We start from the raw sequence: 93,277 nt of genomic DNA on the forward strand, positions 1-93,277 counted from the left end.
CCGGCAGGACAGAGGGGGGTGTGACGGATCGCAACCTTGGCAATTACCCGACAAACCCCACGCGCTTGTGGCTGCCATCGCAGAACGGCTTGTTGGCGGAGTGGCCGCAGCGGCAGAGGAAGGTGCGTTGCGTGCGGTCGACCGTGTGGCCGGTGCCGGTGACGATTTCGAGATTGCCTTCGAGCTTGAGCGGGCCGTTGGTGGTCGGCGTGACGGTGAGCGGGCCATCGCGCGCTTCCAATGCCGGCGTGTCTTTCAGCGCCGGCTCGCCGGTGGCGGTGAAGCCCGCCTTGGCGTGGCTGCCATCGCAGAACGGCTTGTTTTCCGAGGCGCCGCAGCGGCAGAGCGTGGCGCGGTAAAATGTTTCGCCGCCCAGCACGATCTCGGCATGCACGGCCAGCGGGCCGTTTTCCCTTATGCGCACAATGTTGAGCACCGGCGGCTGTTCCTGCGGCCCGCCATCCTTGCGGACATAGGTGATGGCGCCGGACGGGCAGCCTTCGGCGAGCGCCACGATCTTCTCGACGCTGGCCGCCTCGGGGTGGATCCACTGGTCGGGCGCATTGGGCACGAAGACACGCGGATCGCCAAGCACGCAGTTGCGCGAATGGATGCAACGTTTTCCCGAAAAGCCGATCTCTATGTTTTCGCCTTCGACCACTGCCATGGGTGGGATCTCCTCTCGGACTACGCTATGGCGACGGCCAGGACGACGTCAAGGCAGCATTCTCCACCTCGTGAGGGCCGACCTCGGGCGCGGCGGGAAGGGAATTCGCATTTTTTGCTCGCAGCACTACATTTTGTTCTTGCTTTGTGCCGGCAGCTATGCTACTAATTTGACTATGGTGCCAATTGGCTCCAACGACCCGCCCCACCGAGGCGGGTTTTTTGTTTCAGCTTTGAATTCCGGCGTTGCCGGCCGACGCTGGCGGGACAGCGCTCCGCTGCTATGGCCTCTGTACGACCACCTGGCCCACAAGGGTGAGGCAATCGCATACAGGAGTCCCCCTCATCCGGCCGCTTCGCGGCCACCTTCTCCCCGAGGGGAGAAGAGGCTGGCGCCAGTGCAGGCGACTCCTCTCCCCTCGGGGAGAGGTCGGATTGCCCCGAATTCCCCTTCGCAATTCGGTTGGCAATCCGGGTGAGGGGGCGCTTGCCGGTGTGCAATAGCCCTCGAACAAAAGGGAGACAGTTCACGGAACCAGATCGATTTCCTCGGTCTCGCCGCCACTGCAGGTGTAGCAGCAATCGTCGCATTTTTCCGCGTTGGCGGGGCCGACACCCCAATAGGTATTCTCGTCACCATCGACCCAGGCGCCGTAGCAGATCGATTCGCCGTCATTGCAGGACAGCGGGATCGACTTGGTCTCGCCGTCGTTGAGATAATAATCCTGATTGTTGCCCGGCCAGACGTGGTCGCGGTCCTGGCTGTACAGTTCGACGCGCATGGCGTTGGGATGGCTGTTCTTGATCTCGAACGTGACATCGCCGGCATGCGCGACGGGCGCAAACAATCCGACGATGAACAGCGCAGCGGCAACGCGGCGCGCGAAAGCGTAAGACAACATGATGAATTCCCCCCGGAATGAAACGGCCTGCTCGGCCGCGCGGGGGAACATGGCATGGCGGGTTGAAGGGTGGAAGAGGTGATTGCGGCATTTGCGTCGCAAGACGCGCGAGGCTGCCAAGGAAGACCCCTCTCCGGTTTGCTTCGCAAACCACCTCTCCCCACTTCGTGGGGCGAGGAAACCGCCAATCGCCGAAGCCTCACAAGACCTGGGTTCCTCGCCCCCACATGGTGGGGGAGAGGTGGCCGCGAAGCTGCCGGAGAGGGGCGGTCCGACGGGCTCAACGATCGGGCTTCAGCAGGGTCCATATCCAGCCGATGAATGTGAGCACCAGGAAGGGATATCCGGCAGCGGGCAGCGGCGCCGAGGTCGGCAGCAAAGGGGTGCCCCAGAGGATCAGGCCCACTGAGACGACGAACAGCACAGCCGCCACGACAGCGGTGAGCCGCATCCACAGGGCGAAGGTTTTCGGCGCGCTGACCATGACCAGCGCCGCCGCCCAGAGCGAGATACCGCCGACATAGGAGGGCACGCTGGCCTCAAGCCCCGCCGCATTGCCGGCGAGCAGCAGGCTCTCGCCGGCGAGAAAGGTCAGAAATCCGGCCGCCACGCAGTCATTGCCCAGCCGCTGATATTTCATCGTCAGCAGCGCGGTTGCTACCACCAGTGCGACGCCGTCGATCGTCCAGAGTGTTTCGCGAAGGGACGCGCTCTCGACGAAGGTGCCGACGAGGCCCATCGCGCCGCCGATGGCAAGGCCGATCGCGGCGATCGTGTCGGAGATAGCAGGGCTGGCGGGACGCATCGGGACCTCCCTTCCAAGCTCAAGGATACTTCAAGACGGGACCTTCTCCAATGGCGGCCCGCTGCCTAAAGCGAAGGGCATTGGCCGGCGCATATTTAATCGTATCGGGAGGCGGTTCGGTCAGCTCGAAATTGGGAACAGCCCGGCCACGGGGGAAATGGGCGTAACCCCGTTCAATCCCCCATCTTCAGCGCCTGGATAAACGCCTCTTGCGGGATATCCACTTTCCCGAACTGGCGCATCCGCTTCTTGCCCTCTTTCTGCTTGTCGAGCAGCTTGCGTTTGCGTGAGACGTCGCCGCCGTAGCATTTGGCCGTGACGTCCTTGCGCAGCGCCGAGATGGTCTCGCGGGCGATGACCTTGCCGCCGATCGCCGCCTGGATCGGGATCTTGAACAGATGGTTCGGGATCAGCTCCTTCAGCTTCTCGCACATCAGCCGGCCGCGCTTTTCCGCGGCCGTGCGGTGGACCAGCATCGACAGCGCGTCGACCGGCTCCTCATTGACCAGGATCGACATTTTGACCAGGTCGCCTTCCTTGTAGTCGGTGAGGTGATAATCGAAGGAGGCGTAGCCCTTTGAGATCGACTTCAGCCGGTCGTAGAAGTCGAACACGACCTCGTTGAGCGGCAGGTCGTAGATCAGCATGGCACGCTTGCCGACATAGGACAGATCGAACTGGATGCCGCGCCTGTCCTGGCAGAGTTTCAGGATACCGCCGAGATAGTCGTCGGGGGTGAGGATGGTGGCGCGGATCCACGGCTCCTCGATGGCCGCAATCTTGACCACGTCGGGCATGTCCGCCGGGTTGTGCAATTCCTTCACCGTGCCGTCGGTCAACGCCAGGCGGTAGACGACGCTGGGCGCGGTGGCGATGAGGTCGAGATTGAACTCGCGCTCCAGCCGCTCCTGGATGATCTCCAGATGCAGCAAGCCAAGGAAGCCGCAGCGATAGCCGAAGCCAAGTGCCGCACTGGTTTCCATTTCATAGGAGAAGGACGCGTCGTTGAGGCGCAGCTTGCCGACCGCGGCGCGCAGATCCTCGAAATCGGCGGCGTCGACCGGGAACAGGCCGCAGAACACCACCGGCTGCGCCGGCTTGAAGCCGGGCAGGGCCTGCGCCGTCGGGCGCTTGTCCTCGGTGATGGTGTCGCCGACGCGGGTGTCGGCGACTTCCTTGATCGAGCCGGTGAAGAAGCCGAACTCGCCGGGGCCGAGCTCGTCGACATTGACGCGGGCGGGCGTGAAGACGCCGGTGCGCTCGACCAGATATCGGGCGCCGGTGCCCATCATGCGGATGGTCTGGCCCTTCTTCAGCACGCCGTCGATGATGCGGACCAGCACGATGACGCCGAGATAGGCGTCGTACCAGGAGTCGACCAGCATCGCCTTCAATGGAGCCGTGATGTCGCCCTCGCGCGGCGGCGGCAGATCGTTGACGATGGCCTCGAGCACGTCCGGAATGCCAAGCCCGGTCTTGGCCGAGATCAACACGGCGTTGGAGGCGTCGATGCCGATCACCTCCTCGACCTGCTCGCGGATGCGCTCGGGCTCGGCCGCCGGCAGGTCGACCTTGTTCAGCACCACGACGATCTCGTGGTTGTTGTCGATGGCCTGGTAGACATTGGCCAGCGTCTGCGCCTCGACCCCTTGCGAGGCATCGACGACCAGCAGCGAGCCCTCGCAGGCGGCCAGCGAACGCGACACCTCATAGGCGAAGTCGACATGGCCGGGCGTGTCGATCAGGTTGAGGATGTAATCCTCGCCACTATTGGCGCGGTACTTCAGCCGCACCGTCTGCGCCTTGATGGTGATGCCGCGCTCGCGCTCGATGTCCATCGAGTCCAGCACCTGCTCCTTCATGTCGCGCAGCTCCAGCCCGCCGGTCGACTGGATCAGCCGGTCGGCAAGCGTGGATTTGCCGTGGTCGATATGGGCAACGATGGAGAAATTGCGGATGTTTTTGATCGGCGTGGTCATGCGGCGCGCTTTAGCAGGGGCACGCTGCATGGGCAAGCGGCGGGGCGCGGGAGCGGCGGCGGGGGCCAAAGTCGTTAAACTTTGATCCATGAGATTAGAGCATAGTTTGCGCCCGGCGTGATAGCCCACCGGTCTATCGCCGTTTCGGGGGATCGGAATGCCGCTGTCCGCACGCAAATTTCTCAACTCGGTGAGCGGCTCGTTCGCGCCAATGCTCGCCATCTTGCTTATGCCGATGGTTGCCGCATTGGGTTTTTCCATCGACTATACCTCGGCGGTTTCAACCAGGGCCTCGATGCAGAACGCGCTCGATGCCGCGTCGCTGTCGATCACGACGCTGGAGACGACCACGACGTTGGCGGACCGCCAGGTGAAGCTGCAGGAGGCATACCTGGCCAATGGCGGGCAAGGCACGGCCAAGCTCGACAGCTTCGTCGTCGCTACCGACGGCGCTGCCAGCATCAAGGCTTCGGCTGGCTTCGCCATGCCGACGAGTTTCATGCAGATCGTCAAGATCAACACGGTGCAGGTCGGCGTCGCGTCGGCGGTGACAAAGCGGCCGGCATTGGTGGAGGCCACGTTCAAAGTCGATAAGATCTCGGGCTATTGGAACAAAACGATGACGCTCTATGGCACCAAGTTTGGTGACACGCTGGCTAACAAGCTGATGAAGCTCGACTACACATACAACGGTTATGGCGACCCTAAGGGCTACGGCACAGCCAGCGTGTATACGATCAACGGAACGACGACCACGCTGGTCCAGCAGCAAGTATGCACGACCGCCACGGTGCTCAGCTTCTACGGCTTGCCCAGCACCACGATCACCCAGACCGACTCATACGGCAGGAAATACGCAACCACCTGCGTCAGCACGATGTATCCCGCGACGAGTGCTGGTGCGGTGATCGACGTCAGCCAGATGGACCAGCTGTACCTGCGGATGGATGTGCCGTCCGGCAATCCATCCGTGCTCAAATCGAACGATCCGGCGACATCGAACCGGCTTTACGCCGACGGCGTCGAAATTGCGAACGGAGAAACCGTCGATATCTTCACCCTCGTGCCATGCGGCCAGAGCAGCAAACAGGCTTGGGAAGATGGCGGCAATCCCGTACCGGCAGCCATTTCGAATGCCGACTTCTTCTACACGGTGACCGGCAAGTGCGCCTTCAACAAGCGGCCTTCGGAGACCGTGCTTACACAATAGCCGGGCCAAGTGCCGATCTCCCCCCGTGTGGGGGAGATGGCCGGCAGGCCAGAGGGGGCGCTGTCCCGCGGCTCTCGTAATTTGCAAATCTGGCAACCTCCAATCCGCTTGGCCCATCCTAGCATCGAGTTGGCGTTACTCGGCGTCCACGTAGGATGACGCTCGGTGGCGCCCCCCTCTGTCCTGCCGGACATCTCCCCCACAAGGGGGGAGATCGGATGTCGCCTCGGCTCTCGCCAATCCCTAAGACGAAAAAACTTGGACTTCTCCTCAATCACGAAGCGGTGATGCTGTAACGAACCGTGCGTCGGCGGCGAAGTTTGGACATGGAACCGCACATGAGGACAGCGATGACCGGATCGAAACGCAGCACGGCCCTTGTCGGGCTTTCCCTGGCACTGTTTTCGGCAATCGGGTTTTCGGCAACCAGCGCGGCTGCCGGCCAGACGCTGACCGTCGTCGAGTTGTTCACCAGCCAGGGCTGTTCGTCCTGCCCGCCGGCCAATGCCAATCTGATCAAGGTCAAGGACCGGCCTGGTGTGCTGGCGCTGTCCTTCAACGTCACCTACTGGGACTATCTCGGCTGGAAGGATACATTCGGCAAAGACGAATTCACGCAGCGTCAGGTCAGTTACGAGCCGTCGCTCGGCCGTTCCGGCCCGTTCACGCCGCAAGTGGTGGTCAACGGCAAGGCCGATGCCGTCGGCGCCAGGCCGGGCGAGATCGAGCAGCTGATTTCGAGCGGCGGCCACGCCGACGGACCTTCGCTGTCGCTCGCCGGTGGAAAGGTCAGCATCGGCGCCGGTCCGGTGCCGGGCGGCAGGGCCGATGTCTGGCTGGTTCACTACCGGCAAGGCGTCGTCGAGGTGCCGGTGGCGCGCGGCGAAAACACCGGGCGCACGCTGCCGCACGCCAATGTCGTGCATTCGCTGACCAGGCTGGGCAGTTGGACCGGCGACGCCACCGCGCTGCCGTTGCCGGCCGCTGCACGCGGCCTCAGCACCGCGGTGCTGGTCCAGGTGCCGGGCGGCGGGCCGATCCTCGGTGCCGCTGCGAATTAGAACCCGTTCCGAATTTGCGCAACGCCGCAGCGGCACCGCCGCATGCGATCAACCCTGCCATAACCCAAGGAGACCACCATGACCAATCACCTGACCCTGGCGGCACTCGCCCTCGCACTTTGCTCGACGGCGCTGTTCACCGGAGGCGCGGCGCGGGCCGAAGATGCGATGAAGCCGGCGATGGCGATAAACGCCATGAAGCCGGCAACCGATGCCATGAAGCCGGCCGGCGCCATGGCGCCTGATGCAATGGCCACAACTGCGATGAAGGCGGGCGATCCGATGAAGGCCGACTGCATGGACAAGGCCGCCGCCGAGACGGACGCCATGAAGAAGGCAGAGGCGACCAAGGCCTGCGATGCCATGGCTCCGGCCAAATAGGCGATGCGCACAGCAATGTGAGAGCCCGGCGGACCTATCCGTCGTATAATCCACACCAGCATCATGGGAGATCAGACATGACCGGAGCCCTGAAACGATCGTCGATTTTCGCAAAAACAGCACTTGCCGCGCTCATTCTCACGGCCGCCGCTGCCGTGTTCTGGCAGACGCCGGCAGTCTCGGCCGAAGACGCGGTGGTGATCCCGCCGCCGGCAATGGACGAGAAGGCCACCGCCGGGACCGAAAAGGCGGTCTTCGCCGGCGGCTGCTTCTGGGGCGTCCAAGGCGTGTTCCAGCACGTCAACGGCGTAACCAGCGCGGTCTCCGGCTATGCCGGCGGCGACAAGGACACGGCCGTCTATGAAATGGTCGGTACCAGCCGGACGGGCCACGCCGAATCCGTCGAGATCACCTATCAGCCGTCCAAAGTCACCTATGGCCAGCTGCTGCAAGTGTATTTCTCGGTCGCGCACAATCCGACGCAACTGAACTACCAGGGGCCGGACAGCGGCACCCAGTACCGCTCGACGATTTTTGCCGAAAACGACACGCAGAAAAAGATCGCCGAAAGCTACATCGCCCAGCTCGACAGGGCCAAGGTGTTTGCAAAGCCGATCGTGACGACGCTGGAGACCGGCAAGACCTTCTATCCGGCCGAGGACTATCACCAGGACTTCCTGACGCTCAACCCGACCTATCCCTATATCGTCTACAATGATCTGCCCAAGGTCGAGAATCTGAAGCGGCTGTTCCCCAATCTCTACAGCGAAAAGCCGGTGCTGGTGCTGGCCGCCAACAAGAGCTGATTTTTTGCGCCGGCGGGCGCGACGGAGAATAAGCGTCGGCGATCCTTCGCACCCCCCTCTGTCCTGCCGGACATCTCCCCCGCAAGGGGGGAGATCGGCTATCACCTCGACCTTCGCCAAATCTCCAACGTTCAGGACGAGCGGAGCGCTGAAACTGCTAATCTCCCCCCTTGCGGGGGAGATGGCCGGCAGGCCAGAGGGGGGTGCTGTCCCGCCAACGTCTCGAAACTACCTCCCCTTTTTCCAGGGCAGGCTCCAACGCACTTTCTCCAGTGTCGCCTTTGCCTCGGCCGAGTCCGGGTCGGGCTCTGTCTCACGATAATGCGCCGAGCCCCGAGGCGGGTAGGCAAGCGTGTTGTTGAGGGCAAATTTGTCGATCTGGCTGAACTCGGGGAAAGGCAGGTTTTCCGCCTCGCGCCAATCGCTGACCCTTTTCTCCGCGGCGATGCGTTTTTCGTGGTCGACCGCAAGATCGGTGGCTCTGTATTCCAGTGACGAAGGGAAGGCGAACTGCGCGCCGGCATCATCCATGATGTTGATCATGGACAACAGGATGTCCTCGCGGATGGCTTGGAATTCGGCCACGTCGGCGGTTTTGACGTAGGTGAACACGTCGATGTCGAGCGAATAGGCGCCGAAGCCGGCAAAGCGCACGCGGCATGGCTCGTCGATGACGCGCGGATGGGCGATCAGCAGCTTGCGCAGCTCGGCCAGGACGTAACGCAGCTGATCGGGCGTCGTCTCGTAGCGCAGCTGCAGCGTCGTCGCGAACCGGGTGCGGTCGCGATGCGCGTAGTTCTCGATCTGCATGCCGGCGAAATCCGAATTCGGCACCGAGATGATCGTGCGGTCGAGCGACCGGATGCGTGTCGAGCGCATGCCGATATGCTCGATCGTGCCGGACTGGTCGCCGAACTTGCAGAAGTCGCCGACGCTGACCGGCCGATCGGCATAGAGCGTCAGGCCGGAGAGGAAGTTCTGCAGCGTCGGCTGCGCCGCCAGCGCCACCGCCAGACCGCCGATGCCGAGACCAGCAATGACGCCTTCGTAGGGAATGGCGAGCACTTCGGCCAACAGCAGGAAGGCGACGACCAGCACGGCGACGCGCGCGACGCCGGTGGACAGCGAAATCAGCGTGTCGTGGTAGCCGGGCACTTGCCACAGTCCACGATAGTGTTCGGCGACCTTGCCGATCAGGTGCCAGACCACCGGCACGGCACCGATCACGATCAGGCTCCAGGCGATTGCCTTGACCGGGGCGGCGACCACTTGCGGCAGACCGAGCGGGCGCAGCGTCAACAGCAGGAAGAACCCAAGCACGATCGAACGCACCGCCCATTCGACGATGCGGAAGAAGGCCGAGCTGTCCGTCCTTCGCACAATCAAGGAAATCAGCGCATTGGCGATGAAGCCGAAAACGATGCCGGCCACTGCGGCAAGGCCGAGCATCCACCACTGCCAGTGCTCCATCGGTCCGGCGCGGGTGAGCAGGCCGGGGCTGATCTCGCGGGCGAGGCCACGGGCGATGAAGAACGGGTCGGTGCTGGCGAAGGCAGCGAACTCCGGCGCCACCGGCACGTCTTCCACGTCGGCGTAGAGCGCGCGGATGTGGGCGAGCGTCTCGGGCGTGAACTGCCAGATCTTGCCCTTCTCGGTCTCGACCGGGCCGATGACGATGTTGCCGGCGGGATGCTCGAAATAGATGAAGGGGGTGTTGCTCTTCGGGTCGTCGGGGATCTCCTGCCAGTAGACATAGCCGATGCGGTCGATGACCTTTTTGAGATAGCGCTCGAGCAGGAACGCCTCGTCGCCGCGCACCGCCTGACTGTAGTTGCGCAGGTCGAGCGCCGCCTGTGCCGGATCGCCGGCCTCGGTGAGGCCGCTCAACAGTACCTTGAACGTATCGCGTGGCGAGGCGAGCCTGCTCGGATCGTCGACCATGTCGACGGCTTCGCCACGCGCTTCCTGGAATTCGGCGAGCTTGGCCTGAAGCTGGCCAAGTGGCGGCCCGACGATAGACCACTCGCCATTCTTGCGGCGAAAGGTGAGATCGAAGGAAACCCTGGTGCCATATTGCGGGAGCGTCGCCGTCACCTCGTCGCCGGCAATCGTATCATGCGGCAAGCTCCACAGGCGGAACGTCGCGTTGTCGATGACGGTGAACAGGAGCTTGGTGTAATCGGGCATGTTGAGGCCGCCGCGGTCGGCCTCGGTGACGTCGACGAGGCCCGCTGCCAGACCGGCAAGACCCATGCCGCCGCCGGTCGCGCGCGGCACGTTGTCGGCGCCGCTCTCGTTCATCGTCTGCAGGAACGAGCGCATGGTGCTCATCGGGCTCGACTGGTCGACACGGACGTCCTCGACGGCGCTGACGCGCACGCCTGTCCACCATTCGGCGGTGGCGACATCGAAACGGCCCATGAAGCTTTCGCCGTCAGGCGACTGGACGAAGGTGAAGGCGCCCTGGCGGTCGCCTTCGAACCAGTGGCCGACAAGCTTGTCGCCTTCGGCCTTCGCCTCGATACGGCCGCTGTAAAGCGGGTAGACGCCCTTTACGTCGGCGCCGGTCTGCTCGAACTTGATCTGGGCGCCGCCGCCGCGCCATTTCGTGTCCCACACGCCGGTCCAGCTGGCCGCGTCCTGCGCATGCGCCTGCGGCATGGCCGGCAGCAGGCCTGCAAGCGCGAGTGCGCCGACCAGCGCGACCGTCCGGATCAGCATCAGCAACAGCCGATCCTGTCTCGCCGCAAAAAAGGGGGTCATTCTGTTGCCCTTCTTCTGCCGGCGATTCTGCTGGGCCGGCCAGAGAAGGTTATTCCGCTTGAAGATGAATATTCTGTTTCGGCCGGCGCCGGCGAAGCCGGTCAGTCATAGGTCAGATCCGTCGCCTTGCCGCCGAACACGCGGTAGGCAAAGAACGAATAGAAGATGATGATCGGCAGCACGACGACTGTCCCGACCAGGATGACGGCCAGGCTTTCGGGTGCCGAAGCAGCCTGCCAGATGGTCAGCCGGTCGGGCACGACGAAGGGGTAGAACGACCAGGCGAGCCCGGCAAAGCCAAGCGTGAAGATCGCGGCCAATGTCAGGAACGGGAGCAGCGCGTGGCGATCGTCGGGCTTCGGCAGATGAAAGGTCTGGCGCCACAGCCACAGGAACAGCACTGCCGACAGGATCGGCAACGGCGACAAATAGAGCATGGCCGGCCAGACGAACCATTTGTCGAAGATGCGCGCGCTGGCAAAGGGCGTGGCCAGTGATACTGCAACCATGCCGAGCGCGGTCAGCACCAGTGCCGTGCGCAGCCACAGCACCGCTTTCTTCTGCAAGTCGCCTTCCGTCTTGTAGATGACCCAGGCCGCGCCCATCGCCGCGTAGGCGGCGGCAAGGCAGAGCGCCACGAGCGCCCCGAAAGCCATGCCGCCAGGGCCGACGTCGAGGCCGAGCACATAGACGCCGAGCATATAGCCCTGCGCCAGCGACGCGATGACCGAACCGAGGAAGAAGATGCGGTTCCAGCGGTGCTTCCTGCCGGCCGGCACTTTGGCGCGGAAATCGAAGGCGACGCCGCGCAGGATCAAGCCGACCAGCAGCACGAAAACCGGAATGTAGAGCGCGGTCAGGATGGTGCCGTGCGCCAATGGGAAGGCGACCAGCAGCAGGCCGACCGCCAGCACCAGCCAGGTCTCGTTGGCGTCCCAGAACGGGCCGATGGCGGCGATCATCGTATCCTGTTCGGTGTCTTCGGCTGCGGCGAACAGGATGCCGATGCCGAGATCGAAGCCGTCGAGGATGACGTAGATCAGGATGGCTAGGCCCATCAGGCCGGCGAAGATCAGAGGCAACAGGGTCGGCCAGTCGAAGCTCATGATGTTTCTCCCGGTTGCGCAACCGGCTGCGACAGCGGCCTGTTCATGACGCCCGGCAGCGGCGAGGTGTCACCATCCTTCGCCGCCTTCAATGCCAGATGCACCAACACGCCGAGATAGGCGATCAGCAGCAGCACGTAGAGGATGAGATAGACCGCGAGCGACAGCGCGACATGGCTGCCGGCGACCGGGCCGACAGCATCGGCGGTACGCAGCACGCCGGTGACCAGCCAGGGCTGGCGGCCGATCTCGGTGGTGTACCAGCCGGCCAGCGTCGCCAGCCAGCCGGACAGTGCCATCGGCACCATGACCAGCGCCAGCGGCTTAGGCAGGCTGTGGCGACGCTTGAGGAAGAAGGCCGCCGACCAGGAGACGACGAGCATCAACAGGCCGGTGCCGACCATGATGCGAAAGCCCCAGAACACCGGAAACACCGGAGGATGGTTGCCGGCATAATCGTTCAGCCCCGGTACGATGCCGCCGGCGCTGTGCCTGAGGATGAGGCTGGCGCCGTCGGGAATGGTGAGCTCGAACCTGTTCTCCTTGGCCGCTTCGTCGGGAAGCGCAAACAGCACCAGCGGCACGTTGGGACCGGTGTTCCAGTTGGCCTCCATGGCGGCGATCTTCTGCGGCTGATGTTCAAGCGTGTTGAGGCCGTGCTGGTCGCCGGCAAAGATCTGGATCGGGATCAGGATCGCGGCGGCGAAGACACCGGTGCGCAGCGCCTTCCACATCGATTCCGAGCGATCGCCGTAGAGATAGCGCAGCGCCGACAGGCCAGCGATCAGGAACGAGACGGTCAGCCCCGAAGCAAGCAGCATATGAACGAGCCGGTAGGGCATGGACGGATTGAAGACAACGGCCCACCAGTCGGTGGCGTGCGCAACACCATCGCGAATTTCGAAGCCGGCCGGCGTCTGCATCCACGAATTGAGGGCGATGATCCAGAAGGCGGACAGAGTGGTGCCGCCGGCTACCAGCACCGTCGCCAGCGTGTGGACGCGGTTTGAGACGCGGCGGAAGCCGAACAGCATGATGCCGAGGAACGCCGCCTCGAGGAAAAAGGCCGTCAGGATCTCGTAAGCCAGCAGCGGGCCGGCGATGTTGCCGACCGTCTCCATATAGCCCGGCCAGTTGGTGCCGAACTGAAAACTCATGGTGACGCCGGAAACCACGCCCATGGCGAAGGACAGCGCGAATACCTTAACCCAGGTGAAATAAGCGCGCATCCAGGCGGAGTCGCCTGTCGCGTTGTAGCGGAGCTTGAAGAACAGCAGCACCCAGCCGAGCGCGATGGTGATCGCCGGGAACAGGATGTGGAACGAGATGTTCGCGCCGAACTGTATGCGCGACAGGATGAGCGGGTCCATGGCGGCTCCAGCTGCTGCTTGTTTGTACAAGGATAGGCTTCATGCGCCGGGCGGTCAAAGCGGCGTCCCGCCGCGAGGCGGAACGCCGCAGTGCCGGTTAATCTGCTTTTGCGTGGAATTTTGCTGGACGACCAGGCGGGTGTTGCCTATTCCGGCGAACCTCGATGTCCAGAACTGTCAGGAGCGCCATTGACATCCGGATTTGCGCACCGACATTCAGCGGATTAAATCAACAACTCTGTTTCAAGCAGCCGTTTTCAGCCATGCAGCCGATCATCTCGATTTCCGGGGTCACGAAGACCTACGCCACCGGCTTCAAGGCGTTGAAGGAGATCAATCTCGATATCGTGCGCGGCGAGATATTTGCGCTGCTGGGGCCGAACGGCGCCGGCAAGACGACGCTGATCTCGATCGTCTGCGGCATCGTCAACCGCTCGTCGGGCACCGTCACGGTCGACGGCCATGACATCAACCGCGACTACCGCGCTGCGCGCGGCCTGATCGGGCTGGTGCCGCAGGAACTGACCATCGATGCCTTCGAGAGCGTGTGGGCGACGGTCAATTACAGCCGCGGCCTGTTCGGCAAGCCGGCGGACAAGGCGTTCGTCGAAAAAGTGCTGCGCGACCTGTCGCTCTGGGACAAGAAGGACGCCAAGGCGATCACGCTGTCCGGCGGCATGAAACGCCGGCTGATGATCGCCAAGGCGTTGTCGCACGAGCCGCGAATCCTGTTCCTCGACGAACCGACCGCCGGCGTCGATGTCGAGCTGCGCCAGGACATGTGGGCGATGGTGCGCCGGCTGCGCGAAGACGGCGTCACCATCATCCTGACCACGCACTACATCGAAGAAGCCGAGGCGATGGCCGATCGCGTCGGCGTCATCAACCGCGGCGAGATCGTGCTGGTCGAGGACAAGGCCGAGCTGATGCGAAAGCTTGGCCGCAAACGGCTTGTGCTGGAACTGCGCAGCCCGTTGGCCACCGTTCCCGATGCTTTTTCGCACTACGCGCTGGAGCTTTCGCCCGATGGCGGGCAGCTGACCTATACCTATGACAACCAGAGCGAACGGCCGGGCGTCGCCTCGCTGATCCGCGAGCTCGAGGCGGCCGGCATCCAGTTCCGCGACATCGATACGGAAAACAGCTCGCTCGAGGAGATCTTCGTCAATCTGGTGAGGAAACAGGCATGAACCCGCGCGCGGCCATGAACCTTCATGCGGTATGGGCGATTTATCGGGTGGAGATGGCGCGCGCCCTTCGCACTGTGCTGCAGAGCATCGTTTCGCCGGTCATTTCGACGTCGCTCTATTTCGTCGTCTTCGGCTCGGCCATCGGCTCGCGCATCACCGAGATCGACGGCATCAGCTACGGCGCCTTCATCGTGCCGGGGCTGATTATGCTGTCGCTGCTGACGCAGTCGATCTCCAACGCCTCCTTCGCCATCTACTTTCCGAAATTCGTCGGCTCGATCTACGAATTGCTGTCGGCGCCGGTGTCCTATCTGGAGATCGTCATCGCCTATGTCGGAGGTGCGGCGACAAAGTCGATCGTGCTTGGCCTGATCATTTTGGCGACGGCCTCGCTGTTCGTGCCGCTGACGATCGAGCATCCGTTCTGGATGCTCGCTTTCCTGGTGCTGACGGCCGTGACCTTCAGCCTGTTCGGCTTCATCATCGGCATCTGGGCAAGAAGCTTCGAGCAACTGCAGCTGGTGCCGCTGCTGATCATCACACCGCTGACCTTCCTCGGCGGCAGCTTCTATTCGATCAACATGCTGCCCGGCATCTGGCGCACGGTGACGCTGTTCAACCCGGTGGTCTACCTGGTTAGCGGCTTCCGCTGGAGCTTCTACGGCAAATCCGACGTTTCGGTCGGCGTCAGCCTCGGCATGACGGTGGTCTTCCTGCTTGTCTGCATAGCGATCGTCGCCTGGATCTTCAGAACCGGCTACCGGCTGCGCAACTGATCGATTGGCCTTGCCAAGCAAAGCAGCCTTATCGATCAACGGAAACAGCACTGAGTGCAGCCCCTGCAACGATAGCCCCTTGACCTTCATGTTTTGTTATATATCATGTTATGATTTATCGCGAGGCGGATTGGCCTATGGAAGACGTCATACGATCGCTTGGCTTCCTGTGCCTGGGCAGCAGGATGAAGCGTATAGGCGAGCAACTGCAAGCGGAGGCGCAGCGCCTTCTCGACCGGCTGGATGTTCCGGTTCAGGCGAGCCAGTACCCACTGCTGGCCGCGCTCGACAGGCTAGGCCCCCTGCCTGTCGGGGAACTGGCGCAATCCCTTGGCATCGCGCAGCCAGGCGTAACGCGAAGCGTCTCGCTTCTCGCCGAGTTGGGATTGCTCGAGGTCAGTCCGTCGATCGATGACCAGCGGCGCAGGATCGTCTCCCTCACCAGGGACGGCCGGCGGCTGGTCGATGTCGCAAAGCGCGAGGTCTGGCCGCGCATCGAGAACGCCGTCGCGGATCTGTGCGCGGATCTTTCGGGGCCGCTTCTCGATCAGTTGGCCGCCATCGAGGACGGCCTCGCCGCGGCTCCTCTCGACCGTCGTGCACCAAAACCGAGAGATGCCGTGCAATGAAACACCTGCTTGACCGCCCGATCTGGAGCGCGCTTCAGACGCGACATCAGGCCTTCGCGCAAGGTGGCAACCTCGCCAGGCGATATCGGCCGTCGATTGTTCCTTTCGCCGCCACTGGCGCGGACGACGCGGAAAGCCTGCGGGCGCTCGAAAAGCTTGTCTCCCCGGGCGAGAGTGTGATCCTGCTTCAAGCGGAAGCCATTGCTCTGCCCACGGGGCTTTCCGCGACTTCGACCGCGGCCGGGGTTCAGATGATTGCCGAGCAGCCATTGCAGATCGTGTCCGACGGGCGCGTGCAACGTCTGACGCGAGACGACGCCGCTGAGATGCTGGCTCTGGCGTTGGTCACCAAGCCTGGCCCATTCACGCTCGAAGCCTTGAGCCTGGGCGATTTTTGGGGTGTGAAAATCGAGGGCAGACTTGCAGCAATGGCCGGCGAGCGCATGAAGCAACCTGGCTATACCGAACTCAGCGGAGTGTGCTCACATCCGAAATTTCGCGGCGGTGGCCTGGGCAAGCTGTTGTCCATATTCGTGGCAAACCGGATAGTGGCGCGCGACGAAATTCCCTATCTCCACGCTTATGCCAGCAACGCCACGGCCATTAGACTTTACGAGTCCATTGGCTTCAGGTTGCGAAGCACAATGAATGTGGCCGTGGTTCAGCGCACCGAATGATTCGTCGGCGCATAATGCGTAGCATGGATGCATCCCGCATCGGGAAAGGAAGGATTTCGTATCGCCGAAATCCTTCCTTGAGACTGCAAGACCTTGCTGCGTGTCAGACCGCGATCTTGCCACCACCTTGCCTGGTGATGGCAACGACCGCCGGCCGCACCGGCATGTCCGGCTTGAAGTCGGGCCAGCGGGTCGACAAATCCTCATAGTAGGACGGACGGCCGAAAGCCTCCCAGTCCTCGCCACCGTCGCCTGGATGCTGGACGGCAACGAAAGCGGTCTGGTCGTCCGGCGCAAACAGGGGACCACACATTTCGGCGCCGATCGGCACGCGGAAGAACAGTTTTGAGGTCGCCCGCGCCGGCCCTTCCGTATCGACCGCCCACAGACCGTCGGTGCGGCCAGTGGCCTTCGGACCCTGACCGTCGGTGGCGACCCAGAGGCGGCCGGTCGAATCAACCGCGCAATTGTCCGGCATGCCGAACCAGCCATTGGCCGTGGTTGCGGTCGAGAAGGTGGCGCCGACTGCCGCAACCGAGGGCTCACCGCATTTCAAGAGCACCTCCCACTTGCCCTTGGTGGCGGCAAAATCGCCACCGTCCTCGACGATCTCGATGATGTGGCCAAAGGCATTTTCGGCACGCGGGTTGGCGGCGTCGACCTGATCGGCCTTGCGCTTCGAATTGTTGGTCAGCATGACATAGACCTTGCCGTTGGCGGCATTGGGCTGGATGTCTTCAGGGCGGTCCATCTTGGTGGCGCCGAGCAGGTCGGCGGCGCGGCGCGTCTCGATCAGCACGTCGGCCTGGCTGGCAAAGCCGTTCTCCGCCGTCAGCGGCCCTTGGCCGAAGACGATCGGCAGCCATTCGACCGAACCGTCGTCGGCAAACTTGGCGACATGCAAGGTGCCGTCGTCGAGCAAATCCATATTGGCGGCGCGGTCGTCCGGATTGAACTTGCCTGTGGTGACGAACTTATAGACATAGTCGAAGCGCTCGTCGTCGCCGAGGTAGAAGACGACACGGCCATCCTTGGCGACGATCGATTCGGCGCCCTCATGCTTGAAGCGGCCCATTGCGGTGCGCTTCTTCGGCACCGAAGTCGGATCCTGGACGTCGACCTCGACGATCCAGCCAAAGCGGTTCGGCTCGTTCGGCTCTTTGCCGATGTCGAAACGGTCGTAATGCGCTGCCCATTCATAAGCACCTTCGGGAATGCCGAGCCGCTTGTAATTGGCCGCTTCCTTGTGGCCTTGCGGCAGCTCGCCCGAGAAATAGCCGTGGATGTTCTCCTCGGCCATGACATAGGTGCCCCACGGCGTGACGCCGCCGGCACAATTGTTGACGGTGCCGACGACTTTCGTGCCGGTCGGGTCGGCGCTGGTCTTGACGCGGTCGTGGCCGGCGACGGGGCCGGACAGCGCGATCTCGGTGTTGGAGGTGATGCGGCGGTTGAGCTTGCCGTCGCGAACGACCTGCCATTTGCCGGCTTCCTTGCGGATCTCGACAATGGTGCCGCCATGCGCGGCCATCTCGACGTCGACTTGTTCCTTGCTGAGAGGCGCCTGCTTGGCTTTGCCATCGACGATGGTGACGAGGCCCGGAAACATCAGGTGCGGATTGGTGTATTCGTGGTTGACCACCAGCAGGCCGTGCTCGGCCGAGCCGTCGATCGGGATATAACCGACATAGTCATTGTTGTAGCCGAATTGTCTGGCCTGGGCTTCCGCCGACTGTTTTGTCGGATCGAATTCCGGCGAATCGGCGAACAGCGGATCGCCCCAGCGCAGCAGCACGTCGGCGTCATAACCGGGTGCAACGTGATGCTTGTCGTCGATGCCGGCCTCGAGCTCGTCGAAAGCGAAGGCGGAGCCTTCGGCGGCGCGGGCGTTGTCGGCGGTGATCAGCGCCAGCGGGCTGACGGTAGCGGCTATGGCCGAGACGGCAAGCGAGCCGTTGAGGAAGCCGCGGCGCGAGAACCGCGCGGCGATGATCTCACCCATGGTGCGGTTGTCGCTGGGATTGGCTCCTGGCCCATCGTTTTCCTCGAGCAGGCTGGTGCGGAAATGGGCGTCAGGGGTGCGATGTTCGGTCATAGGGGCCTGCCTCTGGCTGGATGGATTGCTGGAGCGTGTTGCCTGGCCAATCCGGTATCGCCGGCAGGTCACAGTTTGATGACATGCCGGCTAATTGCCATCTGCGATTTCGTGCCCAACATCAGCCCCGCTTGACCGCGACCGGCGCTTCGGAAACAAGAGCTGCGGCAGGCGCGCAAGGACCGCATCGGGAGGAGCAAAAAGTGAGTTTCTGGGGACTTGGGCAGCTCTGCATTTCGACAGTGATCTTCCTGCTTGCGGCGACGGCGGCGAAGCAATGGGGACTGGCGCCGAGCTTTGGCAAGATCGTGCTGACGTTGGCGCTCTATTCGCTCGGCAATCTGATCATGCTGAGGCTGATCCGTGAATTCGGCATGTCGGTGTCGTTCAGCCTGTCAGCGGTGATCCAGCTGGTGTCGGTGAATGTGGTGGCGCTGGTCTTCTTCGGCGAGCGCGTCAATGCCTTGCAGGCGACCGGCATCATGCTTGCCATCGCAGCTGTGGCGCTGATCACGCTCGGACCCTATCTGCAAAGGCTGTAACTGCGATCGGGCCGATGAAGAAGACCGCAAGCAGACTGCGCAACTGGCTGGAGTTCCCGGTTCTGCTGGCCGGGCTGATCATTGCCGGCGGGCTGTGGGGGTTCGAGGAGCTAATGGAGATGGCGCGGGCCACTACGCCGCATGCCTTCGATACCGAAATCCTGCTTGCCTTCCGCAAGGCCGGCCAACCCGACAATCCGATCGGACCGGCGTGGCTGGAAGGAGCGATGCGCGACATCACCAGCCTCGGCAGCGCCAGCGTGTTGGTGCTGATCACGGCAGCAATGATCGTCTATCTGCTCCTCATCCGCAGGCCAGGCGCGGCGCTTCTCATGTTCATCGCGGTAGCGGGCGGCCAGGTCCTGTCAAGCGTGCTCAAGTTCGATATAGATCGGCCGCGCCCCGATCTGGTCTCGCATCTCGCCGACGTGGCATCACTTTCGTTTCCGAGCGGCCACGCCATGCTGTCGGCGGTGACATATTTGACGCTGGGCAGCATGGCGGCGCGGTTTTTGCCCGGGCGGACAACGAAGATCTATGTGCTCGGTCTGGCGGTGCTGACGACGGTGGTGGTCGGCATCAGCCGCATCTATCTCGGCGTCCACTGGCCCTCCGACGTATTGGCCGGCTGGTGCGCCGGCTTTGCCTGGGCGATGCTGTGCTGGCTTGCGGCCCGGTTCCTGCAGCGATGGCTCGGGCGGGCCGGCGGCACCTGACTCATGTCAGTCGATTTGCGGTCAAATCAGCCTGTTGATCAGGCCATGACCGCAGCCTGCCAGCAGGAAAACCATCGACAGCAAGGCTGTCGAGGTCGCCAACGCATTGAATATCTTCACCTGCTCATCCTTTTTGAGTCGTTGCCTGTGAAATCGGGATCGCAATGGATGTCCCGCCAAACGATGCCGAAATTGTAGCATGCTAGCGCATCGGCTGGCAAAGAGTGCTGCATGTTTCACATATGCAAGATGATGCTTGAACCATCATAATGAAGGTATTACACGTGATATCGCAGACTCAGACGGGGGTTATGGCCGATGATCACTGCCGCGCAGATGCGTGCCGCGAGGGCGCTGGCCGGCATCGATCAGAAGACGCTCGCCGAGCGCGCCGGGGTTTCGCTTCCAACCATTCAGCGCATGGAAGCGAGCGACGGCGTGGTCCGGGGCGTGGTCGATACGCTGATGAAGGTCATCCAGGCCCTTGAAGAGGCCGGGGTCGAGCTGATCGGCGACAACCAGGCGAGCGAGCGTGGCGGCAGGGGCGTTCGCCTCAAGCCTGTCACGCCGCAGAACCCGCAAGGCTGACGGTACTGCCGCATCGCCGAAAATCGAAATCGATTTTCGGATAGTCCAATGCGCGGTTCAAAAGTGTTGGAGCGTACCTGTGCGTCGATTTGGACGCACGCCGCTCCAAGTCGCGACGGCGACCGCCGACAGTCCTGCCGACGATCCCGCCGCCTCCTTGGTTTCATGGGGAAGGCACTCGATGGATCAGACCCGGCGGGCAGTGCATCAACCGGCACGGCCGACATTTTCCGAACTGTTCACGCCGAAGCTGGTGACGGTGCTGCGCGAGGGCTATACGCTCGCGCACTTCAAGGCGGATGCCATCGCCGGGCTGACTGTCGCCATCGTGGCGCTGCCGCTGTCGATGGCAATTGCCATTGCTTCAGGCGTGACGCCGGAGCGCGGGCTCTACACCTCGATCATTGGCGGCTTCCTGGTCTCGGCGCTTGGCGGCAGCCGTTTCCAGATCGGCGGCCCGGCCGGCGCCTTCATTGTGCTGGTGGCTGCGACGGTGGCGCGAGTTGGCGTCGACGGCTTGCTGCTGGCGACGATGATGGCCGGCCTGTTCCTGCTTGCCATCGGCTATCTCGGGCTTGGCACCTACATCAAGTTCATCCCGTATCCGGTGACCGTCGGCTTCACCGCCGGCATCGCCGTCATCATCTTCTCCGGCCAGATCGTCGAACTCTTCGGGCTGAAGCTCGCCGGCAAGGAACCGGGGCCGCTGGTGCCCAAGCTGATGGCCATCGGCGAGGCGGCCGGAACGATCAACCTCGCCGCAACCGCGGTGGCGGCACTGACCATCATCACCATTGCGCTGTTGAAGCGGTTTCGGCCGAAGTGGCCGGCCATGCTGATTGCCATCGGGCTGGCATCACTCGTCGTGGCATTGCTCGCCATGCCGGCCGAAACGATCGGCACGCGCTTCGGCGGCATCCCGCGCAGCCTGCAATGGCCGGCCTTCCCGCCGCTCAGCCTCGACAGGATAATCGACGTGCTGCCGGACGCCATCGCCTTTGCGCTGCTCGGGGCGATCGAATCGCTGCTGTCGGCCGTCGTCGCTGACGGCATGACCGGAAGGCGGCATCGCTCCAATTGCGAGTTGGTGGCGCAGGGCTTCGCCAATATCGCCTCCGCCTTGTTCGGCGGTATCTGCACCACCGGCACCATTGCCCGCACCGCGACCAATGTACGGGCCGGCGCGCATGGACCGGTCTCAGGCATGATGCACTCGGCCATCCTGCTTGCCCTGATGCTGGTGGCGGCACCGCTGGCCAGCTATATCCCGCTTGCAGCACTTGCCGGCGTGCTGGCGGTGGTGTGCTGGAACATGTTCGAGAAACAGGCCTTCGCCACCTTGCTGCGCGCCTCGCGCGGCGATGCGCTGGTACTGATGGCGACGTTCCTGATCGTCATCTTCCGCGACCTGACTGAAGGCATCGTCGTCGGTTTTGCGCTGGGCTCAATCCTGTTCATCGACCGCATGGCCAAGAGCATCGCGGTGGAGGCGGACCATCAATCCTTGGTGCAGGAAGACGTCGCCGACCGCGCCAGCGCTTATGATTCCAGCGAGGCGAGCGATGCCGATACTGTCGTCTACCGGATATCGGGCGCCTTCTTCTTCGGCGCCGCCTCGACCGTCGGCACGGTGCTGGACCGCATCGCCGACCAGCGCAGGAACTTCATCCTCGATTGTTCGGCGGTGCCGTTCTTCGATTCGACGGCGGCCAATGTCATCGAGGGCGCGGCCCACAAGGCCAGCCGCGCCGGCGTTCGCTTCATTATATTAGGCGCTTCACCGCAGATACGCCGCATGCTGATCAACCACGGCGTCAAGCGGCCGCTGGTGACTTATGCCGCCTCGATCACGGATGCGCGGGCGCAGCTGAAGAAAGCCGCGCCCGCCGCCTGAGCCGATGGCTGGCTTAGTCGAGGCCTAATGCCGCGATCTCGCCGTCGTTCATCAGCGGCACGAAGATTGTCGACTTGCCGTCGGTGCCGATGTCGGCGCTGCCCGGCTTGAACGTCGCAACCGCTTGCGGCGTGCCGCCGGCTTTGTAGCTGTAGAGCGTGCCGGTCATATACGCGGTGGCGTAAACGCTGCCGCCGATGGCGACGACGCCATCGAGGTTAGCGAACTTTTCTGCGCCGGGCAGTGACGCAATTGCCTTGGTGGCGAGATCGACCGAGAGCAGGCCGCCCGGCTCCGCGGTGCTGAAATCGGGCTTGATGCCCTTGCCCCAGGAAGCGACGATCAGCCGGCCGCCATCGGCGAAGATGCCATTCGGCGAAGCAAGCGCCGCATCCCTGACGAACAGTTCGGGCCGGTCGCCGTCGATGCGATAGATCGTATCGGCAAGCATATCTGTGACGTAGACCTTGCCGGACGCGTCGGCGGTCACGTCGTTGAGGAAGACCGCGTTCGGCAAGTCGATCGTCGATGTTAGCTTGCCGCTTGCGAGATCGACGACGCGCACATGGGTGAGGTCGGCGACGTAGAGTTTGCCGTCGGCAATCGCCATGCCCTTGGGCGCGTCCATGCCGTCGGTCCAATGTTGCGTAACCATCTTGCCGTCCACAGACAGGACCGACAGGTATCCATTGCCGTCGGCGTCGCCGGGATTGCCAACGATATTGGAGATGATGATGCGTTTGCCGGCGGCATCGAACAGCGCCGATTCCGGTTGCTCAAGCCCGGTAGCGCGCCAGAGTTCGGCCGCCTGAACTGCCGGCGCGGCGGCGATGCCGACCAGAGCGAGAAGTATCGAGGTGAAGAGGCTCTTCATGGCTAGTCTCCTGTAATGGAATGGGGGAGAGCTAGGCTTTTCGATACTTTTCGGGAAGATGTATCGGGACTAGTACCGAAGGCTGATACCAAATCGCGTAAAAGAGGTGCATCCCATGAACGGCCCGATCTTCGAAGCGCTGAAGCGGACGCTTAAGGCCAAGGGCGTGACCTACCGTGTCCTTGCCGAGCGGATGGGCGTTTCCGAGCCGACGGTGAAGCGCATCTTCCATGAGCGCAACTGCAAGCTCGACCGGCTGATCGAGATCTGCGATGCCGCCGGCGTGGAGTTGGAGAACGTGCTCGGCTCGATGAACAGGGGACCGGGACCTGCCAACCGGATCGCGCCGGAGATCGAGCGCAGGCTCGCCGGGCGGCCGGCACTGCTGTTCGTATTCGTCATGCTTTCCGAGAAATTCACGCCAGAAGGCATCATGCGCTCACAAGGGTTGAGCGAGGCTTCGATGTTCCTCTATCTGCGCGACCTCGAGGAACTCGGCCTAGTCGCGCTTGGTGGCGGCCTGTCGGCAAGGCTGCTGGTCGAGGCGCCGATCCAGTGGAATTTCGACGGGCCATTGCGGCCGCTGTTCGAGATGACCAACAAGAATTTCATCGGCTGGGCCATCACCCATCTTGAGCGCGAGGCGACATTCGTCAGCTTCTCCAGGCGGATGCGGCCGGAAACGGCGGAAATGGTCAGGCGCGAGGCGGAGGAATTGGCGGAGCGCGCCAAATTGCTTGCTCATCACGACCAGCACACGACGCCCGAAGACGGGCTGGTCGGCTACAAATGGACGTTTGCGTTCGGCGCAACGCCGTTCCCGGTGATCATGCCGATCGGGCCACATCCGCGCGACGCAGGCGCGCGGACGGACAATCGAGTTGCGGCCGCCGCAAACGGACGACGTCTGCCGGCCTAGGTCAAATCACGGAACGACTGAGGTCGGATTCTTGGGTTTAGGCTGCTGTCCTCCACAGACGCCTTGTAAGCCGCGAACACTAGGCAAGCGGCGCCTATAAATTGGGTGACCGTGCCGATGTGCATGGACATCGGCTTGCGTAGGGTGAGCCTGTGATTATCCAGGCTGCTTTGCAGTCCGGGGCCGGCGTCAGGAGGTGCGCACGGGACACCGGCCAGTAATTTATGCATCGCTTCGCAGGTTACGGGAGCACGTCGCGAAGCCGTCGCATTCGTTGACCGCAATGCAAACCTGAACGCTCTTTCGTGGCGTTGTTTCTTCATCACGGCGGTGTCTCCCAAATTGATGGCGCTGCCGATCAAGGAGGTCGTGACCATGAGCGCGCTCTTAAGGGCATGCTTGCCTTGCGTCCTAAGCGTGATCCTGGCGGCGACACTTGCCGCGTCCGCGGACGAGCCGGAGCTTAGAGGACCCAATGCCGATCCAGGCTCAGGATTGCCGCCGTTGGTCCTGCCTTATATCGAATTGCTCAGCGCACCCGGTGTAGTAGCATCAGCGACGCTTGCCGCGCCCGCGGGCGACTCGGAGCTTATGGGACCCGATCCCGCCCGGCCCGGCATCCAATTGCCCGGCGCACCTGGTGCTCTTGCTCCCATGAAGATGTCTGACCGCTCGCAGCCGGCCGCGCTAATGGCAATAGCGGTATGGCTTTCGTCTGAACTCGGCCTTCCGTCGATCGAAGAGCCCCCGGCGGTAAGCTTCGTACCTGCGCGCAGGATGGCAGGTTTGCGGTTTCGCGACGTGGCGGCGGATCGCTGGAACAGCAGCCCCAATTTTGCCAGTCCGGACAATGTTGGCAAGCAGCCCACTGTTATTGCTATCTACGATGACGAAGCACGGACTATCTTCTTGCCGGAGGGCTGGACAGGCGGCACCCCGGCGGAGCTGTCGGTACTTGTGCATGAGTTGGTCCATCACGTCCAAACCGTGGCCGGGCTGAAGTTTGCATGCGCGGAAGAACGCGAGAAGGCGGCCTTTGAGGCGCAAGAGCGGTGGCTTGCCTTGTTCGGCAGCGACCTTCTGAAGGAATTTGAGCTCGATCCTTTCACGCTGTTGGTTCGCACGAACTGCCTGTATTGATGCTGAAGCCGCTTCGGGGGCAGCCAGTCTGACTGAGCTTCTTACCCCAGAGTATCGGCCGCAAAACCGGTTCTCGGAGGCCCCATGCTCAAACCACAAGATCGAGCGGCTATCCGGCGGTCTTCGTCTCCGGAGCGGCCGCGACCGCCTTGTCATCCCAGACCATCTGCCGGTAGTCGAAGCCGTATTCCAGCGTCGGCTTGACGATGCGGAAATAGGGCGACAGGTCGAAGTCGCGCGGCGTGTAGAGCGAATGATGGCGGATGTGCAGGATTTCCTTGCGCGAATAGCTCGACTGGGCCGAGGCACGGCCGGGCGCGGGTAATCTCGGGTAGGATCGGGTAGCGGATCTGGCCGTAAGCCTCGGCGATCAGCGACGAGCAGATGGCGCGCGTCGGGTCGCCGGAACCGAAAGCCAGCATGCGGCGGCGCCAGCGCACCGGCACCGGCGGCGTCGGCAAGAAGTAGCGCAGCATGTCGAATATGTTCTTGAGATCGTATCTGAGACCCAGCCTGCCGATCATGAAGGCGACGACCGCTTCGCGATCGTCGGGAGCCAGGCCGCTCGCCCGGCAGATGCGGGTGTTGTAGCTGCGGTAGCGCGACAGCGGCACGGCGATGCAGCCATCGCCGAGCGTGACCTCGATCAGGCGCCGCCGTTCCGACCCGTCCTCGGGCTCCGGCAATGCATCGCCGACATAAAAGGCGGCATGCGACCAGGTCGACTGGGTGAGGTATTTGATCGCCGCCGAGATCTTCTGGTTGCCTTCGATGAGCAGGATGTCGCCGGGCTCGAGCGTGCGGCGTAGCGTTTCGGCGTCCGACGGCGTGTAAGGCTCGTAGCCGGACGATTCCTCCTGCAGCCGGCCGGCAAGCCAGCGGCCAAGTCGGTCCAGAAGCGTGTCGCCGGGCTCGGTCATGCCAGACGGCGATTACCACAGGGCGACAAATTAGACCATGATCAGCCCACGCCAGGCGCGCCGGCGTCTTCGTGCGGTACCGCTATGAGATCCTCGCGCACCTTACGGGCGAGCTTCCTCGTCGAGCGCTTCGGACTGTCGCCGAAAAGCTCGGCCGCCTCGGCGAGGCAGGTTTTTTTCAGGCCCTTTTCCGAGCGCTTCAGCAGCTTGCCAAGCAACCGCGTCTCCTCAGCGGGGCCAAGCGGCTGGTCCTCGGCATCGAGAAGCGCGCGCATGACGAGCACATCGTGCAGTTCGCCGAGCCGCTCGCCCAGTTCGTCGACGGCCTTGCGCCGCGTCTTGATCGGCGTCGGCCACAGCCTGCCGAGCAGCGACAGATGCATGCCATGCCTCTTGGCCGCCTTGCGCAGATCGTGAAAATCATCGGCCGCGCCGCGCGAAGCGGCCTTGTCCAGCGCTTTCCTGGCGCGGCGCAAAGTGATGCGCGCGCCTTCGGCGAGCACGTCGGCAGCCTGCTCCGGCTGGTCGGGCAAAGCGAGCTTGTCGATGCGGACGACACCTTCCTCGCAAGCGGCAACCGCCGCGCCTATCGCAGCGTCGAGGCCCGCTCCGACATGCAGCTCATGCTGGCGCGCGACGAGCCTGTCGCGGACGGCACCGAGACCGCCGCCGGCACTTTGCTCGGGAAAGCTTGCCGCCAGCCGGTCGATTGTTTCGACCAGCGCAGTCGCCTCACGCGGACCGGCAAGCAGGGCCGCCACCTGGCGGTAGCACTGATTCTCGGTCACGCAGAATGTTTCGTCCCCGGAACGAACTAGGCGCAGTAAAGCGCGGACGTTTTTCAACCGCTTGCGGCACTTGTGCAGCGCCTGTTCGGGCCTGTCATGCGCCGCGTCCAGATGAACGAGCGCCCTGCCGATCTCCTCGGCGAGGATGCGCCTGACCTCGCCGGTCAGCGACATGCGCGGATCGATACGAAAGCTCATGCGACGATCTCCGGAATCCCCCCAAGGGCGAGCGACGCGTTGTAAAATCTCGGCTCGCCGGTGACTTCGCGGCCGAGCCAATCTGGCAGCATTTCGTCCGGTACATCCTCCTGCGTCTCGAGCTCGGCGATCACCAACCCCGCAAGCGTCCCGCCGAAGACATCGACTTCGTAGAGATAGCCGCGGTGTCTAACATGGTGGCGTGTCTTCTCGATGACACGTCCGATGGCAAAGGCCTGCATCTCTTGCGCCTCCGCCAAAGGCACCGGATATTCGAATTCATCGCGCTCGCGGGCCTGGCTGCCGAACTTGAGCGTCAGCTTGGCAGCGGCATCATTGCTGATGCGCACACGCACCGTGCGGGTAGGCTCGGCGACAAGATAGAATTGACGGATATGAATGTCCGCCTTGACCATTCCCCGCCATTCCTCACCTGAGACCAGGAATTTACGCTCGATTTCCTTGCCCATGGCGAGGCACTAAAGCGCGCACGGCCAGAGTTGGCAAGCCGCTTGACCGCAGTTGACTTTAATCATTCGATTGATTAAAGTATAGACCATGATCAAATCGCCCAGTGCCAGCGGCCTTCCTCATGAAGCGCCCAAGACTGCCGCGGATATGACGCGGACGGCCCTCGTGCGCGCGGCGCTGAAGCTGTTCGGACGCCAGGGTTTCGACGGCACGTCGACGCGCCAGATCGCGGCTGAGGCCAAGGCCAATATCGGCTCGATCGCCTATCATTTCGGCGGCAAGGAAGGGCTCCGCAACGCGGCGGCCGACTACATCGTAGACACCATCCAGACCATTGCGGGCCAGGCGATCGGCAATCTGCAAGCGCCGCCCGCGGCATTGGCGGACACCGAGGCCGCGCGGGCACATTTAGCCGTCGCACTGGAGCGGATGGTCGCCTTCATCGCGGCAAGGCCGGAAGCCGGCGAGATTGTACAGTTCGTCCTGCGTGAGCTGTCGCATCCAACCGCCGCGCTCGACCGTATCTATGACGGCGTGTTCGAACCGGCGCATCACCGGCTCTGCCTGATCTGGGAACAGTCGACGGGCGAGCCGGCCGAGAGCGAGCGCACTAAACTCACCGTATTCACGCTGATTGGCCAGGTCGTCTATTTCCGCATCGGCCGCGAGGCGGTTATGCGCCGGATGGGCTGGCGCGAGATCGGCGATGACGAGGCCGGCAAGATCGCGGCAACAGTAACCGACAATCTCAGCGCGATTTTAGCTCGGCGCGATTTGGCTGTCCGGAAGGATCGTGGATCATGAGCCTGCTCTGTTCTTTGCCGCTTGCCGCCCAGCTTTTCAGCGCCTGCGCGCCGGCAGCACCGCTCGCCGTCGGCTACGTCGAGGGCGATTATGTGCTGCTGGCGCCGATCGAGGTGGCCCAGGTCGAGACGATTGCGGTCAAGCGCGGCGACCGCGTAGCGCCCGGCACGCCGGTGGTGACGCTGGAAAACGCCGACGCCAAGATCGCCATCGCGCAGGCCGAGGCGGCCCTCGCGCAGGCCCAGGCGCAACTTGCCGACCTGCAGGTCGGCAAGCGGCCGGAAGAGATTGCAGTGCTCAGGGCGCAGGTCGACATGGCCAAAGCGCAGGCCGCCGACGCCAAACGCAGATACAGCCGCGCCAGCGATCTGTTCAAACGCGGCACCGGCACGCAGGCCGATTATGATACGGCTTCCGCGGCGCTGGAGACGGCCAACGCGCAGGTCGGCCAGGCGGAAGCCAATCTCGCTGTCGGCGGCCTGCCGGCACGGCCGGAGACGATCAAGGCCGCCGACAATCAGGTCAGGCAGGCGCAATCGGCGCTGGAGCAAGCGCAATGGCGACTGTCGAAGCGTGTGCTCACGGCGCCCTCGCCCGGCAGGGTCAACGATGTCATCCGCTATCCCGGCGATACAGCCGGGCCGACCGCGCCGGTCATCTCCATACTGCCGGACGGCGCAGTGAAGCTCAGCGTCTATGTGCCGGAAAGCGCGTTCTCCTCGGTCGAGGTCGGCACGCTGCTCAACGTCCATTGCGATGGTTGCGGATCGGGCGTGAAGGCACGCGTCAGCTATGTGTCGCCGGATCCGGAATTCACGCCGCCGGTGATCTACTCGCTCGAGACCCGGCAAAAGCTGGTCTATCTGGTCGAAGCGCGGCCGGAAGGCGACGCCAGCGCATTGCAGCCCGGGCAGATCGTCGACGTCGATCTGGCGGACATCGGAAAATGAACGTCATCGACGTGCACGGCCTGGTCAAACGCTTCGGCGACAAGACTGTCGTCGACCATGTGACGATGACCGTGGCCGAGGGCGAGATCGTCGGCTTCCTCGGGCCGAACGGCTCGGGCAAAACGACGACCATCCGCATCATGTGCGGCTTGCTGACGCCCGATGAGGGTGAAGGCACGGTTCTGGGCTTCAACATCCGCACCGACAGCCTGCGGATCAAGCGCGAAGTCGGCTACATGACGCAGAGATTCTCGTTCTACGAAGACCTCACCATCGGCGAGAATCTCGAATTCGTGGCACGGCTCTACCGGCTGAAGCCGCTCGACGAACATGTGGCCAAGACGCTTGAGGAGCTCGGCCTGACATCACGCAGAAACCAACTGGCCGGCACCTTGTCCGGCGGCTGGAAGCAGCGGCTGGCGCTGGCCGCCTGCATCATGCACAAGCCGAAACTGCTGCTGCTCGACGAACCGACGGCTGGCGTCGACCCGAAGGCGCGGCGCGAATTCTGGGACGAGATCCACCGGCTGGCGAGCGGCGGGCTGACCGTGCTGGTCTCCACCCATTACATGGACGAGGCCGAGCGCTGCCACCGCATCAGCTACATCTCCTATGGCAAGATGCTGGCCACCGGCACGGTTGAGGACGTGGTGAGGAATGCCGGGCTGACCACCTTCGTCCTGCAAGGGCCGCGGCTCGATCAGGTCGCTGCCGCACTTCATGGCCGCCCAGGCGTCGACCAGGTGGCGCCGTTCGGCGCGGCGCTGCATGTAGTCGGCTCCGACAGGACGGCGCTTCAGGCAGCGCTCGCCGACGTCGAGAAAGACCACAAGGGCGTCAGGGTCTCGCCCGGCGAGACCAGCCTGGAGGATGTGTTCATCCAGTTCATGTCCGGTTCGAAGGACAATATGGGATGAAGAACGGGATAAACAGCGTCTTTTCCTTCGCCAGGCTCGGTGCGCTGCTGATCAAGGAGTTCATCCAGATGCGGCGCGACCGCATCACCTTCGCCATGATGCTGGGCGTGCCGCTGATGCAGCTGGTGCTGTTCGGCTATGCCATCAACAACGATCCGAAGAGCCTGCCGGCAGCGCTGGTGGCGATGAGCAGCGATCCTTACACGCGAGCCATGGTTTCGGCGCTGCAGACCACCGGCTATTACCGCTTCGACCATGTCGCGCAAAGTGCCGCCGAAGCCGAATTCCTGATGGCGCGCGGCGACGTTGCCTTCGTCGTCACCATTCCCGCCGATTTCGCCCGACGGGTCGAGCGTGGCGACAGCCCGCAGATCCTGATCGAGGCGGATGCGACCGACCCGGCCGTCGCCAGCGGCGCCATCTCGACGCTCGGCACCGTTGCCAACCAGGCGCTGCTCAGGGCGCGCGGCATGCAGGAGACAGCGGCCGAAGCTGCCCGGGGCCAGCTCCAGGTCGTAGTGCACCGGCGCTACAATCCGGAAGCCGTATCGCAATACAACATCGTGCCCGGCCTGCTCGGCGTCATCCTGCAGATGACGATGGTAATGATGACCTCGATCGCGCTGACGCGTGAGACCGAGCGCGGCACGATGGAGAACCTTCTGGCGATGCCGTCCAGCCCGCTCGAGATCATGCTGGGTAAGGTGCTGCCGTATCTGGCGGTCGGCGCCGTGCAGGTGCTGGTGGTGCTGGCGGCATCGAAGCTTCTGTTCGCCATCCCCTTCACCGGATCGATGTCGCTGCTGTTGACGGCCGTCCTGATCTTCGTGCTGGCGCTGGTGCTGCTCGGCTATACGATCTCGACGATTGCCCGCACGCAGATGCAGGCACTGCAGCTCACCTTCTTCTTCTTCCTGCCGTCGATCATGCTGTCCGGTTTCATGTTCCCCTATCGCGGCATGCCGGACTGGGCGCAGATTTTCGGCGAGGTGCTGCCGCTGACGCATTTCCTGCGCATCATCCGCGCGGTGATGCTGAAGGGCGCCGAGCTGCCGGCGGTGGCAACGGAGATCGGCTGGCTGGTGGTGTTCGTGGCGCTGTTCGCCGGCGTGGCGCTGGTGCGGTTCCGCCGGACGTTGGATTAGGGTCGAACTCGATCCGCTTGTGCAAATGACCGAGATTCACACCGGCTTGGCCTGACCCGGGACCGGCGCCAATTCAGGCGCATTGAGCCCTTCGAAGGGATCGCGCCAGGCGTCGATTTCTTCAAGCTGCCGATACCAGCGACCGACAGAAGGATAATCATCGAGCGGCAATCGGGCGACGTCGTTGAAGGGCAGAAACGTCGCCATTCGAAAGTCGGCATAGGAAACCGAACTTCCGACCAGCCAATCTCGCTCGGAAAGCTCGGCATCAAGTATTGCGGCGGCGGTGCTGAAGTCGCTCAGGCCCTCCTCAACCCGCGCCTGATCGATCGGGCCGAGCCCATAGCGCTGTTTGGTCCCGCGTTCGAAATGCACGACGTCGCAGGCTCTTGCGAAGTTCTCTTTGCCCCAACTCAGCCATCGGATCATCTCGGGCTCGTCGTCGCCGGTGCGCCAGAAATGCGAATGCGTGTCGCGTGAAAACCGGCAGGCTATGGCGTCGGCCTCCCAGAGGCTTTTTCCCAAGCCCACAAGGATAGGCAATGAAAGATTTGGATTGAGCGGCCGAAAGCGCTCGGCCTGCCCCGGAGCGAAGGGAGAGGCGAATTCGAACTCGACCTTGGCTTTGAGATACCGTGCCACCGCGACCGCGAGGCGAGGATTGGGATTGCGGCTGAAGAACAGTTTCATTGATCTCAGTCTTTGAAGGGTACCGGTTCGACCGGGCGCAACGGACGCTCAAGCACCTCGAATCGGCACATGACCTGGAACTGGTTGCTATCCTAGCCGGCAGCAATGATCTCGGCATAGGTGCTGAGATCGACATTGCCACCGGAGAGCACCACGGCAATGCATTTCCCGGCAAGGTCGATCTCGCCTGACGACAGCGCGGCCAAGCCGACGCAACCGCCAGGTTCGACGACCAGCTTCAGGCAAGCCATGGCATCGCGCATCGCCTGTGCCACCGCCTTGTCGGAAACGGTGATGGCGCCGGCGAGATTCTTGCGGTTGATCTCGAAAGTGATCGCGCCCGGCTCGGCGACGAGAAGGGCATCGCAGATCGAGGTGTGGCCGGGCGCGTTCGACACCCTGGCGCCTTTGATCAGCGAGCGGCGTGTGTCATCGAAATGCTCGGGTTCCACGGCCCAGACGGCGGTGCCCGGTGAGGCGTCCTTGACCGCGATCGAAATGCCGCTGCTCAAGCCGCCACCGCCGCAGGGAACGACTACCGCATCCAGGCTGACGCCAAGCGCGCTTGCTTGGCGCATCAATTCGAGGCCGATCGTGCCCTGGCCGGCGATGATGGCCGGATCGTCGTAGGGCGGCACCAGGACCATGCCCCTTTCCACGTAAGAACGGACGACGGCAGTGCGATCGTCGCGGACCCGGTCGAAGGTGATCACTTCCGCGCCCATCTTCCTGACATTGCCGACTTTCATCGCCGGCGCATCGGTGGGCATGGCGATGACGGCCTTGACGCCGAACATCGCCGCTGCGGCGGCAACGCCTTGCGCGTGATTACCCGACGAGAAGGCGACGACGCCGCCAGCGCGTTCTTCCGCCGAGAGCGAGGAGAGCTTGTTGTATGCACCGCGGAACTTGAAGGAGCCGGTGCGCTGCAACGTCTCGGGCTTGAACAGGATCCTGGCGCCGAAGCGCTTGTTCAGCTCCGGCGATTCGATCAGCGGCGTTTCGACGATCAGGCCGGACAATCGCGCTGCTGCGCTGCGGATATCGGCGATGCCGGGAGGGGTGGTCATGGCGAGGTCCTGCAAGAAATGAGACCGCCTATGGTGCACGGAAAGGGAGGCCGCGCACCAATGAAAAAATGTGACGGTTACAATTCGTCTTGCAGGCAGGAGAGGAGCGTGCCTGCCACCTGCCGCCTCCTCGTCTCTCCGCCATGCGGTCGTCGCTTCAATCGACAAATCGTTGCCGATTGACCGGCTTGGCCGCCGCTCCTCACCCCAACAGCGTCTTTTGCCGTTTGGGACCGCCCATCTTACGCCAGGTGTTGAAGCGGTGGGTGGCGGCGGCGAAGGAGATCTTCATCTGCTGGGCGACCGAATAGCGCGACTTGCCCTCGTCGAACAGGCGATAGCAGCACTCGACACCCTCCTCAGTCAACTTGCCATCGGGGGCCTTGTTGTGCGGATTGGCGGGATCGAATTTTTCGACCTGCTGCTCGACCAGGCCTTTCAGGCGCTGCAGATCCGCCTCGATGTTGGCGATCAGGTCGAGGACTGGTTTGGGATCAAACGGCTGCTGTTTTTCCGGCATCTGCGGGTTCCTTTCTCTTGGTTCAGATTCGGTTATATAAGTGAACGTTCACCGATAGCAAACGACGACCTGCTCGAGGTTTCGAAATCTGTAGCTTTTGAGCATGAGTGGAGCACGCACGATTGACCGGCGACGTGCAAGGTCATAGTTTAGAACTATTCTAAACTAGGGTGAATTTCTCATGCTTTCCCGCGTTTTCGGCCTCGGCCGCCGTTCCTTTGAATCGCTCTCGGAGCAGGAGATCCTGGCGCTCGCCATCTCCTCCGAGGAGGATGACGGGCGCATCTATCGCGCCTATGCCGACGGGCTGGCGGAAAGCTTTCCGCAATCGGCCAAAGTGTTCGAAGAGATGGCGGAGGAAGAGGACGGCCATCGCGATTCACTGATCGAGCTTTACCGCAAGCGTTTCGGCGAGCGGATACCGCTGATCCGGCGCGAACATGTGAAGGGTTATTACGAGCGCAAACCGGACTGGCTGGTGAGGCCGCTCGGCGTCGATCATGTGCGCAGCCAAGCCGAGGCCATGGAGCGGCAGGCCTACCTGTTCTATGTCGAGGCGGCCAAGCGCACAGGCGATGCGTCGACGCGAAAGCTGCTCGACGATCTGGCGATCGCAGAACAGGGCCACGAGACACTAGCGCAGCGGCTCGAACAAAAGCATGTGCCGGGCGCGGTCAAGGACGAAGAGGCGGCGGCCGAGCAGCGCCAGTTCATCCTGACCTACGTACAACCGGGGCTGGCGGGGCTGATGGATGGGTCGGTGTCAACACTGGCGCCGATCTTTGCCGCCGCCTTTGCCACGCACGACACGTTCCAGACCTTTCTGGTCGGGCTTGCTGCCTCGATCGGCGCCGGCATCTCGATGGGTTTCACCGAAGTGGCCTCCGACGACGGTAAGTTGTCGGGCCGCGGCTCGCCGGCAAAACGCGGTCTGACCGTCGGCGTCATGACAACGCTGGGCGGGCTCGGCCATGCGCTGCCCTATCTCATCCCGCTTTTCTGGACGGCGACCATTGTCGCCGCCGTGGTGGTTTTCTTCGAGCTGTGGGCGATCGCCTTCGTGCAGAACCGCTATATGCAGACGCCATTCTGGCGCGCCGCCTTCCAGGTGGTGCTGGGTGGCGCGCTGGTGTTTGCGGCAGGGGTGCTGATCGGGAATGCATAGCAGCCCCTATCCGTTCACCACCCGGCTGTCTGCTGGCGCCTCGGCGCGTTCGGTCAGGCCGTAGTCGCGCACGACGTGGGCGATGCGCAAACAATAGTCGGCAAAGATACCGCCGCGCCCGGCTTTCTGGGCCTGCCGATGTTCCTGCGTGTTGCGCCAGGCCTTCACCGCTTCCTCGTCGCGCCAGAAGGACAGCGACAGGATGCGGTTCGGATCGGCAAGGCTCTGGAAGCGCTCGATCGACAGGAAACCGTCGATGCCGTCGAGCAGCGGCCGCAGGTCGGCGGCGATGCCGAGGTAGGCTTCGCGCTTGCCCGCCGCCGGCTCGACCTCGAAGATGACGGCGATCATGGCTTCACCAAAGGACCATGCGGCGCGGAGGCCAGCTTGAGGAAGATGCGATCCTCCTTCAGGATGAATTTTTCCCGCCGGGCGAACTCGTAATTCGCCTTGCCGGCGGGATCGGCGGCGAGCCGGGCGCGGTAGACTTCGTAGGCCGCAAGACTGTCGATGTTCTAGGCGGCATAAGCCGTGGTGGCCGAGCCTTCGTGCGGCGCGAAATAGCCGATCAGATCGGCGCCGCAGCGCGGGATCGCCTGCCCCCAATTGCGGGCATATTCCTCGAACGCCGCCTTGCCGAACGGATCGATCTCGTAGCGGATGAAGCAGGTAATGGTCATTTTCGCCTCCTTGGCGGGTGGATGTTTCTTGCGACCACAGTTCGAGCCGGGTCGAAACGTTCCGAAGATCGATATGCTAGGCAATCCCTCGCTGATCATGCCTGCCAGAAGGATTTCGCGTATTCGCGACGGACGTCTTCGGGTGTCAGGCCAAGGTCACGCAGCAGATGATCGTCGATTTCGGCGAGATCGAGGCGCTGCGAATGACGGTCGTACCACCGCTTCAGGAGCCACAGCCGCAAGCGGCGCAAGACAATTAACGGGAACGGCCGGCGAGCAGGCGCGGCGCTGAGAATGGTCCTTGCAGGCATCGTCGTCTCCTTGATTTGCATCGAGATTAATGCTTGTCTGACGAGGATGCTTCGATGAGGAACGAACTATGCGCGAAGGCCCTGACATAGCCCGCATTGCCAGCCTGGTCGGCGATCCGGCGCGGGCAAACATGCTGTCCGCACTGATGGGCGGCACAGCACTGACGGCGAGCGAACTGGCACTCGAAGCCGGCGTGTCGCTTCCGACAGCGAGCTCCCATCTATCGAAGCTGATGGAAGGCGGGCTGCTGACGCTGGCGAGCCAGGGACGGCACCGCTATTACGGCCTCGCCGGCCCGCAGGTGGCAGGAATGATCGAAGCCATCACCGGCGTCGCTGCTGCTGTCGGGCCGCAGAGGGTGCGACCCGGCCCTCGCGACGCGGCCATGCGCGTGGCGCGGGTCTGCTACGACCACCTCGCCGGCGAGCAGGCGGTGGCGATGCTGGACCGTCTTGTCGCTCGACAAGTGCTCCTGCGCGACGACAAGGAGATCCAGCTTGGGCCGTCGGCCGCCTCGCATTTCGCCGCGATCGGCATCGACATCCATACCAAAGCGCGGCGACCGGTGTGCCGGGCGTGCCTCGACTGGAGCGTGCGGCGTTCGCACCTTGCCGGCACGCTGGGCGCCGCCATTCTCGACAAGATCCTCGCCGAGAAATGGGCGCGGCGCGAGAAGGACAGCCGTGCCGTGATCTTTTCACCGGCAGGCAAGCAGGCCTTCGAGAACACGTTTCTCGCCTGACAGATCGCTTCGACGCGCTAGTACGCATTCGTCGTTTCACGGAAACGCCGAACCGCTCTGTCTTTTTGTTTTGACGCAATTCCGGGCGGAAAACCTTTTCATACTTTTCCTGGAATTGCTTTAAAGCGCGTCGCGTTCGACCGGCCTCATGCGATGCGCTTTAGGTCCTTGTTTTGATGCATGTCGTTATCGCAAAACCGCTGCACACTTTTGCGCGACATGCACTAGTCGCGCTTGAGCAGCTTGGCCTGCTTGAAAAAATCCGCCCAGGGGTCGGCTTGCCCGAGCCGCTTCAGCGTCGTCTTGTCGCCGATCGGAAAGGCGTTGGGCGGCAATCCGGCCTCGATCTCCGCCCAGGTCACCGGCATCGATACCGTGGCGCCCTTTTTGGCGCGCGACGAATAGGGGGCGACGGTGGTGGCGCCGCGGCCGTTGCGCAGATAATCGACGAAAATCCTGCCCGTGCGTGCCTTCTTCGACAGCGTCGCCGTGTAGCGGTCGGGTGCGGCCTGTTCGAGCGCTCGGGCGAACTCATGGGCGAAGCCCTTGACCTCGTCCCAATCCGCCGACGGCTTCAGCGGCACGACGACGTGGTAGCCCTTGCCGCCCGAGGTCTTGACGAAATTCGGCAGGGACAGTTCGTCGAGCCGGCCGCGGATGTCGAGTGCCGCCGCGCGCACCGCCTTCACGTCGACGCCCTCGTCGGGATCGAGATCGAAGATGATCTGGTCGGGCTTTTCCAGCTCGTCGGTGGTCGAGCCCCAAATATGGATCTCGACGACGCCCAGTTGCACCAGTGCCACGAGACCGTCGAAATCGCGGATGAACAATATCTCCTCGCCGTCGGTCGGATCCTTCATCACGGCGATCTTGTCGTGCATGCCGGCCGAGGCATGCTTCTGGAAGAAGCGTTGGCCGCCGACGCCGTCCGGCGCCCGCACGAGGCTGAGCGGCCGATTGATGACGAACTGCTTCATGCGCGGCCAGACCAGCGCGTAGTGATCGACCAGATCCTGCTTCGATACGTTCTCCTCGGGCCACAGAAGCTTGTCAGGGCGGGACAGCGTAACCGAGGTTTTCGCCGCGCCTGCGGTTTTGGTGGGCTTTGGCTTCGGCTCTGCCGTGGCTGAGCGTGCTTTCGGTTTCTCCTGCACGACTTCCTCCGCCGGCTTGTCCTCGCGCAATCCCTGGAAGGACGCGTGGCGTATTATACGGTCCGACGTCCAACTGCGAAACTCCACTTCGCCGACAAGTTCGGGCTTGACCCAGACCAGCCCCTTGCCCCTTGGCACCGCGCTGTCGAAGGGCGAGGTTGTCGTCTTCAGCGCATCAAGCCTTTTCTTCAACTCGTTGGTGCTTTTGGCCGTGAAGCCGGTGCCGACGCGGCCGGCATAGCGCAGCTTGCCGCCCTCGTGATAGCCGACCAGCAGCGAGCGCAGGCCACGCCCGGTCTTGTCCGACGGCATGTAGCCGCCGATGACGAATTCCTGGCGCGCCGTGCATTTCGACTTCACCCACGAGGGAACACGCCCGCTGCGATAGGGCGCATCGGCACGCTTGGAGACGACGCCTTCGAGGCCCAGGCGGCAAGCATGCTCCAGCATGATCTTGCCGGGCTCGGCAAAGTGGTCGCTGAAGCGCACGGCCTGCTCTTCGGTCTGTCCGGCGAGCAGGCTGCGCAGCCTTTCCTTGCGCTCGACCAGCGGCTCGGAACGGATGTCTTGACCATTGAGCTGCAACAGGTCGAAGACATAGTAGATGAAACGGTCCGTACGGCCCGCCGACAGATCTTGCTGAAGCAGCGAAAAGGACGACACGCCATTATCCGCCAGCACGACGATTTCGCCGTCGATGACGGCATCGGTACATTTCAGGCCGCCAAGTGCCGCGATAATTGAGCCACCAAATTTGTGGGTCCAGTCGAGGCCGGTGCGTGTCAAAAGCCGCACCTCGGTACCGGCAAGCTGCGCCTGCATGCGATAGCCGTCGAACTTCACCTCATGCAGCCAGTCCTTACCGGGCGGGGCGTCCCGCTCCAGCGTGGCGAGCGCCGGCTCGACGAATTCGAGCCGCCTTGCCGCGACAGCCTTCGCTTTGCCGGCGGCCGGCCTGTCGGACTGCCAGACGCTTGGCTTCTTGCCGTCGGCGGTCTTGCCTTCGCCGACCTCCTCGATGGTCAGGCCGGATTTCACCGATTGCGGCGCCTCCTGCAAAATGTCCTCACCGGGACGCGCGGCGGCATCGTCGGACTTGATCAGCAGCCAGTTGTCGCGTTTTTCGCCGGGCCGCGGCTTCAGCCGCACCAGATGCCAGGCGCCATGCAATTTGTGGCCATGCAGTTCGAAATTGATATGGCCTTTCTTCATCCCTTTGGCAGGGTCGCCTTCGGGGACCCACGTGCCTTCGTCCCAGACAATGACCGAGCCGCCGCCATATTGGCCCTTGGGGATGGTGCCTTCGAACGGCGCATAGTCGATCGGGTGGTCCTCGACATGCACGGCGAGCCGCTTCTCATGCGGGTCGAGGCTCGGGCCTCGCGTCACCGCCCAGCTCCACAGCACGCCGCCATGCTCAAGGCGAAGGTCGTAGTGAAGCCTGGTGGCGGCATGCTTGTGGATGACGAAAATGCCACCCGGCACGGCTTTCTTGCCGCGCGCGAGCTTACCGGCCGGTTCGGCGGTCTTCTTGAAATCGCGCTTGGCGTGATATTGCTCGAGGCCGGCCATGGTCTGATCCTAAGCCGATTTGCGCCGGGCGGCTTTGGACTTGGCGCCTTTTGCCGGGCGTCTGGCCTTTGCCGGCGGGCTGGCCTCCGACGAAAGGCTCTTCTTCAGTGCATCGAAGAGATTGACGACGTTGGAGGGTCGCGGTTCTGCCTTGGTCTTCGGTGCCTTCTTGCCGGCCTTCTTGGCGCGGACCAACTCGATCAGCGCGTTTTCGTATTTGTCCTCGAATTCGGAAGGATCGAACTTCGCCTGTTTCTCATCGACAATGTGTTCGGCCAGCCTGATCATCTCGGCGTCGGTCTTCACCGGCTTGATGTCGCCGAACACCATCTCGGGCCTGCGCACCGTATCGCCATAGCGCAGCGTCGTCAGCAGCAGGCCCTTGCCCAGCGGCTCGATGACCACCGGACGCTCGCGGCGGTAGAGCACGATGCGGGCAAGGCCCGCCGTCTTCTTGGCGGCCATGGCGTCGCGGATGACGGCAAAAGCCTCTTCCGAGACATCGTCCGCAGGCGTCACATAATAGGGCGTGTCGAGATAGATCTGCTGGATCGAAGATTTTTCGATGAACCCGTCGAGGCTCATCGTATGCGAGGATTCGATCTGGACGGCTTCGATCTCCTCCTCCTCGATTTGGACGAAGTCGCCGTCGCCGATCTCGTAGCCCTTGATCTCGTCGCCTTCATCGAGCGGCTTGCCGCTTGCCGAATCGACATAGACGCGCCTGACAGTGTTGCCAGTCTTGCGGTTGAGCACGCGGAACGAAACTTTTTCGGCCTGGGTGACGACATTGGTCACTTCGACCGCGCAGGTGACCAGCGAAAGCTTGAGATACCCTCTCCAGGCGGGGCGCGGCGCCATGACAAACTCCCTGCGCGACAACGTTCAACCGAGAACGGGCAAAGTCCGTTCCGGTTCCGGCGGCGCAAAAGGCAAGTCCGGGCTTTCGGCCCAGCCTTGCATGAACTCCATTCTCGATCGCGGCCCTACTCGGCGGCTTGCAGGTTGATCTTGCTTTCCGCCATCTCGGTAAGCTTGCGGTCGGTTGCCTGTTCCTCCTTGAGGTTGTTGGCCAACACATTGGCGCAGTCGCTGCGGCCCAGTTGCTTGGCCCAGGCAATCAAGGTGCCGTAACGGGTCATCTCATAATGCTCGACCGCCTGGGCGGACGCGATCAGTGCAGCGTCGAGGACCTCCTTGTCGGCGATGTCGCCGCTGACCTCATCGGCCTCTTCGAGAATGCCATCGATGGCCGGGCAGTCGACCTCCTTGGCCTTCACGCCGTGCAGCTCGAACACCTGCTCGACACGCTGAATATGACCCTTGGTCTGGGCGAGATGCTTCTCAAAGCCGGCTTTCAACTGCGGATCACTCGCCTTGTCGATCATCTTCGGCAGCGATTTCTCGATCTGTTTCTCAGCGTAATAAATGTCGCGCAGCGTGTGCACGAAGAGATCGTCGAGTGTTTTGATATCCTTCGAAAAGAAGCCCATGGCCTTTGCCTTTCCATTGCTCTTGCTGTTTCGGATTTTCGGCCGCGGCTCAACCCGAGCACGGCGGCCTGCGGAACCGGTTCGTCCCGGCACTGGGAAATCAACGTGCGGCTGACGGGCCGGTTCCTGGTTTTTCAACCACGTGCACGGAAATTTCGCGGTGGCAGCAAAAGTGAAACAAACGCGCGCCTCGGCGACATTCAGGCGAAACATCTGTGATGCAAAAGTCACACTGGGCGAAATGCCGACGGACAGCACGGAAACACCGCGAATCAGCCGCATTGCAGCCATGAACAAAGGCATTTTCGACCAGAGATTAACATCGCGTTCACCGACTATTCACGCCTGGACGCTATGATCCCCGCAATTCGGAAGGGACATCCGAAACGGGACAGGGACCGAGTAAAATGAGCTTCTGGAATCAAATCGCCGGCTATGCCGCCGCCATTCGCGAATTCGTCGCGCCGACCTATCGGCCCGAGCGCTATTACATGCGCGGCCCAGGCCCCGCCTGCGCGCGCCGTGGCAACACGCTTGGGATCAGCGTGCACTGATGATGACCAGGGAAAGCCGTCACGACAGCCGTATCTGCCGGCCTGACGCCGACAACCGGTCAACGACCTATCGCGCCGAGCGCCCTGCGCTGACCGACAGACGGCGGGCGACAACGCCAAGCCTCTAACATTCCGGGCTTTGATCCAGCCGCCGGCAGGCTTAGTGTCGCCTGACACCAGCTGCCGGGCGCCACGTGATCGTCAAGCCGAACCATTCTCCTGAGCCGCCAGAATTCGAATCAAGTCGCCCGTTGATCGTATTCGACGGCGTCTGCGTGTTGTGCTCGGGTTTTGTGCGGACGGTGGTAAAGCTCGACCGCAAGGGCCACTTCCATTTCGTAACGGCGCAATCGCCGCTCGGCGAGATGCTGTTCAAGAAATACGGGCTGCAGACGGATCGCTACGAGACCAATCTCGTCATCGTCGATGGCGCGGCTTTCACACGCCTGGACAGTTTCGTTGCCGTCATGGCCGAACTCGGCTGGCCATGGCGAGCGGCGCGGATCCTGCTGTTGTTGCCGCGCCCGCTTCGCGACTGGCTCTACGATCGCATCGCAAAGAACCGCTACGCCCTGTTCGGCAAGAAGGACAATTGTGAAATCCCTTCCGCCGAGGTGAGGGCAAGATTGATCGGCTAGGCTCATCGCCGTGGCCGGGAGCGGCGCGGGGCATTTTGGGGGAACTGCGGATGAAGGTTCTTGTCGTCGGCGGTTATGGCACCTTTGGCGGTCGCACCGTAGCTTTTGGAGGGCGAGCCCCATCTGATCCTGTTCGTCGCCGGGCGCTCGCTCGCCAAGGCTGACGCGTATTGCAAGAAGCGCGCCCCGACGGCAGCGCAACTAGTGCCGGCACTGTTCGACCGTGACGGCGATCTCGCCGTGCAACTCGCTGCATTTGAGCCTGATATTGTGGTCAACGCGAGCGGTCCGTTCCAGGCCTATGGCGAGGGATGCTATGGCCTGATCGAGGCATGCATCGCCCGGCGCGTCAACTATCTCGATCTTGCCGACGGCTCGGATTTCGTCGCCGGTGTCTCTGCGTTCGACGAGGCGGCGCGAAACGCCGGCGTCTTCGTGCTATCCGGAGTCTCGAGCTTTCCGGTGCTGACGGCGGCGGTTGTGCGCCGCCTGTCTTCGGACCTGACGCGGGTCGACGGAATTCGCGGCGGCATCGCGCCGTCGCCCTTCGCCGGTGTCGGCGGAAACGTCATTCGCGCTATCGCCGGTTACACCGGTCAGCCGGTGCGCCTTGTTCGTAATGGCCGTCCCGAACAAGGCTGTCCGTTTACCGAGCAGCTGCGCTATACTATCGCGCCGCCGGGCCAGCTGCCGCTTCGAAACACGCTGTTCTCGCTGGTCGACGTTCCGGACCTGCGTGCTCTGGCCGAGCTTTGGCCGGAGGCGAGGACCATCTGGATGGGAGCCGGGCCGGTACCCGAGGTGCTGCACCGCGCCCTGATCGGCCTCGCCTGGCTGGTGCGCGCCGGGTTGATCGGTTCGCTTTCGCCGCTGGCGCCGCTGATGCATCAGGCGACGAACCGGCTGCGCTGGGGCGAGCATCGCGGCGGCATGTTCGTCGAGGTGGAGGGATCGGACCGCGCGGGCGCCACCGGCAAGCGCTCGTGGCATCTCTTGGCCGAGGGCAACGATGGGCCGCTGATCCCGTCGATGGCGGTTGAAGCGCTGGTCCGCAAAGTGCTGGCCGGACATCAGCCCGCGCCGGGCGCACGGGCGGCGGTGCGCGATTTAGAGCTCCGGGACTATGAGGCCCTGTTCGCCGGGCGGACGATCTACACCGGCTTCAGGAACGGGGCCGCGGACGAGGACAAGCCGCTCTATACCGAGCTGCTCGGTGCCGCCTGGCAAGGCCTTCCCGAGGCAATTCGGTCAATGCATGACCGTACGATCACGGCCGCAGGCCGCGCTAGCGTAGAACGCGGGCACAATGTTCTTGGCCGGCTAATGGCCTGGATGGTCGGCTTCCCCGGAGCAAGCGAGGACATCCCGGTTCATGTCCGCTTCGACACCGACAAGGGCGGCGAGACCTGGACGCGGACATTCGGCAAGCACAGTTTTTCGAGCCTACAGTTCGCAGGCCGGGGTCGATCGCAGCGCCTGCTGTGCGAACGCTTCGGCCCGCTGACCTTCGCGATGGCACTGGTTGCCGAGGACGGCCGGCTGGCACTGGTCTTGCGCCGCTGGAGCTTTTTTGGCTTGCCGCTGCCGATCTGGCTCGGTCCACGCTCGACTTCCTACGAAACGGTGGAGGATGGCCGCTTCCGCTTCCATGTCGATATCTCGCATCCGCTTGCCGGCATGATCGCCCGCTACCGTGGCTGGCTAGAGCCTTCCGACCCGCACGGCTCCAGCGAGATCGTGTCGCCTGCCACCTTGCCAAATTCGCGGCAGTCCTGAGCCGTGCACAGCGTCCAGCCTTGACCCGTGGCGCCCGAGGCGGCGAGCACCAGGCGCCGCTGTGGCCCGACCCGGAGCGCATAGACCCACCAGCCGTCGCGCAGCGCCGAGCCTTGCGGCGGCTCCATGCCGGCGCCCGAGCCCTTGATTCGTGCCTCGACGAGTTGCAGGCCGGACGGCAGCACCTTCCAGTCTTCCTGCCACTGGGTCTTCTCCACAGAATGCGTCCAGGAGAGCGTGAAGGCGGCGACCGCGAGCGTCATCGTCTTGCCGGCCGCGACGATGCAGAGGCTCATGCCGAATTGGCCAGTGACGCCTGCCGCGCGCGCCAGCAGTGCCACCCGATCCAGGCAAGAGACAGCGCCCAGCCCGCCTCGTCGGTGAGCGGCAGCGCCGCAACCAGCAGCACGCCAGCGGCGAAGGCGACGAGGCGTTCCCACCAGGCCATGCGCCGGGCGAGAAAGCCGACGGCGGCGGCGCCCCACAGGACGATGCCCATGCAGGCTTTGATGACGATGTAGGCGACCTCGACGGGATAGCCGAACTGGGCGGCGATCGGGCCGGGGTCCTGCAGCATCAGCGCCGGGGTATAGACCGCCATGAACGGCACCACGAAGCCAGCAATGGCAAGCTTGGTGGCCTGGATGCCGATCTTGAGGCCGCTTTCCTTGGCCATGGGTGCGGCGGCGAAGGCGGCCAGCGCCACGGGCGGGGTGAGATCAGCCATGATGCCGAAATAGAAGACGAACATATGGCTGACCACCAGCGGCACGCCGAGCGACAGAAGCGCCGGCCCGGCTAGCGACGAGGTGATGATGTAATTGGGAATGGTCGGGATGCCCATGCCGAGCACCAGGCAGGTGAGCATGGTCAAAAGCAGCGACAGGAACAGATTGTTCTCGCCGATCGAGATGATCCAGCCGATGAAGGTCGAGGCGATGCCGGTGAGCGTCAGCGTGCCGATGACGATGCCGACGATGGCGCAGGCAATGCCGACCGGCAGCGCGTTCTTTGCTCCCTCGGCAAGGGAATCGACGCATATGCGCAGTGTCTCGCGCCCGCCCTTGAAGGTGAGGCAGGCGACGACCAGCACGGCGATGACCAGGCTGAGGATGTTGACGCCGAACTTCATGAAGGAAGCGGCGGCAAGCCCGAGCGCCAGCCAGAAGACGACGCGGAAGGCGAGCGGCCCGATCGATGCCGCCAGCGGCGTGCCGAGGATAAGCACAATGGTCAACGCCAGGCCCATGGTGCCGGCGAAGACCGGTGTGTAGCCGGCAAACAGCAGATAGATCAGTGCTGCGAGCGGCAGTACCAGCGGCCAGTGTTGTCTCACCGCATCCCACGGATTGGGCAGGTCGGCCTTGGCCATGCCGTGCAGGCCGGCCTTGCCGGCCTCCAAATGCACCTGCCAGAAACAGGCGCCAAAATAGAGCAGCGCCGGAATGATCGCCGCCTTGACCACCGCGGCATAGGGAATGTTCAGCGTCTCGGCCATGATGAAGGCAACCGCACCCATCACCGGAGGCATGATCTGGCCGCCCATCGACGAGGTCGCCTCGACGGCTCCGGCGAAGGCCGAGCGGAAGCCGAAGCGCTTCATCAGCGGGATGGTGAACTGGCCGCTGGCCACCACGTTGGCGACGCCGGAGCCGGAAATGGTGCCCATCAGCGCCGAGGACAGCACGCAGACCTGCGCCGGGCCGCCGCGCCATGAGCCGACCAGGCCAAGTGCAAAATCGTTGAACAGCGCGATCATGCCGGCGCGTTCGAGAAAGGCGGCGAAGACGACGAAGATGAAGATGTAGGCGGCCGAGACATAGATCGGCGTGCCGTAGATGCCTTCGGTGCCATAGGCGAAGGTGTCGACGAGCTGGGCGAAATCATAGCCGCGATGGATGAAAGGCGGTGGCAGATGATTGCCGGCAAATGCGTAGGCGAGAAAGATGAACGCAATAACGGCAAGCGGCAGTCCCATCAACCGCCGCGCCGCCTCGAAGACCAGCACGACCAGCACCGCGCCGACGATCAGGTCAGGCGTGGTGAGGAAGCCAGAGCGGCGGATGAGGTCGGCATAGAATACCCAGTTGTACAGACCGGTGGCGAAGCCGAGCACGCCGAGAGTCCAGAAGACTGCTTTCGCCGGGACGCTTTTGGCACGCAGATTGGCGATCAGGGCAAAGCCGAGCAGCAGCAGGAAGCCGACATGCATGGCGCGCACGACCTGGCTCGGCAGGCTGCCGTAGGCGGCGATGTAGATCTGGAAGATGGAGAAGGCGACGGCGATAAAAAAAGCCGCCTTGCCGGCGATGCCTTCGCCGAAGCCCGGTGGCAGGCCTTCGACAGCGATTTCGGCTGTGGTGGAAAGAACGGTCGGGGTTTCGGTCATTGGCGGGGTTCCTGGGGGGCGTCCCTCTCCCTTGAGGGGAGGGTGGACAGCCGCCGAAGGCGGATGGACGGGTGGGGTAACCTCAACTGCCTCGACCTTTGCCTGAACGATGGAGCGCGTCGCCGAGGACCCCTCCCGGCCCTGCGGGCCACCCTCCCCTCAAGGGGGAGGGATGGCGCCTTACTTCACCAATCCCTTTTCCTTGTAATACCTCTCGGCGCCTGGATGCAGCGGCACCGGCATGCCGTCGAGCGCCTTGGCCGGGTCGATCGCCTTGGCGGCGGCATGGGCAGCGGTGAGCTGGTCGAGATGCTCGAACAGCAGCTTGGTCATCTGGTAGGCGGTCTCGTCGGAGACATCGGCGCTGGTGATCAGGAAATTACCGACGGCGGCGGTCGCGACATCATCGGTCTGGCCCTCATAGGTGCCTTTCGGGATGACCACGGAAAGATAGGGCGAGCCGATCTTGGCGACGTCCTCCGCCGGCACGGCAACGATGTTGACCGGGACCGAGGTGGCGAGGTCGCGGATCGAGGCAACGCCCAGGCCAGCCGATTGCAGCGTAGCGTCGAGCTGGCGGTTCTTGATCAGCTCCACCGATTCGGCGAAGGGCAGATATTCGATCCGCCCGAGGTCTTCGTATTTCAGCCCGGCAGCGGCGAAGATCGTGCGGGCGTTGAGCTCGGTGCCCGAGGCCGGCGCGCCGACCGACAGGCTCTTGCCCTTGAGGTCGGCGAGCGTCTTGATGCCGGACTCCTTGCTGGCGACGATCTGGATGTAGTTGGGATAGATGGCGGCAATGCCGCGCAGCTTGTCGAGCTTGCCTGGGAAGCCGGCTTCGGTATTGCCCTCGGCGGCCAGCTTGACGGAATCGCCGAGCGCAAAGGCGATCTCGCCCTTGCCCTGTTGCAGCAGGTTGAGGTTTTCGACCGACGCTTTCGTCGCCTGCACCTGGGTACGCGCGCCTTCGATGCCCTTGCCATAGATCTCCGACAGCGCTACGCCGAGCGGATAGTAGACGCCCGACGTGCCGCCGGTCAGCACGTTGATGAATTCCTGTGCCTTGACCGATACCGCGCCAAGGCCAAGCGACAGCGCCAGCGCGCCGGCTGCAACAAATTTCGTCCTGAAATTGAGCATGCGATTTCCTCCCTGAAAATGCGCCGCCGTGCCCTCCTCTGCGGCACGAAGCGAAGCGAGTTTAGACAGCGGGCGGGAAATGCCAACCCGCAATAGCAGCGATTAGACGAACGGCTAGGCGATGCCGTAACACATCGGCGCTTGCGCGAGATCGCATCGCGGCCGAAAGATTTTTCCAGCGCCTGTCGAAATCGGGCAGGGCCGCGCGACATACGTCCGGCTCGCAACGATGCGGCCTTCGAGAAACGGGAGAAGACCATGCGATATATGCTTTTGATCTACGGAAACGAAGCGGGGATGGCGGCCGCGCCGGCAGATGCGGTGACACAGATGTCGAGCGCCTATGTCGCCTACACCGAAGCGCTGAAGAAATCGGGCGCCTGGCTCGCCGGCGACCGGCTGAAGCCGACGCAATCCGCTACCTCGGTGCGGATGGCCAATGGCAAGACCAACGTGCTCGACGGCCCCTATGCCGACACCAAGGAGCAGCTTGCCGGTTTCTATATGATCGAAGCGGAGGACGTCGACGCGGCTATTGCCTGGGCGGCGCGCTGCCCGGGCGCCAGCACCGGCACGGTAGAGGTGCGGCCGATCTGGGAACTCACCATGTGATGCCTGAACTGCCCGACACCGCACGGGCGGCGGCGGAAGCGGCCGCCCGGCAAAGCTACGGCAAGCTGGTCGCCTATCTCGCCGCACGCACGCGCGACGTGGCCGCTGCCGAGGACGCCTTGGCCGATGCCTTTGCAGCGGCGCTCGAGCGTTGGCCACAGGCGGGCGTGCCCAACAAGCCGGAAGCCTGGCTGCTGGCGGTGGCGCGCCGGCGCCGCGTCGACGCGCTCAGACGGCGGCTGACAAGCGAGGCGGGCCGCGACCACCTCAGGCTGATCGCGGAGGAGATGGAGGCACGCATGGCCGACGAAGACCTGCCGGACGAGCGGCTCAGGCTGATGTTTGCTTGCGCTCATCCGGCGATCGAGGCCGGTATCCGCGCGCCGATGATCCTGCAGACGGTTCTGGGCTTCGACGCAGCGACCATCGCCTCGGCCTTTCTTGTCTCGCCGGCCACGATGAGCCAGCGCCTGGTGCGCGCCAAGGCCCGCATCCGCGAGACCGGCATTCCGTTCCGCGTGCCGGAGCGGGCCGAACTCGGCGAGCGGCTGGGCACCGTTCTGGAAGCGATCTACGCGGCGTTTGCCGAAGGCTGGTCCGACCCCGCCGGCACCGAAGCGCAGCGGCGCAATCTCGCGACCGAAGGCATCTGGCTCGGCCGGCTGGTCGCCTCGCTGATGCCGGATGAGCCGGAAGCACTCGGCCTGCTGGCGCTGATGCTGTTCGCCGAAGCGCGGCGCGCAGCGCGGCGCAATGCGGCAGGCGACTATGTGCCGCTAGCGGAGCAGGATCTTGCACTGTGGGACGATACAATGATCGACGAAGCGGAGATGCTGCTCGGGCGCGCCGCTGCCAAGGGCGTGGTCGGCCGCTACCAGCTCGAGGCCGCCGTGCAGTCAGCCCATGCGACAAGGCGGCTGACCGGCGGCACCGACTGGGTCGCGATCAAGGAGCTCTACGACGCGCTGTCGGTGATTGCCGGCTCGCCGGTGGTGTCGATCAACCGTGCGGTGGCGATTGCCGAGGCCGAAGGTGCTTCGGCAGGATTGGGCGCCCTTGATCAACTCAGCGGCGACAAGCGGCTGTATGACTATCAACCTTACTGGGCCGCCCGAGCGGGCCTGCTGGCAAGACTCGGCAGAGTTCCGCAAGCGAGCGAGGCCTATGACCGGGCTATCGGCCTCGAACGCGATCCGGCCGTGCGCCGGTTCCTGCAGGAACGACGGGCAGGTCTCGACCGCGCGGAAAGACACTGAGACAAGGCGGAGTGCTTAGGCCGGCCACATGTCGTGGGAAGCATTCAGCCTCTTTATCACCCGATGTTCCCGCAAATTGGCCCACAGGCGTTCGATGTTCGGCCAAGCGGTTGGAATCTTCGCGACCTCGGGATGCCAAGCCACCAACATGACGAGATAGATGTCGGCCAGCGAGAGCCGGTCGCCGACCAGCCAGTCGCGGCCTTCGAGGGCGGCATCGAGAATGGCGAAGCCGCGATCCATTTCCGAGACCGCCGCCTGTTTGACGGCTTCCACGCCGCCGGGATCTGTCGTGTAGCGATGAGCGTAGAAGAACCGCAGGTCAGCCGAATAGATGACGGAGGACATGAAAAACATCCAGCGCAGGAAGTCGGCACGGTCAGGTGTGTTCGCTGCCGGCGCTAGAGCTGCTTCCGGATAGCGTTCGGCGAGCAGGATGCAGATTGCCGCCGACTCGGTCATCGAATGCCCGTCCGGCAAGACCAGGACCGGGACCTGGTTCAAGGGATTGATGTCGAGGAAGGCTTGGTTGGGTCGGCCTTTTGGAACATCGATCTGGTCGAAAGGCACTCCCGCTAAAGCAAGCGCCGCCTCGACGACAAAGCCGCCGGTATTGGCACGCGTATAGAGCTTGTACATGAAGTCCTCCACCTGCCGGTGCAGCGACGATTTGATATGGAAGTGACTCGCCGCTCAAGCGAACGACGCCCGCCACAGGTGGTTTTTCAGCAGTCCACGCCGAAGCGTCGAAACAGAACTTTTTATGCCGGAGGGGCAGCGCGAAGGATCGCTACGAACCGGCCAAAACTCCTGTCCAGACTCTAAGCACCCAATCCCTCGAATAGGATCGTGGAGAGATAGCGCTCGGCGAAGGAGGGGATGACGACGACGAGGTTCTTGCCCTTGTTCTCCGGCCGCGAGCCGACGACGATCGCCGCCTGCAGGGCGGCACCCGACGAGATGCCGACCGGTACACCTTCGAGACGGGCGACGAGCCGTGCATTGGCGACCGAATCCTCGTTCGAGACCTTGACGATCTCGTCGTAGATCGTCGTGTCGAGGATTTTTGGTGCGAAGCCGGCGCCAATGCCCTGGATCTTGTGCGGGCCGGGTTGGCCGCCGGACAGTACCGGCGAGGCCTCCGGCTCGACGGCGACGACATGCACCGAGGGCTTGCGCTTCTTCAGCACCTGGCCGACGCCGGTGATGGTGCCGCCGGTTCCAATGCCGGCAACGAAGATATCGACTTCGCCATGGGTGTCGTTCCAGATTTCCTCGGCTGTGGTGCGGCGATGGATTTCCGGATTGGCCGGGTTCTCGAATTGTTGCGGAATGACGGCATCGGGCAGCGTCGCGGCCAGCTCGTCGGCCTTGGCGATGGCGCCCTTCATGCCTTTCGGCCCTTCGGTCAGCACCAGCTCGGCGCCGAGCAGCGCCAGCATTTTGCGGCGCTCGACCGACATGGTTTCCGGCATCGTCAGGATCAGCTTGTAGCCTTTGGCGGCGGCGGCAAAGGCGAGCGCGATGCCGGTATTGCCCGAGGTCGGCTCGATAAGCGTGGTCTTGCCGGGCGTAATCCTCCCAGAAGCCTCCAGTGCCTCGATCATCGACACGCCGATGCGGTCCTTGACCGAGGCGATCGGGTTGAAGAATTCGAGCTTGGCCAGCAGATTGGCGACGACACCCTTCTCCCTGGCGAATTTGTCGAGCCGCACCAACGGCGTGTCGCCGATCGTCTCGGTGATCGAATTGTAGATGCGGCCGCGGCCGGGCACGTGTGTGGGGGTGGCGGGCTTGTTCATTGATTTTCCTCCCAGAGGTCAAGCGGCAAGAGTCGGGCGGGCATAAGATAGAGCCATCCGCCGCGCAAGATAGGCTGTCGATCGAAAATATCCGAGTGAAGTTCGTGCCGAATGCCCTCGCCTTGGAAAGGCGTGACAATTCCTGGCCGGCTTGGCGAAAGAGGTCTATTGGCGGGCGGCGATAGCTGCCGCCGCCCCGATCATGAAACCGGCGGCGGTGCGGTTGAGTGCCCTCAGCGCCCGCGGCGACTTCAGGAACCAGCGCGCTTTGGCCGCGAGCGCCAGATAAGGCACCAGCACCACAAGCAGGACGACGATCGTGAGCGCAACTAGGATGCCGTAATCGGCCAGCGTGATCGTCTTCAGATCGACGATGGTCGGGGTGATGGCTAGATAGAAGATCATCGTCTTCGGATTGCCGAGCGTGACGGCGAGACCGGCTACAAAGCTGGATGCCAAGCCGCCCTTGCCTTTCTTCGCCTCCACCGTCTCGGGCGTGATGCCGTTCGTCCAGAAACGCCAGCCAAGAAAAGCGAGGTAGGCGACGCCCAGCCATTTGATGATCAGAAAGATCATGCCAAAGGTCTGTGCGACGAAAGCGAGGCCGAGCACCACGGCCGTGAGATACGTCAGGTCGCCGAGCATCAGCCCGAAGGACATGGCCAGCGACGAGCGGAAGCCGGAACCCAGCGCACGCGCAACGAGTGCGGTGACGCCGGGGCCGGGGATGGCTGCGGCGATGCCGAGGGCAGCACTATAGGCGAGGAACCCGGTGAGCGTCATGATTCGCTCTTGTCGCACAATGTGGAAGTTGGGTGAATTCCCTCGGCCCGGATTCGATTGCGCCAGCGCAGCAGGCGACACCGCCGTTCAAGAGCGGCCGTCTTCGTGGGTAACGCGCCAGATGGTGCCGTTGCCGTCCTCGGTGACGATCAGCGAGCCGTCCTTGGCGATGGCGATACCGACCGGGCGGCCCCAGACGGCGTCGTTCGAGATAACGAGGCCGGTCATGAAGTCCTCATATTCGCCGGTCGGCTTGCCATCCCTGAATTTGAGCCTCACCACCTTGTAGCCGGTCCTGGCGCCACGGTTCCACGAACCATGCATGGTGACGAAGGCGTCACCCTGATAATCCGCCGGAAAGTTGTTGCCGTCGTAGAAGGCTATGTTCATCGGCGCCGAATGCGCCTGCATCAGCACGTCGGGGACAGTGGCCTTGCCGGCGAGGTCGGGCCGCTCGCCCTGATGGCGCGGATCCTCGTGATTGCCGATGTAGTACCAAGGCCAACCATAGAATCCGCCGTCCTTGACTGCAGTTGCAAATTCGAACGGCACATTGTCGCCGAGTTCGTCGCGCTCATTGACGACGCACCACAATGCGCCGGTGGCGGGCTGCACGGTCATGCCCGTACAGTTGCGCAGGCCGGTGGCGACAGTTCGGGGATTTTTCCCATCCGGGTCGAAGGCGAGCACATCGGCACGGCCGTCCTCGGAGCCCCAGGCCGCACCGAGCGGCTTTGAGTTCACCCAGGCGTCCAAGCCATCATCCGGCTCCTCCATGTCCTCGCCGACGTTCGACGCGGAGCCAACCGACAGATAAAGCGTCTTGCCGTCCGGCGAGAAGGCGATGTCGCGGGTCGTGTGACCACCCGACGGGATTTCCGCGACAATGGTTTCTGGTTTGCCGGATGCCTTCAGGTCGCCGTCGCGATAAGGAAAGCGGACGATGCTGTCGCTGTTTGCGACATAGACCCATTGCGGCTTGTCTCCTGGCGGATAGAAGGCGATGCCGTAGGGATAACTGAGCCCCTTGGCGAAGATCGCTTTCTCGATGGGCTTGGCGCTGTCCTCGGCGAGACGGTAGACACGTATCTGGTCGGCATGGCTGTTGGCAACGAACAGGTCGCCATTCGGAGCGACGCGCACGACGCGCGGATTGACGATGCCGGATGCGATCAGTTCGGCCGAAAAGCCCGGCGGCAAATCTGGCTTGGCGCTTTCGGGCCGTTCCGCCACGCCGGCGCCGTTCGAAGCGGATTGGGCGGGATCGGCTGGCGGCATGTCTTGCGCCCCGATCAGGCGGCGGGTGCCAGGCCTGTCGGCGTGCCAATCGCCAAAAGCGGCTTCGCCTTTGAGCACCTTCTGATCCGCCTGCTGGGCGGCTGCCGGTGTCGCAACAAGGAGAGCAGCGGCAATGGCCGCAAAGCCGCCAGATCGGATCATCAACGTCCTCCGGGATTCGCCTCGAAAAGGGCAAACGGGATGAGGCATTGGTCGTTCCAAGCGGCCGTCCAGCACACGAGGATTTGAAGCCGAACCCCGATTCACTTGCCGGCGGCGTAGAAATCGTCGTCGAGGCGCTTTTCCAGCGCGACCAGATCGGCCGGCAGCGGCAAGCCCATGGCCCGCATCTCTTGCAGCTTCTCGCGCAACTGCTCTTGCACCTCGTGCTGATCCTCTGGCTGGTTGATCATTTCTTCGAGCAGCAGGCTGATCTGGGCCTTGAACGATTCCAGCGCCATTCTTTTTCTCCTTGCGGCAGGCCGCGGCGGCTCCTAGCGCAGCATGCGCGAAATCAGCTGCGCGGTATAGTCGACCATCGGTACTATGCGCGCATAATTCAGCCGCGTCGGCCCGATGACGCCGAGCGCACCGACGACGCGGGCGTCCTTGTCGCGATAGGGTGCCACCACCAGTGATGAGCCCGACAGAGAAAACAGCTTGTTTTCCGAACCGATGAAGATGCGCACGCCCGGGCCCTCCTCGGCGAGGTCGAGGAGCTGGATCAGTCCGTCCTGGGTTTCGAGATCCTCGAAGAGATGCCGCAGCAATTCGATGTCGGCCTGGGCAGTGACGTTTTCCAGGAGATTGGCGCGGCCGCGCACGATAAGCCGCCCAGGCACCCCGCTTTCGGCGCCTGCCCAGACCGCCAGGCCCTTCTCGACCAGATCCTGTGAAAGCGTATCGAGGGCTGCCCTGGTCTCTTCCTTGATGCGGGCGATCTCGACCCGCGCTTCGGCCAGGGTGCGGCCGCGAATATGGGCGTTGAGGAAATTGGAGGCTTCGTGCAATTGCGAGACGGTGATGCCGGCGGGCAGATCGACGACGCGATTTTCGACGTCGCCGTTCTGCGAGACCAGCACGGCCAACGCCTTGGTCGGCTCGAGCTGGATGAATTCGATGTGCTTCAGCGCCACCTCGTTCTTGGCGGCGAGCACAAGGCCGGCGCCGCGCGACATGCCGGACAGCATCTGGCTGGCCTCGGTCAGCATATGCTCCAGCGTCGCGCCCGAGCCGGAGGCGCGCACCTGCGCCTCGATGGTGCGGCGCTCCTCGTCGGAGAGGTCACCGAGTTCCATGAACGCATCGACGAAGAAGCGCAGGCCAGCCTGGGTCGGCAGACGGCCGGCCGAAATATGCGGCGCATAGATCAGGCCGAGATGCTCGAGGTCGCTCATCACGTTGCGGATGGTGGCCGGCGATAGCGACGACGGCAGGATGCGCGACAGGCTGCGCGAGCCGACCGGCTCGCCATCCCTCAGATAAGAATCGACGATGCGCCGGAAGATGTCGCGCGAACGCATGTCGAGCGATTGAAGCGCGGGCGATTGCAGCGCGTGCGACGGGAGCACGTGCGATTGCGAACCGGGATCGACTGCCTTGGTCATTTCGAGCCAAAAACCTCCGGCCCGAAGATATAGACTTCCGCGGCGTCGGCGCAACCGGTCCATTTTCCTTTGCGCCTCACGCCCCGTGCGGCTACAAGCCGGCCAAGATCCCGAAGAAAGAAAGAAGCCTGAATGCGCCCTTCCAAACGCCAGTTCGACGAAATGCGCCCCATCTCCTTCGAGCGCGGCGTCTCCAAGCATGCGGAAGGCTCGTGCCTGGTGAAGTTCGGCGACACGCATGTGCTGTGCACGGCCAGCCTGGAGGAAAAGGTGCCGGGTTGGATGCGCAACTCCGGTAAGGGCTGGGTGACGGCGGAATACGGCATGCTGCCGCGTTCGACCGGCGAGCGCATGCGCCGCGAGGCTTCGGCCGGCAAACAAGGCGGCCGCACGCTGGAGATCCAGCGGCTGATCGGCCGCTCCCTGCGCGCCGTGGTCGATCTGCAGGCGCTCGGCGAGCAGCAGATCACCGTCGACTGTGATGTGATCCAGGCCGATGGCGGCACGCGCACCGCTTCGATCACCGGCGGCTGGGTGGCGCTTTACGATTGCCTGCGCTGGATGGAAGCCCGCCAAATGGCGAGCCTGGGCAAGGTGCTGAAGGATCACGTTGCGGCGATCTCCTGCGGCATCCATGATGGTCAGCCGGTCATCGACCTTGACTATATCGAGGATTCCTCGGCCGGAACCGACGCCAATTTCGTCATGACCGGCAAGGGCGGCATCGTCGAGATCCAGGGCACGGCCGAGGGCGAACCGTTCTCGGAAGAGCAGTTCGCGGCCTTGATGGGGCTGGCCAAGAAAGGCATTCAGCGCCTGGTCAGCCTGCAGCAGATGGCGGTGGACTGATCTTCAGGTTATGACGATGAGGGTGACGATCCTGTGACTCCTTCCGCAATCCTGGAATCAGCACTCTACGTGACGGATCTCGCTGCCGCGGAACGGTTCTATTCGGGCGTCCTCGGGCTCGATCCGCTCGGCAAGGTCGAGGGCAGGCATCTCTTCTTCCGCTGCGGCGACGGCGTGCTGCTTATCTTCAATGCCGAGGCGACGAAAGTGCCGCCGCCGGCCGACGCCAGGCTGCCAGTGCCGCCGCATGGCGCCGTCGGCGAGGGCCATCTCTGTTTCGCCGCAAGCGCCGACGAGATCGTGCGCTGGAAAGCGCACCTGGAAGCAAAGAGCATCGCCATCGAAAGCGAGTTCGAGTGGCCGCAAGGCGGCCGCTCGATCTATATTCGCGACCCCTCGGGCAATTCGATCGAATTCGCCGAGCCAAGAATCTGGGGCATCTGATGCATTCGCAGACTGTTCATTCGCCAATTGTTCATTCGCTTGATGGGCATAAGATCGTCGTCGCAAGCCACAATGCCGGCAAATTGCGCGAATTCGCCGATCTGATGGCGCCGTTCGGCATAGAAGCGAGGTCCGCCAAGGAATACGGCTTGCCGGAACCGGACGAGACCGGCACCACTTTCGAGGAGAACGCGCTCATAAAAGCCTTGGCCGCTGCCAAGGCCACTGGATTGCCGGCGCTGTCGGACGATTCCGGCCTATGTGTCGATGCGCTCGACGGCGCACCCGGCGTCTACACTGCCAACTGGGCCGAGACGCCGGACGGCCCCCGCGACTTCGGCATGGCCATGCAGCGCACGGAAGTGGCCTTGCAGGAAGTTGGCGCGATCGCGCCTGCCCAGCGCAAGGGCCGCTTTGTCGCGGTCATCTGCCTAGCCTTTCCCGACGGCCAGGCTGAATATTTTCGCGGCGAGGTCGAAGGTACGCTGGTATGGCCGCCGCGCGGCGAACTCGGCTTCGGCTACGACCCGGTGTTCTTGCCCAACGGGTTCGAAAAAACCTTCGGCGAGATGACCGCTGAGGAAAAACATGGCTGGAAGCCGGGCCAGCCGACAGCATTGTCGCACCGCGCCCGCGCCTTCCAGAAATTCGCGCAAGCCCGATTGGCCGCGGCATGACCATGCTGCTCGACCGCAGCCCGGGTTTTGGCGTCTACATCCACTGGCCGTTCTGCGCGGCCAAGTGCCCCTATTGCGACTTCAACAGCCATGTCCGCCACCAGCCGGTCGACCAGGAGCGTTTTGCGCGCGCCTTCGAGGCCGAGTTGGCGACCATGCGCGGCCGCACCGGGCCGCGCGAGGTGACAAGCATCTTTCTCGGTGGCGGTACGCCGTCGCTGATGAAGCCGCAGACCGTGGCGGCGGTGCTGGATGCCGTGGCGAAGAACTGGACGGTACCAGATGGCATCGAGGTGACGCTGGAGGCCAATCCTTCCTCGGTCGAGGCCGAGCGCTTTCGCGGCTATCGCGCGGCGGGCGTCAACCGGGTGTCGCTTGGCGTGCAGGCGCTGAACGACAAGGATCTGCGCTTTCTCGGCCGTTTGCACAATGTCGATGAGGCCCTGCATGCGATCGGCCTGGCGCGCGAGATTTTCCCACGGTTGTCCTTCGACCTGATCTACGCGCGGCCGGACCAGACGCCTGAAGCGTGGCAGACGGAACTCGAGCAGGCGATCGGCCACGCCGCCGACCATCTGTCGCTGTACCAGCTGACCATCGAGGAAGGCACGCCGTTCCATGCACTGCATGCAGCAAGGAAATTCATCATTCCAGACAACGATGTTGCCGCCGATCTCTATGCGTTGACGCAGGAGATCACCGCCGCGCACGGACTGCCGGCCTACGAGATTTCCAACCACGCCAGGCCCGGCGCCGAAAGCCGGCACAATCTCACCTACTGGCGCTATGGCGAATATGTCGGCGTCGGTCCCGGCGCGCATGGCCGTTTCGTCGAGAGCGGGCGGCGCGTGGTGACAATCGCCGAGAAAATGCCGGAGACCTGGGCCAATCTGGTCGAGGCCAAGGGCCATGGCGTCACCGGCGGCGAGATCCTAACGCGATCGGAAGAAGCCGACGAGTTCCTGCTGATGGGGCTGAGGCTGGCGGAAGGCATCGACCTTTCCCGCTACGAGGCGTTTTCCGGGCGCGGCCTGTCGACGGCACGGCTGTCGGTGCTGCAGGACGAAGGCCTGGTGGCGCCGATCGGCAATGCCCGCCTGCGCGCCACGCCGGCCGGCATGATCGTGCTCGATGCCGTCGTGGCGGATCTGGCCAGATAGTACCGGTGAAGAACGTTCTCTTCGTCTGCAGCCAGAATCGCTTGCGCAGCCCGACGGCGGAGCAGGTGTTTTCCGGTCGCAGGGACATCGAGGTCGCTTCGGCCGGCACCAATCACGATGCCGACACTCCGTTGACGCACGAACTTGTCGCCTGGGCCGATATCATCTTCGTGATGGAAAAGGCGCACCGCGGCAAACTGCAGCAGAAATTCAGGGCCAGTCTAAGGAAGGCTCGGGTGATCTGCCTCGATATTCCCGACGACTATGAATTCATGGACCCGGAACTGGTCCGGTTGCTGGCGGTGAAGGTATCGCGATATCTCTGAAGGCTGTCGCGCTACTGCGCCTTCGTCATCCTCGGGCTTGACCCGAGGATCCATGCCGCTACCCTTGTCGAAGAATGCTGCGGTAGAATAATTCTGAACTGTCGAAACGCTTGAATATTACGGCATGGATCCGGGTGTCTGCGCCGCGTCGCTGCGCTCCTTGCTCCGTCCCAGGATGACGAAAAGAGGATCAAGCGTCGTGCTTGAAACGACGCTTGCCGCGGTCCTTCTCGGCATGCGCTTCTCCGGAGCGGGTCTGCTTGATCTCGCTCTTGTCGCGCGGGGCAGAATGCTGGTCGCCTGTGGGATGTGATGCTGCGCCATCGCGGGCGCTTTTTGTTTCGAGACGGATGATGAAAATATCGAAGCGATTGGGCATCGTCCGGTCAGTGCTCCGTCGTGCTGTCGGTTTCGGTTACGGGCTTGCTCTCTGCCAATGGCTGGCGTGCGAGCGGTTTCCTGGCCTCGCCATCCGCGTTGCCACGCAGGCTCTTGTCGCCTGGCGCGGCGAAGCGCTTGCGGCCGGCATAATAGGGTTCGAAAACGTCCTGTATCGTCAGGCTGTCCATCCTGCTCCTCCCGAGATCAGGGTTAAAATTCGCCGGCAACGGTTTCGTTCCCTACTATGGCAAAGGCATGGCGGCCGGTTCACGTCGGGACCCCGTTTGGAACCGGGCGTTTGCAACCCAGGCTTTTGCAACCAGGCGTGAGCCGTGCCAAACAGGGTCGAACGGAGTTGTGCAGGTGACCGGCGAATTGGCCAAACGCAGTTATGTGGTCGGGCAGACCGAGATCGCCGCCCGGCCGCTCGAGCCGGCGCTCTATCTGGTGGCTACGCCGATCGGCAATCTCGCCGACATCACGCTGCGCGCGCTGGAAACGCTCGCCGCCGCAGATATCGTCGCCTGCGAGGACACGCGTGTTTCGCGCGTCCTGCTCGACCGCTACGGCATCCGCCGCCGCACCACCGCCTATCACGAGCACAATGCCGCCGAGGCCGGGCCGAAGCTGATCGCGGCACTGCTGGCCGGGCAGAGCGTAGCGCTGATCTCTGATGCCGGCACACCGCTCATCTCCGATCCCGGCTACCGGCTGGTTGGCGAGGCGCTGGAACGCGGCATTCGTGTCGTGCCGATCCCCGGACCGTCGGCGCCACTTGCCGCTCTGACGGCATCCGGCCTGCCTTCGGACGCCTTTCTGTTTGCCGGCTTCCTGCCGGTGAAGACCGGCCAGCGGCTGACGCGGCTGGAAGCGCTGAAGGCGGTGCCGGCAACGTTGATCTTCTTCGAATCGCCGCGCCGGCTGGCCGAGACGCTCAGTGCCATGGTCGAGGTGCTGGGCGGCGCCCGCAAGGCGGCGATCGGCCGCGAGTTGACCAAGACTTTCGAGGAGATGCGGACCGGCACCCTGCAGTCACTCGCCGGCCATTACGCGGCAGCCGATACGCCTAAGGGCGAAATCGTCATCTGCGTCGGCCCGGCCGATGCGGTCGCTGATGAGCCTGAAGACATCGACCGGCTGCTGCTTTCGCTGGCGGCCGAGATGCCGGCCTCCAAGGCGGCGGCGGAAGCCGCCAAGATGACGGGTGGCCAAAAACAGACGCTCTACCGACGGCTGCTCGACCTCAGGAATGCCGGAAGAGACGGGGCCGGCGGAGACCGCGATGGCTGAACGGCGGAGCGCCAGCCGGCAAAAGGCCTACCGGCGCGGCCATCACGGTGAATGGCTGGCGGCGGCGGCGCTGATGCTGAAGGGCTACCGGATTCTTGCCCGCCGCCACCGTACCAGGTTTGGCGAGATCGACCTGATCGCGCGGCGTGGCGATTTGGTGCTGATCGTCGAGGTCAAGGCACGCCGTACGCTGATCGAGGCGATGGAGGCCGTCGGCCGCGAATCGGAGCGCCGCATCGAAGGCGCGGCCGATTTCTGGCTGTCGCGCCAATCCGACTACGGAAAATTATCGGTGCGCTTCGACATGGTGGCGGTATTGCCGTGGCGCTGGCCGGTGCATGTCGAGAACGTTTTTTACGGGGGGAACTAGGTCATTCCCGAAGTGGGGTCGGTTTTGCCGCGATCTCCGGTTCAGATTCGATTGCCTGTCGTCTCGTCGATGGGAACAAGCAAGTAGCGCCATTTGCCGCCTGGATCATGTGCCGACGCTCACCTGGATTCGCTCAATCGATCGGTTTGTCGACCTGGTCTCCGCCCAGCACTGACTGGAACAAAAGCGTTCCTGCGTTGTTCTCCAACCGTCCTGATGTTCGACGGGCTGGTTCAAATGCCGATCAGGGCAGTCCTCGTGGCAGGCGTGCGAGGACAAGGGATGGCGAGGCAAATGGATCCTGACGATCTCAACCAGGAACGGATCGTCACCGTGTTCGGCGGAACTGGCTTTCTCGGGCGCAGGATCGTGACGCGGCTCCTGGAAAGGGGTTTCACGGTGCGCGCCGCATCTCGCCATCCGGCTCGCGTGGCCCTGGTCTTTTCCTCGATTACAAGGATGCCCGAAGCAGTCGAGGCGGATATATTGGATGCGTCCTCGATTGGGTCGGCCATTACCGGATCACAGGCGGTCGTGAATGCTATCAGTCTTTACGTCGAGCAGGGCGTCCAGACCTTTGAACGCGTCCATGTGAAAGCCGCGGCCGATCTCGCTGCCGTGTCGCGCAAGGTCGAGATCGATCAGTTCGTCCAGATTTCAGGGATCGGCTCCGATCCTCAATCGGATTCGAATTATATAAGGGCACGTGGGCGCGGAGAAGTTGCCGTGGGAAACGCATTTCCCGGCGCTTTCATTGTGCGTCCCGCCGTCATGACAGGACCTGACGACGCTTTCCTCACGACCATTGTGAGGCTGATACGCCTCCTGCCGGTCTATCCGCTGTTCGGCGATGGTGGCACACGGCTTCAGCCGGTCTATGTGGCCGACGTCGCGGAAGCAGTGAGCCGGCTGATCGACGGGCGAAGCCACAAGGGTTCATCCATATTCGAATTCGGGGGCCCGCGTATCTATACCTATAAGGAATTGCTTCGGGAGATCGCCCGACAGCTCGATACGCACGTAAAGCTGATGCCGGTGCCGTTTGCTGTATGGAACGCCTTGGCTGGCGTCGCGGAACTCCTCCCGGCTGCCCCCATAACGCGCAACCAGATCGATCTTATGCGTCAGGATAATGTGGCAGCAATCAACGCGCCGGGCCTGAAGGAACTCGACATCGAGCCGCGGGATATCGACGAGGTGATCCGCGTGATCGAACAGCGCCGTGGCGTAGGCTCGCGCTCGTCTCCGCCTTAGGACGGCCCTCTGATCCTGGCGGGAACCTATCGCCGCGCGACAGGTTGGTCGAGCTTGAAGCCAATGAAAGAAGGAAAAGAACCATGGCCAGATGCGATCAATGCGGGAATGACTACGACAAGGCTTTCAAAGTGACGATGGCCGAGGAGACCTACACATTCGACAGCTTCGAATGCGCGGTCGAGAAACTTGCTCCGACGTGTCCGCATTGCGGATGCCGGATCATCGGACATGGCGTCGAACAGGATGACATCATCTACTGCTGCGCACATTGCGCCGCTGAGGAAGGTGCGAGCGCGCTGACCGATCGCGCGCCTTGATGCACCTCCTTTGGCGTCTCCAGGGCGACCATTCCGAATGACTGCGCCGGCTCATCCCCATATGGCCAGTGCTGTCAGCCCGACGACGACCAGCCGAGGTCCAGACGCGCCGAGGTCAAGGCCGCCGCACCTGGACAAGTCGCTCCACAATGCCAGCCACCTCCTCTGGAATGGCCGGTATGGTGCCCGATTTCCGTGTCGACCCGAAATCGAGGCCGGCGAAAAAGAGACCTGGAACAGCGCCGACGCCATCCTCGTGGACGGGCTGGCCGGCCGCATCGAGCGCGCCAGGAAGCCGGACCCATGAGAAATCGCCGGTGAAACCCGTGCACCAGATCACTGATCTGATGCCGCTCGCCGTCCAGTCGAGGGAGCGGATCGGAGGATCGGGCAAGCGCGGGGCAACCGTCTCGGCTGGATCATCCTCGGCCAGGGGCGCATCGAGGCCGGCGCGCTCAATGTACTCGTCGACCAGGCGCTTGGCATTCGCCGAAACCTCGTCGGCAAATCGCATATGGTCGTCGAGTTCGTCGCCGAAGACGAGGCTGCCATTCTCCACGCCCCTGAAGCGGCCGAGCAGCACCACGCCCTGTGCACCCAGCGATTGCAGGCTGATTGTATGGGTCGCGCCGACCAGCGCGCGGGCCTGCAGCTTGCCGGAGGGGAGGACGAGTTCCTTGCGCGGAACGTCGAGAAAACCGGACAGCGTCAGCCATTTAAGTATGTTGCCCCCGCGGTAGCGCCGCACCCAACGGCCGTTGCGGCTGGTCGCCAAAAAGACCGCACGTCCGGCCACCGCCAGATCCTCGGCGATCTGGCCGCCCGACTGGCCGCTGCCGACCACCAGCACCGCGCCATTCTCGAACTCGGCCGGGTTGCGATAAGCCGAAGAATCGACTTGGCGAACTGCCGCCGGCAATTCCGCCGACCCTGGTGGCCGGACCTGTCGGTTCTGGCCGCCGGTGGCGATCACCACATTGCGCGCCAGAAGCACGCCACGAGCCGCCGTAGTGACGCGAAAGATCCCATCGTCTCTCGTCAGCTCTTGAACCGGAGTTTGGGTGCTTACCGGCAGGCGGTGCCGCTCGGCATAGCCTTCGAGATACGCGACAAATTCATGGTGGGTTATCGCGCCCCAGGGCTCCGGCCCCTCGTAGGAATCACCGGGTAAGATGGAGCGAATGGTCGGCGAATTCAGTCGAAACGAATTCCATCGCTGCGTTCGCCACGTTTCGCCGATCCGGCCTCGATCGAGCACACGGTGGTCGCGGCCCTGCCGTTTCAAGAAGTAGCTGACGCCGAGCCCCGCCGGACCGGCGCCAATAACGAGGGCGTCAAGAACTTCGCTCATGCATTCCCCCTGCCAACCATACGTCCACAAGATCGTATGGCTCGGCTTCGGGCAAGAACAGAGTTCCGGCTGGGATTGCGCTATCCGCGCCGGCTCACCCCCAGATTGCCAGCCCCGCCAGGCCGACGATGCCCACGACCAGCCGCCACCAGCCGAACAGCGCATAGCCATGGCGCGAGACATAGTCGAGCAGGAAGCGCACGACGATTAGCGCGGTGACGAAGGCGGCGACGAAGCCGACGGCGATGATAGGCAGGTCGGCACTGCTCAGCACATTGCGGTTCTTGAACAGGTCGAAGGCGAAGGCGCCGACCATGGTCGGGATGGCAAGGAAGAAGGAGAATTCCGCCGCCGCCCGTTTGTCGACCCCGAGCAGCAGCGCGCCGACGATGGTCGAACCCGAGCGCGATGTGCCGGGGATCAGCGACAAGCACTGGAACAGCCCGATCTGCAGATAGAGCCTGGTCGGGAACCGCTCGACATCGTGGTAATATGGCTTCGGCTTCATGCGATCGACCAGCAGCAGGATGACGCCGCCGATGATCAGCATGATGCAGATCAGCCGCGGCGATTCGAACAGCACCGTCTTGATGAAATCATGCGCCAGCGCGCCGACTACGGCCGCCGGCAGGAACGCGATGAGAATGCCAAGGACGAAATGCCGCGTCAGCCGATCGTATGGCAGTTCGAGCAGCATCTTCCAGAGCCGGTGGAAATAGACGCTGAGGATCGCCAATATGGCGCCGAGCTGGATCAGGATCTCGAAGGCCTTGCCGGTCGAATGAAAGCCGAGGAAATGGCCGGCGAGCAGGATATGACCGGTCGAAGACACCGGAATAAACTCGGTCAGGCCCTCGAGCATGCCGAGCAGCAGTGCTTCGACGACGGTCTGGCTTTCCATGGCAACCTCGGCGTTGGAGGGAGGGCTTGAGAAAACGGCTTGCTTGTCACGGCGCGGAACTCCCCCTATAGGTCGCAGCACCCTGACAGCCCCTGAATCGGGCGGCCAAGACTTACCGGCGCAGCCGGCGATTTGCCAGTGCGCTCTATTATCGCGGGACCATGCTAACGCTTTTCCACCATCCGATGTTCGCCAGCTGCCGCTTCGTCCGCCTCGCCTTTGGCGAGTATGGCGAGGAACTGGCACTGATCGAAGAGAAGCCGTGGACGCGGCGCAAGGAGTTCCTGGCGCTGAACCCGGCCGGCACGCTGCCGATCCTGCTTGCCGAGGGCGACGTGCCGATTGTTGGCGCAGTGGTCATTGCCGAATATCTCGACGAGACGCGCGGCGTACTCAAGCGCGACAAGCGGCTATTCGCCGAAGACCCGATGGAACGCGCCGAAATCCGCCGGCTGACCGACTGGTACCTCAACAAGGCGGAAAGCGAGGTTACCCGGCATCTGGTGCGCGAGCGCGTTCTGAAGCCGGTCATGCCGGAAACAGCGGGCGGCGGCTCGCCCGATTCGGCGGCGATCCGCGCCGCCCGCGCCAATATCCGCCAGCACATGAAATACACCAACTGGCTGGCCGGCACCCGTCATTGGCTGGCCGGCAACAAGGTCACCTATGCCGATCTCGCGGCGGCGGCGGCACTGTCGGTGCTCGACTATCTCGGCGAGATCGACTGGCGCGAACACAGCGCCGCGCGCGAATGGTATACAAGGGTGAAATCACGGCCTTCGTTCCGGCCGCTTCTGTCCGACCGGGTGCGTGGCCTGTCGCCGGTGTCACATTATGCGGACCTCGATTTCTGATACGGCAAAGCTGCGCGCGCTGATCGACCGCGAGGCGCGGAACGCCGGCTTTGACGCCGTCGCCGTCACAACGCCCGATGCGATTCCGCGGGCGCCGGAACGGCTGGCCGAATTCGTTGCCGACGGCTTTCACGGCTCGATGGGCTGGATTGCCGAAACGCTCGAGCGGCGAGGCAAACCAGCGGCGCTCTGGCCAGAGGTCCGCTCGATCATCGTGCTGGCGATGAATTACGGCCCCGACCGCGACCCGCGCGACATCCTGGCAAAACGCGATCGCGGCGCGATCTCCGCCTATGCGCAGAACCGCGATTATCATGACGTCATGAAAGGCCGGCTGAAGGCGATCGCCGGCAAGCTTGTTGCGCGCGCCGGCGGCGACGTCAAAGTGTTTGTCGACACCGCGCCGGTGATGGAAAAGCCGCTGGCCGAGGCGGCCGGCCTCGGTTGGCAAGGCAAGCACACCAACCTGGTCAGCCGCGCCCATGGTTCCTGGCTGTTCCTCGGCACCATCTTCACGACGGCCGAGCTGGTGCCGGGCGCGCCTGAGGACGATCATTGCGGCTCCTGCCGCGCCTGTCTCGACGCCTGCCCGACGGACGCCTTTCCGGCGCCTTACCGGCTCGATGCGCGGCGCTGCATTTCATACCTCACCATCGAGAACAAAGGACCGATCCCACATGAGTTCCGGGAAAAGATCGGCAATCGCATCTATGGCTGCGACGACTGCCTGGCCGCCTGTCCGTGGAACAAGTTCGCCCAAGCTGCCTCCGAGGCTAAGCTTGCCGCCCGCGCGGACTTGCGCGAACCGCCGCTCGCCGAGCTGCTTTGCCTGAACGACGCTGCCTTCCGCGCGCTTTTTTCGGGCTCGCCGGTCAAGCGCATCGGCCGCGACCGTTTTATCCGCAACGTGCTGATCGCGGCCGGCAATTCCCAGGACTTGTCGCTGGCCGGCGCCGTCCGCGCGCTGCTCGACGATGCCTCGCCGCTGGTTCGCGGCGCCGCGGTATGGGCGCTGTCGCGGCTAGTGCCGGGTCAGGAATTTGCCGAACGTGCCGCAGCCGCTTTGCAAGTAGAAGGTGACGAGGCGGTAAGAGGCGAATGGCTTCTGGCCCTGCCAAAGCCGATCGAGGCCCATACATGACAAAAAAGCAGATTTTCATCTTCGGCGCCGGTTATTCGGGCAGGGCCTTCGCCGGCGCCAACAGGGATGCCGACACAACGATCTTCGGTACAACACGGTCGCTGGAAAAATTCGCGGCGCTGCGGCAAGCCGGTATCGTGCCGCTGCGTTTCGATGGCACGCCGACTTCCGAAATCGGCGATGCGCTTGGGAAGACAACCCATCTCGTCGTCTCGGTCGCGCCGGACGAGGCCGGCGACCCGGTGCTGGGCGCGGCACGCGAGGTGATCGTGGCCAACATGCCGGAGCTCGAATGGATCGCCTATCTCTCCACCGTCGGCGTCTATGGCGACCATGGCGGCAACTGGGTGGACGAGGCCGCCGAATGCCGGCCGTTGTCGAAGCGGTCGGTGATGCGTGTCGCAGCCGAGCAGGATTGGCTGCAACTGGGCCACGACATCCACCGGCCGGTGGCGATCCTGCGGCTTTCCGGCATTTATGGGCCGGGCCGCAACGCCCTGGTCAATCTCGAAAACGGCACCGCCCGGCGACTGGTCAAGCCGGGCCAGGTGTTCAACCGCATCCATTGCGACGATATTGCCGGCGCTCTCTGGCATCTAGCCGAAGGCGATCGCGGCGGCATCTTCAACGTCACCGACGACCTGCCGGCGCCGCCGCAGGACGTCGTCGCCTATGCCGCCAGGTTGATGGGCATCGAGCCGCCGCCCGAAATTCCGTTCGAGACCGCCCAACTTTCGCCCATGGCGCGGTCCTTCTATGGCGAGAACAAGCGTGTCGCCAACGCGGCGATCAAGGCGGCCGGCTATGGCTTTCGCTTCCCCGACTACCGCTCGGCTCTCGACGCCATGTGGGCGAGCGGCGACTGGCGCGACGGCGAGGCGCGCAGTCCGATGAAACGGTCGTGATCGATACGTTGCGCGGGGCGTGGTATGATGCGGTTCAAATCGCGGAGGGGTCCAGCTTGGGGAAGACGTTAAAGCGAGCCTTGCCGGGAAAAACACTGCTGCTGACGGCAGCACTGGCCGTCGCCGGCCTAACGCTTGCCGCGCAAACGGCGAGCGCCGAGCAACGGGCAAAAGAGCTGTTCGGCGCCAAAAAGCTGCCGGCACTCGCAGCAGCGCAATCGATCGGCTTTTATTCCAAAGGCTGTTTTTCCGGCGGCGTCGCGCTGCCCATGGACGGCCGGCACTGGGAGGTGATGCGACCGTCGCGCAACCGCCGTTGGGGCCATCCGGCGATGATCGCGATGATCGAGAAACTATCGCGCGATGCCGCGGCCGACGGCTGGCCGGGCCTGTTGATCGGCGACATCTCGCAACCGCGCGGCGGGCCGATGCTGAGCGGCCATGCCTCGCACCAGATCGGCCTCGACGCCGACATCTGGCTAACGCCGATGCCCGACCGCAAGCTTTCGACCGAAGAGCGCGAAAACATCAGCGCTACCTTGATGGTCGATGAAAAGACCCATCTGGTAAAGGATGGCCTGTGGACGCCGATGCACACGCGGCTGTTGAGGCGCGCCGCGAGCTATCCCGAAGTCGAGCGCATCCTGGTCAATCCAGGGATCAAGAAGAAGCTCTGCGACACGGTCAAAGGCGACCGCAGCTGGTTGCGCAAGGTCAGGCCGTTCTGGGGCCACGATTACCACTTCCACATTCGTATCGGCTGCCAGCCTGGGTCACCCGACTGCAAGGCGCAGGAAGCGACGGCGCCAGGCGATGGCTGCGACCAGGCGCTGGCCTGGTGGTTCACCGAGGAGCCGTGGCGCCCCAACAAGAATCCGGACAAGCCGAAGGCACGCGACGTGATGACGATGGCGAACCTGCCCAGGCAATGCCAGTTCGTGCTCGACGCGCCGGCTCCGGCCTCGGCGGAAGCAGTCACCTATTATGGCGACGGCGTGCCGATCGCGGCCGTACCCGCTCCCGCGGCAGAGCCTTCGCCGCCGCCGACGGTCGCAGCCGGCGCGGCAGCGCTTCCGGCCTCGGCGAACGCCTTTGTGGCGACCCCCGAGATCCGCATTCCGCTGCCGCGGCCACGACCGGGGCACTGATGCGGGCAGCGTGTTCGCTGTCTGCATCCGTGCATCTCCACTTCGAAAACCGATTTCCCTTTTTGCGGTCATGCGCTAGTCAACGAGAGAACGGCGATACGCGTCGGGAACGGACGAGAGCATGCCAGGCGTAAGCGACGACGACACTCTGTTGCGGTTTCCGATTCTGATCGGCGACATAGGCGGCACCAATGCGCGCTTCTCGATCGTGCTTGACGCGAATTCCGAAGCCGGCGAGCCGACGATCGTCCAGACCGCCAACTTCAATACGATCGACGAGGCGATCCAGTCGGCCGTGCTCGACCGCTCGTCGGTCCGGCCGAATTCAGCTGTGCTGGCGGTAGCCGGTCCTGTCGAAAGCGACGAGATCCCGCTTACCAATTGCCCATGGATCGTCAAGCCGAGACAGATGTTCGCCAGTCTCGGTCTCAGCGACGTCGTGGTGCTCAACGACTTCGAGGCGCAGGCGCTGGCCGTCGTCGCGCTCGGCGAAGAGCATATGGAAAAGATCGGCGGTGACGCGCCGGAACCGAATTCCGGGCGGGTGGTGCTCGGCCCGGGAACCGGGCTCGGCGTCGCCGGGCTGGTCTATGCGCTGCATCACTGGATACCGGTGCCCGGCGAGGGCGGCCATATGGATATCGGCCCGCGCTCGCCGCGCGATTTCCAGGTGTTTCCGCATATCGAGAAGCTCGAGGGCCGCATCTCCGGCGAACAGATCCTGTCCGGGCGCGGCCTAGTCAATGCCTACCGGGCGGTGGCCAAGGCGGACGGCAAGCCGTCGCCCTTTACCACGCCCGCCGAGATCACCGCCGCGGCGCTGGCAAAGAACGATCCGGTAGCCGAAGAGGCGCTGTCGATCTTCGTCACCTGCCTGGGGCGCACCGCCGGCGATCTCGCTCTGGTGTTCATGAGCCGCGGCGGCGTGTTTCTCACCGGCGGCATCGCGCAAAAAATCCTGCCGGCACTGCGCACCGGCAATTTCCGCGCCGCCTTCGAGGACAAGGCGCCGCATAGCGCCCTGATGCGCAGCATGCCGGTCTATGTCATCACCCATCCGCTAGCGGCGCTTTTAGGGCTGGCCGCCTATGCCAGAAATCCGTCGCTGTTCGGCGTGCAGACGGCGGGGCGGCGCTGGCGGGTCTAGGACACACGCTGCGCCGCGACGAAGTTTCGCCGTCCCCGGCCATAGGCAAGCCGCCATTGGGGCGTTAAGAGGTTGCCGAATTGCAGCCCGGCCGAACCGAAACCACAAAGCGCTCCAACTTGACACTTCCAGCACCAACCAAAGGGAAAGTCCGTCCCAGCGAGATCGTGGCGGTGATCCGCCGCATCATCGCCGAGAACAGCCGCGACTATCGCTGGTACTATGCTCTTGCCGTGCTGTGCCTGGTGACGATCGCGGCGACGACCGCCTTCACAGCCTGGATCATGAAGGATGTCATCGATCAGATCTTCTACCAACAGCGCGGCGATCTTATCGCGCTGATCAGCGTGTCGATCCTGGCCGCCTTCATGCTGCGCGGGCTGGCCAGCTACGGCCAGGCAGTGACGCTGGCCAAAATCGGCAACAATCTGGTGGCGCGTTATCAGCGCCGCATCTTCGACCATCTGATGAAGCTCGGCGTCAGCTTCTTCAACGACACCCGCTCGGGCCGGCTCGCCGCGCAGATCAACGAGAACGTCAACGGCATCCGCGATCTCCTGTCGATGACGCTGACATCGCTGGCGCGCGATGCCGTGTCGCTTGTCGCGCTGGTCGGCGTCATGATCTGGCAGGACCCGATGCTCTCGGCGATGTCGCTGCTGATCGGCCCGCCTTTGATCTACAGTGTCACCTATCTGATGCGCCGGGTGCGTCGCATCACCCGTGAATCGGTGCAGATCAACTCGCGGCTGATCGGCGCGATGCAGGAAGCGACGCAAGGCATCGCTATCGTCAAGGCCTTCACTCTGGAAGACGAGCTGTCGCGCCGCATCGGCGGCCTCGTCGCGGGCGCCGAGCAGCGGGCAAACAAGATCGCCCGCGTCTCGGAACGGCTGACGCCGATCTCCGAAATGCTGGCCGGCTTCGCCGTCGCCGGCGTCATCGCCTATTCCGGCTACCGGGCGACTATCGGCGGCCAACCGCCGGGCGCGGTGTTTGCCTTCATCACCGCCCTGCTGCTTGCCTATGACCCCGCCAGGCGGCTGGCGCGTATGCAGGTCGGCATGGAAAAGTCGCTGGTCAATGCGCGCATGATCTACGAGCTTCTCGACCTCGAGCCGCAGCAGGGTGACGTGCCGGGAGCCGCCGAGGCGAAATTCACCTCTGGCGAAGTGCGCTTCAACAATGTGTCCTTCCGCTATGTCGAAGAGGCGCCGGTCCTGCAGGATCTGAGCTTTGTCGCCGCTGCCGGCAAGGTGACTGCCATCGTCGGAGCTTCGGGCGCCGGCAAGACGACGCTGGTTGCGCTGCTGCAGCGCTTCTACGACGTCGAGTCGGGCAGCATCGATATCGATGGCCAGGACATTTCAAAGGTCACCAAGCATTCGCTGCGCGGCTCGATCGCCTATGTTTCGCAGCAGCCTTATCTGTTCGAAGGCACCATCCGCGACAACATCCGCTACGGCAGGCTGAGCGCCACCGCCGCCGAGATTGAACGCGCCGCCCAACAGGCCGCGGCCGACGATTTCATTCGCCAGCAGCCGCAAGGCTACGACACGCCCGTCGGCGAGAACGGCGTGACGCTGTCGGGCGGCCAGCGCCAGCGCGTATCGATTGCCCGCGCCATCGTTCGGCAGGCGCCGATCCTGCTGCTCGACGAAGCCACCTCGGCGCTCGACAACGAGGCCGAGGCCCGCGTCCAGGAAGCGCTGACCCATGTCATGGAAGGGCGCACCACCATTGTCATCGCGCACCGGCTGTCGACGGTGGTCAATGCCGACCATATCATCGTGCTGGAGCAGGGCCGGCTGGTCGAACAGGGCACGCACGCCTCGCTGATGGCCGACCCGCACAGCGTCTATGCGCGGTTTCACCGGGTGCAAGGCAGGAAAGGGCTGGGGCTTGTCGATGACGGCAAGCCAATCCAGAGTGCGGCGCAAAATGCCCGCGCGAAAAAGGTGGTCGGGAGACATTCATGAGTGACATGCCGACCGCGAGTGAAATGGGCCTGGTGGTGGTCGGCGCTGCCGGCCGCATGGGCCAGGCGCTGATCCGCGCCATCCACACCATACCGGGCGCGCGTGTCGCCGGCGCCATCGCGCCGGCCGGATCGCCCCATATCGGCAAGGATGCCGGCGAGCTGGCCGGCGTCGGCCGGCTCGGCGTGGCGATCGGGGACGATCCGCTGCCGGTCTTCGCCAAGGCCGACGGCGTACTCGATTTCACCACCCCGGAAGCGACCGTCGAATTCGCCGGCTACGCGGCGCAGGCGCGCATCGCCCACATCATCGGCACCACCGGCTGTTCGGCCGAAGACAACGCCAGGATCGCGGCCGCCGCGCGGCACGCGACGATCGTCAAGTCAGGCAATATGAGCCTCGGCGTCAATCTGCTGGCGGTGCTGGTGGAGCAGGCGGCGCGCGCGCTCGATGCCGACGATTTCGACATCGAGATCCTGGAAATGCATCACCGGCACAAGGTCGACGCGCCGTCGGGAACGGCGCTGCTGCTCGGCGAAGCCGCCGCTAATGGGCGCGGCATCGACCTTGACGGGAACAGCGTGCGGTCGCGCGACGGTCATACCGGCGTGCGCAAGGCAGGCTCGATCGGTTTCGCCAGCTTGCGCGGCGGCTCGGTCGTCGGCGACCACAGTGTGGTGCTGGCCGGTACCGGCGAGCGCATCACGCTCGCCCACCATGCCGAGGACCGGGCGATCTTTGCCCGCGGCGCAGTCAAGGCAGCCCTGTGGGCGCGCGGCCGCAAGCCGGGCCTCTATTCGATGCGGGACGTGCTCGGCCTGACCAGTTGATCCATAAAAATTTGAAGGAGCAAATATGTCGAGAACTCTCGTGCTCGTGCGCCACGGCCAGAGCGAGTGGAACCTGAAGAACCTTTTTACCGGCTGGCGCGACGTCGACCTGACCGAACTAGGCCATACCGAAGCCAAGGCGGCCGGCGCCAAGCTCAGGGCGCGCGGCATGAAATTCGACATCGCCTTCACGTCGTCGCTGATCCGGGCGCAGAAGACCTGTCAGCACATTCTAGACGCTGTCGGCCAGAGCGGGCTCGAGACCATCCGCGACCAGGCGCTGAACGAGCGCGACTATGGCGATCTCTCCGGCCTCAACAAGGATGATGCGCGCAAGAAATGGGGCGAGGAGCAGGTGCATGTCTGGCGCCGCTCCTATGACGTGCCGCCGCCCGGCGGGGAAAGCCTGAAGGATACCGGCGCGCGCGTCTGGCCCTATTACCTGCACGATCTGCAGCCGCATGTGCTGCGCGGCGGCACCGTGCTGGTGGCGGCGCACGGCAATTCGCTGCGCGCGCTGATCATGGCGCTGGACGGCAAGTCGGGCGAGGAGATCGTCAAGCTCGAGCTCGGCACCGGTGTGCCGATCATCTATACGCTCAACGCCGATTCCACGGTAGCGTCGAAGGAAGTGCTGGAGCATTGAGCCGGAGAAGGAACGCGGCTTTCAAAAAAGCGCGTTGACACTCATCCTTTGCCCGCTTAATGAGCGCGCACCAGCCCAGATGGCGGAATTGGTAGACGCGCACGGTTCAGGTCCGTGTTCCGCAAGGAGTGGAGGTTCGAGTCCTCTTCTGGGCACCAAATTCCCGTTTCGAACTTTTGATAAGGTTCAGGAACCCCAAGAAAAAGCCCCGGTTTTGCCGGGCCTTTTTCTTGGCCGGATGTCCTCTGTCGCCCATGGTACCCCATAAGTATCCAATAATTATCCGTCCGGGTTAGGCAGCGATCTGTCGTTGCGGCAGCGCACCAGCGGAAGGATTTCGCCGGAGATCACTCTGGTGATCTTTTGCTGCTTGGCGTTGGTTACGACGGTCATGCACGCGCATCCGTAGCCGTGGCCGGAACCAGGCACATTGGTCTCGACGAATTGCCGCTCGTCAAAGGCCGGCACATTGTCGATGCCTTTGGGATCCGGTCGCCCCTGCATCTGCATCCACCAATCCCCGTCACTGTCGGTCAGGACGAGGTTGCCGGGTGTCGGGCTGGAGTACCAGCCACAACGGCGCTCGGCGTAGGCGGCGGCAGGCAAGGACATGATGGCTAGGCAGAAACAGGTAGCGAATAATGGGCGCATGAGAACCTTTACCTCCTTAAGTAAAGCAGGTCATGCCGCCGATAATCTGCGTTGACGCAGGTAACGAGGCGGCATGATTTTGTAGGCCTTATGGCCTCAACTTCGTGTCCACATTTTCTTCGATCAATCCGCAATGAAGCGTCACAGGCTTCCTTTGGACATCGCTTAGTGGACCGTCGATGAAATCGCAGCTGAGCAGATTGTCCGGACTGCTCTTGCGTGCGGATGCAACGTTGACGTTGACCTCGGGAGGGCCGGCAAGCCAGTCGAGACGCTTCGTGTCGACCTTTGTGCCGCCGATGTGGGCGTGGCCCGCTGTGCCCGCTATCTCGACCTCTTCGTCCTGCGGCGTGAGATCGATCTGGCCGACTTCGTTGGCGTGCTTCTCGGCACTCCGCTTCGGGTCACCGTAATAGGAGGCGAGGACAACGATCCCTTCCTTTTCAGTCGCGAGCTTGGCGGCTGCTTTTTTGGACAGCGTGACGTTGACGTCGAAGCCGAGGTCGCCCTGGGCTGTCGCCGGCACAGCACATGCTAACAGCGCAGATGCTGCAATCGTTACTGCGGGCAGTGATCTATAGCGTTTCACAATCCACCTCCTTTAGCCCCTCACGCAATGCCGATACCCCCGCATCCTTTCGTGTCTGGCTCCCGCATCACGCTCGCCGCCGGCTTCACCGTGAAACAACATTCAGACCAACGCGCGACAGTTGAGGATCTGCTGGAGGCAGATTCAAACGCTTCAATCTGTCGGCGGTTTCCTGCTCTATGTGCAGCCCCCAATCGGAAAAGAACCGGGTCAGGTCCTGATTTGCGACCGTACTGGCACGCAGGATGAAGGTTTGTACCTTGACCGCATCCTGCTTATTGGCATCGTCCAGTGGATGCTCGCGGTAATATCGGTGAAGCTTCGGATAGAAGTCCTCGCCGAGACCCCGGCGCAATTGATCGAACATGACCAGCCGCACCCAAAGCTCATCGTCGTCATCCGCGCTGGCACGCATTTGTTTTTCATTGTCGAAATCGCGCGTCTTCCGCGCCAGATATCGCGCCGCCAGATCCAGCGGCGTCTTGCCGGTAGAGTCATCGCGCTCTTTCAAGCGGGACGGATGGCCAAAATGTGCCTGGGCATTGAGGGAATAGATATTGACCGTAGTTTCTACGATCTCGCCCCAGGTCCAATCCTCCTGCTGGTACATATGGCCGGTTTCATGCCAGATCGACCACGCTTGCCGCAGCTTATTCACGTCCAGCAAATCACCCATGTTGCTGCCGGGGACACCCATAAAATAGTTGCGTCGTCGAAGACCTTCGCCGGTGTCACCGTGTCCTGCTGATAGTGCATGCGCAAACGGGATGCCCGATGAAGTTTGGAGGAACCGTCGAGACCGGATAGTGCATCGTACCAGCCTAGAATTTGCTCGAGGGCGTCGAGAATTTCCGCAGGGTCGTCCTGAGGCGCCCTCATATAGACTTTGCGGGTCGCGGTAATGGCAACACGCTCGCTTATCATCTCGACGAATGGCGCACCGGGCATGTCGGTGAGCATTTTACGCCAGTCTTCGAAGCTTGTTTTTCCCTTGACGTAGAGGGGGATCGAACTGCCGCCGCGCACGATTGCCACGTCGATCGGAGGCAGAGCCGCACTGAAGCCGCTGTAGGCGTAGCGGAAATGGATCAGCCCGTCGCGCTTCGCCGTGAAGTCGGTGCGCCCTTCCTTGGCAATGACCAATTGCGGGTCATCCTGGGGTCTTTCGTCATAGAAGCTGTTCATCGGGCCGATCATGATCATCAAGCCGTCGGGGGAAGGCGGCAGGCCTTCGGCCGTAACCGATACTGCCTCTCCCTTTCTCACGAACACACCGCTTGGCTGATCGTCCATCAGCTTCGTGCGTCTCAGCCTATTGGCCTCGGGTGTGGCTGCAGGCATCGGAGCGAGGCGATAGCGCTTGTTCAGATTGTCGAATTCCGACACCGCTGCCGACGCCGCTGCCGGTCGGTCGCCATTGCCGGCCGGATAAAGCAACCACTGGGCGTTATCGTCCAAGCTGGCGTCATAGACGATGATCTGAGCGTCGTCCGCACGTTCATTGGCCCTGACGTTGAGCGTCGTGCCGCTGTCATCCAGCTCGATGCCATAGCTGTTCAGATGCGGCTTGAAGCGCCATGCCTGCCCCTCAGCGGACTGCTCGTCCTTGAGGACGACACTCGTATTCCCGTTTTCGTCTTCGTCGCCCCCAGCAAGATACGTTCCGTATCGTCGAGACCGGATCTGCAGGGTTGCGCCGTTCGTTTCCCCGGTCGCCCTGGTGATGGTCCATAGCTGCGCGGGACCATCCTTGGGTTTGCGAGCGGACTGACCAAGCACGATCTCGCCATGCCTGTCTTCAAAGACGGTGAGCGCTTTGTAGGAATGCTTCGCGACGATGTAATAATCCCCTTCGGGGATCTCAGCGGCACTTGCGACCGGAACAATTGCCGCCAGCAACAGCCCAGCTATCAAGTGCACTGCAGATACGATGAAGGTCTTCATCCCGGCACCGACGTGTCAATTCGCGGCCGGAACGGGACAACTCATCGGATCGCCCTGCTTGCCGCATTTCAGGTAACCCTCGAAGGCTTTGACACGGGATTGCGCCAGGCTATCCATGCACTGCGCGGCGAGCATTGGCATTGCGCTTCCTCCGGCCGCTCCCGCGGTCTGGAAACGGCACTCCGCGTCGCGAAATTTGTCCCAATCCCGCTGCGCCTGAACGAGAAGCTTCTTGGTATCCGCGTCGCCCTTCAGGCGGGCTTCGATCTGTTGGTAAAGCTCGTTGAGCTTCTTGTCGGATTTCTTGAACGCCGCATCGGCGCACGCATTCAGCGAGGCCTGATCCTTGGCGGCATCGTAGCACTTGTCCTGGGCGAGTACGAAATTCGGCACGGCCAGAACCACGGCGGCAGTCAGTATTGCGGTTTTCATCGATTGTCCTTTCCTATTATCTGGTTTTCATTGGATCGGCTTTGCCACCATCGGCGAGCGTGACGCTGCCGAGCTTTCCTAAGCCGGTCAGCCTGCCGCCTTCCTTGACCGTGACTTTGCCGGAGACCTCCCCGTCAACGACAAGCAATCCCGAGACTGAAATGTCACCGGCCAAAGAGCCGGTCACGCGCAACTGCGCCCCTGACGCGACTTCCGTCACGCCGGAATAGTTGTTCTTGCCGCTCAGCGTCAGCTTGCCGCCGGCGACAACGAGGCCGCCGCTCATGCCGGCGTCATCAAAGTCCGCTATGGTTCCATCAAATTGCCCGTTGGCTTCTGTCAGGATCAGTCTGCCCGCACCCAGATAGACCTCGCCTTTGCCGTTCAGGTTGCGAATGGCCGTATCGTTGAGGGAGTGCGCCACTCCCCAGGACTTCAGGTGGTTTCCTTTTTGATTGAGGTTGAGCACACCGTCGACCGTGACGCGCGAGGAATGCTCGATGCTGCCCGGCCCGGCCAGGGTAAGATACCCATCGGCCGCGATATGGGTTGTGCCGGTGTAGGTATTGCCCCCGGTCATGCGCACGTCCGCGTCCTTCTCGATCGTGAAGTCGCCGGCGCCGGAGACGATGCCGGCCAGTCCGAGCCATCCCTTGCTTCCAGCATCGCTGGTCGCGCGATTCAGCTGAACCTTGATCCTTGGCACCCGCGTCTGTCGTAAAGTTGCCAGCGCTGACAAAATAGGGTGAATATGCGGTCGTCTTGTTTTCCAGATCATACATTACGGAATTGGACTGAAAGAAGGGTAAGCCGATAGTAATTCCATTGCCGTTAACCTCATCACTTTGGCGATCGATAACGACATCGCTGTATTCCTTGTTGTTAAAGCTATCGTCAAATCCAAAGAACTTTAAGTCCATTATATCAGAACTATATTCCTTGATTTGAAATCCTCTCGATCGAAGCTTATTTAAAACACCCTCTGAGGTTATGGAGACAAAAGTCGCCGTTCCTGTATCCAACAACACGGGCCCATTGAAATCAACCGAACGTTTCTTTTCCATATAGTCAAAAGAAATTGTATAACGGTAAGAGCCTTCGTTCACATTGGATGCGTTCGCGCCTGTTTGCGGGAATCTCTTCTGGTAATGTTCGTAAAGCTGAGAACCCAGTTCGCCCCAAGGCATCAGGGCCGTAAACTGGGATCTCAAACTGGGGGACAAATTCAGCGCCAGGCAGGGAACGCAACCCGGTGTGGTCTTCTTTTTTCCAAGATTTGCATTGGCAGAGACCACATAGCCGCTTTGGGTTTGACTGCCGGGGGCAGTGGTCTGATCTCCCGCAAAGATAAAATCGGCGGCTCCAAAGACGCCGTAAAACGTCGTCGAATCACCGGGTTCGCCGTTCTGCATGCTCTTGCGCGCATTAAGATCCGCATAGACCGGCGTATCGCCGTGGTGGCCCACGGGCTTTTGCGTCAATTTCACATCCTCGAGGTCGCCGAAACCCTTTGTGTAGACGTAATCCACCACCCGACCAGCGGCGAAGTCGCCATCGAGGGTTACGACAGGCTTTGAGCGATCATCCGGATCGTAATAGGACAGGCTGTCGAAACGGACCTGTTGTACCCAATCTCCATAGGTGCCGTCTCCATACGGGTACATTTCAGGCTTGCTGCCGGGCACCGGCTGTATGCCGGGGACACTCGAATCGATCTCCGCGTTGAACTCATCCGACCCGGTGTCGAATTCGTACAAACGAGGCGTGGCACCATTGATGCCCACCACGATCCCGAGTTTGTGATAGATGACTTCATCACTGTCGAGTCCGTATTCCCTGACATGTTGCAATGGAATGGATATCGGGCCGGTAGCCTGGGCAAGGCCGGTCCGGCCGTTCTCATCGGCCACAGGGGATACGGCAGGTGATGTGTTCGCTGCCGGAACGCGGCAGCTCGGATCGCCTTCCTGGCACTTCAGGTAACCCTCGAAGTCCTTGACCCGGGATTGCGTCAGGCTGTCCATGCACTGCGCGATGAGCATTGGCGTCATGCTTCCTTCGACCGATCCTGCGGTCTGGAAACTGCACTCCGCGTCGCGAAATTTGACCCAACCCCGCTGTGCTTGAACAAGAAGCGTCTTGGTATCCGCATCGTCGTTCAGGCGGGCTTCGATCTGCTTGTAAAGCTCGTTGAGCTTCTTGTCGGATTGCTTGAACGCGGCATCGGCGCACTCGTTCGGGGCGGCCAGATCCTCGGCATCGGCGCACTTGTTCATGTCCTGAGTAAAGGCGAAAGCTGGCATGGCCAGAACCACGGCAACTGTCAGTATCGCGGTTTTCATCGATTGCCCTCTGTTTAGAACAGCCGGCACGGTCGGCTGCTAGTTGGCATCGTCATCGTCCGATCCGTCAGCGTCGCCGGTACTGTCATCCGACGCATCGTCATTCGTGCTATCGTCGTCGGTGTCGGTGCTGTCCTGGTCATCATCACCGGCCGTTGAGTCTTCATCTTCGTTCTGATCGGTCGAATCGTCCTGATCACCGGAATTATTGTCGTCGGTATTGTCATCCGAGCTATCGTTGTCGGTGTTGTTGTCGTCATCACCATCATCGTCATTCTGATCGCTCGAATCGTCCTGATCATTGGAACTGTCGCCGTCGGTGCTGTCGTCCGAGCTATCGCCATCGGTGTCCGCGTTGTTATCGTCGGAATCGTCATCAGCATCGGGAGGAGTTACGTCTGGACTGGTGTCGCCGGGCAGCGAGTCGTCTTCGCGATAGCTTGTGTCTTCGAGGCTTGTCTCCATCTCGTCGTCGTACTGATCGACGATCTGCGTCCACTCCTCATGGTTATCGACGCTCGTCCATTGCGAGATATTGTTGACCGAGATGTTGGTATTGAAGTTGTTGACGGTGATGTTGGTATTGACCTCGACGACATCTGCGACTTCTGTTCCGCGGTTCACGCCAAACAGAAAACTGGTAGCGCTCACGGCAAGAGCGGCCCATACGAGTCGGTCGACATCGGTCGGCGTCGAAATCGGTTGATGCCGCACTGTGGCAAGCACGTCACCCGGCCGGATGCCTTGCCGCGCGGCAACGCCATGGGGTGCAACGGCCAAGACATACACCCCGCGAAGCTTGGGCGGGATCTGGTAGCGGTGCCGAGAGGCGTGGTTGATGGGTATCAAAACCGCGTTAAGAGCCCGGGAAACATAGGGTTTCGGCAGATCATATTTGCTGGCATGCGCAACATTGATCGTGTGCGGGACGGCTACACTCACAACAGCCGTCATTTTCACTGAAGTTGCCAATGCACGGGCGAACTGCATTATCAGTCTGGACTTTCGAACAGTTTGCATTTTGCACATCCTGCAGCTGATGATTGGAATCGACCTCAGAGGCCCGGCGCCCCGGAGCGCTCACCAATCATTCTCCCCCTGCACCACGGTCAGCGGCAATTCCAGCGATCATCACCGTCATTCCGTAACTTCCTCGGCAAAACACCTTGCCAGATCTTGCGGCGCTCCGAGCTTCTTCGCCCAGGATACCAGTTCAGGTTTTTCCGACGGGTCGGCATAGCCGCCCCACACGTCGCGAAATTGCTTTTTTCCGTCGACCGTCTGGAAGAACATCACGCCGTCGTCGCTCACCGGCGTGGAGACGTAGGCGGCGCTCCAGTTGCCGTTCTCCATGATCGTGATGAACTTCACCCGAGCTGGCTTGACCTTGTTGTCCAACGCCGAGGCAACGAGGGGGGCATATTCCTGCTTGCGCGCCTTCGTCACATCGACCTTTACGCCGTCGCAGGCACCATTCGCGGCGAAAGCGAAGGTCAGCGTCATTCCCAACCCCATGAGGCCGATCATCACGATTTTGGCACATCGCGGGATAAGAACGTTGGATTCAAACATGAGGGCATCCTCTTCGTTCGTATTGGAGGGTCCACTAATCGGAATCGTCCTCGTCCGATGAGTTGTCATCGTCCGGTGTATCGACCTCGCAGCCGATGCCGCGGCAGCCTTGGTAGTTGCCTTGCGTATCGAAGTTCGGATTGCCTTCCTTGTCGTACTGCGGCCTGTCGTCGATGCTTTGATCCCCGTCATCAGGATCGTCGACTTTACATCCGAGCCCATTGCAGCCGATGTAACGGCCCCTGGTATCGAAGTTGGGATTGCCGTTCCTGTCGAACTGCGGCCGGTCGTCTATCTTCCGGCTCCCTTTATGGGACCGATCAACCAGGCAGCCCTTTCCGCGACAACCATCGTAGTCGTCGGTGGTACAACCGAAGATTGCCATCAAAGCAGTGGCCAAGGCCGCACAGATTACGAGTTTCATGATTCATTCCTCCGACTGGCTGGCGGCGGACATCGTCCATATCGGAAGGCCATTGCAGGCGGCGATCGCCGCTTTTGCCGCGAAGGCTGGCGCCAATCGGAGGAGGGCAAAGCTTCGCCAGCCATCGAACGAGAGCCAGGCTGTGGGCGATGCATTCGACGACTTAGTCGACGGTTGCCGTAATCTCTTACGTGGGAGGGAACGCTCCCAGCGGGGGCCGCCGCATTAGCGAATGTCAATATTCCTCTCCATGCTTAGTGCCCCGTCCGCCCAAGCATGCTTCAACAATCCGCTGACGCGGCTGTGCTTCTAAAAAGTTGCATCCGATTCGGCCTGCGGCAAGGAAAAACCCAATATTGCGGGGATGAATTTTGTAAATGCTTAATAATTCGGAACCAGCGCCGGCTATCTTAGCAGATTCTGAAATATGATCGGAAGCAAGTGTGCGGAATACGCTCTTAGCTTCATTCCTCTTTATCTCGTGTTATTGCAAGTAGTTTCATATGTTATTGCGAATTTTCGCACAGCCTTGTAAAATATCGCGACGGCATCGCTTCTTATATGATCGCTATAATCCGAATCTATTGTGGTATTTTTTTCGAATCCAGCCAAGCCGTTGCGCAGGCCGAAAGAAACGCCGCTCAATCATTCGACTTTTTCAACGCTGCGGCGTGCCGCATAGAGGCGCAGTGGGGGCGCCGCGGCCGCGTTGTGAGCATCTTCCCAGTCGGATTGTCATCGGGTAGCGTGCAGGGGAGGCACGTGAAGGCGCTCTCTTTGGCTAACGCACTGCCACACCTTCAGCAGTTGCCCGTCGGAAGATGGGGCTGGTGTCACAACCCGGTGCTTGCCGCGACAGTTTGTTCCCGTCCCGGTTCATTTCAGCACCGAAGCGAGGGGGGAAGAGATGCACAACCGATTTCGGCAGTGCCTGCGGCAAATGTCGCTGGCAGCGTTGACGATGCTGGCGCTAAACATCCCGGTCCACGCGGCTGATCTCGTCATTGCGATGCCGAACTGGCCGTCGGGCCAGGCCACGGCAAACATCCTCAAGGTCAGCCTGAAGGAAAATTTCGGGCTTGATGCCGACGTGCGCGAGATGGGGACGCTTATCGCCTTTGCCGGCCTCAATTCGGGTGAGGTGGATATTCATCCCGAAATCTGGCTGCCCAACCTCGACAATCTGGTGAAGAAGTATGTGGACGGTGCCGGCACGGTGGCCATCAGCCCCATTGGCGTGCCGGCCTGGCAAGGCATATGCGCGACGCGTGAAGCAGCCGACAAATTTGGAATTCACGACGTTTCGGATCTCAGCGACCCGAAGAAAACCGCCGCGCTGGATACCGACGGTGACGGGCGTGGCGAACTCTGGATAGGCGCTGAGGGTTGGTCCTCAACCGCTATCGAGCGCGTCCGCGCCAACAGCTATGGTTATGCCAAGACAATGACCTTGCTGGAGACGCCCGAGGATGCCGGAATGGCGGCTGTCGATGCCGCGGTCGCCACGGATCATCCAATGGTGTTTGCCTGCTACGCGCCGCACTACGTCTTTGAGCTGCACGACATTGTCCGGCTTACCGAGCCGCCCTTCGATCCGGCAAGGTGGAAGATCGTACTGCCGTCAGAGGACCCGCTCTGGGTCTCGAAGTCCAGTGCGCCGGTGTCATGGGATACCGCCCATTTCCATATCGCCTACGCCACCTCGCTGCGCACAAAATATCCGAAGGTGGTGGCGTTCCTGGAACGGGTCGAGCTGAAGCCCGAGGAAATCACCAAGATGAGTTATGCGCTCCAGGTGGAGCGTCAGGATCCTTACGAATACGCCAAACAATGGGTTGCCGCACAAGGCGCCCGGGTGCAGGGGTGGGCAAATCCATGACCCGAAATCTGATGACCGTGGGGCGCGCCACTCTCCAGCGGAGCTCCCTTGCAACAATTGTCGCGGTAGCGTTCGGTCTTGTCGCGGTGGCGGCGGTGGCTGCGGGAACACAGGTTTTTGACCCGAAAACCCACAAATGGGTGGACTACGATCGCACCAAGGCGCGCAAATACTATGCCGCGCATAATGAAGTGCCCGAGGCATTTCGTCCGCAGATGGTCAAGTTCCGCACCGCGGAAGTGCCGGGCACGATCATCATCGATGGCAACCAGCACTTTCTCTACCTTGTGCAGCCGGGTCAGCAGGCCATGCGCTATGGTATCGGCGTGGGCCGGGAGGGGTTTGGCTGGGCCGGCATCGTGCGCGTCGGCCGTATGGCGGAGTGGCCGACCTGGACACCTCCGGCCGAAATGGTCGCTCGCGATCCAAAGGCGGTGAAATATGCCGGAGGCATGAAGGGGGGGCCGGACAACCCGCTCGGCGCAAGGGCGCTCTACCTCTATGAGCGCGACCAGGACACGATCTACCGGATACACGGCACCCCGGAGCCCTGGACGATCGGGCTCGACGTGTCGTCGGGATGTATCCGGATGAGGAACGACGACATCGTCGATCTCGCATCCCGCGTCAAGGTCGGGGCCAAGGTCATCGTCCTCATGCAGGGGGCGGCACTTTACAAAGGCGTGTGAGGGCATTCGGAGAGGGACAAGCAATGTCGGCAAAAAATGCAGTGAGAACTTCGATTCGGGCGACAGCAATTGGATTCCTGGCTGGAGCCCTTGGCGCTTGCGTCAGCGCGCCATCGCCGCCGCCGCAGGACCAGATGTCCAGGACCAAGGTCGAAACGGCGCCGGCGGACCTTCAGCTGCTTTGCGCCAATGCGGTCGCCAAGGCCAGCGGCGTCGACAGCACCAAGATACTTCCGGTTTCATCAAGCAAGCTCGATTCCAAGACCTACCAGGTCGAACTCGATGCCAGCGGCAAGAAGACAAGCTGCCTCGTGGATACCGACGGCAATGTCAAATCCGTTGAGCCCGTCTGACCCGCTCCGGTCGACGAATTTTGCGACCGATCTGACCATTGGCGCCTTGGGCTGCGGACATGACGATGTTTGGGGGCGGCCAGCCGCGATCAGCGGTTTAGAGAACCCGGGCTAACCGCGCCTGCTTCACCTCAGCCCGATCCGCTTGGCGCCTTGCCGGAACAGCGCCTCGGCGTCCGGCTCGAAGCGGAAGGTGCCGATGAAATCATCGGCGCAGTAGTTCGGCAGCGTCTTGCGCAACGCGGCGGCGAAACCTTGACCCTCGTCCAGCCGTCCCGCCAGCGCAAGGCAATGCGCGGCGATTGCCAGGATGATGGCATGGGCGTTGGGACGCGCGGCTGCTTTCAGCGCCCATTCGGCGGCTTCGTCAAACTGGCCGAGCCGGACATGCGACATCGCCCTGGCGCCCAGCATGCCGAACAGCAGCGGATCGAAGGGGCTCAGATGCCTGGAATGGTCGGATGAGCCGATCGCGGCCTTCGGGTCGCCGGACTGCGAGTGGACGAAAGACAGGGCATAGTGGCCAAGCGCGAAATTAGGGCTGAGGTCGACGGCGCGTTCCAGCTCGATGAGGGAGCCGTCCTGCTCGCCGCGCAGCCACAGCGCCCGCCCCATGGCCCAATGCGCGGCCGGATTGTGATCGTCGACGAGAAGGCTCTGGCCGGCTGCCTCGAAGGCCATGGCGCTCTCCTGATCGCGGTCGCCCCAGCGCTGGAAGGCATTTTGCCAATGAGTGAAGGAGAGCCCGGCATAAGCGCGGGCGAAGGTAGGATCGAGCTTCAAGGCCAGGTCGAAGAAATGCCGGGCCTGCTCGTTTTCCGCGCGGGTGAAGCGGTACATGTGCCACAGGCCGCGGTGATAGGCCTCCCAGGCGTTCAGCGAATTGGGCGCCTTCAGCATGGCGCGGTTGCGCTCGACCGTCTCGATCTCGGCCGAGATCGACGAGACGATGCTGTTGCCGATATCATCGAGCACGGCAAAGATGTCGTCCGGCTTGCGCTCGAACGTCTCGGCCCAGACTATCCTGGCCGTGCGCACTTCGACCAGCTCGACAGCAACGGTGACGCGGCCCGCCTGGCAGCGCACCATGCCGGTGGCGACATAGTCGACGTTGAGCCGCCGCCCGGCATCTTCGGGCGCGATGTTTTTCTCCGCCAAGGCAAACACCGAGCCGCGCGCGATGACGAAGAAATCCCTGAGCTTGGCCAGGCGGGTGATGATGTCGTGGGTCAGGCCGTCGGCAATCCCTCCGCGAGGGCCACCAGGAACGCCGCCGATGCCGGCCTGTTCAATAAACGGCATCACCGCAAGCGAAGCCTTGCGCGACGTTGCGGCGTTGGGATCGGCAAGCATGATAGGAGGTACCGAGAGCGGAACGGCCGGCTGCACCCATGATGACGCGCCGTGCTGACAGCGGATTGCCCGCCATGCGTCGCGAACGGGTCCGAAATCCAGATCTTCGGACTGGAAGTGCCGTGCGGCGGCCGCAATATGCTCCTCGGCCGCGCCGAACTGGCCGCGCTGGGCGAGCCTCGTCAGCAAGGCCAGATGCACACGGCCGTCGAACGGAGCGAGCTCCAGCCATTTTTCGAGGTGCGCGGACACGTCATCGGAATCGCTGGGGAGACGCTCGACAAGCTGTTGCAGCACCGCCGCGTGGCATGAGCTGAAGCGGCGGCGCTGAGCGGTCAACCAGCTGTTGAAATGCGGGCTGCGGTCGATCTCCAGCCCGTCGAGGAAATCGCCGGGGAACAGCCGGGAAAGCGCCAGCAGGCGTTCGAGCTCGAGCGTCTCTATTCCCTTCGTCGCGGCGGAGGCAATCTCCACGGCATCCACGGATACACCGTTCAGGTCGAGCGCGACCGTGTCGCCCTGTGCCTCGATCCTGCTCCGATCGGATTCGTCGAGAACGCCTCGAAGCTTGCTGAGGCACCAGCGGAGTTCGCCGCGCGGGTCGTTCGGCACGTCCCACAAAAGCTCGCAGAGCCGGCTGCGGCCGACCGGATGCGGCGCCAGCGCCAGATAGGCGAGCAGCGCACGCAGCTTGCGCGATTTTGGGAGCTGGATGATGATGCCGTTGCGTGCGATCGTCAGCGGGCCGAGCAGGCGCACGGAAAGGCCGGTCACCTCGCCGTCGAGGCTCGATCGGGTGGATTCCACGTGCGTTTCCACGCCTGCTCCCACGCTGGCCAGTCGGCCTTTGTTTTATCACCAAACGCGACACGGTGCATCCGGCGGCGAATTTCCGCGCCGGATGCCGCCATGGCCACATTGCCGGGAGGCAAATGTAGTGCGGCAAGGTCTCGAAACCTCGCCGCCCAAGCCACCGGTCTGTAACCGGCCCGTGACGACAAGAGACAACGACGAAGCGAGGAGATCGACATGTTGCATCAACAGAAAATCAGAACCACCGCCGGGCGCGGCCGCCTGTTCGACAGCATTCTCGACACGGTCGGCGATACGCCGGTGATCCGCATCAACAATCTCGGACCGGATCATGCGACGATCTATGTGAAGGCCGAGTTCTTCAATCCCGCCGCCTCGGTGAAGGACCGGCTGGCGCTCAACATCATCGAGGAAGGCGAGCGCAGCGGCGCCTTGACGCCGGGCCAGACCGTGGTCGAGGCGACCAGCGGCAACACCGGAATCGGCCTTGCCATGGTCTGCGCCCAAAAGGGCTATCCGCTGGTGGTGACGATGGCCGACAGTTTTTCCATCGAACGCCGCAAGCTGATGCGCATGCTGGGCGCCAAGGTGGTGCTGACGCCACGCGCCCAGAAGGGTTTTGGCATGTACAAGAAGGCGGTGGAGCTGGCCGAAGCCAATGGCTGGTTTTTGGCCCGCCAGTTCGAAACCAAGGCCAACGCCGCCATTCACGAGGCGACGACGGCGCGCGAGATCATCAACGATTTCGCCGGCTCGCGGCTCGACTGCTTCGTCACCGGCTATGGCACGGGCGGCACCGTCGTCGGCGTCGGGCGCGTGCTGCGGCAGGAGCGTCCGGAGACCCGGATCGTGCTCGCCGAACCGGCCAACGCGCAGCTGATCGGCAGCGGCAAGCCGCAGCAGCGCGGCGCCGGTGGCGCGCCTGCCGCCAGCCATCCGGCCTTCGAGCCGCATCCGATCCAGGGCTGGACGCCCGACTTCATTCCGGACGTGCTGCAAGAGGCGATCGACGCCAGCCTCTATGACGAGGTGGTGCCGATTGCCGGGCCCGAGGGCATGAAATGGGCCAAGGCGCTGGCGCAGAAGGAAGGGATTTTCACCGGCATCTCCGGCGGAGCGACCTTCGCTGTGGCGCGGCAGATCGCGGAAAAGGCGGCGCCCGGCTCGGTGATCCTGTGCATGCTGCCCGATACTGGCGAACGCTACATGACGACACCGCTGTTCGACGGCATCGAAGCCGAGATGGACGCCGAGGAGACTGCGCTTTCGCAGTCGACGCCCGGCTGCCAGTTTCCGGCGTGACGGCGGCACATCGGGAGCGGCCTGTATGGACACGAGGCCTGGATTGGCCATCACGGCCACCGAGGAAACGCTTGACCCCTCGAACTGGGCCGACGTGCAGGTCCTGTCGCATCGGATCGTCGACGATGCCGTCGCTTACCTGCGCGATGTCAGAGAGCGTCCGGTGTGGCAGGAGATGCCGGTTGATGTGAGGACTTTCTTCACGGCGCCGCTGCCGCGTTCGCCGGCTCCGCTGGCCGAAATCTACGGCGACGTCACAGGGAAGCTGATGCCCTATCCGATGGGCAACATCCATCCGCGCTTCTGGTCCTGGTATATGGGCTCTAGCAATTTCACCGGCGCGCTCGGCGATTTCCTGGCGGCGATCCAGGGCTCCAATCTCGGCGGCGGCAACCATGCCGCCGCGTTGATGGACAACCAGGTCGTCGACTGGTGCAAGGAAATGATGGGCTTTCCGCAATCGGCCAGCGGCACACTGGTCAGCGGCGGCTCGATGGCCAACATCATCGGGCTGACCGTGGCGCGCAACGCCAAGGCGGGCATCGACATACGCGAGCACGGGGTTGCCGGCATCGACAAGCCACTGCGTTTCTATGGCTCCGACCAGCTTCACTCCTGCCATCGCAAGGCGATGGAGGCGCTCGGCCTCGGCAACCGGGCACTGCGTCGCATCCCGAGCGATGCGGGGCTGCGCATCGACATCGCTGCGTTGCGGGCGGCGATTGTCGAGGACCGTAACGCGGGCTTCAAGCCGGCCTGCGTGATCGGCACGGCCGGCACGGTGAACACCGGCGCGATCGACGATCTGCAAGCGCTGGCAGACCTGGCGTCACAAGAGGATCTGTGGTTCCATGTCGACGGGTGCATCGGCGCCCTGCTTGCGATTGCGCCGGACAATTCGCATCGCGTTGCCGGCATTGAACGCGCCCACTCAATCGCGCTCGATCCGCACAAATGGCTGCACGCGCCATTCGAGGTCGGCTGCGCGCTGATCAGGGATGCCTCCGCGCATCGCGGCACGTTCGCGGTGACGCCGGAATATCTGGAATCGACCCCGCGCGGACTCGCCTCCGGCCACTGGCTGCACGATTTCGGCTTGCAGACGTCACGCGGTTTCCGCGCGCTGAAGGTGTGGATGGCGCTGAGAGAGCACGGCATCGAAAAGTTCGGCCGGCTGATCGATCAGAACATTGCGCAGGGACATCATCTCAGCGCGCTGATCGAGGCGGAACCGGCTCTCGAACTGGTGGCACCGGTGAACATTAACATCGTTTGTTTTCGCCACCGCGGCGACGGGCAGACGGGAGAGAGGCAGAAGGCGCTCAACACCGAGATCATGCTGAGGCTGCAGGAAGAAGGCATCGCCGCCATTTCCGACACGACAGTGCATGGCCAGCATTGCCTCAGGGTGGCGATCAACAACCACCGCACCCGTCGCGACGATCTTGACCTGCTGATCCGGGAAACGGTGCGGCTCGGGCAGGAGATTTCAGCGACGGGCGCGACGGGCTAACGCCGGCCTTTCTTTCGAGCGGCGAGACTAGGCATCGAGCCAGACCTTCTCGAAATGCTGCTCGAGCGACTGGTGCTGCTCGCAGCCATGGACGCCCTTGCGGTAGGTGCGTAAACCGAGCGCCAGTAGGGCTGGATGATAACGCCGGAATCGCGCAGATTCTGTTCGATCTTGGCCATGAGCTCCTTGCGGGCGCCGGGATCAGGCATCGCCAGCGCCTTGTCGAGTAGACTGTCGAATTCCGGATTGGCATAGGCGCTCTCGTTCCACGCGGCGCCAGACTTATAAGCGAGCGCCAGCACCTGGACGCCGAGCGGCCGGCCGAGCCATTCCGTGCAGGAGAAGGGATATTTGCTCCAATCGTTCCAGAACGTCGCGGCCGGCAGCACAGTGCGCTTGATCTTCAGCCCGGCCTCGCGCATCTGCGCGGCGATGGCGTCGCCGGTGCTCTTCTGCCAGTCGACGTCGACCGAGATGAGTTCGTATTCGTGGTCGGCCTTGCCGGCCTCGGCGAGCAGGGCCTTGGCTTGATCGGTGTTGCGGACGGCCGGGCCGATATCGGCATATTCGGGATGCATCGGCCCGACGTGATGGTTCTCGGCAGGCTTGCCGCGATTGTCCATGCCGATCTTCAGCACGGCGGCGTTGTCGACCGCGAGCTGGGCGGCGCGGCGCACCTTGATGTCGTCATAGGGCGGATTGCCGATGTTGAAACGCGCGACGATGGTCGAGCCGGTGGCGATTTCCGAATTGCTCAGGCCCATGGAGTCGGTCTGCGCAACCGTGTCGGAGGCGGTTTCATGGTCGGTGTCGATCTCGCCCGATTCGAAGGCCGACAGCATGGCGTTGGGATCGGAGCCGTAGTCGACCCATTTGATGCCGTCGAGGTAGAAGTCGCCCTTCCACCATGGCTTGTCCTTACGGCGGACTTCGGCGCCGACCTCGGCGTCCCATGCGACGAGTTCGCAAGGCCCGGTAGTGATCGCCAATGCCTTCAGCGGATCGCCGTCGCCTTCATAGCTGCGGTGCATGATCAGCGCCGGATAGTCGGCCATGCCGGCGATCAGCGAAATGTCGGGCTTGGGCAGATTGAGCCGGACGATGAAATCGTCGACGCGCTCGATGCCGCCGTCGACGGCCTTCTTGGTATCGGCGTTGACCAGTGCGCCCATGCGCGCGGCGACCGAATTGCCGGCGACGGACGCATCGCACCAGCGCGTCAGATTGTGGATCACGTCGTCGGCGTTGAAGGTGTCGCCGTTCGACCAGGTGATGCCCTTGCGGACATGCAGCGTCAGCACGCGGGCGTCGTCGCTGGTCTCCCAGCTCTCGAGCAGCCATGGCTCGAAGGTGAAGTCGCGGTTCCAGCGCACCAGATATTCGTTGCACTGACGGGCGACGTTGGACATCTCGACGCCGTCGAAAGTGCGCGGATCCTTCCAGCCCTTGACGTTCATGGCGACACGCAAGATGCCGCCGCGCTTCGGTTCCTCGGCCCTGGCCGGTGACGGCGCAAGCCCGCCCAGCGCCAGCGCGCCGGCAGCGCTGACGCCGAGCGCAGCCATGGTGGCGAGATATTCGCGCCGGTTCATCTGGCCTTTCTTGAAGCCATCGGCGACGGGCTCCGCCTGCGGATGCAATTTCCGGTCGGTCAGCATGAACTTCATCGTAAATCCTCCCTGTCGGGCCGGCGCATCGCGGATGCGGGCTCCTTACGTGGCGTGATGATAGGGCTGGCCTGACCGAAGCAGTGTTCGGGTTTCCGCAGTTGTTGTGCGCTGTTCCGCGACAGTGGAGATTGGAGGACGGTCCGCGTCACTCAGGCCAATCACCTCCGCCCAGCGCGGCTATTGCCGCGATTATGCGCTCAAACGCCTGGCCGGCGCGCGGTACGGTTTTGCGGGCGCGCAGGAAGCTGTGCACCAGCCGCGGCTCTTCGCGCCACCATGCCTTGCCGCCGGCGGCAAGGATGCGATCGCGATAGGCCTTGCCGTCAGCCGACAGCGGGTCGCATTCGGCAGTGATGACGACGGTCGGCGGCAGGCCAGAGAAGTCCGTATCGCCGAGCGGCGAAAATGTTGGGTCGTCCGGCGACTGCCCCTTCCCTGCCCGGATATGCCGATAGAATTCGACGTCGCGCAATGTCAGCAGTGGCGCCTCTGCGTGCTCGACATAGGAGCCGGCGCGCGCTTTGCCGTCCAGCTCGGGGCCGTCTAGCTCGTCACCGCCGAGCTCGGGATAAATCAGCACCTGGCCGATCGCATGGCGAGGATGGCGGCGCGTCGCATGCGCGACGGCGGCGGCAAGATTGCCGCCGGCACTCTCACCGCAGAGTACGAGCGGCAGGCCGGTCGTCGCCGCAGCCCATTCGAATACGGCCAGCGCATCCTCGAAGGCCGCCGGATGCAGATGCTCGGGCGCCAGCCGGTAGTCTGCGGACAGAACGGGAAAGCCAGTGCCGGCGCAAATCTCGGCGCAGATGTCATCATGGCTGTCGAGCCCGCCAAGGACGAAGCCGCCGCCGTGATAATAGACGACTATCGCTTGTGGCGCCGTGCCCGCCATCTGGTAACGCCGGACCGGGATCGCATGGTCGGCTGCTGCGACGGTTTTGTCGTCCGCTTTGACGCCGGCCGGATAGGGCTCGCGGAACGCCCGGCACATGGCGTCATAGACCGCCCGCTGCCTTTCGATCGGCGTGTAGACGATCTCGGGCGGATACGACTCGTTGACCCGGTCGATATAGGCCCACAGCTCCGGATCGAGCAGCGTTTGGTATTTTCCGCGCCCTGCCGTTTCTGGTCGATCGGCCTCGGTGATCATCGCGGCGCGGTCCCGCTCAGAGCTCGGCGTAGAGGCGGGCGGCGTTTTCGTAGCTGAAGCGCAATGGCACCGAGCCCTCGACCTGCCAGGCTTCGACCGTCTCGCCGGCCAGCAGCCGACAGGCGCCGTCGGTGGTGGTGACGGCGCCGCCATAGAGCCGGTTGGCGAGATTGAGAATGGCCGTCTGATGCATCGCCGCGCTGCCGCTGCCGCAGGCATCCTTGACCAGCAGCACGCGAAACCCGAGCGCCACCGCGTCCTTTACGGTGGCATCGATGCAGGCCTCGGTCCAGACGCCGGCAACGACCAGCCACTCGACGCCATCGGCCTTCAGCCGCTCGGCGGCAGGCCCCGCGCGGAAGGCGCTGGCATCGGTCTTGACCAGCATCGTCTCGCCTGTCGCCGGGCCCACTTCCGGACAGATCGCCGTCAGTGGATCGTCCTTGTCGGAAAACGCCGACTTGCCGTTGGCCTCGACCGGGTGGAACGGCCGTGCCGTGGCGAGATCGACGATATAGGCCCAGTGGTACAGGGGCACATTGTTGGCCCGAGCCGCCTGCTGCAGCCGCTGGACGTTGGCGAGAATGTCGCCATAGCCTTCGACCAGATAGCGCTTGTCCCGCCGATGCTCCTCCTGGAGATCGATGAACACCGCCGCCGCCTTGCCGCGCTTGATCGAGATCGGGCTTTTCATGCAAAACTGCCTGTCAGCACTCAAACGTGCCTGTCAAGGAAATCGTCCTCATAGGGAAAGCGCGACAGGAGTTCGGTGCCGGTCTCGGTGATCAGGATCTCGTCCTCCAGCTTGACGCCCTCGCGGCCGCCCTTTTCGCCGATATAGCTTTCGACGCTGACCACCATGCCGGGCACGATGACACCGTCGCGGCCATAGGTCTCGTAATCCATGGCATGCGCGATGAACGGCGTCTCGCCATGCATGCCGACGCCGTGCATGACCGAGGTGTAGCGCTGGTCGACGAAGCGGTCCGGGATCTTCCAGGCCTTTTCGGCAATCTCGCGAAACGCCATGCCCGGCTTGACGACCCCGATGTTGTGCTGAACCTGATCGTGCGCCATGCGGTAGAGCGATCTCTGATAATCGGTCGGCTTGCCCGGGCCGCAGCGGAAGGTGCGCGAAAAGTCCGAATAATAGCCGTAGCAGCCGATCGTGTCGGTATCGAGCGCCAGAAGTTCGCCCGGCCTGATCTTGCGGCCGCTCGCCTCATTGAACCATGGGTTGGTGCGCTGGCCCGAGGTCAGCAAACGGGTTTCGATGAATTCGCCGCCCTGGCGGATCACCTCGCCATACATGATGGCGAACAACTCGTTTTCGGATACGCCGGGCTTGATCGCCTCGCGCACCGCATAGACCGCAGCCTCGGCGCCAGCCATCGACACCTGCAGGCATTTTACTTCCTCTGGCGTCTTGACCGCGCGCACCGCCAAAATCTCGCCCTGGCAATCCCGGACGTCGCAGCCGCGCTTTTCCAACGCCAGTGCCTGCAGATGGCTGCAGCGGTCGAGCCCGAGCTTCATCGAGCCGCCGCCATGCGCCTTGAGCAATTCGGCGATCTCATCGGCGAACGGGCCGGCTGTTTCGTCGTCACGGCCCGACACCGAAGACCAGACCAGCTTCGACGGCCGCGCCTCGTCGATCGTGTCGAGCACCATCGAGACATGGTAGCTCTGCGGATATTCGAACAACACGATCGGCCCTTCGGTCGGGATGAAGAAGTAGCGCGTCGAGTTGCGCAGGAAATAGCCGAACATGTTGCGCGAGCCGGTGGCGTAGCGCTGGTTGTAGGGGTCGAACAGCACGACGCCGCCATAGCCGGCCTCGCGCATCCACGCGCGCAGCTTGACCAGTCGCCCCTTGCGCAGCGCGTCGGCATTGATGAAGGACGGCTCGGTATCCGACAACCACATGCCGCCGGCCGGATCGGCCGCAGCCGGATGCCGCATGCGGTCCTTGAAGTCAACGTCCTCGGTGCTGTCGGGGTCGAAAACGACGATGCTCATGGGTGCCTCCTGGAAGCGAGACCATGGAGCAAAGGACGTGCGGGCGTTGTGCGGAAAACCGCAAATGTTGTGCTGGATGCCGTAGACAGGC

Annotated in this window: 93 protein-coding genes, 1 tRNA gene and 3 pseudogenes; 48 read left to right on the forward strand and 49 right to left on the reverse strand. The window is 62.9% G+C overall.

Annotation, left to right across the window (positions count from 1 at the left end; translation table 11 throughout):
- Nucleotides 1–43: 43 nt before the first annotated feature.
- The 4 genes from NKH89_RS30180 to lepA all read right to left on the reverse strand — a co-directional run bounded on the left by NKH89_RS30180 (nucleotide 44) and on the right by lepA (nucleotide 4,352).
- Entirely contained in the window at nucleotides 44–667 is a 624-nt protein-coding gene (locus tag NKH89_RS30180; RefSeq protein WP_352910931.1) for a CDGSH iron-sulfur domain-containing protein, read from the reverse strand.
- 526 nt (nucleotides 668–1,193) lie between these two features.
- Nucleotides 1,194–1,568: a hypothetical protein gene (locus NKH89_RS30185; RefSeq protein ID WP_502896353.1), complete on the reverse strand. Its 375-nt coding sequence runs from the start codon at nucleotides 1,566–1,568 to the stop codon at nucleotides 1,194–1,196.
- Between the two features lie 280 nt (nucleotides 1,569–1,848).
- Complete coding sequence (locus NKH89_RS30190; RefSeq protein ID WP_352481393.1) at nucleotides 1,849–2,373, reverse strand: hypothetical protein; 525 nt, start codon at nucleotides 2,371–2,373, stop codon at nucleotides 1,849–1,851.
- Nucleotides 2,374–2,546: 173 nt separating this feature from the next.
- Nucleotides 2,547–4,352 carry a translation elongation factor 4 gene (lepA, locus tag NKH89_RS30195; RefSeq protein WP_352910934.1) on the reverse strand — a complete coding sequence of 602 codons (1,806 nt, stop codon included), beginning with the start codon at nucleotides 4,350–4,352 and terminating at the stop codon, nucleotides 2,547–2,549.
- 157 nt (nucleotides 4,353–4,509) lie between these two features.
- Between lepA and NKH89_RS30200 the strand changes: the two genes are divergently transcribed.
- From NKH89_RS30200 to msrA, 4 genes are all read left to right on the forward strand, one after another.
- Complete coding sequence (locus NKH89_RS30200; RefSeq protein ID WP_352910936.1) at nucleotides 4,510–5,562, forward strand: TadE/TadG family type IV pilus assembly protein; 1,053 nt, start codon at nucleotides 4,510–4,512, stop codon at nucleotides 5,560–5,562.
- Between the two features lie 350 nt (nucleotides 5,563–5,912).
- Nucleotides 5,913–6,623 carry a DUF1223 domain-containing protein gene (locus tag NKH89_RS30205; RefSeq protein ID WP_352481390.1) on the forward strand — a complete coding sequence of 237 codons (711 nt, stop codon included), beginning with the start codon at nucleotides 5,913–5,915 and terminating at the stop codon, nucleotides 6,621–6,623.
- Between the two features lie 78 nt (nucleotides 6,624–6,701).
- Complete coding sequence (locus NKH89_RS30210; RefSeq protein ID WP_352481389.1) at nucleotides 6,702–7,004, forward strand: hypothetical protein; 303 nt, start codon at nucleotides 6,702–6,704, stop codon at nucleotides 7,002–7,004.
- A 77-nt stretch (nucleotides 7,005–7,081) separates the two neighbouring features.
- Nucleotides 7,082–7,810, forward strand: coding sequence for a peptide-methionine (S)-S-oxide reductase MsrA (msrA, locus tag NKH89_RS30215; protein ID WP_352481388.1), 729 nt, complete (start codon nucleotides 7,082–7,084; stop codon nucleotides 7,808–7,810).
- A 228-nt stretch (nucleotides 7,811–8,038) separates the two neighbouring features.
- Here the strand turns inward: msrA and NKH89_RS30220 are convergent, their stop codons facing one another.
- The 3 genes from NKH89_RS30220 to NKH89_RS30230 form a co-directional block, all read right to left on the reverse strand.
- Nucleotides 8,039–10,573, reverse strand: coding sequence for a mechanosensitive ion channel family protein (locus NKH89_RS30220; protein ID WP_352856655.1), 2,535 nt, complete (start codon nucleotides 10,571–10,573; stop codon nucleotides 8,039–8,041).
- Nucleotides 10,574–10,674: 101 nt separating this feature from the next.
- On the reverse strand, nucleotides 10,675–11,679 hold the full coding sequence (locus tag NKH89_RS30225; RefSeq protein ID WP_352481386.1) for a cytochrome d ubiquinol oxidase subunit II: 1,005 nt from the start codon (nucleotides 11,677–11,679) through the stop codon (nucleotides 10,675–10,677).
- The gene (locus NKH89_RS30230) at nucleotides 11,676–13,049 is read right to left on the reverse strand and encodes a cytochrome ubiquinol oxidase subunit I (protein ID WP_023718884.1); all 1,374 of its coding nucleotides are present in this window, start codon (nucleotides 13,047–13,049) and stop codon (nucleotides 11,676–11,678) included. The genes NKH89_RS30225 and NKH89_RS30230 overlap by 4 nt, the downstream gene beginning before the upstream one ends.
- Nucleotides 13,050–13,312: 263 nt before the next feature.
- Between NKH89_RS30230 and NKH89_RS30235 the strand changes: the two genes are divergently transcribed.
- The 4 genes from NKH89_RS30235 (at nucleotide 13,313) to NKH89_RS30250 (ending at nucleotide 16,321) form a co-directional block, all read left to right on the forward strand.
- Complete coding sequence (locus NKH89_RS30235) at nucleotides 13,313–14,239, forward strand: ABC transporter ATP-binding protein (RefSeq protein WP_023718883.1); 927 nt, start codon at nucleotides 13,313–13,315, stop codon at nucleotides 14,237–14,239.
- 14 nt (nucleotides 14,240–14,253) lie between these two features.
- Complete coding sequence (locus NKH89_RS30240; protein ID WP_023718882.1) at nucleotides 14,254–15,015, forward strand: ABC transporter permease; 762 nt, start codon at nucleotides 14,254–14,256, stop codon at nucleotides 15,013–15,015.
- 137 nt (nucleotides 15,016–15,152) lie between these two features.
- Nucleotides 15,153–15,644, forward strand: a complete 492-nt coding sequence (locus NKH89_RS30245) for a MarR family winged helix-turn-helix transcriptional regulator (RefSeq protein ID WP_023718881.1) — start codon at nucleotides 15,153–15,155, stop codon at nucleotides 15,642–15,644.
- A complete protein-coding gene (locus tag NKH89_RS30250; RefSeq protein ID WP_352910942.1) occupies nucleotides 15,641–16,321 on the forward strand; it encodes a GNAT family N-acetyltransferase in 681 nt (226 codons plus the stop codon). The genes NKH89_RS30245 and NKH89_RS30250 overlap by 4 nt, the downstream gene beginning before the upstream one ends.
- 103 nt (nucleotides 16,322–16,424) lie before the next feature.
- On the opposite strand, the gene NKH89_RS30255 is transcribed toward NKH89_RS30250, so the two are convergent.
- Complete coding sequence (locus tag NKH89_RS30255) at nucleotides 16,425–18,416, reverse strand: PhoX family protein (RefSeq protein WP_352495451.1); 1,992 nt, start codon at nucleotides 18,414–18,416, stop codon at nucleotides 16,425–16,427.
- 203 nt (nucleotides 18,417–18,619) lie between these two features.
- On the opposite strand from NKH89_RS30255, the gene NKH89_RS30260 reads away from it, so the two are divergent.
- The 4 genes from NKH89_RS30260 to NKH89_RS30275 all read left to right on the forward strand — a co-directional run bounded on the left by NKH89_RS30260 (nucleotide 18,620) and on the right by NKH89_RS30275 (nucleotide 22,156).
- Nucleotides 18,620–18,958: a hypothetical protein gene (locus tag NKH89_RS30260; protein WP_352495450.1), complete on the forward strand. Its 339-nt coding sequence runs from the start codon at nucleotides 18,620–18,622 to the stop codon at nucleotides 18,956–18,958.
- A gap of 14 nt (nucleotides 18,959–18,972) precedes the next feature.
- Nucleotides 18,973–19,674, forward strand: coding sequence for a phosphatase PAP2 family protein (locus tag NKH89_RS30265; RefSeq protein ID WP_023718877.1), 702 nt, complete (start codon nucleotides 18,973–18,975; stop codon nucleotides 19,672–19,674).
- 318 nt (nucleotides 19,675–19,992) lie between these two features.
- Nucleotides 19,993–20,262 carry a helix-turn-helix domain-containing protein gene (locus tag NKH89_RS30270; RefSeq protein ID WP_023718875.1) on the forward strand — a complete coding sequence of 90 codons (270 nt, stop codon included), beginning with the start codon at nucleotides 19,993–19,995 and terminating at the stop codon, nucleotides 20,260–20,262.
- Nucleotides 20,263–20,443: 181 nt separating this feature from the next.
- Nucleotides 20,444–22,156: a SulP family inorganic anion transporter gene (locus tag NKH89_RS30275; protein ID WP_352495449.1), complete on the forward strand. Its 1,713-nt coding sequence runs from the start codon at nucleotides 20,444–20,446 to the stop codon at nucleotides 22,154–22,156.
- 13 nt (nucleotides 22,157–22,169) lie between these two features.
- On the opposite strand, the gene NKH89_RS30280 is transcribed toward NKH89_RS30275, so the two are convergent.
- The gene (locus NKH89_RS30280; protein ID WP_023718873.1) at nucleotides 22,170–23,030 is read right to left on the reverse strand and encodes an SMP-30/gluconolactonase/LRE family protein; all 861 of its coding nucleotides are present in this window, start codon (nucleotides 23,028–23,030) and stop codon (nucleotides 22,170–22,172) included.
- Nucleotides 23,031–23,145: 115 nt separating this feature from the next.
- On the opposite strand from NKH89_RS30280, the gene NKH89_RS30285 reads away from it, so the two are divergent.
- Both NKH89_RS30285 and NKH89_RS30290 read left to right on the forward strand, forming a co-directional pair.
- Entirely contained in the window at nucleotides 23,146–23,949 is an 804-nt protein-coding gene (locus NKH89_RS30285; protein WP_023718872.1) for a helix-turn-helix domain-containing protein, read from the forward strand.
- 345 nt (nucleotides 23,950–24,294) lie between these two features.
- Nucleotides 24,295–25,089, forward strand: a complete 795-nt coding sequence (locus NKH89_RS30290) for a DUF6647 family protein (protein WP_156948065.1) — start codon at nucleotides 24,295–24,297, stop codon at nucleotides 25,087–25,089.
- A gap of 109 nt (nucleotides 25,090–25,198) precedes the next feature.
- Here NKH89_RS30290 and NKH89_RS30295 read toward each other — a convergent pair.
- The 3 genes and pseudogenes from NKH89_RS30295 to NKH89_RS30305 all read right to left on the reverse strand — a co-directional run bounded on the left by NKH89_RS30295 (nucleotide 25,199) and on the right by NKH89_RS30305 (nucleotide 27,465).
- Nucleotides 25,199–26,009, reverse strand: a pseudogene (locus NKH89_RS30295) (C40 family peptidase).
- 41 nt (nucleotides 26,010–26,050) lie between these two features.
- A complete protein-coding gene (locus tag NKH89_RS30300; protein ID WP_352910947.1) occupies nucleotides 26,051–26,995 on the reverse strand; it encodes a CHAD domain-containing protein in 945 nt (314 codons plus the stop codon).
- Nucleotides 26,992–27,465, reverse strand: coding sequence for a CYTH domain-containing protein (locus tag NKH89_RS30305; RefSeq protein WP_023718867.1), 474 nt, complete (start codon nucleotides 27,463–27,465; stop codon nucleotides 26,992–26,994). The genes NKH89_RS30300 and NKH89_RS30305 overlap by 4 nt, the downstream gene beginning before the upstream one ends.
- Nucleotides 27,466–27,553: 88 nt before the next feature.
- On the opposite strand from NKH89_RS30305, the gene NKH89_RS30310 reads away from it, so the two are divergent.
- Genes NKH89_RS30310 through NKH89_RS30325 form a run of 4 tightly spaced genes read left to right on the forward strand, consistent with a single transcriptional unit; the run spans nucleotide 27,554 to nucleotide 31,282 of the window.
- Nucleotides 27,554–28,270, forward strand: coding sequence for a CerR family C-terminal domain-containing protein (locus NKH89_RS30310; protein WP_023718866.1), 717 nt, complete (start codon nucleotides 27,554–27,556; stop codon nucleotides 28,268–28,270).
- Complete coding sequence (locus NKH89_RS30315) at nucleotides 28,267–29,220, forward strand: HlyD family secretion protein (RefSeq protein WP_023718865.1); 954 nt, start codon at nucleotides 28,267–28,269, stop codon at nucleotides 29,218–29,220. The genes NKH89_RS30310 and NKH89_RS30315 overlap by 4 nt, the downstream gene beginning before the upstream one ends.
- Nucleotides 29,217–30,137 (forward strand): ABC transporter ATP-binding protein, encoded by a 921-nt coding sequence (locus tag NKH89_RS30320; protein ID WP_352592329.1) that lies wholly within the window; start codon nucleotides 29,217–29,219, stop codon nucleotides 30,135–30,137. The genes NKH89_RS30315 and NKH89_RS30320 overlap by 4 nt, the downstream gene beginning before the upstream one ends.
- A gap of 8 nt (nucleotides 30,138–30,145) precedes the next feature.
- A complete protein-coding gene (locus tag NKH89_RS30325) occupies nucleotides 30,146–31,282 on the forward strand; it encodes an ABC transporter permease (RefSeq protein ID WP_023718863.1) in 1,137 nt (378 codons plus the stop codon).
- A 36-nt stretch (nucleotides 31,283–31,318) separates the two neighbouring features.
- Here the strand turns inward: NKH89_RS30325 and NKH89_RS30330 are convergent, their stop codons facing one another.
- From NKH89_RS30330 to NKH89_RS30340, 3 genes are all read right to left on the reverse strand, one after another.
- Nucleotides 31,319–31,972, reverse strand: coding sequence for a glutathione S-transferase family protein (locus NKH89_RS30330; protein ID WP_352495448.1), 654 nt, complete (start codon nucleotides 31,970–31,972; stop codon nucleotides 31,319–31,321).
- A 92-nt stretch (nucleotides 31,973–32,064) separates the two neighbouring features.
- Nucleotides 32,065–33,042: a threonine/serine dehydratase family protein gene (locus NKH89_RS30335; RefSeq protein WP_352495447.1), complete on the reverse strand. Its 978-nt coding sequence runs from the start codon at nucleotides 33,040–33,042 to the stop codon at nucleotides 32,065–32,067.
- A gap of 202 nt (nucleotides 33,043–33,244) precedes the next feature.
- The gene (locus tag NKH89_RS30340) at nucleotides 33,245–33,562 is read right to left on the reverse strand and encodes a hypothetical protein (protein WP_023718860.1); all 318 of its coding nucleotides are present in this window, start codon (nucleotides 33,560–33,562) and stop codon (nucleotides 33,245–33,247) included.
- Between the two features lie 181 nt (nucleotides 33,563–33,743).
- Here NKH89_RS30340 and mbfA point away from each other — a divergent pair, with 181 nt between their 5' ends.
- Nucleotides 33,744–34,727 carry an iron exporter MbfA gene (gene mbfA / locus NKH89_RS30345; protein WP_023718859.1) on the forward strand — a complete coding sequence of 328 codons (984 nt, stop codon included), beginning with the start codon at nucleotides 33,744–33,746 and terminating at the stop codon, nucleotides 34,725–34,727.
- 6 nt (nucleotides 34,728–34,733) lie between these two features.
- Here mbfA and NKH89_RS30350 read toward each other — a convergent pair whose 3' ends face one another.
- The 3 genes and pseudogenes from NKH89_RS30350 to NKH89_RS30360 all read right to left on the reverse strand — a co-directional run bounded on the left by NKH89_RS30350 (nucleotide 34,734) and on the right by NKH89_RS30360 (nucleotide 35,718).
- The gene (locus NKH89_RS30350; protein ID WP_352592326.1) at nucleotides 34,734–35,078 is read right to left on the reverse strand and encodes an antibiotic biosynthesis monooxygenase family protein; all 345 of its coding nucleotides are present in this window, start codon (nucleotides 35,076–35,078) and stop codon (nucleotides 34,734–34,736) included.
- A pseudogene (locus NKH89_RS30355) lies at nucleotides 35,075–35,407 on the reverse strand (NIPSNAP family protein). Before NKH89_RS30355 ends, NKH89_RS30350 begins: the two are co-directional and overlap by 4 nt.
- Nucleotides 35,408–35,502: 95 nt before the next feature.
- Nucleotides 35,503–35,718: a DUF1127 domain-containing protein gene (locus NKH89_RS30360; RefSeq protein ID WP_352481378.1), complete on the reverse strand. Its 216-nt coding sequence runs from the start codon at nucleotides 35,716–35,718 to the stop codon at nucleotides 35,503–35,505.
- 68 nt (nucleotides 35,719–35,786) lie between these two features.
- On the opposite strand from NKH89_RS30360, the gene NKH89_RS30365 reads away from it, so the two are divergent.
- Nucleotides 35,787–36,461, forward strand: coding sequence for an ArsR/SmtB family transcription factor (locus NKH89_RS30365; protein WP_352481377.1), 675 nt, complete (start codon nucleotides 35,787–35,789; stop codon nucleotides 36,459–36,461).
- Nucleotides 36,462–36,685: 224 nt separating this feature from the next.
- Here the strand turns inward: NKH89_RS30365 and ligD are convergent, their stop codons facing one another.
- The 3 genes from ligD to NKH89_RS30380 all read right to left on the reverse strand — a co-directional run bounded on the left by ligD (nucleotide 36,686) and on the right by NKH89_RS30380 (nucleotide 40,680).
- Nucleotides 36,686–39,187 carry a DNA ligase D gene (gene ligD, locus NKH89_RS30370; RefSeq protein ID WP_352592324.1) on the reverse strand — a complete coding sequence of 834 codons (2,502 nt, stop codon included), beginning with the start codon at nucleotides 39,185–39,187 and terminating at the stop codon, nucleotides 36,686–36,688.
- Between the two features lie 9 nt (nucleotides 39,188–39,196).
- Nucleotides 39,197–40,048: a non-homologous end joining protein Ku gene (gene ku / locus NKH89_RS30375; RefSeq protein ID WP_352910951.1), complete on the reverse strand. Its 852-nt coding sequence runs from the start codon at nucleotides 40,046–40,048 to the stop codon at nucleotides 39,197–39,199.
- 125 nt (nucleotides 40,049–40,173) lie between these two features.
- Nucleotides 40,174–40,680 carry a YciE/YciF ferroxidase family protein gene (locus NKH89_RS30380; RefSeq protein ID WP_023718852.1) on the reverse strand — a complete coding sequence of 169 codons (507 nt, stop codon included), beginning with the start codon at nucleotides 40,678–40,680 and terminating at the stop codon, nucleotides 40,174–40,176.
- A 407-nt stretch (nucleotides 40,681–41,087) separates the two neighbouring features.
- Between NKH89_RS30380 and NKH89_RS30385 the strand changes: the two genes are divergently transcribed.
- From NKH89_RS30385 to NKH89_RS30395, 3 genes are all read left to right on the forward strand, one after another.
- Nucleotides 41,088–41,234: a hypothetical protein gene (locus NKH89_RS30385; RefSeq protein WP_023718851.1), complete on the forward strand. Its 147-nt coding sequence runs from the start codon at nucleotides 41,088–41,090 to the stop codon at nucleotides 41,232–41,234.
- A gap of 251 nt (nucleotides 41,235–41,485) precedes the next feature.
- Complete coding sequence (locus NKH89_RS30390) at nucleotides 41,486–41,872, forward strand: thiol-disulfide oxidoreductase DCC family protein (protein ID WP_352481375.1); 387 nt, start codon at nucleotides 41,486–41,488, stop codon at nucleotides 41,870–41,872.
- Between the two features lie 105 nt (nucleotides 41,873–41,977).
- Complete coding sequence (locus NKH89_RS30395) at nucleotides 41,978–43,648, forward strand: saccharopine dehydrogenase family protein (protein ID WP_352910954.1); 1,671 nt, start codon at nucleotides 41,978–41,980, stop codon at nucleotides 43,646–43,648.
- Here NKH89_RS30395 and NKH89_RS30400 read toward each other — a convergent pair.
- From NKH89_RS30400 to NKH89_RS30410, 3 genes are all read right to left on the reverse strand, one after another.
- Nucleotides 43,561–43,944 (reverse strand): DUF1850 domain-containing protein, encoded by a 384-nt coding sequence (locus tag NKH89_RS30400; RefSeq protein WP_023718849.1) that lies wholly within the window; start codon nucleotides 43,942–43,944, stop codon nucleotides 43,561–43,563. The genes NKH89_RS30395 and NKH89_RS30400 overlap by 88 nt on opposite strands.
- Nucleotides 43,941–46,037, reverse strand: a complete 2,097-nt coding sequence (locus tag NKH89_RS30405) for a TRAP transporter permease (protein ID WP_352495444.1) — start codon at nucleotides 46,035–46,037, stop codon at nucleotides 43,941–43,943. The genes NKH89_RS30400 and NKH89_RS30405 overlap by 4 nt, the downstream gene beginning before the upstream one ends.
- 180 nt (nucleotides 46,038–46,217) lie before the next feature.
- Nucleotides 46,218–47,177 carry a TAXI family TRAP transporter solute-binding subunit gene (locus NKH89_RS30410; protein ID WP_352481372.1) on the reverse strand — a complete coding sequence of 320 codons (960 nt, stop codon included), beginning with the start codon at nucleotides 47,175–47,177 and terminating at the stop codon, nucleotides 46,218–46,220.
- A 258-nt stretch (nucleotides 47,178–47,435) separates the two neighbouring features.
- Between NKH89_RS30410 and NKH89_RS30415 the strand changes: the two genes are divergently transcribed.
- Both NKH89_RS30415 and NKH89_RS30420 read left to right on the forward strand, forming a co-directional pair.
- Nucleotides 47,436–47,789, forward strand: a complete 354-nt coding sequence (locus NKH89_RS30415; protein WP_023718846.1) for a YciI family protein — start codon at nucleotides 47,436–47,438, stop codon at nucleotides 47,787–47,789.
- Entirely contained in the window at nucleotides 47,789–49,045 is a 1,257-nt protein-coding gene (locus NKH89_RS30420; protein ID WP_352495443.1) for an RNA polymerase sigma factor, read from the forward strand. Before NKH89_RS30415 ends, NKH89_RS30420 begins: the two co-directional genes overlap by 1 nt.
- Nucleotides 49,046–49,060: 15 nt before the next feature.
- Here NKH89_RS30420 and NKH89_RS30425 read toward each other — a convergent pair whose 3' ends face one another.
- The 6 genes from NKH89_RS30425 to hrcA form a co-directional block, all read right to left on the reverse strand.
- The gene (locus NKH89_RS30425) at nucleotides 49,061–49,684 is read right to left on the reverse strand and encodes a glutathione S-transferase family protein (protein ID WP_023718845.1); all 624 of its coding nucleotides are present in this window, start codon (nucleotides 49,682–49,684) and stop codon (nucleotides 49,061–49,063) included.
- A gap of 182 nt (nucleotides 49,685–49,866) precedes the next feature.
- On the reverse strand, nucleotides 49,867–50,847 hold the full coding sequence (gene cysK, locus NKH89_RS30430) for a cysteine synthase A (RefSeq protein ID WP_023718844.1): 981 nt from the start codon (nucleotides 50,845–50,847) through the stop codon (nucleotides 49,867–49,869).
- Nucleotides 50,848–51,012: 165 nt separating this feature from the next.
- Nucleotides 51,013–51,630, reverse strand: a complete 618-nt coding sequence (locus NKH89_RS30435; RefSeq protein WP_023718843.1) for a LysE family translocator — start codon at nucleotides 51,628–51,630, stop codon at nucleotides 51,013–51,015.
- Nucleotides 51,631–51,717: 87 nt separating this feature from the next.
- Nucleotides 51,718–53,070 (reverse strand): PQQ-dependent sugar dehydrogenase, encoded by a 1,353-nt coding sequence (locus tag NKH89_RS30440; RefSeq protein ID WP_352910957.1) that lies wholly within the window; start codon nucleotides 53,068–53,070, stop codon nucleotides 51,718–51,720.
- 101 nt (nucleotides 53,071–53,171) lie between these two features.
- Nucleotides 53,172–53,369, reverse strand: coding sequence for a hypothetical protein (locus tag NKH89_RS30445; RefSeq protein ID WP_023718841.1), 198 nt, complete (start codon nucleotides 53,367–53,369; stop codon nucleotides 53,172–53,174).
- Between the two features lie 33 nt (nucleotides 53,370–53,402).
- Complete coding sequence (gene hrcA, locus NKH89_RS30450) at nucleotides 53,403–54,515, reverse strand: heat-inducible transcriptional repressor HrcA (protein ID WP_352481369.1); 1,113 nt, start codon at nucleotides 54,513–54,515, stop codon at nucleotides 53,403–53,405.
- A gap of 132 nt (nucleotides 54,516–54,647) precedes the next feature.
- Here hrcA and rph point away from each other — a divergent pair, with 132 nt between their 5' ends.
- The 5 genes from rph to NKH89_RS30475 are packed head-to-tail and all read left to right on the forward strand — an operon-like array spanning nucleotide 54,648 to nucleotide 57,971.
- A complete protein-coding gene (gene rph / locus NKH89_RS30455; RefSeq protein ID WP_023718839.1) occupies nucleotides 54,648–55,364 on the forward strand; it encodes a ribonuclease PH in 717 nt (238 codons plus the stop codon).
- 33 nt (nucleotides 55,365–55,397) lie between these two features.
- Nucleotides 55,398–55,808 (forward strand): VOC family protein, encoded by a 411-nt coding sequence (locus NKH89_RS30460; RefSeq protein WP_023718838.1) that lies wholly within the window; start codon nucleotides 55,398–55,400, stop codon nucleotides 55,806–55,808.
- Nucleotides 55,808–56,485: an RdgB/HAM1 family non-canonical purine NTP pyrophosphatase gene (gene rdgB / locus NKH89_RS30465; protein WP_023718837.1), complete on the forward strand. Its 678-nt coding sequence runs from the start codon at nucleotides 55,808–55,810 to the stop codon at nucleotides 56,483–56,485. The genes NKH89_RS30460 and rdgB overlap by 1 nt, the downstream gene beginning before the upstream one ends.
- Nucleotides 56,482–57,645 carry a radical SAM family heme chaperone HemW gene (gene hemW / locus NKH89_RS30470; RefSeq protein ID WP_023718836.1) on the forward strand — a complete coding sequence of 388 codons (1,164 nt, stop codon included), beginning with the start codon at nucleotides 56,482–56,484 and terminating at the stop codon, nucleotides 57,643–57,645. Before rdgB ends, hemW begins: the two co-directional genes overlap by 4 nt.
- Before the next feature lie 5 nt (nucleotides 57,646–57,650).
- Nucleotides 57,651–57,971: a low molecular weight protein tyrosine phosphatase family protein gene (locus NKH89_RS30475; protein WP_023718835.1), complete on the forward strand. Its 321-nt coding sequence runs from the start codon at nucleotides 57,651–57,653 to the stop codon at nucleotides 57,969–57,971.
- Nucleotides 57,972–58,161: 190 nt separating this feature from the next.
- On the opposite strand, the gene NKH89_RS30480 is transcribed toward NKH89_RS30475, so the two are convergent.
- Both NKH89_RS30480 and NKH89_RS30485 read right to left on the reverse strand, forming a co-directional pair.
- A complete protein-coding gene (locus NKH89_RS30480) occupies nucleotides 58,162–58,350 on the reverse strand; it encodes a hypothetical protein (RefSeq protein ID WP_352910961.1) in 189 nt (62 codons plus the stop codon).
- Between the two features lie 7 nt (nucleotides 58,351–58,357).
- A complete protein-coding gene (locus NKH89_RS30485; RefSeq protein ID WP_023718833.1) occupies nucleotides 58,358–58,540 on the reverse strand; it encodes a hypothetical protein in 183 nt (60 codons plus the stop codon).
- 175 nt (nucleotides 58,541–58,715) lie between these two features.
- Between NKH89_RS30485 and rsmI the strand changes: the two genes are divergently transcribed.
- The 4 genes from rsmI to NKH89_RS30505 all read left to right on the forward strand — a co-directional run bounded on the left by rsmI (nucleotide 58,716) and on the right by NKH89_RS30505 (nucleotide 61,586).
- Complete coding sequence (gene rsmI / locus NKH89_RS30490) at nucleotides 58,716–59,642, forward strand: 16S rRNA (cytidine(1402)-2'-O)-methyltransferase (RefSeq protein ID WP_352495438.1); 927 nt, start codon at nucleotides 58,716–58,718, stop codon at nucleotides 59,640–59,642.
- Nucleotides 59,635–60,012 carry a YraN family protein gene (locus tag NKH89_RS30495; protein ID WP_023718831.1) on the forward strand — a complete coding sequence of 126 codons (378 nt, stop codon included), beginning with the start codon at nucleotides 59,635–59,637 and terminating at the stop codon, nucleotides 60,010–60,012. Before rsmI ends, NKH89_RS30495 begins: the two co-directional genes overlap by 8 nt.
- 216 nt (nucleotides 60,013–60,228) lie before the next feature.
- Nucleotides 60,229–61,266 carry a complex I NDUFA9 subunit family protein gene (locus tag NKH89_RS30500; protein ID WP_352910964.1) on the forward strand — a complete coding sequence of 346 codons (1,038 nt, stop codon included), beginning with the start codon at nucleotides 60,229–60,231 and terminating at the stop codon, nucleotides 61,264–61,266.
- Between the two features lie 44 nt (nucleotides 61,267–61,310).
- Complete coding sequence (locus NKH89_RS30505) at nucleotides 61,311–61,586, forward strand: metallothionein (protein ID WP_352910966.1); 276 nt, start codon at nucleotides 61,311–61,313, stop codon at nucleotides 61,584–61,586.
- 115 nt (nucleotides 61,587–61,701) lie between these two features.
- Here NKH89_RS30505 and NKH89_RS30510 read toward each other — a convergent pair whose 3' ends face one another.
- Both NKH89_RS30510 and NKH89_RS30515 read right to left on the reverse strand, forming a co-directional pair.
- A complete protein-coding gene (locus tag NKH89_RS30510) occupies nucleotides 61,702–62,937 on the reverse strand; it encodes a flavin-containing monooxygenase (RefSeq protein ID WP_352910969.1) in 1,236 nt (411 codons plus the stop codon).
- 94 nt (nucleotides 62,938–63,031) lie between these two features.
- Nucleotides 63,032–63,838 carry an undecaprenyl-diphosphate phosphatase gene (locus NKH89_RS30515; protein WP_023718827.1) on the reverse strand — a complete coding sequence of 269 codons (807 nt, stop codon included), beginning with the start codon at nucleotides 63,836–63,838 and terminating at the stop codon, nucleotides 63,032–63,034.
- 161 nt (nucleotides 63,839–63,999) lie between these two features.
- Between NKH89_RS30515 and NKH89_RS30520 the strand changes: the two genes are divergently transcribed.
- The 9 genes from NKH89_RS30520 (at nucleotide 64,000) to NKH89_RS30560 (ending at nucleotide 72,646) form a co-directional block, all read left to right on the forward strand.
- Entirely contained in the window at nucleotides 64,000–64,692 is a 693-nt protein-coding gene (locus NKH89_RS30520) for a glutathione S-transferase family protein (RefSeq protein WP_023678968.1), read from the forward strand.
- On the forward strand, nucleotides 64,673–65,833 hold the full coding sequence (gene queG / locus NKH89_RS30525; protein ID WP_023718826.1) for a tRNA epoxyqueuosine(34) reductase QueG: 1,161 nt from the start codon (nucleotides 64,673–64,675) through the stop codon (nucleotides 65,831–65,833). Before NKH89_RS30520 ends, queG begins: the two co-directional genes overlap by 20 nt.
- On the forward strand, nucleotides 65,830–66,738 hold the full coding sequence (locus tag NKH89_RS30530; protein ID WP_023718825.1) for an SDR family oxidoreductase: 909 nt from the start codon (nucleotides 65,830–65,832) through the stop codon (nucleotides 66,736–66,738). Before queG ends, NKH89_RS30530 begins: the two co-directional genes overlap by 4 nt.
- Before the next feature lie 56 nt (nucleotides 66,739–66,794).
- Entirely contained in the window at nucleotides 66,795–67,886 is a 1,092-nt protein-coding gene (gene mepA / locus NKH89_RS30535) for a penicillin-insensitive murein endopeptidase (protein ID WP_031193975.1), read from the forward strand.
- A 121-nt stretch (nucleotides 67,887–68,007) separates the two neighbouring features.
- Nucleotides 68,008–69,033, forward strand: a complete 1,026-nt coding sequence (locus tag NKH89_RS30540; protein ID WP_023718823.1) for a glucokinase — start codon at nucleotides 68,008–68,010, stop codon at nucleotides 69,031–69,033.
- Between the two features lie 119 nt (nucleotides 69,034–69,152).
- On the forward strand, nucleotides 69,153–71,012 hold the full coding sequence (locus tag NKH89_RS30545) for an ABC transporter ATP-binding protein (RefSeq protein ID WP_352910973.1): 1,860 nt from the start codon (nucleotides 69,153–69,155) through the stop codon (nucleotides 71,010–71,012).
- Between the two features lie 5 nt (nucleotides 71,013–71,017).
- Nucleotides 71,018–71,842, forward strand: a complete 825-nt coding sequence (dapB, locus tag NKH89_RS30550; RefSeq protein WP_036244690.1) for a 4-hydroxy-tetrahydrodipicolinate reductase — start codon at nucleotides 71,018–71,020, stop codon at nucleotides 71,840–71,842.
- A 25-nt stretch (nucleotides 71,843–71,867) separates the two neighbouring features.
- Nucleotides 71,868–72,488: a 2,3-bisphosphoglycerate-dependent phosphoglycerate mutase gene (locus NKH89_RS30555; RefSeq protein WP_023718820.1), complete on the forward strand. Its 621-nt coding sequence runs from the start codon at nucleotides 71,868–71,870 to the stop codon at nucleotides 72,486–72,488.
- A gap of 73 nt (nucleotides 72,489–72,561) precedes the next feature.
- Nucleotides 72,562–72,646: transfer RNA gene (locus NKH89_RS30560), tRNA-Leu, on the forward strand.
- A gap of 121 nt (nucleotides 72,647–72,767) precedes the next feature.
- Here the strand turns inward: NKH89_RS30560 and NKH89_RS30565 are convergent.
- The 10 genes from NKH89_RS30565 to NKH89_RS30610 all read right to left on the reverse strand — a co-directional run bounded on the left by NKH89_RS30565 (nucleotide 72,768) and on the right by NKH89_RS30610 (nucleotide 80,442).
- Entirely contained in the window at nucleotides 72,768–73,100 is a 333-nt protein-coding gene (locus NKH89_RS30565; RefSeq protein WP_352910975.1) for a DUF4087 domain-containing protein, read from the reverse strand.
- Nucleotides 73,101–73,227: 127 nt separating this feature from the next.
- A complete protein-coding gene (locus NKH89_RS30570) occupies nucleotides 73,228–73,728 on the reverse strand; it encodes a hypothetical protein (protein WP_352495428.1) in 501 nt (166 codons plus the stop codon).
- 85 nt (nucleotides 73,729–73,813) lie between these two features.
- On the reverse strand, nucleotides 73,814–74,404 hold the full coding sequence (locus tag NKH89_RS30575; RefSeq protein WP_352910978.1) for a M60 family metallopeptidase: 591 nt from the start codon (nucleotides 74,402–74,404) through the stop codon (nucleotides 73,814–73,816).
- Complete coding sequence (locus tag NKH89_RS30580; protein ID WP_352910981.1) at nucleotides 74,383–75,672, reverse strand: M60 family metallopeptidase; 1,290 nt, start codon at nucleotides 75,670–75,672, stop codon at nucleotides 74,383–74,385. The genes NKH89_RS30575 and NKH89_RS30580 overlap by 22 nt, the downstream gene beginning before the upstream one ends.
- Nucleotides 75,673–75,687: 15 nt before the next feature.
- Nucleotides 75,688–76,077 (reverse strand): lysozyme inhibitor LprI family protein, encoded by a 390-nt coding sequence (locus tag NKH89_RS30585; protein WP_352481356.1) that lies wholly within the window; start codon nucleotides 76,075–76,077, stop codon nucleotides 75,688–75,690.
- A 43-nt stretch (nucleotides 76,078–76,120) separates the two neighbouring features.
- Nucleotides 76,121–76,528 carry an autotransporter-associated beta strand repeat-containing protein gene (locus NKH89_RS30590; RefSeq protein WP_352910984.1) on the reverse strand — a complete coding sequence of 136 codons (408 nt, stop codon included), beginning with the start codon at nucleotides 76,526–76,528 and terminating at the stop codon, nucleotides 76,121–76,123.
- Nucleotides 76,422–78,446, reverse strand: a complete 2,025-nt coding sequence (locus NKH89_RS30595; RefSeq protein ID WP_352910987.1) for a lysozyme inhibitor LprI family protein — start codon at nucleotides 78,444–78,446, stop codon at nucleotides 76,422–76,424. The genes NKH89_RS30590 and NKH89_RS30595 overlap by 107 nt, the downstream gene beginning before the upstream one ends.
- 39 nt (nucleotides 78,447–78,485) lie before the next feature.
- Nucleotides 78,486–79,466, reverse strand: coding sequence for a PDZ domain-containing protein (locus tag NKH89_RS30600; protein ID WP_352592255.1), 981 nt, complete (start codon nucleotides 79,464–79,466; stop codon nucleotides 78,486–78,488).
- A gap of 117 nt (nucleotides 79,467–79,583) precedes the next feature.
- The gene (locus NKH89_RS30605) at nucleotides 79,584–80,018 is read right to left on the reverse strand and encodes a hypothetical protein (protein ID WP_352910990.1); all 435 of its coding nucleotides are present in this window, start codon (nucleotides 80,016–80,018) and stop codon (nucleotides 79,584–79,586) included.
- A 34-nt stretch (nucleotides 80,019–80,052) separates the two neighbouring features.
- The gene (locus NKH89_RS30610; RefSeq protein WP_352910993.1) at nucleotides 80,053–80,442 is read right to left on the reverse strand and encodes a hypothetical protein; all 390 of its coding nucleotides are present in this window, start codon (nucleotides 80,440–80,442) and stop codon (nucleotides 80,053–80,055) included.
- Between the two features lie 907 nt (nucleotides 80,443–81,349).
- Between NKH89_RS30610 and NKH89_RS30615 the strand changes: the two genes are divergently transcribed.
- The 3 genes from NKH89_RS30615 (at nucleotide 81,350) to NKH89_RS30625 (ending at nucleotide 83,363) form a co-directional block, all read left to right on the forward strand.
- Nucleotides 81,350–82,321: an ABC transporter substrate-binding protein gene (locus NKH89_RS30615; RefSeq protein ID WP_352895363.1), complete on the forward strand. Its 972-nt coding sequence runs from the start codon at nucleotides 81,350–81,352 to the stop codon at nucleotides 82,319–82,321.
- Entirely contained in the window at nucleotides 82,318–83,010 is a 693-nt protein-coding gene (locus NKH89_RS30620; RefSeq protein ID WP_502896957.1) for a L,D-transpeptidase, read from the forward strand. Before NKH89_RS30615 ends, NKH89_RS30620 begins: the two co-directional genes overlap by 4 nt.
- Before the next feature lie 134 nt (nucleotides 83,011–83,144).
- Nucleotides 83,145–83,363, forward strand: a complete 219-nt coding sequence (locus tag NKH89_RS30625) for a hypothetical protein (RefSeq protein ID WP_031212349.1) — start codon at nucleotides 83,145–83,147, stop codon at nucleotides 83,361–83,363.
- 126 nt (nucleotides 83,364–83,489) lie between these two features.
- Here the strand turns inward: NKH89_RS30625 and NKH89_RS30630 are convergent, their stop codons facing one another.
- On the reverse strand, nucleotides 83,490–85,523 hold the full coding sequence (locus NKH89_RS30630) for a transcriptional regulator (protein WP_352910997.1): 2,034 nt from the start codon (nucleotides 85,521–85,523) through the stop codon (nucleotides 83,490–83,492).
- Nucleotides 85,524–85,745: 222 nt separating this feature from the next.
- Between NKH89_RS30630 and NKH89_RS30635 the strand changes: the two genes are divergently transcribed.
- Both NKH89_RS30635 and NKH89_RS30640 read left to right on the forward strand, forming a co-directional pair.
- Nucleotides 85,746–86,831: a PLP-dependent cysteine synthase family protein gene (locus NKH89_RS30635; protein WP_352481351.1), complete on the forward strand. Its 1,086-nt coding sequence runs from the start codon at nucleotides 85,746–85,748 to the stop codon at nucleotides 86,829–86,831.
- A gap of 25 nt (nucleotides 86,832–86,856) precedes the next feature.
- The gene (locus NKH89_RS30640) at nucleotides 86,857–88,344 is read left to right on the forward strand and encodes a pyridoxal phosphate-dependent decarboxylase family protein (protein WP_352481350.1); all 1,488 of its coding nucleotides are present in this window, start codon (nucleotides 86,857–86,859) and stop codon (nucleotides 88,342–88,344) included.
- 27 nt (nucleotides 88,345–88,371) lie between these two features.
- Here the strand turns inward: NKH89_RS30640 and NKH89_RS30645 are convergent.
- The 4 genes and pseudogenes from NKH89_RS30645 to NKH89_RS30660 form a co-directional block, all read right to left on the reverse strand.
- Nucleotides 88,372–90,011 (reverse strand): annotated as a pseudogene (locus NKH89_RS30645) (ABC transporter substrate-binding protein).
- Nucleotides 90,012–90,159: 148 nt separating this feature from the next.
- Nucleotides 90,160–91,167 carry an alpha/beta hydrolase gene (locus NKH89_RS30650; RefSeq protein WP_352911000.1) on the reverse strand — a complete coding sequence of 336 codons (1,008 nt, stop codon included), beginning with the start codon at nucleotides 91,165–91,167 and terminating at the stop codon, nucleotides 90,160–90,162.
- A 16-nt stretch (nucleotides 91,168–91,183) separates the two neighbouring features.
- On the reverse strand, nucleotides 91,184–91,861 hold the full coding sequence (locus tag NKH89_RS30655) for an isochorismatase family protein (RefSeq protein ID WP_352911002.1): 678 nt from the start codon (nucleotides 91,859–91,861) through the stop codon (nucleotides 91,184–91,186).
- A gap of 20 nt (nucleotides 91,862–91,881) precedes the next feature.
- Nucleotides 91,882–93,186: a M24 family metallopeptidase gene (locus NKH89_RS30660; RefSeq protein WP_023718786.1), complete on the reverse strand. Its 1,305-nt coding sequence runs from the start codon at nucleotides 93,184–93,186 to the stop codon at nucleotides 91,882–91,884.
- Nucleotides 93,187–93,277 lie beyond the last annotated feature (91 nt).

The sequence above is a fragment of the Mesorhizobium sp. M0923 genome (assembly GCF_040319365.1).
Classification (GTDB): Bacteria; Pseudomonadota; Alphaproteobacteria; order Rhizobiales; family Rhizobiaceae; genus Mesorhizobium.

What these genes read in the sequence shown, in the direction of transcription:
- ligD (WP_352592324.1), bottom strand. Translation starts at nt 39,187, where the DNA reads ATGGCCGGCCTCGAGCAATATCACGCCAAGCGCGATTTCAAGAAGACC.
- NKH89_RS30300 (WP_352910947.1), bottom strand. Translation starts at nt 26,995, where the DNA reads ATGAGCTTTCGTATCGATCCGCGCATGTCGCTGACCGGCGAGGTCAGG.
- NKH89_RS30330 (WP_352495448.1), bottom strand. Translation starts at nt 31,972, where the DNA reads ATGAAACTGTTCTTCAGCCGCAATCCCAATCCTCGCCTCGCGGTCGCG.
- NKH89_RS30250 (WP_352910942.1), top strand. Translation starts at nt 15,641, where the DNA reads ATGAAACACCTGCTTGACCGCCCGATCTGGAGCGCGCTTCAGACGCGA.
- NKH89_RS30655 (WP_352911002.1), bottom strand. Translation starts at nt 91,861, where the DNA reads ATGAAAAGCCCGATCTCGATCAAGCGCGGCAAGGCGGCGGCGGTGTTC.
- NKH89_RS30640 (WP_352481350.1), top strand. Translation starts at nt 86,857, where the DNA reads ATGGACACGAGGCCTGGATTGGCCATCACGGCCACCGAGGAAACGCTT.
- NKH89_RS30555 (WP_023718820.1), top strand. Translation starts at nt 71,868, where the DNA reads ATGTCGAGAACTCTCGTGCTCGTGCGCCACGGCCAGAGCGAGTGGAAC.
- msrA (WP_352481388.1), top strand. Translation starts at nt 7,082, where the DNA reads ATGACCGGAGCCCTGAAACGATCGTCGATTTTCGCAAAAACAGCACTT.
- NKH89_RS30480 (WP_352910961.1), bottom strand. Translation starts at nt 58,350, where the DNA reads ATGCCCAATCGCTTCGATATTTTCATCATCCGTCTCGAAACAAAAAGC.
- NKH89_RS30605 (WP_352910990.1), bottom strand. Translation starts at nt 80,018, where the DNA reads ATGTTTGAATCCAACGTTCTTATCCCGCGATGTGCCAAAATCGTGATG.
- NKH89_RS30440 (WP_352910957.1), bottom strand. Translation starts at nt 53,070, where the DNA reads ATGATCCGATCTGGCGGCTTTGCGGCCATTGCCGCTGCTCTCCTTGTT.
- NKH89_RS30530 (WP_023718825.1), top strand. Translation starts at nt 65,830, where the DNA reads ATGACAAAAAAGCAGATTTTCATCTTCGGCGCCGGTTATTCGGGCAGG.
- NKH89_RS30320 (WP_352592329.1), top strand. Translation starts at nt 29,217, where the DNA reads ATGAACGTCATCGACGTGCACGGCCTGGTCAAACGCTTCGGCGACAAG.
- NKH89_RS30595 (WP_352910987.1), bottom strand. Translation starts at nt 78,446, where the DNA reads ATGAAAACCGCGATACTGACAGTTGCCGTGGTTCTGGCCATGCCAGCT.
- NKH89_RS30565 (WP_352910975.1), bottom strand. Translation starts at nt 73,100, where the DNA reads ATGTCCTTGCCTGCCGCCGCCTACGCCGAGCGCCGTTGTGGCTGGTAC.
- queG (WP_023718826.1), top strand. Translation starts at nt 64,673, where the DNA reads ATGCGGACCTCGATTTCTGATACGGCAAAGCTGCGCGCGCTGATCGAC.
- NKH89_RS30205 (WP_352481390.1), top strand. Translation starts at nt 5,913, where the DNA reads ATGACCGGATCGAAACGCAGCACGGCCCTTGTCGGGCTTTCCCTGGCA.
- NKH89_RS30445 (WP_023718841.1), bottom strand. Translation starts at nt 53,369, where the DNA reads ATGGCGCTGGAATCGTTCAAGGCCCAGATCAGCCTGCTGCTCGAAGAA.
- hemW (WP_023718836.1), top strand. Translation starts at nt 56,482, where the DNA reads ATGACCATGCTGCTCGACCGCAGCCCGGGTTTTGGCGTCTACATCCAC.
- NKH89_RS30495 (WP_023718831.1), top strand. Translation starts at nt 59,635, where the DNA reads ATGGCTGAACGGCGGAGCGCCAGCCGGCAAAAGGCCTACCGGCGCGGC.
- NKH89_RS30290 (WP_156948065.1), top strand. Translation starts at nt 24,295, where the DNA reads ATGGCGCTGCCGATCAAGGAGGTCGTGACCATGAGCGCGCTCTTAAGG.
- hrcA (WP_352481369.1), bottom strand. Translation starts at nt 54,515, where the DNA reads ATGACCAAGGCAGTCGATCCCGGTTCGCAATCGCACGTGCTCCCGTCG.
- lepA (WP_352910934.1), bottom strand. Translation starts at nt 4,352, where the DNA reads ATGACCACGCCGATCAAAAACATCCGCAATTTCTCCATCGTTGCCCAT.
- NKH89_RS30305 (WP_023718867.1), bottom strand. Translation starts at nt 27,465, where the DNA reads ATGGGCAAGGAAATCGAGCGTAAATTCCTGGTCTCAGGTGAGGAATGG.
- ku (WP_352910951.1), bottom strand. Translation starts at nt 40,048, where the DNA reads ATGGCGCCGCGCCCCGCCTGGAGAGGGTATCTCAAGCTTTCGCTGGTC.
- NKH89_RS30350 (WP_352592326.1), bottom strand. Translation starts at nt 35,078, where the DNA reads ATGATCGCCGTCATCTTCGAGGTCGAGCCGGCGGCGGGCAAGCGCGAA.
- NKH89_RS30180 (WP_352910931.1), bottom strand. Translation starts at nt 667, where the DNA reads ATGGCAGTGGTCGAAGGCGAAAACATAGAGATCGGCTTTTCGGGAAAA.
- NKH89_RS30310 (WP_023718866.1), top strand. Translation starts at nt 27,554, where the DNA reads ATGATCAAATCGCCCAGTGCCAGCGGCCTTCCTCATGAAGCGCCCAAG.
- NKH89_RS30420 (WP_352495443.1), top strand. Translation starts at nt 47,789, where the DNA reads ATGCCTGAACTGCCCGACACCGCACGGGCGGCGGCGGAAGCGGCCGCC.
- NKH89_RS30335 (WP_352495447.1), bottom strand. Translation starts at nt 33,042, where the DNA reads ATGACCACCCCTCCCGGCATCGCCGATATCCGCAGCGCAGCAGCGCGA.
- NKH89_RS30620 (WP_502896957.1), top strand. Translation starts at nt 82,318, where the DNA reads ATGACCCGAAATCTGATGACCGTGGGGCGCGCCACTCTCCAGCGGAGC.
- NKH89_RS30650 (WP_352911000.1), bottom strand. Translation starts at nt 91,167, where the DNA reads ATGATCACCGAGGCCGATCGACCAGAAACGGCAGGGCGCGGAAAATAC.
- NKH89_RS30280 (WP_023718873.1), bottom strand. Translation starts at nt 23,030, where the DNA reads ATGAAGAGCCTCTTCACCTCGATACTTCTCGCTCTGGTCGGCATCGCC.
- NKH89_RS30265 (WP_023718877.1), top strand. Translation starts at nt 18,973, where the DNA reads ATGAAGAAGACCGCAAGCAGACTGCGCAACTGGCTGGAGTTCCCGGTT.
- NKH89_RS30405 (WP_352495444.1), bottom strand. Translation starts at nt 46,037, where the DNA reads ATGACCGAAACCCCGACCGTTCTTTCCACCACAGCCGAAATCGCTGTC.
- NKH89_RS30315 (WP_023718865.1), top strand. Translation starts at nt 28,267, where the DNA reads ATGAGCCTGCTCTGTTCTTTGCCGCTTGCCGCCCAGCTTTTCAGCGCC.
- NKH89_RS30410 (WP_352481372.1), bottom strand. Translation starts at nt 47,177, where the DNA reads ATGCTCAATTTCAGGACGAAATTTGTTGCAGCCGGCGCGCTGGCGCTG.
- NKH89_RS30255 (WP_352495451.1), bottom strand. Translation starts at nt 18,416, where the DNA reads ATGACCGAACATCGCACCCCTGACGCCCATTTCCGCACCAGCCTGCTC.
- NKH89_RS30285 (WP_023718872.1), top strand. Translation starts at nt 23,146, where the DNA reads ATGAACGGCCCGATCTTCGAAGCGCTGAAGCGGACGCTTAAGGCCAAG.
- NKH89_RS30615 (WP_352895363.1), top strand. Translation starts at nt 81,350, where the DNA reads ATGCACAACCGATTTCGGCAGTGCCTGCGGCAAATGTCGCTGGCAGCG.
- NKH89_RS30190 (WP_352481393.1), bottom strand. Translation starts at nt 2,373, where the DNA reads ATGCGTCCCGCCAGCCCTGCTATCTCCGACACGATCGCCGCGATCGGC.
- NKH89_RS30275 (WP_352495449.1), top strand. Translation starts at nt 20,444, where the DNA reads ATGGATCAGACCCGGCGGGCAGTGCATCAACCGGCACGGCCGACATTT.
- NKH89_RS30240 (WP_023718882.1), top strand. Translation starts at nt 14,254, where the DNA reads ATGAACCTTCATGCGGTATGGGCGATTTATCGGGTGGAGATGGCGCGC.
- NKH89_RS30230 (WP_023718884.1), bottom strand. Translation starts at nt 13,049, where the DNA reads ATGGACCCGCTCATCCTGTCGCGCATACAGTTCGGCGCGAACATCTCG.
- NKH89_RS30360 (WP_352481378.1), bottom strand. Translation starts at nt 35,718, where the DNA reads ATGCCTGCAAGGACCATTCTCAGCGCCGCGCCTGCTCGCCGGCCGTTC.
- NKH89_RS30380 (WP_023718852.1), bottom strand. Translation starts at nt 40,680, where the DNA reads ATGGGCTTCTTTTCGAAGGATATCAAAACACTCGACGATCTCTTCGTG.
- NKH89_RS30660 (WP_023718786.1), bottom strand. Translation starts at nt 93,186, where the DNA reads ATGAGCATCGTCGTTTTCGACCCCGACAGCACCGAGGACGTTGACTTC.
- NKH89_RS30185 (WP_502896353.1), bottom strand. Translation starts at nt 1,568, where the DNA reads ATGTTGTCTTACGCTTTCGCGCGCCGCGTTGCCGCTGCGCTGTTCATC.
- NKH89_RS30515 (WP_023718827.1), bottom strand. Translation starts at nt 63,838, where the DNA reads ATGGAAAGCCAGACCGTCGTCGAAGCACTGCTGCTCGGCATGCTCGAG.
- NKH89_RS30575 (WP_352910978.1), bottom strand. Translation starts at nt 74,404, where the DNA reads ATGGGTGATTTGCTGGACGTGAATAAGCTGCGGCAAGCGTGGTCGATC.
- rdgB (WP_023718837.1), top strand. Translation starts at nt 55,808, where the DNA reads ATGCATTCGCAGACTGTTCATTCGCCAATTGTTCATTCGCTTGATGGG.
- NKH89_RS30210 (WP_352481389.1), top strand. Translation starts at nt 6,702, where the DNA reads ATGACCAATCACCTGACCCTGGCGGCACTCGCCCTCGCACTTTGCTCG.
- NKH89_RS30500 (WP_352910964.1), top strand. Translation starts at nt 60,229, where the DNA reads ATGTTCGACGGGCTGGTTCAAATGCCGATCAGGGCAGTCCTCGTGGCA.
- dapB (WP_036244690.1), top strand. Translation starts at nt 71,018, where the DNA reads ATGCCGACCGCGAGTGAAATGGGCCTGGTGGTGGTCGGCGCTGCCGGC.
- mbfA (WP_023718859.1), top strand. Translation starts at nt 33,744, where the DNA reads ATGCTTTCCCGCGTTTTCGGCCTCGGCCGCCGTTCCTTTGAATCGCTC.
- rph (WP_023718839.1), top strand. Translation starts at nt 54,648, where the DNA reads ATGCGCCCTTCCAAACGCCAGTTCGACGAAATGCGCCCCATCTCCTTC.
- NKH89_RS30610 (WP_352910993.1), bottom strand. Translation starts at nt 80,442, where the DNA reads ATGAAACTCGTAATCTGTGCGGCCTTGGCCACTGCTTTGATGGCAATC.
- NKH89_RS30340 (WP_023718860.1), bottom strand. Translation starts at nt 33,562, where the DNA reads ATGCCGGAAAAACAGCAGCCGTTTGATCCCAAACCAGTCCTCGACCTG.
- NKH89_RS30520 (WP_023678968.1), top strand. Translation starts at nt 64,000, where the DNA reads ATGCTAACGCTTTTCCACCATCCGATGTTCGCCAGCTGCCGCTTCGTC.
- NKH89_RS30365 (WP_352481377.1), top strand. Translation starts at nt 35,787, where the DNA reads ATGCGCGAAGGCCCTGACATAGCCCGCATTGCCAGCCTGGTCGGCGAT.
- NKH89_RS30415 (WP_023718846.1), top strand. Translation starts at nt 47,436, where the DNA reads ATGCGATATATGCTTTTGATCTACGGAAACGAAGCGGGGATGGCGGCC.
- NKH89_RS30225 (WP_352481386.1), bottom strand. Translation starts at nt 11,679, where the DNA reads ATGAGCTTCGACTGGCCGACCCTGTTGCCTCTGATCTTCGCCGGCCTG.
- NKH89_RS30200 (WP_352910936.1), top strand. Translation starts at nt 4,510, where the DNA reads ATGCCGCTGTCCGCACGCAAATTTCTCAACTCGGTGAGCGGCTCGTTC.
- NKH89_RS30425 (WP_023718845.1), bottom strand. Translation starts at nt 49,684, where the DNA reads ATGTACAAGCTCTATACGCGTGCCAATACCGGCGGCTTTGTCGTCGAG.
- NKH89_RS30635 (WP_352481351.1), top strand. Translation starts at nt 85,746, where the DNA reads ATGTTGCATCAACAGAAAATCAGAACCACCGCCGGGCGCGGCCGCCTG.
- NKH89_RS30235 (WP_023718883.1), top strand. Translation starts at nt 13,313, where the DNA reads ATGCAGCCGATCATCTCGATTTCCGGGGTCACGAAGACCTACGCCACC.
- NKH89_RS30385 (WP_023718851.1), top strand. Translation starts at nt 41,088, where the DNA reads ATGAGCTTCTGGAATCAAATCGCCGGCTATGCCGCCGCCATTCGCGAA.
- NKH89_RS30510 (WP_352910969.1), bottom strand. Translation starts at nt 62,937, where the DNA reads ATGAGCGAAGTTCTTGACGCCCTCGTTATTGGCGCCGGTCCGGCGGGG.
- NKH89_RS30600 (WP_352592255.1), bottom strand. Translation starts at nt 79,466, where the DNA reads ATGCAAACTGTTCGAAAGTCCAGACTGATAATGCAGTTCGCCCGTGCA.
- NKH89_RS30270 (WP_023718875.1), top strand. Translation starts at nt 19,993, where the DNA reads ATGATCACTGCCGCGCAGATGCGTGCCGCGAGGGCGCTGGCCGGCATC.
- NKH89_RS30580 (WP_352910981.1), bottom strand. Translation starts at nt 75,672, where the DNA reads ATGAAGACCTTCATCGTATCTGCAGTGCACTTGATAGCTGGGCTGTTG.
- NKH89_RS30485 (WP_023718833.1), bottom strand. Translation starts at nt 58,540, where the DNA reads ATGGACAGCCTGACGATACAGGACGTTTTCGAACCCTATTATGCCGGC.
- NKH89_RS30220 (WP_352856655.1), bottom strand. Translation starts at nt 10,573, where the DNA reads ATGACCCCCTTTTTTGCGGCGAGACAGGATCGGCTGTTGCTGATGCTG.
- NKH89_RS30540 (WP_023718823.1), top strand. Translation starts at nt 68,008, where the DNA reads ATGCCAGGCGTAAGCGACGACGACACTCTGTTGCGGTTTCCGATTCTG.
- NKH89_RS30625 (WP_031212349.1), top strand. Translation starts at nt 83,145, where the DNA reads ATGTCCAGGACCAAGGTCGAAACGGCGCCGGCGGACCTTCAGCTGCTT.
- NKH89_RS30400 (WP_023718849.1), bottom strand. Translation starts at nt 43,944, where the DNA reads ATGAGCCTCTGCATCGTCGCGGCCGGCAAGACGATGACGCTCGCGGTC.
- NKH89_RS30245 (WP_023718881.1), top strand. Translation starts at nt 15,153, where the DNA reads ATGGAAGACGTCATACGATCGCTTGGCTTCCTGTGCCTGGGCAGCAGG.
- NKH89_RS30435 (WP_023718843.1), bottom strand. Translation starts at nt 51,630, where the DNA reads ATGACGCTCACCGGGTTCCTCGCCTATAGTGCTGCCCTCGGCATCGCC.
- cysK (WP_023718844.1), bottom strand. Translation starts at nt 50,847, where the DNA reads ATGAACAAGCCCGCCACCCCCACACACGTGCCCGGCCGCGGCCGCATC.